Source organism: Paludibacter sp. (genome assembly GCF_009712605.1).
In the GTDB taxonomy this organism is placed as follows: domain Bacteria; phylum Bacteroidota; class Bacteroidia; order Bacteroidales; family Paludibacteraceae; genus Microbacter.
Window position 1 is genome coordinate 57,672 of the sequence record NZ_WASO01000010.1, and the last position, 115,343, is coordinate 173,014.

The following is a 115,343-nucleotide window of genomic DNA, read 5'->3' on the forward strand; positions in this document are numbered from 1 at the left end:
AGGCTCACCTGACGAACCAGTCTGTTCTTTTTATTCTTTTCCATTTTGTTGCAATAAGTTGATTTGATTTTCCTCATCCTTCAAATGACATGAATCCTGAGGTTCGACATGAATATATATTTCGCTTCGTTTTATCTGATCCATCAGACTATGCTCTATACGGTCACAAAGTTCGTGAACATCACGCAGCTTTAGATCCGGATCAAGGTGTATATTGAACTTGATAAACGTATCTGCTCCGGCTGTACGCACTTTAAGATGGTGATACAGTTTCACTTCCGGAAATGAGTTCAGGGTATTTTCAACCAAAGTAATCGTCTCTTGCGGAGCTTTGTCCAACAACACATCTACTGCTTTCTTTCCCAACCGAAAAGAAACAAACAAGACAATCACAGCCACCAACAATGCCGCAATTGAGTCGGCAAAATAAAATCCAAAGTTAGCACAAACAAGGCCAAACAACACGACTGCCGAACTCCAAATATCTGTGGAAAAATGAAGTGCATCGGCTTCCAGCGCCTGACTGTTATGCTTTTTTGCCACTTTGTACAAAGCTCTCGAACGTGTAAAATCGATCACAATAGAGCTAATCACCACCACGTAACTCCACACCGACACTTCGATATGGGTATTTCCCGTCACCAGACGATCAATTGCTTCAGACACAATCCACACGCAGGTTATCAGCAAAAGAATAGTTTCGATGAACGCAGAAAAATTTTCGATTTTACCATGACCGTAATTATGCTGTTTATCAGCAGGCTTATCGGAAATACGAACCGAAAAGAAGGTAATCACGGCTGCTACCAGATCGAGACCTGAGTGCAATGCTTCTGACAGAATACCCAAACTACCGGTAAGGACTCCGATAATCAGTTTGAAGCTCGTCAGAAATATCGCGGCAAGTACCGAAAACAAAGCCACTCTGTTTTTTTCTTCCACCATAAAAATTGCACTTTATATTCTTTCAAAAATCACTCTTGGAATCAATTTTACCACCATAGCGATAAGACGCCAGCGTTTCGTAACGTAGACAATATCTTTTTGCTTGTCAACTGCTTTTATAATCTGACCCGCCGCTTTCGGCACCGGCGCCGACCAGAAAACGCCTTCTCCCTGAGCCATGCAGGTGTCTACAAAACCAGGACGAATATCCGTAATCTGAATGTTGAGTTTCTGATGATGCGCTAACTGCCGCAAAGATTGCATATAAGTCATATTGTACGACTTACTTGCACTGTATGCCGGCGAAAAGCGGTTTCCTCGCAGTCCGGCAATAGAACTTATCGCGGCAATCTGACCGTGCTGCTGTTGTTTGAAGTAGCGAAATGCCCAATCGACCACAGCTGTAAAACCCGCCACGTCTGTCTTTATTGCGAGCTGTTCCGGTTCCGGTAACAGTTCGCTGTTACGTTTGCCATAGCCGGAGCTAAGCAACAACAAATCAAGACCTCCCAGACGGCTCACCAAAGCTTCAAGGTTTGATTCTACCGATGCAATATCCGAAATATCAAACGAAGCTGCAACATAGCAGTCCGGTGACTCTTGTTCCAGTTCATGCAACAACTCTTGCCGGCGGCCGGTAATGCCCACCAGACAGCCTTTGCCGGCATATATTCTGGCCACTTCACGTCCAATGCCCGAAGTAGCTCCCAGAACAATTATTTTTCGCATCGGAAGCTTGTTATTAATTCTCATTACCATTCCTTTATCGTTGTCTCTCATCACGATAACAGAAATGCACTTTCGGGTGTAAAGTTCTTATAAAATTATTGAATCGGCAAGTTTCCCGAAACAAAAAAAACAGTTTATAATACTTCCTCCTAAAGTGCAGAACAGACATATCTATACTCCGATGGATTTATCGTTTCAGCTATGCAATCCCGCTACATTGTGAATATTTTTCACAAAATACTCTTCATTATACACAAATACAAAAACATATCAAAAAATAAATTTAACTTTGCACATTAAACAAATAAAAAAAAACAATTCAATTACAATCCCCAAGATTGCATCTGATTTTTCTGATTATCCCATTATTTCTTTATCTATAAAACCAAAGATTATGAGTACAAAAAAATATGCTTTCACGCTTCTCTTTGCGCTTGGTCTCCTTACATCATTTTCAGCCAAGGCTCAAAGTGATATTGCCGACATTTTCAAGGCAGGTGTCAACGATTTGCAAACCGTAGCCAACGGCTATATTAAACCTTTCGGCAATGGTTTTTCTTCTGGCTTGGGAAACAACTGGTACAATACCGCTGCCACCCACAAATTACTTGGTTTCGATATTACTGTTGGTGCCAGTGGCGTATTTACGCCTTCCGACGATAAAACATTTAGTTTATCTGGATTGCAGAAACTTACGGTTGTGAACGGAGAAAAGACAGCTCCGACATTCGGAAGCAAAGGCGATGGAGTTTTACTGGCACTTCGTCAAAACGTAAACGGGACAACACAAACAGTTACTCAATTTCGCACTCCGGGGGGAGTATCTAACGTGACTCCGGTTCCCAGTTTTCAGGTAACTCTCGGGCTTCCAATGGGCAACGATTTATCGGTTCGGTTTATTCCTACCATTAATGCCAGTAATTTCTCCGGCAATATGTGGGGTATCGGGCTAAAACATAATATCAAACAGTGGATTCCGGTTTTGAAATTGCTTCCGTTCGATGCTGCAGTAATGGTAGGCTACACCAAATTCAACGTCAACTACAGCTTTGACAACCCCATTACTCCATCCGACTTAGTCAGCGATCCCAGCAAAGTGTCTACTCCGAGTGGTGTATCATACGCCGACCAGGGGATGAAACTGAAAGCAAGTGCTTTGATGGTTCACGCCATCGTTTCGAAAAAAATTGCTTTTATAACGCCTTATCTGGGATTCGGCGTTACTCGCAGCAACTTTGATTTTAATTTTACCGGTAATTTTCCTGTGTTGGACAATTTCAATACAACAACCCAGAAATTCGATGTAAAAACATTGAAAGACCCGATTCCTCTTCACTACGCGATGACACAACCGGGAGCAACTATCGGGTTGCGCATGAAATTACTATGGATCTTTGCTTTCCATGCACAATATACGTTACAGAAATATTCGACCGCTTCTGTTGGCTTTGGCCTGAATATTCGGTAAATGCTGTCTCAATAAACAGAAAAGCCGGAGTGGACATCCTGTTCATTCCGGCTTTTTTCGTCCGACATTTGTTAAAACACACTCTCCATTTCAGATAATATAAGTCAACAATAGCCAACGTTACTAAAAGTCTGAACTATTCAATAATAAAACCGTTAAGTAAGCGTTTTGTCATACAGAAATACGAATAGAGATAATCTCTTGTGCCAAAATCTCTTTTATCAACTATTTTTTATGACCAGAAATTTTCTTTTTTGCTTTTCCTTTTTAATTGCGGGACTTTTTCTTACCGGATGCAGCCAACAGGACACCGAAGCTCTTACAACATCGTCGGGCACCAGCCTTTACCTTGCCAATAACCTGCGCAGTGCAAGCGGCAACAATATTGCAGCTTATTCTGCAAACGGAACGACCACCAACCTGACTAATGGTTCGCAGTCGGCCTACTCCACATCTCTTTTTGTCTCGGGCAGCGATGTATATGTAGCCGGATACGAGTACACTTCCGATGGTTATCCCATTGCCAAATACTGGAAAAACGGGATGGCCATAAGCCTCTCCGATGGTTCTACCAATGCTTATGCAAGCTCTGTTTCTTTATCCGAAGGCAATGTTTATGTGGCAGGATTTGTCGACAACAGCAATGGCAACAGCGTGGCCGTGTACTGGAAAAACGGAAAAATAACGTTGCTTTCCGATGGCACGTCTAATGCCTTTGCAAATTCAATCTCCGTTTCGGGCAACGACGTATATGTGGCAGGCACCGTACAAACTACGACTGGTCGTAACGTAGCCGTCTATTGGAAAAACGGGTCTATGAATGCCCTCACTGATGGCAGCACAGACTCATTCGCCAACGCTATCGCATTCAGCAACGGCAACCTTTATATTGCAGGGAACGTCTATAACAGGAACGATATTTCGGTTGCCACTTACTGGAAGAATGGTAGTACGACAAATCTTTCCGATGGAAACTCCAATGCAACGGTCAATGCTATTGCCATCTCCGGCAACGACTTCTATGCAGCAGGTGCAGTTACTGGCAACAGCGGTAAATACATAGCTACTTACTGGAAAAACGGAACGGAAAATACTTTAACGGACGGATCAACGGATGCCGAAGCCAAAGCCGTCTATATTTCCGGCAATGACATTTATCTGGCAGGATATATCACCAACAGCAGCGGCAATAAAACAGCAGTGTACTGGAAAAATGGCGCGCTGGTTAATCTTACCGATGGATCTACCGATGCACTAATTAACGCCATTGTGGTGAAATAAGAAAGCTCAGTAGCATAAAGGAAACAGCCGGAATGATTAATCTTCGTTCCGGCTGTTTCCTTTATGATTTCAATAGAAATTTACCAGCTATCACCATATCACAAATAAAATAGCTGGGATTAAACATCCCAGTTTTCTGGTTGCTTTTTTCAAAGGCATATCTTCATTTGATGAAAACAAGCTCACAAAATAGAATGCACAAAAGAAGCACACTACCATTGCTAAAATCTGCAACAAAATATTTTCTATCATAATGGCTATAAATTATCAAGGTCTTATTTAAGATAGCGTAGCAAAGTTCCATACTACATAAATCCGATATTATTTGTAGTCTAACTTATTTCATTCATAAGTTTTATACCCCTTATAGATCCACAATATTGTTACAATAAAGAACCATAGCAATATCATTGAGATAGAATACGACAAACAATACAAGACAGAATGATCATTATTACTGATATCCCACGTTAGAATTCTTATTACAGAAGGGATTAATGTATTGACAACTAAAATTAGCCTTAATGTACCTTGTGAAACCATTGATTCTAATGCCTCAATAATTTTACAATATCGATTAGTCAAGACAATAGCAAAAATACAAAGCCATACAATTGCCGCATCTATCATAAAAACCATCCAATACTCATCGAAATATCTATCCACAGAACACATTGCAATGATATTTATTATTACGGGTATAATAATATTGATTTTTATGAATAAAGGCACAATACTTTTCGATCTAATCCGCATATCGAATCTATTTCCTTCTTTTTCCAAATTGCTATCATTAAAATTGCTATGCGCGGTATGTAATATTGGAGAAAACCCATAAATATTTACACCATCGTCCCCTTTTGAAAAAAACAGCCACAAAACATAAAATGGAATTAATTGGAACCAGCCTGAATTACCTAAATCATGACATCTCTTAGCTCCTTGTGCCCATAGAAACCACAATAATGGGCTTAGAGCTAAAGTAGAGAAAGGAATTGCGGACTTTATCATTGCCATGACAATTGTATGCCCAACAATATAAACGATGAAACTGATACCATATTCTAATCGCCTTATTCTACCTTCAAAAGACAATGCTGTTTGAAACATAACTGTTTGAATTAATATTGAACATTCTTATCTCTGCTTTTTCCTCTTTTCTTACTCATTCCCGTAATTTTCACGCTCGCAGCCGTTCGAATTACGCTCCATTGAGTGATTTTGAAGCTTTAAAGGGCAAAATTCAGGATCCGTACGCTGATTTTCACGGAAATTATTGTGCAAAAAACGCTCTTTTGCGTGATTTTCACGCTCTGGAAAGTAAAAATCACGCTCCCGAGGCAAAATAGTACGCTTTTGAGATAAAAAATCAGGTAAATGAGATTAAAAAGTATCTCCCGGGGTAGCGAACCACCCGCAGGAGTGTCCGGCAAACCGGACTGTACGTTTACTTCGCGGTCAATTCGGCCTTGGCCTTGCTCTTTTTAAAGAATACGCCCATATCATCCGCTACCACATTAAGGCCCGACACCTTGTCTTTGTTTTGCTTAACGGCAGAATACACTTCGAGGGAAGCCACCATTGCATCGCTGACAACTGCATAATAGGTTTTCTGCAAACCTTCGGCCAGTTGATTAATCTGGTTCAAAATAGGACGTATTTTGCCAACAAGTTCATAGTCTTTAAAGAACTCTTCCTTGTCGAACACCCCCGAAAGAATTTCAGGATGATCTTTGACAGTTTGGTACGCCTTATCGATAAACGGGAGGAAAGTATTTCCTACCTTGATAAGTGATACCACATCGTCGGATTGTAAACTAAGCAAGAAACTAAGCTTCGCTCTTGCATCTGTAATACTCTGTTGCACGGCAGCAGCATCGCTGTCCGACAACACGGCTGAAATCAGGTTTTGAGCCATAAAATAAAATTAAGAAATTAAACAATGGTAGCCTAACAGGTTCGACGGCACTCTCGTAATATGAGCACATTGGTCTATCCTGTAGCTTTTTATTATTTTCCTAATTTTGGTAGTGCATGGCAAATATAAAAATTATATTCCAAAACATAAACATTTTTGCCAATACAAACTAAAACATTACAGAAATATTATTGCGTATTTTTAAACAAATAAAGTTGTGAATATTGGCTGACCAAGGCATTAGAAACAACGTTTTGCGTTGTACGACCTCTCCCCTAACCCCTCTCCCGAGAGAGAGGGGAACAATCTGCACAATGAACTGAATCCTAATAATCTCACTACCGCGCTCCTCCTCCCCTCGGGGGAGGAGGCTGGGTCAGACGATATATATCTGACTCCGACACGAAGTCGTCGTGAGAGGAGAGGTCTGACATTCAAATTTATATACGCTTAATCTATACAATGTCGAATAAATTCATATCGGAACCACAAATCGGTTGCATAAAAAAGAGCGATTGTTTTGCAACAATCGCTCTCATTTCTTTTATAAATAATGTCCGGGTTACAACCTACGTATATCGGCTCCCAGAGCTCTCAATCGTCCGTCGATATCCTGATAACCACGGTCGATCTGTTCAATATTATCAATCACGCTGCGGCCTTCGGCAGAAAGGGCGGCAATAAGCAACGAAACCCCTGCACGAATATCGGGCGAAGTCATGCGGGTGCCGCGCAAGGACTGCTCGTGGTTCATTCCAATCACTACCGCACGGTGCGGATCGCAAAGAATAATCTGCGCCCCCATCTCTATCAGTTTATCCACAAAGAAGAGGCGGCTCTCAAACATTTTCTGGTGAATCAGTACACTGCCTTTGGCCTGCGTCGCCACCACCAGCGCCACACTGATAAGGTCGGGGGTAAATCCCGGCCAGGGAGCATCAGCAATGGTCATAATCGATCCGTCGAAAAAGCGCTGCACCTTGTAATGATCCTGTTGCGGAATGTAGATATCGTCGTTGCGGAACTCAAAGTCAATACCCAGTCGATGGAAAATCTCGGGAGTAATACCCAGGTGTTCGCGCGCCACATTTTTGATGGTCAGTTCGGAACGGGTGATAGCCGCCAGTCCGATAAAACTCCCCACTTCGATCATATCGGGCAAAATACGGTGGTTGCACCCTCCCAACGAGTCGACACCTTCAATCACCAACAGATTGGAACCCACGCCGGAGATCTTAGCCCCCATCGCGTTCAGCATAGTGCAGAGTTGAAAAAGATAGGGTTCGCAGGCTGCGTTATAAATCGTAGTCGTCCCCTTTGCCATCACAGCAGCCATCACCACGTTGGCAGTTCCGGTTACCGAAGCTTCGTCGAGCAACATGTAAACCCCTTTCAAACCTTTGGTGGTCACCTTCACATGCGACGAGTCTTCATCAAAACCCACTTCAGCACCGAGCTTCTGAAAACCGATGTAGTGAGTATCCAAGCGACGGCGACCGATTTTATCGCCTCCGGGTTGCGGCACCACCGCATAACCGAAGCGGGTCAGCAACGGGCCCACCAACATGATGGAACCACGCAGTTCGGTAGCTTTTTTTCCATATTCGGGACTATATAACGTATCCAGATTGACAGCATCGGCCTGAAAAGTATAGGTTCCTTCCGAAACCTTTTCCACTTTCACGCCCAACATACCAACCAAGTCTATCAGTTTGTTCACATCCCGGATATCGGGAATATTGCTGATCGTCACCTTTTCGGGAGTTAACAACACGGCACAAATCACCTGTAACGCTTCGTTTTTTGCACCTTGCGGAACAATTTCGCCCGAAAGACGCTTGCCGCCAAAAATCTCAAATGCTGCCATATATATGATTAAATTTCAAAATTCAGAATTCCAGGATTCCATGTAGAGCCGCAATGCTTGCGGCTCAATGTTCAAAGAGACACAAGCATTGTGTCTATACACACACAAATTTCATGCAAAAATACAACAGATTCTTCATTGATTTTGGACGATCCGGAAAATGTGAACGATTTGTTGTAATTTTGAATTCAAAATAAACCGACAATGACTCTTCAGGAAAACGTTTCCCTCAAGCCATACAACACCTTTGGCATAGCGGCTACCAGCCAGTATTTTACAGACATCGCAGCACCCATCGACCTTCAGATTCTAATGCAAAGCGGACTTCTCAATGCTTTCCCGTTTTTCATTCTGGGTGGTGGCAGTAACGTGGTTTTCAACAAGCTGTTTGCAGGCATTGTCGTCAAAATATCATTAAAGGGAATCACCGTACTGGAAGAGACCGACGATTCGGTTTTGGTGAAGGCTGCCGCGGGTGAAGTATGGAGCGATTTTGTTGATTTTTGTGTGGCTCACAACTTCTACGGAGCCGAAAACCTGACTTCCATTCCGGGAACCGTGGGTGCCAGTCCGGTGCAAAACGTAGGTGCTTACGGCGTAGAAGCCAAAGATATTATCGAATCAGTGGAAGCTTATGAGATACTGACCGGCAAACAACGTATTTTCTCCAACAGCGACTGTCAGTTCGACTACCGGAGCAGCATTTTCAAGACAAAACTGAAAAACAAATATATCGTGGCATCCGTCACCTTCCGGCTAAGCAAGCAGCCGAAGCTTAATCTCGAATACGGCGCCATTCGCACTGAAATAGAAAAAGCAGGCATTACCGATCCGACGTTGACCGATGTCAGTCGCATCATTGCCTCCATTCGCGAAGAGAAGCTCCCGAATCCCGACAAGATCGGCAGTGCCGGTAGCTTTTTCAAAAACCCGGTCATTCCTGTCGCACAATTCGAAGCATTGAAAGAAAAGCATCCGGCAATAGTTGCCTATCCGCACAAAGGCGAATACAAGGTTGCCGCCGGTTGGCTTATCGAACAATGCGGATGGAAAGGCCGTCAGTTCGGCAATGTAGGCGTTTACCCTAAGCAGGCTCTGGTACTCTACAACCTGGGCGATTGTACCGGAGAAGAGGTCAAAGCACTCGCAAAAGAGATTCAACAATCCGTCGAGACACACTTTGGCATCGCCTTAGAACCGGAAGCCATTTTTGTATAAAAACAGAGCAAAGAACAAAGAATAAAGACAAGTAGAACTGATTGAAGAATCTTTGCTCTTTGTTCTTTGCTCTATAATCTAAATCCAACCATGTCCGAACGTTTTGCCGACATCATTCTTCCCCTGCCTTTAGCCAACAGCTACACCTACAAAATACCGGAGGAGCTATCCGAATCGGTAAAGCTTGGCATGCGGGTGGTCGTGCCGTTCGGAAGCAAAAAAATATATACCGGAATCGTTCGCTACGTACACGCCGTGGCACCGCAGGTTTCGTCGGTAAAAGAGATCATTGCACTACTCGATAACGCTCCGATTCTTCGCCGTCCGCAGTTGCCCTTTTGGGAATGGATTGCCAACTATTACATGGCTTTCATCGGCGATGTCTACACAGCTGCCGTTCCGGCCGGGCTGAAGCTCGAAAGCGAAACCTCCATCACGCTCAACAACGACTTCGAAGCTGAATCTCCCTTTTCGGAGAAAGAACTAAAAATTTACAACGCTCTAAACGACAATAAGCCCCACTCCATCAAGGAGCTGACCCGCATTACCGGCTTCAAAACTATCCTGCCAACCGTCAAAAATCTGATGGACAAAGGAGCCGTTTCGCTCTCGGAGGAGTTGCGCGCCGCCTACAAGCCCAAGAAGCTCACCTGTGTTCGTCTTGCCGATGGTATTGCCAGCGACGAACAACTACAAGCCGTTTTCGACTCGTTGCACCGATCGAAGAAGCAACTGAGTCTCTTGATGGCTTATCTTGAAATGTCGCATCACTTAGCCAAATCGGGGCAATGCGAAGTGGCAAAAAAAGAGCTTCTCGAACAAAGTGGCATTTCTCCTGCCGTATTTGATGCTTTGGTCGAAAAGAAAATTTTTCACCCATACACCAAAGAGATCAGTCGGCTGGATTCTTCACAAACAGTGCAGCAACCTCTTGCCACACTCAATAGTTTTCAGAAAACGGCATACAGATCGCTTCTTTCACAATTAAAAGAAAAAAATGTAGTCTTACTTCACGGAGTAACTTCGAGCGGCAAAACGGAGATTTATACCCATCTCATCGCAGAAACATTAAAGCTGGGTAGACAGGTTTTGTATTTAGTTCCGGAAATAGCCCTTACCACACAACTCACGCAGCGACTGGAAAAGGTTTTTGGCAACAAACTGGGCGTTTATCACTCCAAGTTTTCGGACAACGAACGGGTGGAAATATGGAACAACCTTTTGAATGACAAAGGTTACGAAGTCATTCTGGGAGTGCGCTCTTCTGTTTTCCTACCATTCCGTGATCTCGGCTTGGTCATCGTCGACGAAGAGCACGAAAGCAGCTACAAACAATACGACCCGGCACCCCGGTATCACGCCCGCAATGCAGCCATTGTGCTCGCCAACATGCACGGAGCCAAAACCGTACTGGGCAGTGCCACACCGGCTATCGAGAGCTATCAAAACGCCCTTTCAGGCAAATATGGATTGGTCGAACTTACCCAGCGGCACGAGGAGATAGAGTTGCCCAAAATCATGACCGTCGATCTGAAAGAGTCCTACCGCAAAAAACGGATTACCGGCCATTTCACAGACGAACTGGTCGAGAAAATCAAGCTGGCACTCACCAACAAAGAGCAGGTAATTCTTTTTCAAAACCGGCGCGGATATGCACCTTACATCGAATGCAAGCAGTGTGCTTATGTTCCCCGTTGCCCGCATTGCGACGTCAGTCTGACCTACCATAAGCATTTCGACATGCTCACGTGCCACTACTGCGGCTATACAACCAAGGTACCAGCCAATTGCCCCAGCTGCCATACGCCATCGTTGCAAACCAAAGGATTCGGTACCGAACAAATCGAAGAAGAGATCAAAGCGCTATTCCCTGAAGCCAAAGCGGCACGCCTGGACCTTGACACGGTTCGCACCAAGAAAGGCTTTGAAAAGATTATTCGCGATTTCGAGAGTCACGCTATTGATATTCTGATCGGTACACAGATGGTTACCAAAGGACTCGATTTTGGCGATGTGAGTTTGGTTGGGATCCTGAATGCCGGCAATCTGCTTTTTTACCCTGACTTTCGGGCGCATGAACGGGCATTTCAATTGATGGCACAGGTGAGTGGTCGTGCCGGGCGAAAAAGCAAACAAGGGTTAGTAGTCCTTCAAACGCCGGAAACGGACCATCCGGTAATTCGACAGGTGATTGCTCACGACTATAAAGGAATGTTTGCCACACAAATGCGGGAACGGCACGATTTCAGATATCCTCCTTATTTTCGGCTTATAAACATCGTTATTCGCCATAAAGATCCGGGGACGAACAACCATGCAGCCGCCCTTATCGCAGATGAACTCAAAAAATTACTCGGATCACGGGTTTTAGGGCCAAACAACCCTCCGGTTGGAAGAATTCAGAACTGGTACATCAAGCATATTCTCCTCAAGATAGAGAATGCAGCTTCGCCTGATGCTGTCAAGGATATCATACGTAACATTGTAAATGGCATCCAATCAGATGGCCGCTTCAAATCACTTCAAGTCAACTACGACGTAGATCCCATGTAATTAATCGTAGAAATTCCAGGAGATACCCATTTTCATCGTTGTCGGATTCATAGGATAATTCGGCATGGAGAAATAATTCTGGTTAGGCATAAACGATTGGTTTACGTGATAGTATTCTAGAAAGAAACGGGTCTTTTTCAGGTGAAAATTGGCGTAAGCACTTGCTAGGGGATAGTTGCCGATCTTGGTTTTGTTCTGTACATAAAACTGCCCGGTTGCAGGCATATAAGCCGGAGCATAATATGAGGTATGGAAATGCGAAGATACGCCTAACTGAACCCGCAACACATTAAAAAGTTTCGTCTGGTAATACAAATTATTGTACAATGCCAACGCTGGCAAAGGAATAACATTCTGATTACTGCACACCTGATATACCCCTTTGTTTTCGAGCGCAAAATGCTTTCCGAAAAACAAATCCAAACTCGCATCCAGAGCAACAACCTGCACACTACCCGAAGCCTGCGTAGGCATTGCGCTCGAATTGAAGTAAAGATAATTGGTGTTATTAGCTACCTGAAGACCCAATTTCAAATGTCTTTTCGGGAGTTCAACACTTCCTCCGATATAGGTTTGGAATTCTTTGTCAAAATTATTGTTCCAAATAAAATGATTCGAATAATAATGTTCCCAGAAATAAGATGCAGATGTGTTTCTGATTCTTGCCATTGCTTTCAAAGCAACAGAATCTTTCCACAATGTAAAATAGCCACCCACTCGACCACTCAGTTCAAAATCTCCTATTTTCGGGCCTACAATGACTATATTTCCCTGTAAGTTATAGCGATAGATCCGCCCTTCATTCTTAGCCAGAATTCCTCCAAGCCGGGTATTCTGCTCCCACTTATACGTCAATTGATCATTGAGATCAAGATTCATATACCGGTTTACCTCATTCTCAATAAACGCGGTCAATCCGAACTTCAATAGCCGGTTAAACTTCTCATCCATCTGAACTGCAAAAGTATTACGAACGGACAAATAAGCAACAGTGTCAGAATGAGCTATTTTACTAAAATTGGTATTTGCAAAAAATGCAGTGTCGACAGATGCTTCATGAAAGCGCTTCACATCTCTTTGTACCTTCAAAGTGTGTATGAATGATGTAACAGGAATAAACTCCTCCCGGGTTGAATCCTTACTAACGACAATAACTTTGTTAAATCCAAGCGAATACTTATGATTGTAAAAGAAACTCATGGTTCTGTAGCCAGCCTGAGCTCCGGTTAACTTTATCGGCATTGTAATAGATGTATACTGGCTGTAAGCGGATGGATTTGTAACATAATCGGTATTTGTCAATCCTCCGTTTTCATAATTTGAAAAGCTCTGATAAAGAAAAGCCCCATAAGCAGAATAATGTTTTCCCGAATAACTGCCATACAGCGATGCTATCAGTCCCTTATTAGACTGATTCATGTATCGACCTCTGTTGTACAAATAATCAAACAAACCTGTAATATTCAATTTCTTATTTGTATTCATCGACAAAAAGATCTTAGTTCTTTCTTCCGATTGTTCGCCCGGGAAACTGGACAAATAAGTCAAATTGGAATAGGGTGTTTTTGTATTATAGAACGACAAATCTGACGCTGTATACACATAGGGATCGTACGGAGTTGAAAAAAGAAAATTCGTCTTCTGCGTCCGGTCAAAGAAAATTTTTGATTGTACCGGAGAACCCATATTTCCGTTATACGCGTTAGCGATGCTGTATGAATCAAGTAGATTTTTATCAGGAAAATTTTGAGGGATTGTGTCAACAGTGACTGAATCGGCAACGCCAAAACGCTCTTCTATCTTTTTTGCCACAACATGAGGAGAAACGTAATTAGCCTTGCTATTATCTACCTCTCCTTTTGATGAAGAGCTTCCACTTTGAGGGCGCATGCGGGAAGATTGGGCAGACAGGCTACACACCGACACACAACAAAAGATCAAAAGAAAAAAAATGTATCTCACCACAAAAATGAGTTAGAAGATTGTATATGTATTATACTTAAATTTCAGAAAGGAGAGCATTAATACAGCAATAGTCCGCTTGAACAACATCAAACGAACTATCACTATTATATAGCCGGAGAATAAGACTTATTTAATATTCCCACAAATCATTTTCAAAGTTAATAATCGAACGCTGAATTGCATCCTGTTCTTTCTTAACATCATCAGCGTTTGTTAGATAATCAAGTAATGTACGATGATAAATATCATCAACTCCAAGAATATTACCTGAATACATTCTTTGGCTGAAATAAAGATCGAATGTCATATCAGAAGACTGATTATCACCCCAGAATATTTTTTCTTCTGCCAGCAACGAACGCAACTCGTTAAATTTAAACCAGCATACTATAGATTTAATCAAAGAAGTTCTGTCTTTTGGATAGCTCATCAAAGGAGCAATAGCTTCGATGCGTGATTCCTGTACAGAGCGATGTTTGTCGTAAAACCATACTTCCTTGATCAGAAAACGCTGCTGACGTTTCAGGAATTCAATAATGGTCATGTTGTCTATACCCAACTTCCCTTTATCTGACACCATTAATGCCGGATAAAATTCAGAATCTCCATCTTTATACGAGAAAACACTGTTTATCAGATACTTTGTACTATCCAATGGTACAGCCTTACTGATTGAAAAGTCAGGACGGAACTGGTCATCGCGAATACCTTTCCGATAAACCGTCAGATTTTTATTAATAACACCCTGCAACATTACATTCATCAGGCTCTTAAAACCATCCATCTCTTCGAGAGGAAAATAAAGCGGAAAGTTTTGTTTTTCGCGCATATCGATAATGCGGTACACTGTTTTGGACCAAACCACATCATCGCGACGTATTCTCGATTGCAAAGCATTACGCATCTTCACGATAGCCCGTTTAACAGAGTCCGAAATTACCACCTCCGGCTTTTGCTGTGACAATGCCACAGAGTCATAAGGTGATGGAGACTCATCGAAAAATTTTTTCTCGTTACCTTGCGCACACAATGTGCCAATCAAGGCAGAAAAACAAATGACACAAAATAATCTCATTCGTTGCATATTGTTCATGTTTAATTTTTAGTCTATCTTCCGCTCAATTTTACTGCTAATAAAGGCAATGAGCGAACCAATCTATCCGGGCCGACTGCTTTAATACCCCTTACAAGAATGCGTGACCCAACCCGTTCCTGATTCAATCGATTCTTTTGTGCTGCCGACAATGTAGAACCATTACTTTCAAGTACCTCTCCATTAGGATATTCCAAAGTAAACGAAACTACCGTAAAATTGGCAGAAATTAATTCATTCACATAATCGGCCTTTATAACAGCACCGTTCAATTGACTGAGTGTAATATTACCTTCAATAATAGATTTCTCTACACCACCCGCATTATACGTTAAGAATGGACGGGGATCCGGCAACTGGCGAACGTTAAATGTCACAGTACCCATAGGAACAAAGCTGTTTCCTCCTGCCAATTTTGCTGAAACAGAAAAATTAATTTTTCCTGAGGTTACATTTGTACGGCAAGTCCATAAACCATTCGGCTTTCTTGAAACCGATCCACCGGCACAGGCAAGCTGAATGTTTGATGCTGCAACACCCGGCACAGAAGCCGAAAGCTCGTTTTCAATACCTGCATATACAACGTTCAAAGCGGTATTTGTTACCGTAGCACTTTTCGCCCCTACAGTATAAGCTCCTGCAAATGGATAATCACGGTTTATACCGCCTGAATTCAGTCGGATAACGCCCTTATAGTCATAACTACCAACCTGACCACATACCATTTCCAATTTACCGTCTCTGCCAAGAGTACGTCCATTTACCATAATTTGAGGTATCTTGGTTGAGTCAATTGCTGACAATACAACCTGAGCACTATATTTGTCACCCTGCATTACATAGGTAGAAACCGGGATCACATATGCCTGTAACTTATTTACCCTAAAGTCGCCAGCATCGGTTTGTGCCATTAAATACTGGACAACTTCACCTTCTGCCGCACGAATATCGGTCTGATATTTTGTAAGAATAGTGGTCGCTGCGGCAACCGGCATCATTTCAAAAATATTTTCCTGCCAGTTTTTGCCGTCTTTTCCTCCCTTTGTTGCAAAGTTCCTGTCGAACATTGCAATCTTCACCGGATCTCCATTAACAAAGCCTTTCAGGAATTCCTTATATTCAGAAAGCTTCTGCTTTAATTCTTTGCCATGTCCCTGCACCAAAGCGTATTGTCCGGCAACATCCAGATTGTCCAGATTTTTAATTTCATTAGTTTTCGCTTCTTTACCATCAGCAAGACGTACAAGTTGATATTTGAAATTTTCAACATACTTGAACATCTCGTCTGATCTCTGCTTCACTACCAAAGCTTTATTCAACCATTCGCCAACCTTGCCCGGGTTATCTGCATCCAGATTTTTAAATCTTTGATACATATTGGCATTTCTTGCATCTGAACTGGTAATACTCTGCAACATACTGTTGTTCACCAATACAAAGCCGTTCAACACCTCTGAAGAAACATTTAACGCAAGCATAGCAGTCAGGAAGAGATACATCATCCCAATCATCTTCTGCCGCGGCGTTTCCGGACAATTTTTTGCTCCACTCATGGTTTATCGTATATTGCTATTAAGCCTTTGTATTTAATGCATTTAGCATGTTCCCATAAACATTATTCAGATCAGATACCTGACGGGACAACTTAACTGCCTGAACTTTGTATTCTTCGGACTCTTTAAGTGAAGCTCCAAGATTAGATTTCAATTGTTCAAGATTTGACAACATAGCTTTATGTTGTTCTATCTGAGCTGTCAATTCGTCATTACCTGCTTGAGCCCCCTTCATCTGAAGCTCATATAGGGCATTGAGAGAAGAAAGATTCTTATTAATTGTATTCACATGAGCAGCATACACTTTGCTTTGCTCTGCCACCATGCCAATTTCATCCTCTGCTTGTTTATAAGACTGAACAATCGCACTGGTTGAGGTTGCAAGTTCAGACTGAGATTTAGCAAAAATACCCGCAGCATCAGAAGCAGCCTGAATATTCTGAATATAGGTATCTGTTACACCAGAAGCCTTAGATATAGATGTCAATTGCATTGCAGTATCTCCCAAGTTCTTGATACTTTCATTCAATCGTTTCACCTGTTCTTCGTCTAACAGATTGCCCTGAACTGAAGTTACTTGCGCTGCAGAACCTCCACCTCCGGCTGTAATAGGAGGTACATTTTCGTCCTGAAAATGAGGAAATACCTTTTCCCACTCATAATCTTTATGAGGCTTTTCGAGTCCACTCAATGCAAACAAGATCGCTTCTGTTCCCATCCCGATACTCAAAAACCATCCGGCAAGAGGGAAGTGTTGAATTTTAAACAACGCTCCAATAATTACAATAGATGCCCCAAATCCATAACATCTTCCTGCAAATGCTTTTCCTTTATCTGTTTGTAAAAATTCAAGGATTCCCATAATCAAGTATTAAAAGTTTTTCATTGCTGATTTTTTCTTCAGGTTTGTAGATTTCACACACCTGAAGCCAATATAGGAACGAGATTCTGTTTGATATTCAAATGAACGGGCACCACATTGAAGATAAGCTGCAACATCTTTCCATGATCCACCTTTGATTATCTTTCTTTTCAAAATGTCGGAATCTTTTTCTTTTGCATTGTAAGCAAAACTTGGGTTCAAATCGTGCGTACCATTCGCATTGATAGACATGAATGAAGATTCAGTCCATTCCGAAACGTTACCAGCCATATCATATAAACCAAAATCATTAGGAGGATATGTTGCCACCTTTGCAGTACGAACCTCACCGTCAGCACGATAATTACCTCTCATTGGTTTGAAGTTAGCCAGATAACAGCCTTTTCCATCGCGAATATACGGACCTCCCCATGGATACATGCTTTGTTGTTTGCCCCCGCGAGCTGCCCATTCCCATTCTGCTTCTGTCGGCAAACGGTAATCTTGCCCCTGGAACAGATGATTACTGTTGTAATAATTAGTTCTCCACGCACAGAAAGCTTTTGCCTGTTCCCAGGTTACGCCGACTACCGGATATTGGTCATACGAACGTAAAGTAAAATATTTTACAGTCGGATCATTGTAAGAATAGGTAAAGTCGGTACAGAATGCCAATTTATCAGGATATACATTAATGATCTTAGTCATGTAAAAATCCTCTGTGCTATGGATAGGAGAAATTCTCTTAGTACGCATTTTTATGACACCACCGTCAAAATAATATTCATCTACAATTGCAAATGAAGAATTGGGGTAATGCCCATGAGCTCTGTCAAATTTATTATATTCTCTGGCAGCCTGTTCCAAGTCATACCAGCGATAAACGTAATTCAGACCTTCAAACTTATTGTTGTAGTTTTTCAGGGCATTCCAGAGCGAATCTGCATGAGCATCTTCTTCTCCCGAAGCTTTTTCCCATGTTTGCTTCCATGGCAAAGGACGTTTCCAGTTCAGTTTAGCCGTATCTTTTTTCTGACGCCATTTTTCGGGTGATACGTTTGCCAAAAGTTGTCTGGCAATAGAATCTTTCACCCAAACAACGAACTGACGATATTCTGTATTGGTAATCTCAGTCTGATCCATCCAGAAACCATCAACAGAAACCATTTTTGATTCTCCTTTGAACGACCAAAAAGCATCCTGATCATTGGCGCCCATCATAAATGCACCTCCCCTTACCCAAACCATTCCATATGGAGAAATTTCATTTACTTTGGAGATCGATTGACCCACTAACTCTCCTGCCGGTTTGGAATTACACGCAACCAACAATCCAAGTAATGGGATTATAAAAAGTAATTTTCTCATATCAGAGTCATTTATCCTTTATAAAATTCTTACACTCTTGTATTTATTTTTTTTCTTTTCGAGTGAAATATTGAAGTCATACGTCACAAACAATTCATGAGAACCATAAGTAGAAGAGATCAAATTTGTCACCGGCAAATCAAATGAATATCCAATAGTTAAACCGTTTGCCAGTTTGACTCCCCCCATAAAAATCAGGGATTCGTTGAATCGGTAAGCCAAGCCTCCCCAAAATTTATCCTTATAATCAAGCAAAAGATCCATATCCGTCTGATAATTAACAAAGTTAGTTTTTACCAGAAGGGATGGTTTGATGGTAAAGTTGGTATTTGGCAAAGCCAAATTGTAACCTCCCGTCAAATAAAACATTCTTCCTATATATGACTCCTGCGAATCCGACCAGCGAATAGTCGGCTGATTAACATCTAAAACAGACAAACCTGCATACCATTTTTCAGTAGAATAATATGCTCCTAAACTCAAATCCAAGGCCATCCCGCTCACTTGCGACGTCGGAATCTGGCTGTCGGAACCCGGTGCTACGTGATAGTCATTGCCGGTCGGAATATAGGCACTGTCGCCCTGAAACCCGACACTAATTGCGCCAATGTTTGCACCAAGACTAAGAAGGCCGTCTCCCAGTTTCGTCTTATAAGCACCCTGCAAAACAACGAATTGCTTGGTAAACAAGCCCATTTTTTCATTATCAAAAGCCAAACCTGCTCCAAAACTCTTTTTGTTAATGGTGAATGGCATTGAAAGATTAAAATAAGTATCGACGGGCGCTCCCGGCATACCTATCCATTGTTGTCTGTGAAGTCCGGTAAGTCGCATCATATCACCCTCTGCAATTGCTGCCGGGTTGAACGACCCTTTTGCAAACATATACTGACTGTATTGCGAAACGAACTGAGCGTTAGTTGTTCCTAAAGACAAAACGCCACACAATACAGCTAAGCAGAGTTTTTTCACCGGAAAAATTTTATGTTTACTTCAACAAACGCAACATTTCGTTTGTAGATCTAGTTCGTCCAATGCTATGATAACGGCATATTTTATCGTTTTATTGCATAAAAAAGCTCTTCTTTTCGGGAATAAAACTAATTTTCAGCCGGCCAGATATCTTTATTCTGACAATTCGCAGAACTAAATTAACTAAACGGCAAAAAATCCACAAAAAACAGCTAAAAACAATAAAACAAAAAAGCAAAAAGATCAATATTCTTCTTCATTAAAGAAGAAATCTTCTTTGCTTGGATAATCCGGCCAAATATCTTCTATGCTTTCATAGATTTCCCCTTCATCTTCCATTTCCTGAAGATTCTCAATTACCTCAAGAGGAGCTCCTGAACGCATTGCATAGTCTATCAACTCATCTTTAGTTGCTGGCCAGGGTGCATCTTCTAATTTGGATGCTAATTCTAATGTCCAATACATGCTAGCTACTTATTTTAGTTGGTTACCACAAAACCTAAATCAGGCTCTGAATTATCATTTTAGAATCGCTTAATAATTTATATTTAAGCGATTTTATCAAAATCTTAATTGAGTGCAAAAATACAAAAAATCTAATACCTACAATGGGATTCCCAAAAAATTTCCTCTTTTCCTGCATCATGGACAAACTTACGTGCCAAAACGAAAAAATAGTCGGACAAACGGTTGACAAAAACAAGGCATTCATCAGCTATCGGATACATGGCATTTGATTCCCACATTCTGCGCTCTGCCCTGCGGGCAATTGTTCGACACATATGACAACGGGCTGCAATTTCGTCACCACCCGGCAACACAAAATGGTTCAGGGATGGCAATGTTGACGTGATGTTATCTATCTCTTTTTCAATTGTCTGAATGCAGTCTCCAAAGATAGTTCCATTCGATTCTGTTTTAACGGCATTCCTGTCTGTTGCCAACTCTGCACCCAAATCGAAAAGACGACTTTGAATTTCCAACAGCAAAATCCGGGTATGTTCATCCGTAATACCTGCTGCCAAAAAGCCAATCGAAGAGTTCAGTTCATCTACAGTGCCGTATGCTTCCAAACGAGGATCTGCTTTCGACACCCGCGTGCCTCCGATAAGACTGGTTTGTCCTTTATCTCCGGTTTTAGTATATATTTTCACAGTCTATTGCTTAAATTATCAATATATTCCAGCAAAATTTCTTTTATTCTACAGCTGAAACGTACAAAATTACTTTTTAGTGTTGTAATGCGATTTTTTTCTTCAAAATGCGACAATATAATCCTGCTTGAACAAATCCGTATTAAAAAACACTATTCCCATTTCAAAAATATCTATGGATAATCTGACATCCGGATGTTGTGTGATTTGTTGCCAGGCAAGGCTCATCTCTTGGCTCCGGTAAATGTCATCAAACACAAAAATACTGGACTTATGGGCTTTGGGCAGGCACATCTCAAAATATTTCAATGTTGCCTCCTGAGTATGGTTTGCATCAAAAAAGACGAAGTCAAGTGACGGCAGTTTTTCTAGTATCCCCGATAACACTTCATCAACTTTTCCACAGCAAAGCTCAATATTATCGGCACCTAACGTCTTAAAATTTTCTCTTGCCAGTCGGCAAATATTTTCATCTGCATCAATTGTGACTACTTTGCCATTTCTGTTTACTTGTGACAGGTAGAGCGTTGTCAGCCCCAAACATGTGCCGAGCTCCAGTATTGTTGACGACCGGTTACAATTGGCCAAACGGAACAACAATTGCGCATATTTTGTGCATTTTACAGACCTTCTGGCAATATCACAAATCCTACGCTTCGTATAACCACCGGTTCCATGATCTGTCACATCGATCATCTCTTTTGACCTCAGAAGTTTTTCTCTGAAATCTTCAATATTTTCGTAACAATAATAGGGAGATTGCTCGTAAAAGACAGAATTAAGAAGATTGAACACAAAAGGAGAATGAATGCCATAGCCTTTCTTGTGACGAGCTCTTAACAAATATAACAGGTAGGATTTTATTGTAAACGTTCGGTTCATGTCATTCAGATAACCATACAAAAGTACAAAAATCGGTTTACAACCGACACGCTACCGTAATGTTTCACAATAAAAAATCAGGACAAAGCGACTTGAAAACCCAGTGCTTTCAGAAAATCAACAAGTTGACTATTTCCATGCTTCAAATTTATTGTGTAAGCCTGAAATTCGCGGCGAATGGGATAATTTCCTCTTTGTTTTTCAAAATCAGCAACCGCATTACGCAATCGTTCGTTGTCGTCAGTAATTGCATAAGTAGCCCAAACTACCTCTGCAAATAACTGCGAAAGAGTCTTATTTGACGCGTCAATGGTTAATAAAGTCGATTGCTGTGGCAACGGAATCGAACCGGGTTGCCATGTATTAAGGGGTAAGCTAAAGAATCGGCTCAAGGCCTGTACACTCATCGCGGTAGCGGTAGCCTTACCGTCGGCTGAATAACCTGCAATATGAGGAGTCGCCAAGCCCACCCGATTTAACAGTCCAACTGAAATTTTCGGTTCCTGTTCCCAAACATCAAGAACAGCTCCCTGAATTACTTTATTGTCCAGGGCTATTTCCAAAGCCTCTCCATTGACCACTTCGCCCCTTGAAGAATTAACGAGCCATGCAGAAGGCTTCATCTTGTGCAGGTTCTCAGAATCAATAAGATGAAACGTTTTGTCTTCGCCCGATCGTGTCAACGGTGTATGAAGAGAAACAATATCGGCTTGTTGCAACAAATCTTCCAACGAAACAAAATTTCCTCCTCGTGTTCTTTGCAAAGGCGGGTCATTAACCAGCACCTTCATCCCCAGCAATAGTCCGAGTCGGACGATCTTGCTTCCCACATGCCCGCATCCAACGACGCCAAGAGTAAGATTTTCAAGCTTCATCTGCTTTGCCAGAACGAGCCAGGACAAAACAGAGGCAATATATTGATAAACGGAGCCGGAGTTACAGCCGGGCGCATTTGTCCAGAAAATACCTTTGCCATCGCAATAGGCAGTGTCAATATGATCTGTTCCTATTGTTGCCGTAGCAATAAATTTTACTGTCGAATTTTTTAGGAGAGCTTCATTGCAGATAGTGCGGGTCCGAACAATTAAAGCATCTGCATTTGCCACAATATTTGAATCAATTTGAGCACCTTCCACATAGTTTACATCTGCATACAGCTCTAAAACGCCCTTAATAAAAGGGATTTTCTCATCTATTACTATCTGTGGACGTTGATGCATATGCTCGGTTTTGAAGTAAAAAAAGCCGGATCATAATTGTCCGGCCTCTACAAGAGTAATCACCCTTTCTATAATTTTATCCTTGTTTTGCACATCGTATTCAGCTTTTAGGTCTGACCCGAAAAGCTTGGCCACGGTTTGCCACATCCATGCCGAAAAAGCGCCTTTATATGTTCTAATGATAGAATAAGTCGTCTGATGGCATTCCCTATCGACAAGGCGCACAAGCAATTTTCCCTGATTGATAGACATCGATCGTAATTCTTTCTCGTAACGCTTGAAAAGTTCCTTTTCAGTTTGTTTCAGGAATACCTTACGTTCTTTTTCATCGGTTATCTGTACAAGCTGTTTGTTAGCATCATACACTGTTCGGGAAACAAGTCGTGCATAAGGCAACACTCTCTTTACGTCCCGCACCGTTTTCCAATAGAAGTTTTCCTGCTTCTTATTCATGAACTTCATTGGAGGGAAGCAGTAAAAATCATTGAAGACATACAGGAACAATGTGTCACGACCATGCACTTCATAATTACACACACAACTTTTAGGAGACAACTTCAGGGTATAGTTGAGCTCGTTAAAAATCTGCTGAGTGGTCTGTAGTTTGTTCAGCCACTGATCATAGTCCACTGTCTGATTAAAAGCCATGACAGCAGACGAAAAGGTAATCAATATCGCAAAAATAACACGACGCATGTATGCAATGATTAAATCCGGGTACAAAGGTAATTATTAAATGGAGCACAACGACCGATTTAATGGTATAAAAATTGTAATTTTGCAACAAATTCGTCAGAAGTCCGATGGATAAATTTCTCAGAGTATTAAAAGAATATTGGAACTACGAGGCATTTCGCCCGTTGCAAAGCGATATTATCCTCAGCATTGCCGGGGGAAAAGATACGTTGGGACTAATGCCCACCGGTGGAGGCAAATCCATTACATTTCAGGTACCGACCATGACGATGGAGGGAACCTGTCTGGTAATTACACCCTTAATTGCTCTGATGCGCGACCAGGTAGACAATCTTAAAGCCCGTGGAATCAAAGCCGAAATGATTTGTACCGGCATGAGTCGCCAGGAGATCATGACTACCCTTGATAACTGTGCATTCGGCAATGTGAAATTCCTTTATGTTTCACCCGAAAGACTATCCTCCGAACTGTTTTTAAAGCGGCTTAATTCCATCAATATTTGCTTAATCGCGGTTGACGAGGCGCATTGTATCTCTCAATGGGGATACGATTTTCGCCCATCTTACCTGAAGATAGCTGAGATACGCCAACATTTGCCGGGGATTCCAATTTTAGCCCTGACAGCCACAGCAACACCGGAAGTAATCCGGGACATACAATCACAATTAAACTTCAGCGAGCCCAACTGCTTTTCTCAAAGTTTCGCAAGAGAGAACCTTGCTTATGTAGTTCGCGAAGCAGATGACAAGCTTTCCCTTTTAACCAAAATACTGACCAACGTTGCCGGTTGTGCTATTGTATACGTACGAGACCGAAAAAAGACAAAAGAAGTAGCAGAATTTCTGCTTGACAAAGGTTTTTCGGCCAACTTTTTTCATGCGGGATTGCCGCAGCACGTGAAAAACGAACGACAAGCTGCATGGAAATCGAACCAATGCCGGGTAATCGTCTGCACCAATGCATTCGGTATGGGCATTGACAAACCTGACGTTCGATTAGTTATTCACCTCGACCTGCCTGATTCGCCGGAAGCATATTTTCAGGAAGCAGGACGGGCAGGACGCGATGGCAAAAAAGCGTATGCCACTATCATTTACAGCAAGAATGACGGAGCAAAACTAAAACGCAGAATAAGCGACTCGTTCCCTGACAAGCAACGGGTTCTTGACACTTACAATTCACTTGGCAATTTTTACCAGTTAGCAGTCGGATCCGGATTTGAAGCCGTTTATCCGTTCGACCTTCAGGAATTTTGCAAGGCCTACAAATTGCCTCTCAACATGAGCTACAACGCGTTGAAGATAATGGAGCAGGCCGGCTATATTACCTTGTCTGATGCACTTGACAATCCGTCGCGGCTAATGATAACCGTCAACAAAGAAGAACTCTATTCTATACGACACGGGAACCCCGAATGGGATAACATCATTCAGGTAACGTTACGATCTTATACCGGGTTATTTGCAGACCATGTGTATATCAACGAAGACTTAATCGCTCAAAGAGCCGGATCGACGAGAGAAACCGTATACAACGCATTCGTCCAGCTTAGCAAGGCTCATATATTCAGCTATATTCCGGCCAAGAAAACGCCGTTTATCACATTCACCTCTTCCCGAGAAGACATTAAACATGTAAAACTGAGCAAAGATGTGTATGAGACCCGCAAAGAGCGATTCGAGAAAAGAATAGAAGCAATGCAAAGCTATGCGGAAGAAAACAACATCTGCCGTAGCCAACAGTTGTTAGCCTATTTTGGACAAAAACAGGAAACCGGCTGTGGCGTGTGCGATGTCTGCATTGCAAAAAAGAAAAGTTCTCTTTCTACAGACGAATTCGAATTAATCGTGTCTCGCATTAAAAACCACATAAGCGAAAAGCCGGTGTCCACAAACGAACTTCTTCGTAAAATGAATACATCCGAAGCTAAGACAAAACAAGCTTTACGCTTTTTGCTCGATAAAAACGTCATCTCAATAGATCAAAGCCAATTAATCCACTTATCCAACACCAACTCCAATGATTAAGTTAGTAATTTTCGATTTAGACGGAACGCTTTTAGACACCATATACGACCTGGCTCACAGCTGCAATTACGCACTTGAATTACACCACTACCCCACTCATCCGATCGAAGCTTATCGTTTTTTTGTGGGCAACGGGATGAACAAACTGGTTGAGCGCGCTCTTCCGGAAAGCGACAGAAATCCGGCAACCATCGCGAAAGTCAAACGCGATTTTTTACTCTATTACGCTGATCATTCAACTGAATTTACCCGTCCTTATCCCGGAATTACAGAACTTCTGGAAACTTTACAGGTGAAGGGCATCAAACTTGCCGTTGCATCAAATAAGATAGATTCTGCCACAAAATATCTGATCAAGCGATTTTTTCCTCAGATCGCATTCTCCACGGTATTGGGGCAACGCGAAGACTTTCCCATAAAACCGGATCCTGCCATCGTATATGAAATTATGAAGAATGCTGATACAGATAAAGGAGAAACGCTGTATGTCGGAGATTCGGGCGTGGATGTAGATACTGCGCTGAACGCCGAAGTTTCTTTGGTTTCTGTACTCTGGGGCTTCCGACCAAAAGAAGAATTACAGGCGAAAGGTGCCACGCTATTTATTGAAAGAGCCGAAGAAATTTTGGGCCTCCTCAAATAAAAAACTTTACATAAATCTGCATCAAACTCTGCCCGTAGTAGATGATTCCGTATCACACACAACAGTCTTTTGGTCTCTAAAACACTTTGTACTGCTTTCCATATTACCTCCCTTACAAAACATCCATTTTGTACATAATCAATTTTGTCATTGACATTATTTAACAGCCATACCTTATTGTATTTTTTACAATAGCAATATCCCTGCTACACTTCTGAAATCCAGCACTATGAGAGAAAAGCTTTACTGTATTTAATACAAAGTTCAATTATCTGTATATCAGTTTTTTACATTACTAGCTCTTGCTTTTAATCAAGAAATGATGTTTATTTGCATAGAAATTATTTATTGACCGGAAATTATTCTACCATGCAAGAAACATCACTCTATCCTCACGTATCTGTTGACTGTGCCATTTTTGGATTCGACGGAGAACAATTGAAGATTTTGCTGATCACCCGTACAGGAGAAAGCGAAGAAGGTCGTTATAGTGACATGAAGCTTCCCGGCAGCGTGATCTATGAAAGCGAAAATCTTGACGACGCAGCCTATCGCGTTCTTTACGAACTAACCGGCATCAAAAACATTTACCTGCAACAATTTCGCAGTTTCGGTTCCCCGGACAGAACCAAGCATCCCCGGGATATCGTTTGGCTTGAGAATGCCATCCACATGAAAATTGGACGCATTATCACAGTTGCTTATGTAGCGTTAATCAAGATCAATCAAAAGCTGAGGGGCTTTGCCGATGGATATGAAGCGCACTGGTGCAACATATCTGAAATAGGACAACTGGCGTTTGATCACAACGAAGTTGTGGAAGGCGCGTTGAATTATGTCCGTAAAAAGATAGAAGAAGACCCGACGGGAATGTACGAACTCCTGCCGAAAAAATTCACTGAGGCCGAATTGAGAAACCTGCATGAAGTCATTTTCGGAGAAAAAGTTGACATACGCAATTTTCACAAAAAATTCATCTCTCTCAATTATATCATTCCATTGGAAGAGAAGCAACAAAATGTGGCTCACCGTGCTGCCCGTTATTATCGCTTTGACAAAATAATTTACAACAAATCTCACAGGTAAAACAATTCACGACTAATTATAATTAACCACAAAACACTATAATAATGTATCTATTAGGCATCGACGTAGGCAGTTCGTCTGTAAAAGCTTCATTAGTAAACGCAGAAAACGGCAAGTGTGTAGCTTCCGACTTTTCTCCAAAAGTAGAAATGGAAATCACAGCCCTGAAATCGGGATGGGCAGAACAACATCCAGACAGCTGGTGGAACAATTTCAAAGCCGCATTAAAAAATATACTTTCCGAATCGGGCGTAAACAGCAGCGATATTAAAGCCATCGGTATTTCTTATCAGATGCACGGATTGGTACTTGTTGACAAAAATCAACAGGTATTACGTCCTTCTATCATTTGGTGCGACAGCCGCGCCGTACCTTACGGCGAAAAAGCATTCAAAGGTATCGGCGAAGAACAATGCCTCTCTCACCTACTCAACTCTCCGGGTAACTTTACAGCATCAAAACTGGCCTGGGTAAAAGAAAACGAGCCTGAATTGTTTGCCAAAATTGATAAAATAATGCTTCCGGGCGACTATATTGCCATGAAGCTGACAGGCGATATCACCACTACTGTTTCCGGTCTTTCAGAAGGTATCTTTTGGGATTTCCAAAACAACTGTGTATCAGAAGACATTCTGAACTATTACGGTTTCGACAAATCAATTATCCCTACCATTTTACCCACCTTTGCAGAACAAGGCAAAGTAACTGCTTTTGCAGCTAAAGAACTGGGTCTTGCTGAAGGCACACCGGTTACTTACCGTGCCGGCGACCAACCGAACAACGCATTATCTCTCAACGTATTTAACCCTGGAGAGATTGCTGCAACAGCCGGAACCTCCGGTGTTGTTTATGGTGTTAACGGCAATGTAAAATATGACCCACAATCACGCGTAAATACTTTTGCTCACGTAAATCACACTACGGAATCGACACGTCTCGGCGTATTGCTTTGCGTAAACGGCACAGGCATCCTCAACTCATGGATGAAAAAGAACGTTGCTCCTGAAAGCATGTCTTACAAAGAAATTGATGCGATGGCTGAAAAAATCGCCATTGGCTCAGGCGGCATCTCTATTCTTCCTTTTGGAAACGGAGCTGAACGTATGCTGGGCAATAAAGAAACCGGTTGTTCTATTCACGGTATCAACTTCAACAAACATGGCAAAGCAGAAATTTTACGTGCTGCTCAGGAAGGCATTGTTTTCGCATTTGCTTACGGCATGGAAGTAATGCAGGGAATGGGTATCGACACCCGTATCATCCGTGCAGGATTTGCCAACATGTTTATGAGTTCTATTTTCCGCGATACGCTGGCCGGAGTAACCGGAGCCACTATCGAATTATTCAACACCGATGGTTCTGTAGGCGCAGCCAAAGGAGCAGGGATTGGCGCAGGCATCTACAAATCGAATGTTGAAGCATTCTCAACTCTCGAAAAGCTGAAATCTACAGAGCCGGACGCCAAGAATGAAACAGCATACAAAGAAGCTTATGAGCTTTGGAAATCAAAACTGTAATTGACAACACCCTTATTAGTTGCTATGAAACGGCTTCGAGTCTTATCGTCTTTGTTATTTGCCGGTGCTTTTTGCACATCTTTGTTTGCACAACAGTTTCCCTATCAGGATCCAGGCAAAACGGTTGATGAGCGTGTTGCGGATCTGGTCTCGAGAATGACACTACAAGAAAAGGCCTACCAGATGATGAACAGTGCCCCCGGCATTGAACGACTGGGATTGCTTCCTTTCGAATGGTGGAACGAGGCATTACATGGTGTTGCACGTACAGGAAGAGCTACGGTTTTTCCTCAAAATATCGGTTTAGCGGCAACTTTCGATCCCGATCTCGTGAAACGTATCGGAGAAGCAATTTCTGATGAAGCCTGGGCAAAGTTCAACATTGCCCAGCGAATGCAGAACTACGGCAAATATACAGGGTTGACCTTCTATGCCCCCAACATTAATATTTTCAGAGATCCTCGTTGGGGTCGCGGGCAGGAGACTTACGGAGAAGATCCGTACCTCACCTCACGCATGGGTATTGCTTATGTGCAGGGAATGCAGGGTAATGATCCGCACTTTTTGAAGACGGCAGCCTGTGCTAAACATTACGTAGTTCACTCAGGCCCGGAAGCTTCACGCCACTCGTTTGATGCCGAACCTCCGATGAAAGACTTCATGGAGACGTACACGCCGGCGTTCGAAGCATTGGTAAAAGAAGGCAACGTGCAGAGCGTAATGTGCGCTTACAACCGTACATTCGGAAAACCATGTTGCGGCAGCTCATTCCTTTTGTCGGAATTGTTACGCAAACGTTGGGGATTTCAAGGCTATATCACTACCGACTGTGACGCTATCACCAACTTTTACAAACATCACGGAGCAGCAAAAGACGAAGCCGACGCTTGTGCATTAGCCATCAAAAGCGGTGTAAACCTCGACTGCGGCAACGAATTTCAAAGCCTCCCTGAAGCTGTAAAAAGAGGATTAATTACCGAAAAAGAGATCGACCAGGCATTAAGTAAGCTTTTAGTAACACGTTTCAAATTAGGATTGCTTGACCCGGTAAACAATAACCCTTATTCAAAAATAGGCGAAGAAGTTATTGGATGCAAAAAACATGTTGACCTGGCATACGAAGCTGCTGCAAAGTCTATTGTTCTGTTACAAAACAAGAACAACTTGCTTCCCTTGAAGAAAACCATTAAATCGATCTTCGTAACTGGCCCATATGCTGCCAGTCAGGATGTTTTGATGGGTAATTACAACGGAGTAAGCGATCACCTGACTACCGTTCTCGAAGCAATTGTAGGGAAAGTAAGTGCCGGTACATCGGTTTTCTATCGTCAGGGAGTAGAGCCCAGCGCTCCCAACCAGAATGCCAGTAATTATGCGTTTGGCGAAGGCGCTAATTCGGACGTAATCGTTGGTGTATTTGGAGTATCAGGTGTTTTTGAAGGAGAAGAAGGAGAATCGACAGCTTCAAACACGTTGGGTGACCGTCTGAATCTGAATATTCCTCAAAACCAGCTCGACTTTCTCCGCACCATGAAGAAACGATCAAAAAAACCGATCGTATTGATTCTGACCGGAGGTAGTCCTGTTTGCACAGCCGAACTGTCGGAAATTGCCGATGCTATCATCTTTGTATGGTATCCGGGACAAGAGGGCGGACGGGCTGTTGCCGATGCCCTTTTCGGAGATGTAAATCCTTCCGGAAGGTTAGCCATCACTTTCCCGAAATCGGTTGACCAACTACCTGCTTTTGACGATTATAGCATGAAAGGTCGCACCTATCGTTACATGACGGCAGAGCCGCTCTATCCTTTCGGATTCGGGTTGAGCTACACTTCGTTCCAATACAGCGACATTGCCATTGATAAAGCAAAAATTAAAAAAGGAGAAACCGTAACAGTAACTACCAAAGTGACCAACACCGGAAAATCGGATGGTGAAGAAGTTGTTCAGCTTTACGTCACCGACGTAAAAGCAAGTACACGAGTACCTCTCTATTCTCTCGACGGAGTGAAACGCCTGAAGCTGAAAAGCGGCGAATCTCAAACCGTTTCATTTCAAGTTACACCGCGAATGATGGAATTGGTGAATGACAGCGGAGACCGAGTGCTTGAAAGCGGTGATTTTAAAGTTACCATAGCCGGCAGTTCACCGTCTCCGGTTGCACAAACACTGGGAGCTGCCACACCGGCATCTATCCAGTTTACAATGAAATAATTCAGTTCTAAAATTATAACAACAAACCCTAACATTAAATTCAAATTATGAGCACAAAAGTTTATTTCCCTTCAGTGGAAAAAATCAAATTTGAAGGCAAAGACAGCAAAAATCCTATGGCCTTCCGTTATTACGATCCTGAAAAAGTAGTTTATGGCAAACCAATGAAAGAATGGTTCAAATTCTGTATGGCATGGTGGCACACACTGTGCGCAGAAGGTGGCGATCCTTTTGGTGGTGGCACACAAAAACACCCTTGGGTAGGCGCTACAGATGCTGTACAAGCTGCCAAAGACAAAATGGATGCAGGTTTCGAATTCATGCAAAAAATCGGCATCGAATACTACTGTTTCCATGACATTGACCTGGTAAACGAAGGTGACAGCATCGAACAATACGAAGCAAACCTGAAAGCTATCGTTGAATACGCAAAACAAAAACAAGCTGAAACAGGTATCAAACTGATGTGGGGTACAGCTAACGTATTCAGCCACGCGCGTTATATGAACGGTGCCAGCACCAATCCTAACTTTGACGCTGCTGCACGTGCTATGCTTCAAATCAAAAACGCTATTGACGCTACTATCGAACTGGGTGGTAAAGCATACGTATTCTGGGGTGGTCGTGAAGGTTACATGAGCTTGCTCAACACCAATATGAAACGTGAAAAACAACACCTCGGCACCATGTTGCAAATGGCTCGCGACTATGGTCGTGCTAAAGGTTTCAAAGGAGTATTCCTTATCGAACCGAAACCAATGGAACCAATGAAACACCAATACGATGTAGATACTGAAACAGTTATTGGCTTCCTGAAAGAATACGGTTTGGAAAACGATTTCAAAGTAAACATCGAAGTAAACCACGCTACATTGGCAGGTCACACATTCGAACACGAATTGCAATGTGCTGTTGACGCAGGTATGCTGGGTGCTATCGACGCTAACCGCGGTGATGTTCAAAACGGTTGGGATACAGACCAATTCCCTGTTGACATCTTTGAATTGACACAAGCTATGCTTGTTATCCTCCAAGGTGGTGGTATGCAAGGTGGTGGTACCAACTTCGATGCTAAAATCCGTCGTAACTCTACCGACAACGATGATTTGTTCATTGCACACATCGGTGCTATGGATGTAATGGCTCGCGCTTTGGAAGCTGCTGCTGCTATCCTCGAAGAATCTCCTTACAAACAAATGGTTGCTGATCGTTACGCTTCTTATGACGCTGGCAAAGGCAAAGAATTTGAAGAAGGCAAACTGACCCTCGAGGATGTTGTTGCTTATGCTAAATCTGTTGGTGAACCTAAACAGATCAGCGGAAAACAAGAATTGTACGAAGCAATCGTAAACATGTACATCTAATCTTTACCGATTAAATCGTAAATCTTACGACAATAACGAAGAGCCGGAATGATGACCTTAGTTGTTTAAGTTCCGGTTCTTTTTCTGTTATTATCATATCTGCTATTATTAACAACTTAAAAACTAATACAACATGGCTTTTATCGACACAGGCGGAAGTAAGTCAAGCTCCTTTCAGGAAGGAAGCAAACTCTACATCGCCCTTTTGACATTGGTAGCCACACTCGGTGGTTTGCTTTTCGGGTATGACACGGCGGTTGTAAACGGTGCTGAAAAATCGCTGGTAGAATTCTACATTTATAAAGAAAACGGGGGTAATTACCTCTTTGATCCAAACACAATCTTCACGCTCATTGGCCAGTACCGTATGCTCATGGTCATCGTTCTTTATTTGATCTTCGTAGTCATCGGAGCTCAGATGATGGGGCTGCTAGGCAAGAAAAAAGGCGGCATTGTAAGCGCCGTTATGTTAGGCGGACTCACAATATGGGCCGTCAGCTTTTTATTCAAAGCACTTCCGGCTCTTTCGGATGTTGAAGAAATGAAAAATACAGCTGATGCTGTAAAAGGTTTTGTTATTGCAAGTGCACTGATCGGATGTATCATCGGTGGTGCTTCTGCCGGATTTATTTCCAAATCATTAGGCCGTAAAAACGGCTTGTTTATTGCTGCCATTGCTTTTTTTGTTTCGGCTGTTGGTGCATGGAGACCCGAGACCTTTAACGTATTCGGTACCCTTCCTGTTTATTCATTTGTTATTTACCGTATTATCGGTGGTATCGGTGTCGGTATTGCCTCTATGATTTCTCCGGTTTATATTGCCGAAATTGCTCCCGCAAAAGTTCGCGGCAAACTCGTATCCTTCAACCAATTTGCCATCATCTTCGGTATGTTGGTTATCTATTTCGTAAATCTTATCATCGCTCGCCAGGGTAACGAACAATGGTTAATCACTGATGGATGGCGTTATATGTTCTTATCAGGTGCCATCCCTGCTGCTATTTTCATCATTTTGCTATTCTTCGTCCCGGAAACTCCCCGTTACCTCGCCCTGAAAGGGAAAGATGAAAAAGCACTAAGCGTTCTTGAAAAAATAGCAGGAAAAGAGAGCGCAAAAAATATCCTTGCCGATATTAAAAGCACTTTACACGAAGCCAATGCTCCCTGGTTGTCTTATGGATTCGGCGTTATTTTGATTGGTATTCTGTTATCAGTATTCCAACAAGCAGTGGGTATCAATGTGGTTCTTTACTATGCCGGTAATATCTTCCGCAACATGGGAGCATCTACTGACTCGTCATTGCTTCAAACAATTATCGTCGGCGTTGTGAATCTTACATTTACCGTGGTGGCAATTGTCACTGTCGATAAATTCGGACGTAAACCTTTGATGATTATCGGTTCAATCGGCATGGCAATCAGCATGATCGCTCTCGGTTTTACCTTCTATACAGAACACGTAGGTATCGTTGCTCTTATTTTCATGTTGTTCTATACAGCTGCCTTTGCAATGAGCTGGGGACCTGTTTGCTGGGTACTTTTGGCAGAAATCTTCCCGAACTCGATTCGTGGAGCCTTGTCAATTGCTGTTGCAGCGCAATGGATTGCCAACTGGATCGTATCACTCACCTTCCCGATGATGAACGACAACGTATGGCTCACCAATATTTTCCACCACGGTTTCTCTTACTGGATCTATGGGATTATGGGTATTCTTTCTGCTATCTTCATGTGGAAACTTGTTCCCGAAACCAAAGGTCGTACCTTGGAGTCGATCGAAGAACTCTGGAAAAAGAAGAAATAATTATTCAGCTTCGCTGTTTACAAAAAAAGAGTCGGTCGAAACATGTTCGGCCGACTCTTTTTGTATGTATACGAAACCCGCTGCCTATTCAAACAACTTCAAGTCAACATATTCACCCATCTTTGCATAACCGGCTTCATTGGGATGAAGGAAATCACCCGATTGCAGATCCGGAGACAACGCTTTCGGGTCTTTCGGGTCGTTCATTACTTTTTCGAAGTCGATTACCGCATCGAAACTACCGCTGGTACGAATCCATGCGTTCACCGTATCACGAGCCGTCTGGCGAAAATCTTTGTCGTAAAACGACTTTGCAAACGGAAGAATAGTTGCTCCGTACACTTTCATTCCTTTCGCATGAGCCTTCTCAATCATCTGTTTGTATGCTTCAATCAAATCATGTGCTACCTGCGCAGCCTGCTCGCTGGTTTTGATGCCTCCAATATCATTGATTCCTTCCGAGATAATAAGCCATTTTACTCCATTTTGTTCCAGAATGTCGCGATCGAAACGAGCCACTGCAGGATCTCCCTGTCCTCCACGAACCACGCAATTGCCACCGATGCCCAAGTTCAACACTGCCCGGTTTTTAGTAGCCGGATTATGCAGCAAACGGTCGGAGAAAACATCTGTCCACCGGTTGAATTTACTGGTTCCCGAACCACGTCCATCAACAATAGAGTTTCCCAGAATAGCAATCGCAGCAGTAGAGTTTGATGCCATCACATCGATTCCCCGAATGACAAACCAGTGATCAGTCGGAATTGCATGGGAAAAATCGGCCAATAAAGACTTGTTCCCTTGCAACAAATACGACGTTGTGCGGGATGCCGCATGTCCACCCACATTAGGTCCGGCTTCGCCGAAACAAATAGTGATAGCCACTTTCATTCCCGGGTCCACATGAAAAGAGATAGGATCGGAAACTATCTCCGTCTCCGGGGACATGGTCACCTCTTTCTTTCCTGCAAATTTCAAGATCTTGTTTGTTTTGGCATCAATATCGCTGCCACCCTTTGAAACGGCAATGCCAACCGATTTCAGAACAACGGCATTTTTACAAAATAAATTGGTAAAGCGAAAACGCAACACATCGCCTCCAACCGAAACACGTACAACCTGCCGAAAGCTATTATTCGTGAGTCCCGGTGCAGGAGCCATATTATTGGCATCCACAAAATAGGGAGCTGTACTCCAGGTTCCCACCCACGACTGCTCCTTGAGAGTAGTTTTGGGGGCTTTCCCTTTACTGACTTCGGGGCTTGTAAAACTGAAAAGAAAAGCCGAAAGCAGCATAAGAGTCATTGCATGCAATGCAGAATAGGCCATTCCATATCTGCCTCTACCCTTATCGCCAAATTTAATACTAAAAGATTTTTTCATTATTTATTTATTTTGAGACTACTGTATTATTCAAATGAAAGGTGTAAATCAACAAATATTGCGCGATTGTTCCTCTATATTACGAATCGTATCTGTCAGAATATTCATATCAACTTCATCTCCTTTACCCTTCAAATCTTCGTTCAGGTATTCAAACGGATCTTCAATATCCTGAATTACATAAAGAATGATGAAAATCATAAAAGCGAACAATGCTGGCAAAATTGCTCCACCCCACCAAGGCGTAACATCAAGAAACAAAAAGACGCCAATAAAGATGCAAACAATAATACGGATGGTTGTAAATACCGATGGCAAAAAGTCAGTTTTCTTCACAACCGTAATACGATTAAACATTTTACGAATGGAAACCAACTCCGTTTTCAAACGGTTTGCATAAACAGTTGCCATCTCGTTACCATCAAATTTATGAATATCCATCACCCATTTATCAAGCACCTTCAACGCATTTTTGTCGTGCTTTATAAAAAAATCCAGCAATAATGTTCTGATTTCTTTCGGCATTTCAACCAAAAATTCTCTTAAACGTTCGCTGGGCTTAGTCTGATAATGCAGATAGGTTTCCTGCCATATTGCAAAAAAAGATGCAGATAATTCATTCGGTATCTTTTCGCTCTCTTTGTAATCTGCAATAACTCCGGCAAGCAAAAAACCAAGAACAAATACGATGGACGTAAGAATTGTAGGCAGCATCGTCATTAGGTTACTTGGAATACATTCATAACCAAAGTGATGAACAATTACTTTCAATGCAAAAAAGATGACTGCAACAGGCAGTGCTTTGTAAAACAACTTGTATTTTCTCATCCTAAAAAACTAATAAAATTAACTACACTAAATTTTCTCTTTTCAATATACGACATTAGCATCGTTGTTATGTCGGTTATTTTTCCCGCGCCAAAATTACAAAAAGGAATGGAAATGATAAGCATTCTAATCATTTCCATTCCCTTTGAAAACACCGTAAACAAGTATTCAATCAGTTAAAAATCATTTACGACGGCCCTCCTTGCCAATATATCTCTTTGCCAGCCATGTTCTCACAGGTATGTCATAAAGTTTAAGACATGCATAAGCAAGAATTATGGAAGAGACAAGAACCAAAATTCCTGCCGGCCAAGCCTGATTCAAAGGCACTTTATTATCGACTACCCATGCCGTAAAAATATAAATAATTGGATAGTGCGTAATATAGAGAGGATAAGAGATATCGCCCAGAAAACGACTTATCTTCGAAGAGTATTTACCTGTCACTTTACCGCTTGCTCCAAGATATACTATTAATGGGAACACCAAAATAATCGTCAAGGAATCGTACAAACCATTGATCCACAAATTTTCGCTACCCCCTACTCTTGGGAAAGAAAGAATTGCAACCACCATCAGGCTACACCAAAGGAAGGCATGCTTAAACTTACCCGGTTTACATATTCTTGAAAGCAAAAGTCCGGCAAAAAACGGATACATCAGGCGGGTAAAACCAATGCGCAATTGTGCAGGCTCCAGCGACCAGCCACCAATCATATCACCGTGAGGACTGGTTACCGCAAGGTGAATAGTAGCGCACCCGGCAAGAAAAACCCAAACGGCCAATAATTTGTTTGAAAATTTACGAATAAACAGAGCATACAGAATATTGCCCACATACTCAAAGAAGAGCGACCATGCAGGACCATCAAGCGGGTGCATTTCCGTCCACCCTCTAATATCCAGCGAAGTGGGTACCGGAATCAACGTAAAACCAATCAGCATAATGAGCAATAATTTCCAGACAGGAACACTACTGATGCCCGGAAAAACAATTGGTGATGCGCTAAAGTAAAATCCAATGGCTCCAACAATCATCCCTGCTATAATCATCGGATGAAGGCGAATGATACGACGTTTGAAAAAACCTTTCAAGGTCATTTTACCCCAGCGATCGTCATAGGCATAGCCAATCACAAAGCCCGAAAGCACAAAGAAAAAATCCACTGCCAGATAGCCGTGGTTTACTATTTGCTTGAGATGGTCTCCTCCCGAGAAGGTTTCGAAGATATGAAAAATAACAACCATAACAGCCGCGACACCACGCAAACTATCCAAGATCTCATAGTGACGTTTGGTATCAGAAAAAACGGTTAATTGAGCATGTTTTGAACTCATTGGATTTGTAAAAAGGTTAATCAGATTTATATTACCCGGACATTCTTGACGCAAAATTAACTATTTATTTTCGTTAGCGCATGAAGAAAACTGTCAAAAACAGGGTAAATAGCAGTCTTTTAGCACTAAGCATATAAAAACAGGGTTATCGTAAAGTTTTTCTTGGATAAAAACTCAACAATAACCCTGTCTACAGAAAAATATTAGAAGAAGACTATTTTCTATTCATTGTTTATTTTTAATCATTATCAGCGTGCATAAAGACTCATTTCTTCACCAGTTTTTTCTCAACTTTTCCATTGGGAGTTGTAATACGAACCGTATAGACTCCTTTTGCCAAGCCTGAAACATCCACTGCTTGAGTATTTGCAAGTATCGCTGAAATCACTTTGCTCCCTCCCATATCATAAACAGCTATTTCACCTTCATCAATGCCCTTTATGTACAAACGATCATCGACAGGATTCGGATAAATCGTCACTCCGTCTAACTGAGCATCATCAATGCCGGTAGCAACAGAAGTAGTAAAGTTGACCTCTTGCCCATAACTTGTTCCAGCAGTATTAGTCGCAAAAGCACGTACGTGATAGGTTGTATTGGCTGTCAATGAAGTCATGGAAGCAGTAAACGCACCTGTTGCCGAAGCTGCTCCGTTATCAGCTTTACTGTCGGCGGTGGTCGGGGTACCAGATGTATTCCAGCATACGCCGTAAGCCGTTGGGTTTGGAACACCTAAAGAGGTGATGTTACCATTACCTGTAGCAGTAGTAGCAGCAATGCTCGAAACCGCTTGAGTTGTAACGGTTGGTGCAATGGCACTTGTTGTAAACGAAACTTCCGAACCGTAACTTGTACCTGCGGTATTTGTCGCAAATGCCCGGACATAGTATGTTGTATTTGCCGTTAATGAAGTCATAGAAGCGGTGAATGCACCTGTAGCCGAAGCCGCTCCGTTATCAGCTTTACTGTTAGCGGTAGTAGGAGTACCTGTGGTATTCCAGCAAATACCATAGGCTGTTGGATTAGAAGTTCCTAAATCAGTTATATTACCGTTTCCGGTTGCGGTTGTTGCAGCAATACTCGAAACGGCTTGGGTGGTTACTGTCGGGGCTATTTCTTGTACTAATATAACGCCTTGATCGCCCGTTGCAATGAAGATTCCGTTTCCGTACGTAATTCCGTAAAGGTCGACGGTAGTTCCTGATGCTTCGGTTGTCCAATTCACTCCGTCGGATGATTTGATGATAGTTCCGCCATTTCCTACTGCATAAAAATAACCGTTTCCAAAAGCAATGCTGTTCATATATGTACTGGCATTATATACACTGGAAGAACTCCAGGTGATACCATCTGTTGATTTAATCACTTCGCCGGCATTGCTTAATGCTACAAATATATTATTGCCATAAGCAACCCCCGCCATGGTTGATGATATCGGATTGCTTCTGGATGTCCATGTTGTGGTGTTGGTAGAGGTGAATACCCGTCCGTGCAAACCTGTACCAACGGCAACATACATTCCGCTGCCATAGCAAATGCCGTTTATAACCAATCCGCTACTACTTTCAGGGTCACTGCCGGAGAATACCGTTGACCAAGATATTCCATCGGTTGATGTGAATATACTTCCAGTACTACCATTACTAGAGCATGTTACAAATTTACCACCGCCATATATAATAGCTCCTGTACTCATGCTGATACCCGTAGTCGGAAGTGAATTTCCCGTCCATGTATCTCCGTTATTGGTTGAATAATACACATATTCCCTCTGATTATTATCAGTCGCCACAAAGGTATTGTTTCCATAAGCAATGAATCCCGGCATTCCTGACACACTTGTTGTTGTATTCCAGGTATGTCCGTTATCCGTTGACCTATACATTTTCCCTGTGTTGTAGTCAAATGTAATAAAATAATTGTTACCATAGCCGATGCCATAGAAAAGAGCCGATGCATCCGGGATTTTTGTTGTCCAGATTATTGTTTGTGCCTTTAAACCGTATCCAATAAAAAACAAAAAGCTCATCAGCAGATATTTTAGAGATTGCATCCTTTTAAATGTAAAAGTTTTCATATGTTTCTACGTGATTAAGTTTTTATTCTATGAAATGTACAAACTACCAGTCATGAATATTTCCAAAAGAAATTCATGACTGGTTCTTTTTAAAATAGCTATTTGGTAACAGTTACTTTATATGTTGTGGAAGCACCACCGTTTGTAACAACTATCAAAATAACATTATCACCACTACTCATCGTTTTTGTTATAGATGAACCTGAATTGACAAGTGTTCCGCCAACCGTTATTGAAGAGCCCGCTGCCGTTGCCGTTGGTGTAAATGACACTTGAGATTTACCAGTCGTAGCTGTATAAACAAAAATAGTAGCTTGAAAACTAGGACTGAGTATCATGGCTGTGTTCCCTGGCATACCTTTCAGAAGCAAGTTGGATAAACTGGTATCAACCCTTGTGATTGTAATCGAATAATTTTGTGTTACCCCGTCTGCAGTTACAACAACAGGAATTATGGTCGTTCCTACGGCCAGTGAAATAGACGCTGATGATTGTCCCGAAGTAACCGGGGAACCGTTTACGGTTATGGATGCCGAACTATCTTCTGCTGTAGGTGTAACGGTTATGCTATTTACATCAAAACCAACCGAAGCTGTGTATCCTGTGGTCGTTTTAGCAAAAGGAGCAGGGTTGAGTGCAATAGCGGTAGAACCTGCTTGTGTTGTAAGATTACTTAAATAAGCACTGTGGGCGCGGGTAATTTTTATGGTATACGTCTGAGAGATCCCATTAGCCGATACTACTACTGTTATATCATTGTCACCTATGCTTAATGAAATAGGACCGGACGAACTTCCGCTGTTTACCGCTACATTATTTACAGTAATTGTAGAACCTGTTTGCCCTGCTGTTGGTGTAACGGTTACCGAAGAAATTTCGCACGCTACAGAAGCCGTGTAAGCATAAGTTGCACTTGCAAACGATGGCGATAATGGTATATTGGTTGTTCCCGATTGTGCGGTTAACCCACTAAGCACAACTCCCTGCTGACGAGTAACTGTAATAATATAAGTGTTTACAATGGTTCCGTCAGTTACATTGACGGTAATGGTATTTGCCCCAACATTTAAGGGGAGGGCTGCCGATGCACTTCCACTGGCTACCGTTGCTCCATTTACAGTAATTGCACTAAAATAATTTCCTGCAGTAGGTGTTACTGTTATGCTGCTTACTGAATTAGCTACCGTTGCAGTATACGCATTTGTTCCTTGTGCAAAAACGGGTGTTAATGTTCCTGAACTTATAGCTAAAGCAGTAAGAACAGGTGCCGAATATACCTCAAATTCTACAACTGATGCTAATTGTGGATTAATCGCCGGACCTGAATTGAAGACCATCCTAAAGTAACGAGCACTAAAGGTAGCTACCGTCCGGTCTGTAATGCTATTAGTGTTGCCATTTACGACATCTCGTGAAGTCCAGTTGTTGCCATCCATACTCGACTGCAGTGTATAGTTAGGCATATTGTAGCTTGCACTCCATCCGGCAACGCCCATAAATCGGGCAACCCAACGGTTTACATAACAAACAGCACCTGCGTCTATTGCAATCCATGCGGCAGATGTTGTTATTTTGCTAAGCCAACGACTAGGAGTATCAATTGTGCCATTGTTGGCTCTGTTGGCACTAAACGGCGACACATAGCTACTTGCGACAGCCGCTTTGTTTAATAATATATTTATTGAAGCCATCTTGTTTTGGGTTTATTGTTAAGAACGAGAAGGAAAGTAACCTTGCACAGCAATATAATATTGCATATTAGGTACAGGCTCAAACCCTCTTAAATTAGGCAGGTTAAAGGTTGTTACACCATCGCCGCCGTAAGTTTTTCCGATAAGCGCAAATAGTGCCTGATTTGAGTTGATTTGCAGTGTTGCGCCATTACACAAAACCCAACCATAAGGTGCAAAATCAAAAGCATATAATTCGATTGATCCAATATATTCGTCCATGGTAACTGTATTTTTATTTGATGACTATTTTGAATTAAGATCGTGAAGGATAAAGACCTGTCACCGCAATATAATATGCCATCTGCTGCACACTGGCACTGGGGGAAGTAGGTGCGGTATTCGTCAAGTTAGGCAACTGAAAGCTAGTTGCAGTTCCTCCATATTTCGTCCCTATCAAACTATAAAGAGCTTGATATGTGTTATTTGACACACTTGCCCCATTACACAACAACCACCCTACAGGTGCAAAAGCGAAGGGAAAGAGTTTTATCGTTCCTACATATGGTTCCATAATTTTTTATTTTAAAATGTTATTAAGGTCTTTGGGGATACTCTGTGCCGGTTGTTGCAATATACCATTGAGAAAAAGGCACATTGAAAAAAGCAGCTTGGGTAAGATTAGGAATGGCAAATGAGGTAACGTTATTACCTCCGTATACACTACCTATCAATGAATACAGCGATGTGTATTGGTTTATCTGTAATGTACGTCCATCACACAACATCCAGCCGCACCCATCATCGCCTGGGGTAAACCCAAAGGCGAATAATTGAAGTTGCCCAATGTAAGTTTCCATGATTTTTAAAATTAAAATAGTTAATACTGAGAAGTTAATTACTGATTATAAGGAGTTCATAATCTCTGTTTGATAAAGGGCAGGTTTGCAAACCACCCGGCTTTCGATGTGCGGTTTCTCTCCCTGTACATACCAAAAGGCGATGTGCAGGGTCGGTTGTTTGCGCAAATCGTAGAAATTAACGGGGAGCGTAATGCTCGAATCGTTTTCGCTCAACTGTTCGCTCCCGAATACTTTTACTGTGGTGAAAAGTTTGAGTACCGGAAAGTCTTTTTCGTCGGGAATCTCAATAGTCTTTTGCATACGGTCGGTGTCGAGGTTTTGTTTGTTTACCGCAAACACATTGCCTAATGCAATTCTCCGAAAAGGCGGTGCTTCGTTTTCATAGTAAAGTAACCTATCCTGTTCCATTTTGGGATTAGTAAGGGCTGCGTCGATGCATATTTCTTCGGGTATAAAAATGGCTTCAGGCTGCAACTGCGGAATAATATTCTGCATTACGGCAACCTGCGGCTCACTTTTGAGACAGGCCAGCATAGTTTCGGAAATGGCAATATCGTAATGACGGCTCAACGTAAAAGTGGTGGCGTCTTCGCAAAACACAGAACCTATATAATCGTTAAGCTGTAGTTCATCAATCAGTTTTCGCAAGGCTTCAAGCGAAACTGGATTTATGTCTAACAAGTCGACTTGAATTTTGTCGGGGGTAAAAAGGTACAGAAGGGGAATTACCAGTGTTCCGTAAGGACCGGTGCCTGCATACAGGATATGAATTGGCCCGGAGGTATTGTTTTCGATTTTTTGCAGAATAGCCTGATGAATACCGCGCAGAAAAACGGCAGTCCGTTTCATTTCAAGCAGACAGTGAGCTGCGGCAGAGGGGGAAATAGCCTTACCTGATGGTAACATGATGTCTTTGTCCGTTCCGATGTGTGCCGGCGAAACACCAGTAATACGACTGAATACGTTATAAAGCGCATCAACTGATTGTTTCATAAGGAAAAAATCATCGGCACAATCCAGAAGAGATTGAGCTGCATTTCGTACAATTGAGATATCAGAGGTTTTATCCATTTATATAATTATTCTCATGCAGAATAAACACGCCAAAATAGTTTATTTCAACGCGGCTAATGCATACCTGATTTGATTGCTGTATGATGGAGCCCTGAGATCAGAACGGAATCATTATAACGATGCAGTTCTGAATATTCAAAAAATCTACCCTCTTGATTATCTCTCTCTTTTGGATCTTTCTATTGTCAAGCTACCTATTCCAACTAAAATACAATAAAATTATTTTTCAATAATATTTAACTACGCAAACATACAGTATTTATTTTAATATTGCAACTATTTTATAAACCATATTTAATTTAATTATTTATATAACCAGATTACAACACCATACATGCTTTAGTACTCAACATGCTTGCCCTTTTACTAATTTTCTCAATCGCCATACCACCATTTTGAGTTGCCGTCAAAAGGCAAAAGAGCATTGAATAAAAATGACCTGAAAATAATGTATTCAAGCAGAGTCAAGGCTGATTCGCTTTCGTCTTTTCCTTATTGCACAGAAGAAAGCATACAAACATTCTTTATCCCGTTAGCTAAAATACAAATCAGCCTCGGCGGCTCTCCGTTTTACAAGCCCCGGCAAAACCTTTCCGCCTCCATTAACCCATTTATTAAACTCACCACGAATCGTGGGGTCGGCCGGATTGACATTGACCTTCTTCAGTAAAGTAGACCCCTTCAAAGCTCCGGTACCGACATTGTAAGCAAAACTAACCAATGCATCAAATTGGTGCTGATTGATATTGTCGGTAGTAAAAGAATCTACCGAAACCTCTGTCGTCTTCAGATCATGCTGCAAATATTCATATGCCTGCTCTTTAGTAGCAACATCGCCCGGTTTAACTTTTTGACCATTAGGATAAACTGTCGTGCCGATACCGATAGTCCAAACCCCGGCAGGGCACTTGTATGCAGTAAGATATTTTGTCACATTACCGCCACACTCAAACTGTTCTATCAGCTCAAGACATTGATCTGAAACCGTAGTAATTTTAGCCATATTCATTATATTAAGAAGTTAATAAACCCATTCGTTCTTAAAACCTCCCGCATCATCACAGCAGCACAAGAATCAAAAATTCAATAAGTTACTTATAGATGTAGAATATCCGATTTGAAAAGTAAAATAGTTGTTGTAGACACCAACATACTGAGACGCACGAATAAACACTGAACTCTGTTTGTTTCCATTCGGATGAAGATTGACACTTTGACTGAGGCTTAACCATGAATGATTACAGAAAAAACGGATCAATCCGCCATGAAGCGTTTCCTGAATACGAATAGGATCAACCGAAGATACTTTCCAGGCCAGATACCCTCCCACACCTAAATTAAAATCTATTTTGTTAGAATCGAAAAATTTCAAATCAACATAAGGGTGTATGTACACAGAAGAGGCATCAGTAGAGTCCTTCCCGATTGATGTACGCAAAAAGCCAGCCGACACATTAAAAGTAAACAATTTACTATCTGTGCGACACGTAAGCAGATTAAGATCTGTTCCAAAATCAAGATTGGCGTATTTATACAACTCCAACATCAATTTATTAGCAACAAAACTGGAAACATTAAGACTACTCCTGGTATTCTCAAGTTTAGAAAGCCGGAAATAAGGAGAAATCCGGTTAAACCAAACCTGCTGATATCTATATTTATATGGATTATTTTCAGTTCTAATCTCATTCAAACTCCTGAATTTCTTTCCCTGATTGAGATAAAAATTTAGTTGTGCTTCGAGCTGAACAATGCCATTCGGGGTTTTCCCGCTATAACCAAGCGCATCGGTAAACAGACGAATATCGAATGACTGCGCGATAGAAGGTTTATACAACTTAACCGTTGCCATTTGCGTTCCGTCAAATGACACGGTAGTATCTTTTGGAATATAAGTTCCCGACGCACTCGTTATTTGTCGATTATAATCCAAAACATCCGACAAGTCGAGAGCCAATGTCTGCACTCTGTCATATTGAAAAGTTACAAAATGTCTGTTCTTTGTTGCCAAACGATCTACATCAAATCCATTTCTTATCGGTATATATTCCATGTTAGAAAAATAACATTGCCGATTATCCGTCGAATCCAAAGCTCTCACCAATAAATCTTTTATCACTCCGTTTTCAAATGCGATATCAACAGACTGAACAAACACCGTTCTTATCCATTTTTTTGTTGAATCAGCAGCAATGTCATTGCTTTTCTTCTTATTATCAGACAAGGACAATGCATTATTTCGACCACCGGCACGCTCCGTTTTCCTGAGCAAATAAGCAACAGCAGTTGTCTTCTTCAATTTTAGCAAAGCAATATTCGCTGCTTTATCCACTTCAAGATTGGAGACTCGTGATTGTAACGAATGGATATTTTGCAATGTAAAGTAAGAATCCTGCAACTTATCACTCACCGACCCGACTACTGTTTTAAGACTATCAGTTAGCTTTTTATACTCTGCCGACTGCGTCAGCTGTGCAACAACCGCTCTTAGGTCATCCGATTTATAGAGAGACAAAAGGGAATCGGCCTTTGACTGATACCGTATCACAAAATAGTCGTTTTTTGGGATCACCGTAAACACATACGATGCTCCTTTATACTTGATAATGCAAGGAGACTGAGCTGTAAGAACACTCAGATTTACACTGAAGAACAACAGGAACAACAAAAGCTTCGGAAGTTTCATAACATCTGCATGCGTATAAATTAACGAGAGAGCAATACTAAATCTATTGGATTAAACACAAGACTGAATAATCTCCGTTCATACACCTGGAGTAACAGACTGACCGGATTGATCCGGTGCCGGTTTTGCCGAAGGAACCGTACTTTGAGCAACTTTGTTTTCCGGAGTTTTCAAAACAGCATATGTACCCGAACTTATCCCAAGCAATATCAAGGCATTTGCGTCCATGTTCGGAATAATCAAGTCACAGGCAACCCCGTTGTTCAAATTATTTACCACTTCAACAATCATCCAGACTCCATAAGCAAGATTGAAAATCAAAGCCTGCAAGCGATGAATACTTGCCCCATCCTGATTGGAAATAAGGTCAATAAAAAATCCCTCGCTTGCAATATCCTGATGCCGAACTGCAATATCTTCCTGTTTCACATCCGATAAATCAATCAATCGGGCTCCGGTCGCCGTTGCTGCACTTATGCCCAATAAAATCAAAGCGGAAGAGGTAAGATCAGGAGCTGTATTGCACTTAACCAAAACAGCAACAAAGGCCGACATAATAATTAAAGTCCACCAAGCCAATTGAGTACGAGCAAAGCTCCATGGCTTACGGGTTGCAGTACTCTGATCACGCAATAAATCGTGTTTCAAATCGAGATAAACATAGACTGCCAGAAGGGCAAAAAACACGAGCCAAAAACAAACAACACATGTATTCATGCTGTAGTAAAATAAAGGAATGAGAACAAAACACCACCGAGCGTTTCAAATGCAGAGAGCATCCAATAAAGGAGAGGTACGGATTACAAAACAGTTGCACAGTGCAACAACCATTACATCAAAATGACATCGTTCTGATTTGTGTAAAATGGTTTCATGTTGCTACAGTTTTTGCTCATCCAGGTTAGCCTTATACAGCAACATATTCATTCCATTCGTGCTACTCAAAAGTCCGGGCTCAACGTTTTTGGCATAATAAAAAAAGCAATCGAGCAAATTTATATTTTATAATATTGACAATATAAAATATCTATTTGACAAATTAAAACTTAGCGGATAAAAATAGTTCATTATTTTAAATACATACTCAATTTACATGTTAATTATAATTAATTTTATTTACACAAAACAACACTTATAAACACAAGAAAAAAAGAGGCTGTGAATACAATTGCAACTTAGGGAAAGTTAAAAGACAAGCAGATTGAAGATTGGATAAAATTATCCTGATCATTTGTCCACAACCTTTCTATTTGAAGTACCTTTGTATTGAAACAAAGCACAATTCCAAACAAACAAGTCATTATGAAACCACAATCTGACAATTTCGAATGTTGCCCTCCTTTCGATCCGACACCCTGGGACGACAAGCTTTTCCAATGGGATAAGAAGCGATTTGTGAAAGACCGGGTTCTCTCATTATTCTATTACCCTGTTAATTTTGGGAAGAAAATTATCCGATTAATACACCTGATAGAAGATTCGGATGGAAAAATGGAGGATTGGATGTGTCTTTCGGATCACACCTCCAAGTGGAATATGGACATTTACGCCGCAGTTGACAAGGAAATTTACATGGCTTCAAACGTCGAAATATCCGGCACGTTTTACAGTCGCGTTTACGAAGGAGACTTCAGGAATACAGACAAATGGTGTGCGGATTTCACCCAACACTTAAAAGAAAAAAGTATGGAGCTTGAAAAAATGTACATGTGGTACACTACCTGTCCCAAATGCGCAAAGAAATATGGCAAAAATTACGTTGTAATTATAGCAAAGATCCGTCAATAATTATAAGCACAAAAAACTAACAGCCGGAAGAAAGATTGCTCTCTTCCGGCTGTTTTAGTATAGCTTTGTGCAAGTCTTTTATGGAATTGTTTCAACAACACAACAAAATTCACAACCCTTCACTTTTACAAAATACTTTTCCGCTTCCAGAATAGCTTCTTCTGCAGAATCAAGATTACCAAGATAATACAGGTTTTTTATATTGGGTAAATGCTCACAGTCCGAACGATGCACTTCATGTTCGCCAGTAGACAATGGTTGTCGGTTAACATAGTAAGAAGCCATGATGCAATGAATTAAAAACCTGTAAAAGCATTAGGTTCTTTGAAACACTGAGAAAACGAAGCTGTTCTGAGTTTTTCGAGTTCGCCGGCAATTTCCATTTCAGCTATATCCGGATTAATCCATTCCAAACTCTTACCGAGAGAGCTGAACACCCTGAACTCGACATCGTATTTTCCATTAAAAGTTCCAAACCATTCGGAATATTTCGCAAGAGTCGCTTCGCTGGTCAAAATTGCAGCTTTACGCTGGGTAAAAACCTTTGCTTCTTTCCCTAAATAATGCAGATATGTCGTATGTTCCTCCAGCGTAAAATTCATTCGTGCCTCCCGCATATCATGCAACAAATCAAAATGCGGATTGTATAATCTGTCGGAATACAAGATATTACGACTCAACCTTAGCGAACTAATACTGAAATCGCCCTGCAACACCTCAAGAACCAAACTTTTATCTTTCAAAATTTTATGGTTGTACCTTATTACATGATTATTCATAACTTTAGATTTTAGCGGGTACGACAATATGCTCTTTTGATTCCACTAAGTTACACACATTTACGACCAAAATCAATCGAAATTTTCATTTTTAGAAAAATATATTTTACAGAGGTTCTCAAGCCACCTCAACAAAAAGCTACAGAAATCATTCCGGGATTTCCGATATACTGCCGTAACGATGATATTCGTATGCTATACTTTGCTCTTTCAAATAGTGCAATAACTCAAGGCGACCCTCAGACAAAGGCTTTGCTGTGGCAATATATTTTCCAAGAGCCGCTGCTCTTTTGAACACATCCAATGGCAACGCACAGCTACAACTTCTCACACGATCATACAACTCCAAATCATCCTGAAATTCAAGATCAGACTGAACAACAAGCTCCCCATCCCGAACAACAGAAGAAAGCTTTTTCAGTTTTACCTCATCCCCCGGATTCAGACTTAACACCATCGGGGTCTTTGCAATCTGAGCTGCCACATATACCATCAGCACATCACAAAGTTTGTCTTCCGGTTGTATCCTGAAAATCATCTTTTTCAATGGTAAGTAACGAAACAGATTCTGTTCCCCGTATAAATGATGAATGTCCCGCGCAACAGAGAATTCTTCTGTGTAATTTCGTGAATAACTATCAACAGCAGTTGCAAAACGTGATCGGGCTTCTTCTTTGAGCAATTGTAAGAATGAGCCGTATTCAGCCACATCTTTCTGACTGTAACCGGAATTTTCTTCAATATTCACAAAACAGGAAACATAATTTGGTCCTCCGGCTTTAATTCCGCCACCAAAAGCTGACAACTTCATCCCGCCAAACGGCTGCCGGCTCACAATGGCACCGGTTATTCCCCTGTTAATATATAAATTACCGGCTTCTATCTTTTCTTTCCACAAAGCATGTTCTGTTTCGTCAAGACTTTGTAAACCGGCAGTCAGGCCATAATCCGAGCTGTTTGCCAATTCAATGCCATGCTCCAAATCATCCATACACACTACTGCCAGCAACGGAGCGAACAATTCAGTAGTAAATGTATAGCTACCCGGTTTTACGCCCCACTTCACACAAGGCTTCAGCATATAATGTTTTTCATCGGCAAACTCGGGCTCAACCAACCACCATTCACCGTCTTCAAGATGATTGATGGCATAAAGCAACTTCTCATTTTCTGAAGTAATCATAGGTCCTACAACCGTTCCTCCCTCCCAAACACTACCCGTACGCAGGCTTGTGACCGCATCAATAAGCTTTAATTTAAAGTCTGTATCATTATAGATCGACTTATCGAGAATAAGCAATGAACATGCCGAACATTTCTGTCCCGCATTACTGAATGCCGAGGTCATAATATTTTGGATTGCATGATCCCGATCGCCGCTTGCAGTCAGAATGATAGCATTTTTCCCTCCCGTTTCTGCCGATAACGGGCATGTAGGATTGCTTTCCAACAAACGAAATGCCGTTTCTGTTCCTCCGGTCATGATAACATGGCTGATGGCCGGATGAGCCGTCAGGTAGCCCAACGATTCACGACTATCGGGGCAAACAATCTGCAATGCATCCTTTGGCATACCAGCATCCCAAAAACATTGAACAAACTCCCATGCCACCGGATAAGCTACCGTGGCCGGTTTCAGAATAACACTATTTCCGCCTGAAAGTGCAGCGGCAACACCTCCGACAGGAATTGCCAGCGGAAAATTCCATGGAGGAATGACCAGCACAATACCTTTAGGTGACATTTTGATCGTTTCGAGCGCTTCAAAGTGGGACATAGAAATGGGATAGTAACGACAAAAATCAATAGCCTCCGACACTTCCACATCACCTTCATAAAATGTTTTGCCGGTAATTGCCGACATACACCCTATAAGGTGTCCTCTTTTAGCCGCAAGATTATCTGCCACTTTGTGCAACACACGATTTCTTTTATCCAACGAACTCTTTCTCCACTCAGATGCATCTTTCTCTGCCAGCATTACAATATCCCTTACATGCGAATGACTTGCCATATTCACCTTGCAGACACATACTTCATCGTTTTGGCTTCTATCCAGATACAACCTCTTCTTTTCTGACAAGGAATGCTTGGCACCAATTTGAACCGGTATTTCATACGGCTTATCTTCCTTATGCCTCATCCAGGCACGACGAATAGAATCTGCCCATACTTTATTGAATTTCAGATCAAAATTGGTGTCAGGTTCATTTTGAAAACGATGCAAATCGGCTTGTATTGTCGATTTTTCTTTTGTCCTGTCCTGCTGTCTTAAAGGAGTAATATCCACACTGTCTTTCAGAGCGTAAGCCTGAAGGAACTGTGTTTCTAAAAACTTCCAGTGATCACTGTCCACTTTCAGATTAAAGGAATAACTAAGAAAATTATCTTTCCCTGTGTTTTCATCTAGACGACGAACCAGATAAGAAACGGCATTCAGGAAATGCTCATCACTTACCACCGGCGTGTACAAAATAATCTGCCGTCCGAGTTTACGCATAACGCGCGGTAGATGATTGGCCATCCCTTCAAGCATTTCGAAGGTAACATATTCATCGACTCCATTATTCCGACTCAGCAGGTAAGCGTACGCAATACTGAAGAAATTATGTGTCGCCACACCAACGTGAACTGCTCTTGCATTATCGGGCTCCAAAGCACGCTCCAGAACATGCAAATGATTGGCGTCCACTTTCACTTTTGAATCGAATATCGGATTTTCCCAGCCTTTCAACGAAGAAATAATGCTTTCCATTTGCAGGTTCGCACCCTTTACCAAACGCATTTTGACAGGAGCTCCACCTTCGGCAACCCGTTTTTTAGCAAATTCGAGTAACCGGGTTTGAAATCCCCAAGCATCAGGAAGATACGCCTGCACCACAATACCTGCATAATAGTTTTTGAATTGCGGCTGACTCAATACAGTAAGAAAAACGTCGAGCGTAAGTTCCGTATCCTTATACTCTTCCATATCGAGATTGACAAATTTGGCTTTCGACAGACCATCATCATCTACAAAAGGATGGTCAATAGCCTGTTGATAAACATGGGAGAGCCTTTCACACAAATCTTTCTTATTCTGCTCGTAATTCAACGGATTGATCTGAGCATAAATACCTGATATTTTAATTGAAATATAATTAATACGGGGATCTTTCAGTGCTTCCAGATAATGTCGGTAACGATGATCGGCCTCTCCATCCCCCAGCACGACTTCCCCCAGTAAATTAACATTTTGTCCGATATGCTCTCGTTTCCGCTCGTTCAAATGACGGTTTAACAAGGATGCTTCTTCGTTTATTATCACCTTGGCGGTATCGGAACGAAGCCGTTTTTTGAAAACAGGAACTGCAATATAATCGAACCAATATCCGAAATAAGTGAACAACTTAATAAGAAAAGCATCTGTTTTGTCGAAAAAAGAAGGAACGCCATATTGATCAAACAGCATTTTCATCCTACGTGCCAGCCGTTTATTACTTCGTATTTGAGACGATTCGTCGAGTAATTTCGACAGCAAAAATTTATCCTTCGGATTTTGAATCAGGATAGCATATTTTTCCTGCTCTTTTTTTTCTTCAACAGTCAATTCCTGTTCTGCTTGCGACAGAAACTGTTTCGCCCATTCTATAACTTCGGTAGCATTGAGTGTTCCCATAAACGCAGTATTAGAAAAAATATTTTACGCCAAGTTCCTGTTTATCGGGGAGTCACGAATAGTGAACACCCCATCGAATATTTTCGAAAGATAAATTAAAAACAAGCGAATTGTATTAATTACTCCAAAATAATTGAAGGTCACAATTAGCTATTCCTTGCAAAAACCATTCGTATGGATGGAAAAACGTAATTTTGCAACAAAAAAAGGAAAGAATGAAATTACGTTGCGGTATCTTGATGCTGATGATAACAATGGCGTCATTTATTATGGGGCAAACTCCGATCAATGTGTATGAATCGACCGTCAAGATTGAAAAACAAACGACACACGAATATTTGTGCGGATTGGCAGAAGGTGACCAACTGATTTTTTCGTTTGAGTCTGAAAAAGGAGGAAAAATAGATCGCGTAGAAATTCTTGAATTTCCGTCATCTTCTCAGTTTGCCGACTACAAGACATCCAAAATAAAGCAAAAAACAATATCTATACCGCACACCGGCATCTACCTGTTTCGCTTCACCAACAATGATCCGAAAGATAAAATCTGCCGTTATTCTGTTCAACGTATTCCGGGAAACGAAGCTTCTACAAAATTCAACACCACCGTTTACTGGAAAAACACCAAAGACACTATCGGCTGTAAAACAGAATCGGAAACAGTTCTTATCACCGACACCTTAATTTCCAATCTCACCGACAAAGTGGTGAATATTCACGCGCTGCTGTCCACCAAAAGCAATAAGATGTCGTTTTCATATACGTTGCCATCACAAACCATCGCTTACAGCTACTATATTGGCGTCAATCAGGCAGGAAACAAAGCCTTCAATGATGCGACAGCAAGTCTTCTGCGATCGGCAAGTCCGCTGGTTTCAGTGATTCCCGGCTACGGTCCGCTGGCAGCACTGGCTCTCAACGGCACTTCGTTTCTCACCTCCATCTCCGGTGGTGAAAGCGTGGAATACTGGATCACCGATGCCGCCAACGCATCTCTTTTCGAAGCAGGAAAATCTTTCAAATGGATTAAACAAGGGAATGTTGTGAACGATTTCTCGCGCATCACATCGCCGCTGAAAGGAGAATATTTTGTTTGCCTGAAAAACGACAACAAGCTACAGTCCATTGACGTTACGGTAAAAGTCACAGCTGTTTCCTTACGCCAGCGCAAAATTTCGCGCCCTGTAAAGAAATACGTTATAGAGCACAAACAGGTTCCCTATCTGAAGAATTAACCGGATAATATATCAGTGAAGAGGTCGCTTTTTGAGGACGCCGCCTTTCGTATCTTTTACCCGGTTCATCACAATGAACGCATCCGGCTCTATCTTCTCGACCTCTTTATTCAATTTTGCGAGTTCGAGACGGGTGATTACCGTATAGACGATATCCACGCTCTGTGTCTCACCATGTTTGCCATATCCTCTTTTACCACAATAGAGCGTAACTCCCCGCCCCATCACCTCAATAATCATCTGTCGGATTTCTTCACTTCGTTTCGACACGATGGTAACCCCGATATATTCCTCCAGCCCTTCTACCAGAAAATCGAGCGCCTTTGATGCAGACACATAAGTAATCATCGAATACAGTGCAATTTCCACTGATAAAAAATAAGCTGCCAACGAAAAAATTAACACGTTGATAACGACAATAATATCACCCATGGTTGTTCTCAATATGCGACTCAGATAAACCGCCAAAACTTCAGTCCCGTCGATTACAGCACCGCCCCTCACTGCCAAACCGATGCCGGCACCCAGAAAGAGTCCGACAAAAACGGCAACAAGCAAGTTATCTTTCGTGACATCTGGGAAAGAAACTGTGGCCAGACACAACGACAATCCACTAATTGCCAATGCAGTTTTTACGGCAAAAGACTTTCCGTTGACCTGATAAGCCAGTATCATAAAGGGTATGCTGATCAAGAAGATCAACATAGCGAATGGCAATCCCGTAACGGCCGATATCAGAAGCGATATCCCTGTCACACCACCGTCTATAAAATGATTTGTCAGCAAAAAACCTTTCAGCCCGAATGCTGCCGAAAATATACCGGCGACAATCAAGGCCACATCTTTTGTATACGACCACACCAATGCTTTCGTATTGAACGTAGACACACATGCATCAGAAATATTCAGCTTATTCTGGGATATAATTTCTTTTCTATCCATGTTTATTTCGATAAAAACATAACAGAAAGCAACCTGTAGTTTTTGCCACAGATTGCTTTCTCGTCAGTCCAACATTACATCTTATCAATCGAGTCGCCACTTACGAATCGATTAAGAATACCATTCCATTTTTCTATCATTTGAATCTCGCCCATAAGCCGTAAACTATCGTCTTCTACATTATAAAACTCCAGTTTGTCATCAGTCTTATTCTTTTCTCTGAACGCCATTACAAGCTCCAGTTTATCCGTGGCTTTCAGCTCTCCTTTCTCTCCTGCAGTTCGACTATGATTCACCACGTAAGTCTCTTCAAGTCCACTGAGATCTAACATGCGAGAAAAGTTCTCTTCCCTTTTCTTCCTTACAAAAAAGAGCTTCTTTTTTCCAGCATCCATCCCAATCGCTACATTTCCACAAGCATCCGAATGGGTTAACTCACAATGATTATGCAAGGCAATATTGACAAGGGATTTCTTTAAGCTGCTTTGCTTTGATTTGTTACTGCGGCTCATCAACATTAAAGAGCCCACACAAACCACTATTATAATAATTCCTACAATTGTCGTTCCAATATCCATGTTTTAGTTGTTTTAAAATAATACACAATCCGGCGACCGGCAGTACTATAACCTGTCGACAGATAAAAAAATCACTCCCGCTACTATGCGGATTCAACTAAAATAAAGATTACCAGAAAGAATGAAACGGATAAACAATGTCCGGTTTTTCTAAACGCCGAATGAGGTTATCGGCGTAGAAAGTATATCGCGAAAGATTGTTGAAATATAACGAAGCGATGTTGCGGGTCGTAAGAGTTGTCTCCCGAACCTGATTTTTGCTTATTACCGGCAAATTAACATTAGCACCGCCGGATAATTTCGCCTGGCCGGCAATACCAAAATGGTCGGAAGGAGACACAGCCAAAACATAAGAAGAATGCGACGACTGATGCTCAACTTCTGCAGCCTGCAACGGAACTCCTCCATTGAGGTTCATCACAAAGCAACAAAGCAATGCAATTTTTACAAGCGTGTAGTTTCGAAACATCTTCTTCATATCACAAAAATATGATTTATAAACGAATAACACAAATATCCATTCCCAATGAATTATAAAAGGACCAAAATCAGGCAATAACAACAAAAAAAATAGGGAGAGATTTCGGTCTATGCCTTATCTCTCCCCTTACTCAAACCCCCGAATAAAAAATAAGTATCAACAAATTATCACCTACCTGATTGCTTCATTTTTTCCATCGTTCCAGTCGGCCGATTCCACGGGTAAACAGCCATGCAATAAATTTTGAAATTCCTTTTTCAATCATCTTTTGCCGGCAATGTTCCTTAAATTCCTTTAACGTACCATTAAAAGTAAAGCTTCCGTTTTGATAGCAATAACTACAATAAGCGGCGTTCTTGGTACCATCAGCATTAGTTCCGCCTCCATTCGGATCTTCCCTAAACGGCATTCCACAACTCTGACAAAATTTATGATTTTTCATTGCTTTTTTTCTTTAGAACTTCCATTTATAAAGCTCCCCTAATAACTACTTATCAATCCTCACTCCCCTGGTTAGGAACGAGAGTCCCTGCTGACCAGATGTCGAAATCATGACAGCCTCAAAAAGAGGAGCTTTCTGTTCACTTTTTGCAGCCCAATCAAACACGAAATTACCACCGGTACCTCCGGCCCGATCTTTTTCATAAATAACAATTTCGAGCGTTTCAAGCGGTTTGACATAAACGGGATGTTGCAGGTATTTCCGAACCAATTGTCCGTCAGTACCATAATAATTGGCTTTCACGAGATAAACTGTATCCGCCGGAGAAATATTACGAATACTTGCGGTGACTGTCAGATCATACGTTTTATTTTCGTGCATCTGATAAATTGAAGAATAAACCGGCAGGTATGTACTACCATGAACTAACATCGAAATATTCTTCGGGTTAACGACTCGGGTTTCCCAATTAACAGAATGCACTCTTCCGGAGTCTCCCTTTTTTGAACACGACAGAATCAAAAAAGTTGCCAGCAAGAACAAGCTGATAGTCTTCATTCTGTATGTGTGTGTTTTCAAAATTCGCGGATAAAAAGAAGAGAACTGAAAGTGTGAACCACAACTAATTCGAGTCAATATCGCTATATCATGTTTTAGTTTCATAAGCAATTAAACTTTGTGATTTTTGCTACAACCTTCCGACTACAAATATAAACATCGAATGAGTACTTCTGCCAAAAACATCAGAATCGATAAAATAGCCAACTGCAGGATACGAAAATCAATCCGTATCCTGCAATAAAGCTCTGAAAACAATTTTGGTTAGTGAAAAATATATAGAAAAATAAGAATGAATGCCGGCACGCGGCCAACCATCAACTATACATCAGGGATGATTGGCCTTTCTCTAAAGATTTTGGAAAGAAATTCCGGAAGAATATAATTTAGGAAAAGACAATATCTATATCTTCCGACCTGACAAATTTAGAAAAATATCCTTATGTCTAATTTAATAAAATAAACTATTTAGCTTATTTAACATTAAAAGCTTCAATCCAACCGTAAATGAGGAAAACGTTGCAATAAATCTGCCTTACGCAGCAAAGTTTGCTTTCGGAAACGCGAATATTCTTCGGAATCAGGATTAAGAGGACGGTGGGACATTGCTCTGTTAATTTGCTCTACTTCCCGCATAGTCTCACGGGTAGATTTATCAAAGCAACTGGCAACAAAACGATCCCAGATATAATCGATCGCCAACTCGGAGGGATGAAGCATGTCTGCCGCATAAAAGCGATAATCCCGCAATTCGTCCATCATCAGCTCGTATGCAGGAAAATAAGCGACACCACAACTTTCTTTGAGCTGTTCGATGGCCAACAAGAGTGTAGCTTTACTCAATTGATTTTCATGAGCACCGTCTTTCCAGTGTCGTATAGGACTCACCGTAAAGAGAACCCTGAGATTCGGGTTAAGGCGTTTTAATTTTTGTAAAAGAGGAATCCAAATAGACGTTATATCGTCAACCGACAGACGGGAACGCGTGAAGTATTTTTCCGGCACTTTATGACAATTAGCAACTACATTTTCATCATCACGTTTGCGATAAATCCATGCCGTACCAAACGTAACCAGTAAAACGCCACAATCGGAAAAACGTTCCGCAGCCGTAACAAACCGTTCATTTATTTTAGCCAGCGTTTCACCGGCAGTTACAGCCGAAAAACTACCATGATGTGCATAGCTATGCCACAACCCATTGTATTGAAATAATTCTGCTTCCGTAAATGAATTGCCGCTCATCAAACGCTCAAGAGAAGATGCGATGGAGAGTGGATTATACAAAATCCCAAAAGGATTCACATCACTTTCGAAACCATATTGCCGCAACCGCTCTCCCATGTTTTCAGCAAAACATGAACCCATAGTAAGTAACGGTCTGTCGTAGGTAACAGATATTAACGGAGACGGGATTGATATTTCGGTAATCAGTTTCATAAGAATCTCAGAGATTGGGGTTCAGGAAGCAAAAATCAGAGATAAGCAATCGCTTGTAAAAATAAGGCAAAAATAACACCATACAGATTCCTCATCCCTGATTTTTGATTCTCGGTCCCTTATCATTATAGCTTTCTCAGCACTTCAATCAGCAACTGCCAGAATTTTTGAGTTGCTTCAATATCGAGACGTTCAAACGGAGAGTGAGCACCCCGAATGGTTGGTCCGAAAGAGACCATATCCCAATGCGGATATTTTTCAAGAAACAAACCGCATTCCAAACCTGCATGGATCGCTCTTACGTGAGGTACATTTCCAAAGAGGCGTTCGTAGGCATCTACAGTAACTTTTACTACCGGAGAATTGGGATTCGGTTTCCAACCCGGGTATCCTTCACCATGCTTCACAGAGGCTCCCGCCAGTGTAAACACGCTATTAACCATAGCCGCCACATTGTGTTTGGCCGACTCTATCGAACTGCGCTGACTGGTTGTTATAACAATATTATTATTCCCGTCAAATTTCACAGAAGCAAGATTTGTGGAAGTCTCAACCAAACCCTGAAGTTCATCGCTCATACGGATAACACCGTGAGGACAGGCATACAATGCATTGAACAACAAATCGCTGGTTTTTTTGTCAACAACCGTAGCCGGTGCATTTTCCGACTCAAGTTCCAAGCAAATACCGGGCTCTTTCAGCAACAGTTCACCCTCTACATCGGTAATATAATGATTAAAATCAATCCTCAATTGTTCTTTCTGATCGAATGGAATACCGATAAGAGCATGAGCTTCACGTGCAATAGCGTTACGGAGATTACCGCCATTAAAGTCGGCCAGGCGCAATTCTGTTTTACGTGCTTGCTGCCACAAGAAACGATTAAGTATCTTATTGGCATTTCCCAATCCTTTTTCTATGTCGTCACCGGAATGCCCGCCTTTCAGTCCTTTCACACTGATGGTAGCCCAAAAATAGTTCTTGGGAGCCATGGCAGGTGTGTACGCCAAAGTCGCCACCGTGTCGATACCACCGGCACAGCCGATAAAAATCTCACCGTCTTCTTCCGAATCCAGATTAAGGAGCACACTTCCTTTCAAAGCATTAGCACTCAAAGCTGCTGCCCCTGTAAGCCCAGTTTCTTCGTCAACGGTAAACAGACATTCAATCGGGCCATGTTCTATATTATCGGAAGCCAATACCGCTAACGCAGCAGCGATGCCAATTCCATTGTCAGCGCCAAGAGTGGTTCCTTTGGCTTTCAACCAGTTATCTTCAATAAAAATATCTATCGGATCATTTTCGAAATCATGGGTCACATCGCTATTCTTCTCACACACCATATCAACGTGTGCCTGAAGAATTACAGCTGGTGATTTCTCTTTGCCGGCAGTTGCCCCTTTACGCATAATCACGTTTCCGGCTGAATCAACCGTTGTTTCAACACCTAACTTTTCGCCGGTCGCTCTCAAATAGGCAATAATTTTTGCCTCTTTTTTTGAAGGGCGAGGAACCTGGCGAATCTCATCAAAGAAGCTCCAAAGAAGCTTCGGTTCTAAATCATTAAATACTGACATGATATTATTTTTTTGTTTTTTGTGTAGTCTGTGAATGTTTCAGACGACATTCCATACGCAAAGGTAACAAGAATGAGTGACAAACAAACACAAAAAAGCCCCCGATAATACCGGAGGCTTTACATATAAAAAAGCGCTGCTTTATTTCCACTTAAAGATACTCTTCTTGCTAAACATTTTGATATAAAGACTTATCAGCGGTAATATTATATCAAACATCAGAAGAGAAAAATAAAATTTTCGTTCATTAAACTGCTTGGCAATTTTATTGACAACGACCAGCTGCACAGCATAACGCATCAACAAGAACAGACCGGCTGCAGCGCCGAATATCCATGGAGATAAAATGGCAATTGCACAAATCAGTGCATAAAACAATCCTCTTGATGCCACTTCAACTCCAATACGCAACAAACCATCTGCTTTATAGAAAGACGATGTCGACAAATGTCTTTCTTTCTGACGGAACCAGCTCCTGTAAGTAGACTTCGGAACTGACCATGTAACACTGTCAGCCGATATTTCCACCCGGGTATTGTATTCGTTTGCACCGTTATTCACAAACAGATCGTCATCGCCCGACTGAATGCCAAGTGATTTGGAAAAGCCTTTCATTCTCACAAAAGTTTCCTTCCGGTACGCCATATTCCGTCCCACACCCATGTATGGATGCCCGTTGAGAGCATAACCCAGCGATTGCATACCGATAAAAAGTGTATCAAATGAGATCAGTCGGCTCATGAAACCTTTTTCGTGCATATATGCCCCATAACCAAGTACGAATTCAGTACTTTGAGTAAAATTGCGGGCCATATTTTCAATCCACTTGTTGCTGGCCGGTTTGCAATCTGCATCCGTAAACAACAGCACATCAAACTTTGCAGCCTTAATTCCGATGGTCAGTCCGAGCTTTTTGGTACTACGAATATTGGCATTCTCAGGAACAAAAGTGCGATAAAGATTCGGATATGTTAGGCTTAACTCCTGAAGCAAATCGGAAGTTTCATCGGTGGAGCCGTCATTTACAACAATCACCTCAAAGCAGGGATAATCCTGTTCAAGGATCGCAGGAAGAAACTGACGCAGGTTCTCCGATTCGTTCTTTGCACAAATAATCACAGACACAGGAGGAAGATTCTCTACAAACGGAACAATGCCGTTGTCTCTTTTCTTCCTGTATTTAATAATAGATGCGAAGTGATAACTATAATAGTAAATCTGTATTCCAAACACTACCAACAAAACGGCCATCAAACAATAGTCGATTGCCGTCAAACGTTGTAGAGAGGCTAAAATATTCATCTCGATTTATCTTCAGCAAATTTAATTTTTCAGATGATTGCCTGTCGTTTCAAAAACTCAATCCTGATCGGAATAATAAACTCCGGGCAATTTTCTCAGGTTATAGCGGGAAGCCATAATTTCGCCATACGCACCTGCTGAACGAAGAGCAATCAAATCTCCGCGTTTTGTTCCGTTGAGCATACGGGCTGTTCCAAATGTATCGGACGATTCGCAAATCGGGCCTACAACATCATACGGTTCAAATGCTTCGTCAGATGTGATGTTCTCAATATGATGATATGCCTGATAAAGAGCAGGACGAATCAGGTCGGTCATACCGGCATCCACAATCGCGAATTTCTTTGTTGTTCCTTCTTTTACGTAAAGCACCTTGGTGATCAGGCTACCGCAAGACGCCACCATGGCACGTCCCAGCTCGAAGTGAAGCTGTTGGCCGGGGCGCAGTTGCAAATGATTATGGAATACTTTGAAGTATGCTTCAAAATCGGAAATAGGAACATGATTAGGATGTTGGTAATTAATTCCCAAACCGCCACCTACATTGACATGTTCCAGTTTGAATCCTTTTTGTTCGAAGAAATCCTGAATTTCGTTAACACGAACGCAAAGATTCTGGAATGGACACATATCGGTGATCTGAGAACCAATATGGAAATGGATTCCAACCAGTTCTACATTGGTTAGTGTTTTCAGCAGGTCTACCACCTTGTTCATATCCTCCATATTGAAACCGAACTTATTCTCGTTCAGGCCGGTAGTAATATAGTGGTGAGTATGAGCATCCACATTAGGATTGATGCGCAGAGCCACACGGGCTTTTTTGCCTTTGGCAGCTGCCAGTTCGTCAATTACTTCCAGTTCGGGAATCGATTCTGCATTGAAACAGAAAATATCGTTGTCCAGCCCGAGGTTGATTTCCCAGTCGGCCTTACCGACTCCGGCAAATACCACTTTTTCGGCAGGGAAACCGGCTTTGATAGAAGCTTCCACTTCGCCGCCACTCACACAATCGGCACCGAAACCGGCCTTAGCTATCGTTTCGAGAATACGGTCGTTAGCATTTGCTTTCACCGCATAATGAACATGATAGCCATAACGTTCGGCTTCTGTTTTTGCAGCCTCGAGGTTCTGCTTCAACAATTGCAGATCATAAAAATAAAAGGGTGTTTCAACCACCCTCAGTTTATCGACAGGAAAAGATCCTTTTACCATAGATTCTATATTTTAACATGCCAATATACAAACTACGCTTAGCAAAGCTAATATGCCAATTACCCGACTCTGTGGAATCGACTAATTGACATATTGGTAATCAGTTTATCAGCAAATTATTATTATTCAAAGATTGACTGTAGCGCCTGAAGCGCTTTAATCTTATCCTCTTTATTAACAAGGAATGAAATATTATAATTACTTCCTCCGTAAGAAACCATACGAACCGGGACATCTTTGAGGGCGTTCACCACAATAGCCTGAAGACCTACGTATTCGTGATACAGATCGCCAACCACGCAGATAATCACCATATCTTTTTCAACGGTCACCGTTCCCAGCTTCTTCAGGTCGTTAACGATCTCTTCGAGATGTTTTGTCTTATCAATAGTAACCGAAACACCAACTTCAGAGGTAGTTACGAGATCGACGGGAGTCTGGTAGCTTTCGAAAATCTCGAATACCTTACGCATGAAACCATACGCGAGCAACATACGGCCCGATTTGATTTTTATCGCGGTAATTCCATCTTTTGCAGCTACAGCCTTGATTTTTCCGTGTTCTGTTTCATTCGAAATCAGCGTACCCGGAGCTGTCGGATCCATCGTATTCAAAAGACGAACAGGAATATTGCTCAGTTTAGCGGGCAACACACATGTCGGGTGAAGAATTTTAGCACCGAAATAAGCCAACTCGGCGGCTTCTTCGAAATGCAGATTACGAACCGGTTTGGTACCTTCCACAAAACGGGGATCGTTATTGTGCATACCGTCTATATCGGTCCAGATCTGAACCTCTTCAGCATCGATAGCAGCACCCAGCAAAGAAGCGGTATAATCACTGCCTCCGCGTTGCAGATTGTCGATTTCGCCGTAGAAATTACGACAAATATAGCCCTGTGTGATATAGATTTCTGCATCAGGATTCAACTGCAATTGCTTTGCAATATTTTCGCGGATGTAGACATTGTCAGGTTCTCCGTTTTTATCAGTTTTCACCATTTCCAAAGCAGGCAACAAAACCGATTTCACACCGATCTCTTTCAGATAAATGTTCATCATTGTGGTTGAGAGCATCTCGCCCTGAGCCAAAATGATTTTTTCTTCGAAAAGAGTAAAAATACTTTTCGAGAATGTACGGATATAGTTAAGCAGTTTTTTTATTTCGACTTCTGCTTCTTGTCTGGTTTCGTCAGCAGCGTAAAGTTCTTTGATTGTATTCAAATACTTTTTTTCCAGCGCGTTGATTACTTCCAGGGCTCCTACCGGATTCTTTTTGTAGAAATAGTCTGATATTTCCACCAAAGTGTTGGTTGTGCCCGACATAGCCGACAGTACTACAAGATTTTGATTACCATCACAAATCAACTTTGCAACATCCTTGAAGCGTTGAGCCGACCCTACAGACGTTCCTCCAAATTTTAATACCTTCATTTTCTGAAAAATAGTGGTGTTCTGTTTGTTTTTGAAAAATCATGCAAATATAACCTTTTTCCCCGACTTTCAAGGCAAAAAAGTGAACAAAATAAACCGTTTAAGCAGGTTTACTCCCAGACAGGAATGATCGACAAACCTGCTTTTAACTCCGTTTCAGGACATCGTCGAACAAAGCTTTCACCTCTTCCTGATAAATTCCGCCTTCATGCAGCTTTTCATCTCCGAGATAAAAAGTCGGCACATAGTAATAATCGAATGAATCGGCGCGCTCTTTTTCTATGTTTTCGTCCACAACTTCGAGTTCAATCTCTTTGTATGCTCCGTCCTTTTTCAGTTCGTCGATATAGCTCAGCGCTCGGCGACAAAACGGACAGGTTTCCTGTATAAATAATGTTAATTTAGGCATAAATTTGATTTACAATTTAAACATTTACGATTGACCATTTAGGAATCTAAGGCTTGGAGATTTCTGATTTCAAAATTCCAAGACTTCAATATTGAGCGCCACTCTGTCTGTGATTCAAAATTCAACAAAGCATTCAGTTCTCCAACGTTCAGGGCTAAAGCCAATTCTGGATAATCATCAGGGAGGCTGTCTAAAAAGGCAATGTTGCTATTAATAAACTTATAAACAGAAAGACAATCTCATTTTTACACCCCTAAATCCCCTGGAGGGGACTTTTACGCCAATAAAAATAGCAGATTTATAGCCCCTTCAGGCTTATTAGTAGTGACATCGTAGATCGTCAGTGGGTTTGGGGTAAAAAACAAACAATGATCCACTTTCGATTCGTAAGTTATTACAAAACCAATATCCCTTTTGAAACAGTCTCTTTAATAACTTGCTATGAAAAGGATCACCTTAAAAGCCTTAGATTAAATCCTCAAATTTTCAAATTTCCACATTCCCAAATCTCCAAATCCTCAAATTTCCAAATTGGCACATTGGCTTATTAGCACATTGTCACATTGACTTCACCGCTTTTTCGATGCGCTGCATGGCTTCGATTACCAACGAACGGGGGCAACCCACGTTAATGCGTTGATGACCTTCTCCACCGGGACCGAAGGTTGGTCCGTCATTCAGTCCAAGACCGGCTTTGTCGATAATCAGTTTTCGCAAAGCGTCATTACTCAATCCCAGTTCCGAAAAGTCGATCCACACCAGAAACGACGATTCGGGCATCATCGCTTTTACTCCCGGAATATTTTTATCGCAATAATCGACAACTGTACGGGCATTGCCTTCGAGATAATCAACCATCTGACCGAGCCACTCCTCACCCTGTGTATAAGCAGCTTCCGTCGCCACAAATCCGAACAGGTTCACATGCAGATCGACATGCTCCATCGCAGCTTCAAATTTACGACGCAAGGTCGGATTCGGAATCACATAATACGAATTGATAAGCCCCGGAACGTTAAACGTTTTGCTCGGCGACATAAAAGTAACCGAATTATCGCGGGCCGTGTCGGAAATCGAGGCAAACGGGATATGCCGGAAAGCATGATAGGTCATGTCGGCATGAATCTCGTCGGAAATGATCAAAACGCCTTTCGAAGCGCACATTTCAGCCAGTCTTTCAAGCGTTTCTCTGCTCCACACACGTCCACCGGGATTGTGCGGGTGACAGAGAATAAATAACTTCGCATTATCGCTCAACTGTTTTTCCAGCAGTTCGAAATCCATTTCATACTTACCGTCAATCTCTTTCAACGGATTATAAACCACTTCACGACCGTTACCGTTGGGCACTTTAAAGAAGGGCGGATAAACCGGCGGTTGCACAATTACCTTATCGCCGGGCTGTGTAAACGTATTCACCGCAAAGCCCAATCCCGTCACGATGCCAGGCACAAAACCGAACCATTCTGCATCGGCCTCCCAACCGTAACGGCGCTTTTGCCAGTCGGCACATATCTTTTTCAAACTGAGAGGAGGAACCGTATAGCCAAGAATCTCGTGTTCAAGGCGTTCTTTCAAAGCATCGGTAATAAATCGTGGCGTACGAAAATCCATATCCGCCACCCACATGGGAATTACGTTCTCCGTTCCGAACACCTTTTCTCTCAGGTCGTATTTATAACAGCTCGTATTTTCTCTGTCTATTTGTTCATCAAAATTATATTTCATTGTCTTGTCTGATTTATGAAGAGCAAATTTACTCTTTTTGAACCGGAAATCACCGATATTTGGAATCTATTTAACAACATACCGTTGCTTTGGCACTCAGAGTTCGTCTTGATCTTTCGGGACTAAAATATTTTCATCCCATTTTTTGCTTGCCGCCCCTCCCAACCTCCCCTAAATGGGAGGAATTCGTCCTTAAAATGAGAAAATTTTGTGCATTGTGCAAAGTTACAGCCCCCATTTGGGGAATCGAAGATCAGCGAAGCTAATGGGGGTCAAAAATAAAAAATCAAGATGACTTCTTTCAAAAACAACATTCCCGTTTCTGCATTTTTTAAAAATGATTATCTGATATTTTGCCTAATGGCTTGAAAAGCTACATTTTCATAACCGCAGGTCTGTGACCTGCGTGCAGACATAGCTTGAACCCAGGCGACCTGAAAGGTCGGACTTTACTAAAAGTAATGCCTTTCAGGCATAGAAGGGCGGGGCCTTGACAACCCGTAAGCCATTGGCTTACGGTTATGAAAATCTCGTCTTTCAGACGACATAAAACTCAATTAGGTGACATATCAGATAATCATTTCACAAAATAAAAATCACATGCCTCCGTTAATCAGTCACAACAACAGACAAAGTTTTACGTATCCAATTAAAAGATTATCGTCCTAAAAGCGCCATCCCGATTGAAAAGTGAGCACCCGACCCAAGGATGCAAAAATTAAACAACCCTTTGGGTGATACAAAAAATAGTGTAACTTTGCTTGCATAACCAACATAAAACAACAATCTTATATTCAATTGGTTAAAAAAACTATGGAAAATAATTATTGTATCATCATGGCAGGCGGAATCGGCAGCCGCTTCTGGCCGTTCAGCCGAAACAGCCGTCCCAAACAGTTTCTCGACTTTTTTGGCACCGGACGCTCTCTCCTGCAAATGACGTTCGACCGTTTCAGCAAATTCGTACCGGCACAAAACATCCTTATTGTCTCGAATGTAATTTACAAAGACCTTATACTTGAACAACTTCCTGAAATTTCAGCCAATCAGGTATTGCTGGAACCCTGCCGGCGCAACACGGCTCCCTGTATCGCTTATGCCGTACACCGCATCAAATCGCAAACCGACAAAGCCAACATTATTGTTTCTCCATCAGACCACCTGATTCTGAAAGAAGATGAATTCGGTTCGGTTATCCGCAAGGGTCTTGATTTTATCGAAAAGAACGATTGCCTGCTGACGTTGGGCATCAAACCGAGTCGCCCCGAAACCGGCTACGGCTATATCCAGGTTGCCGACGGAAAAGGTTCGCTTCGCAAAGTAATGACTTTCACTGAAAAGCCTGATTTGGAATTAGCTAAAGTTTTCCTGAAAAGTGGCGAGTTTTTCTGGAATTCAGGGATGTTCCTCTGGAATCTTCAGACGATTGACGCCGCCTTCGAAAAGCTGTTGCCCGAAATGCACCAGAAATTCTCGCAAGGTCAGGATTTTTACAATACCGATAAAGAACAGGAATTCATCAACGACGCATTTCCATCCTGCCATAATATCTCTATCGACTACGGCGTAATGGAAAAGGCCGACAACGTATATGTGCTGACGGCCGACTTCGGATGGTCCGATCTGGGCACCTGGGGCTCGCTCTACGATTTATCGGACAAAGACGACAACAAAAACGTCACCCTCAAGTGCAACGCTCAGTATTACAACAGCAAAGAAAACGTTGTAACACTTGAACCGGGAAAACTGGCAGTGATCGACGGCCTGGAAGGCTATATCGTTGCCGAATCGAACAACGTACTGCTTATTTGCAAAAAAGAGAACGAACAACATATCCGGCAATTTGTTACCGACGCACAGGTAAAATTCAAGGACGAATATATCTAACTCCTTATTAATTAGAAAATTTGGAGATTTGAGAATGTGAAAATTAAGCGCAAAACATTTGTATTTGCGCTTAATTCATTTTGTAAGTTCCATTTCCACATTCCCAAATCTTCACATCCCCAAATTTTGAAATTCTCAAATTAGTTTTATGAAACAACTGATTTTTACTTTATTGATTATGACTTTATGCGCGACTCCTTCCCATGCAAAAGACGAAGCAAAGCTGATTGAAAAAAGCGACTTCAAAGTGCAGAACGGAGTGATGACCCCTGAAGCGCTTTGGGCTTTCGGTCGTGTGGGCGATGTGAGTGTGTCACCCGACGGCAAAAAAGTGTTGTACAGCGTGCGCTACTACAGCGTGGAGCAAAACAAGAGCAACGCTGACCTGTATATGATGAATGCCGACGGCAGCAACGTGCAGCGCCTTACCCAAACGGCAAAGAGCGAAGGCAGTCCGGCTTTCAGCCCCGATGGCAAACACATCGGTTTTACCTTTCCCGATAAGGATGGCAACGACCAGTTTTTCGAAATGACGCTGGACGGTCAGGATCGCAAACAAATTTCGTCGATCGACGGCGGAATCGAAGGTTTTAAATATGCCCCCGACGGCAAACACATTCTTTACATCAAAACAGTTAAAAAGGAGAATCCACACGAAAAACTCTTTGCCGGACTCGACAAAACAACGGGTCGCGTAAACGAAGACCTAATGTACCGCCACTGGGACGAATGGGTGGATAGCTATCCTCATCCTTTCGTTGCCGATTTCGACGGCAGCAAACTGAGCAACGACATAGACCTGTTGCTGGGTACTCCGTTCGAATCGCCGATGCGCCCGATGGGTGGTGTGGAGCAACTAGCATGGTCGCCCGACGGCAAAAAGATTGCCTACACCTGTCGCAAAAAGGTGGGTAAAGCTTACGCCCTCTCCACCAATTCGGATATCTATCTCTACGATATTGCCACCAAAACCACCGAAAACATTTCGGAAGGGATGATGGGTTACGATATCAACCCCGTGTTTGCGCCCGACGGCAAGAAAATTGCATGGGAAAGCATGGAACACGACGGTTACGAGTCGGATAAATCGCGCCTGATGGTGTACGATTTTGCCACCAAAACTACCAAAGACTACACCCAAAAGCTCGATCAAAGCGTTCATAACATCTGCTGGAGCAAGGACAACAGCAAGCTCTATTTCATCAGCCCGTTCCACGGCGTGGAAGATATTTTTGTGGCCGATGTCAAGACAAATGCCATTCGCCGCGTAACCGAAGGTGTGCACGACTATGTCTCTATCGATTTGGCAGGCAAAAACCTCATCGGATCGCGTCAGTCAATGTCGGCTCCTACCGAAATCTTCTCGATCAATCCTGCCGACGGTAAAGAGACTCAAATCTCGTTCGAAAACAAGGAACTGATGGCACAACTCAAAATCGCTAACGTAGAAGGTCGCTGGATTAAAACCACCGACAACAAGGATATGCTTACCTGGGTGATTTATCCTCCCAACTTCGACAAAAACAAGAAATACCCCACCCTGCTCTTCTGCGAGGGCGGACCACAAAGCATGGTAAGCCAGTTCTGGAGCTATCGCTGGAACATGCAGATTATGGCAGCCAACGGTTACATCGTGGTGGCTCCCAACCGTCGCGGATTGCCCGGCTTCGGTCAGGAGTGGCTCGAACAGATCAGCGGCGACTACGGCGGACAAAACATGAAGGATTACCTTTCGGCCATTGATGCGCTTGCCAAAGAACCGTATGTGGACAAAGATCACCTGGGATGCGTGGGTGCCAGCTACGGCGGATTTTCGGTCTACTGGCTGGCTGGTCACCACGACAAACGCTTCAAAGCCTTTTTGGCACACGACGGCATCTTCAATCTGGAACAGCAATATTGCGAAACCGAAGAGATGTGGTTCGTAAACTGGGATTTGGGCGGCGCCTACTGGGATAAAAACAACCCCACGGCACAACGCAGCTATGCCAACTCGCCCCACCGCTTCGTCGACAAATGGGATACCCCCCTTATGGTGGTTCACAGCGAAAAGGATTACCGCATCGTGGCTTCGCAGGGAATGGCAGCCTACAACGCAGCATTGCTGAGAGGCATTTCGGCTCGTTACCTCTACTTCCCCGACGAAAACCACTGGGTAACCAAGCCACAAAACGGCATCCTGTGGCAACGCACCTTCTTCGACTGGCTGGATAAATGGCTGAAAACGCCTGAAAACTCGAAGTAATTCCGAACTGATATACACACGGCAAAGGCTTCATTGAACTTAGCACTTCAATGAAGCCTTTGTTATTTTTACACCTTCTCACACGATCGATTAGCTTAATAATTATTTTTTTATATCAGCCAGAAATTTCATTTAGTTTGTTAATAATTTATCGTATGTTTGTAGAGGAAATCTGATGAGCGACTGGAAATAAGGGAGATTACCACCACATTGCATAAAACATTTAATAAATGGATATGCGCGACAACTATCATTCTGCACAGAAAGAAACAACCCGCTAATTATAAACTATTTAGCAATACTAATTTCAAAAAAAACAAAATAAGTACTGCACTGTCGCACATAAACAGATGTTTTACGTAATTCAAAAAAATAAAATATGGATGCAATTATAGAAAAGAAATATAAATTCTCTATTTTGACGTCAAATAACGGTTCCTTAAATATACCATTAATTGAAGGTCAGGCATTATTTGTTCTTGGAGCCAATGGGGTTGGCAAATCGACATTAATGTATAATCTCTTTCTGCAAAACAAGAACCACTCAAAAAGAATTTTAGCCCATAGACAGACTTGGTTTGATGATAATTCTATGAATATGACAGCCTCTCAAAAAAAACAAAATGAGGAATGGATAAAAGGGCATGATTCTAATACTTATTCACGTTGGAAAGATGAGTTTACTCAAAAGCGTTCAAGTATTTCTATCTTTGATTTAATAAACTCGGAAAATATACGAGCGAGAAGAATAGCGAACGCTGTTGATACTGATAAAATTGAACTAGCAAAAAAATATTCAAATTTTCAAGCTCCACTACAAGCAATCAATGAATTATTGGCAATTTCAAATATACCGATTACTATTACTTTAGGTCGTGAAGAGCATTTATTCGCGTCTAAAAATGGATGTGAACCATATAGTATAGCTGAATTGTCTGATGGAGAAAGAAATGCTCTTTTAATATGTGCTGATGTTTTGACCACAGAACCAAATCGTTTAATTATAATTGATGAACCAGAAAGACACCTTCACCGGTCAATTATTTCTCCACTACTAACTTCATTATTTCACAAGAGAAGGGACTGCGTATTTGTAATTTCAACGCATGATGTTTTTTTACCTGTCGACCATTATGAATCACAAGTTCTTTTATTAAGAAGTTGTAATTGGAATGGTAAGAATATAAAAGACTGGGACGCAGATTTAATTTCTGATACCGCTAAAATACCAGACTCGGTCAAACTCGATATTTTAGGAGCTAAACGGAATATTTTGTTTGTTGAAGGTGAGTATGAAAGCTTGGACAGGCAGATTTATCAGCTAATTTTTCCAAATGTGACTGTAATTCCACAAGGGAGTTGCAATAAAGTTGAAAAGGCTGTTGAAGGCATAAAAGGAACTGTTGAACTACATTGGATAAATGCCTACGGTTTAATTGATTCTGACGATAGAACTCGTGATCAAATTCAAACTTTACATTCAAAGGGAATTGCCGCACTAAAATCATATTCCGTAGAATCGCTTTATTACAATTTAGACATTGTCAAGAAAGTCGCAAAGCGATTGTCTGAAGTGACTGGGATGGACGAAAACGAGCTTTATGCGAAAGCAACTTCAGAAATCATAAATAATTTACGACCGCATAAAGAAAGACTTTGTTCAAGGCTTTGCGAAAAACAAGTTAGGAATAAAGTAATGACAATTTTACCCAAACATAAAGATATTGCACAAAAAAGGATATTTCAATATGCATTAGATTTGAAAGAGGTAATTGAAAAAGAAGAAGCACTATTTGAAAAACTAATTGCAGAAAATAATCTAAACGGATTAATATCTCGCTATCCAATTAGAGAAACACCTGTATTGACTAAGATAGCAACTGGTCTTGGTTTAACTCGAGACAAATATGAGTGTGCCGTTAGAAAACTGATTATCGACGATAAAGAGACAAAGGAATTTTATAAGACACTATTAGCTCCATTGACAGATTTAATCGAAAATAAAAACTACGCCCCCCCCCGCTAGCGCGGATCTCCTGACCCGTGCTATTAATTTATGCCATAAACAGGCTTGATACATTGCAGAAACCCGGATCTACCCACCGCTCCCGCGCGAATCTTTCGCGTGGGCAAGCCAAGCGCCAGGGTAAAAACAAAATAGTAACAGCCGGTCGAAGAAATCTGGAAGTTAAGGAATAGCCACACGATGCAATCGTGCGGCAGCAAAGGGTAATATTAAAAGACCAGCCTTTACAATTAACAAATAGACTCAATGACACAAAACATTTATATAACAGATTTAGAAAGAGCATTAAATGACGTTGACTCTTCTTTCGTGACCTTTGACACATATATAGGGCTCAGTAAAGACGAAAACATTTCAGATAGTCCGTTTTTTAGTTCAATGTTAAACGAACCCTATGTTGACGATTACATTTTACAGTTTTTAGAAAATCAAAAGCAACTTAAGGAACATTCTTTAGAAAGGAATTTTTGCTATCAACTTTATTTCACTTGGATGACAATTATTAAACGGAATAACAACAAGACATACGATTCATTAAAATTAAACGGAGAAGTAAGTAAGACAAATCTAACCCTTGCATTAAAGTCATATCCACGCCTAAAAAACTCAGCGTTATTTGAGAAGATCAAAGCAAATGGACTTTTAGAAAAAACATACTTTGTTCCCGATTTAGTTCTTCACGGTGGACAAGACGATGTTAATAATCAAAAGCTTATAGTTGAAGTGAAATATGGCGACAACTTGAAAAATGGAAATTTTGAAACAGACTTTTATAAGTTAGCTGTCTATCAAAAAATATTTCAATTTACCGACAGCGTTTTTCTTATTGTCAATATTACTATCAAAGACCTACTTGAATATTTAAAAAAAGTAGACACTACTTTGGTTGCCAAGACAGGTCTGTGGTTTATGATTAAATCAGAGCAAAAAATTTACACTTTCAATCTCAATGACTTGGTGTAACGAACAATGAAAAGAAATACTACGTGTAAAACAGATTCAGGTTCGGCGCATGGCTCTGTCTACGTCGGATATAAAAGAAAAGCTCGTTGCTTTTCAATTCGTGCGGCAGCAGGCGCAACAATAAAAAAACTTTTGCAAGCATAAAAAAAAATACCATGAAAAAACTTCTCACTTCATTACTGTTACTAACTACTTTACAAGGGATGTCTCAAGAGCTGTTCGAGGCATATAAGCAGAAAGATTTAAGAAAAATTGAATCATTACTGATAAACAAAGAGAATCCAAACCAAAGAAATGGATCTGGGGTTAGCCTAATGTTTATTGCCGCTGGCGACAACAATGTGGAAGTTGGGAAACTACTTTTAAAATACGGCGGAAATGTTGACCTGCCTGTTATAAATAGCGACGCGACTCCAATTCTCTTGGCTTGTCAAGAAAATGCATACGAGTTCGTTAAATTTATCGTAGAAAATGGAGGCGATCTTAATCGCAGATTTAAAGCTGCCGGCAACCAAACACCAATCCGGTTTGCCTGTAAAACCGGATCAATACAACTCGTGTCTTATTTACTTGATCATGGAGCGAATTTAGAAGATACACCTGATGATCAAATCACTCCTTTAATTCAGGCGGCTCGAAGTAATCATTACGACTTAGTTAAATTTCTCATTGAAAAAGGAGCAAATGTCAATGCCTATGCAGCAACACACGACAAGGAATGTGCCTTAAATCAGGCTATCCTGAATAAAAACGCTGAAATTGTTGAGCTGCTATTAGAAAATGGCGCATTGGTTACTTTTGCAGACGACAAGGGGAATTCAAGTCTTAAGCTTGCCAAAAAGAGTAAGAATAAAAGAATAATAGAATTGATTGAAGCAAAAACAAAATAATGGTTACTGTCCCCTCCGCTGCCGCACGATTAGCGTAGCGTATCGTGTGACTAAACCCCGCTCCCGCGCGAATCTTTCGCGTGGGCAAGCCAAACGGTAGGGTAAAAAAGAAACTGTAACAGCCGGTCGGCGAAACCACGAAAGCGAGCTATAGTCACACGATGCAATCGTGCGGCAGTAGGTGATAATTCTATATTCCGATCTTCAAAACACTTTATAGCATGAAAAAGATAATTTTAATGGCACTTGTTTGCATTGTCTCTGCAAACTTATTTTCACAAACCTATAAACTTGAAACTGTATTTTTTGACAATTTATCGGACAAAACATATCTATCTCACTGGAAACTCATTGAGAATGAAAAACAAGCTCAAACCGACATATTTTCACTGTGGGGATACCAGAATTACTTTGACAGTAGAGATGACGGAAGTTATGAAGTTGAATATTTTAGAGGAAATTCAAAAGAAGTATATCAGTTTTTAAGTCGTATTGTCGCGTTTTCGGAAAAATACAAAAATGAGGATAATATTGTGACATACATTTCTAATGTTCAAGTCAAAATCTCAACTTACTTTGGATATAAAAACACACTAGTTTACGATAAAGAACATAAAGTTATTTGCAGATTTACATTGAAACGTTGGAGTGAAATTCTGGCTAAATACGTTTCATACTGTGACAATCGCAACATTAATTACAAGTAGCGACCCAGACCAAAGCGCACATTACATCGCTGTTTTGAAAGCAAGAAATCGGCTACGAGCATTTAATCATATAAAAGCGGAAGATAAAAAACAAGAAGAAAGCACAAACACCTAACGCATCTCCACTAGCACGGATCAGGAGACCTCCGTTCGCAATAGCGTGTAAAACAGATTCAGGTTCGGCGTATGGCTTTACCTACGTCGGATATAAAACAAGGCTCCAGCCTTGTAACCTCAAAAGCAGGAGCTTTTTTACTAAACAGGACGTAGTCGCAGACTACGCTCAACAATCTGAATGGAAAGACTGACTACATAGAACAGAGGCAAGGGCAAAAAATAAAAGATGCGGAGAATAAATAGCATTATAACCGCATTTTATGCGGAATATATTTTGTCTTGCGGTGAATATGTTGTATTTTTACCGCATATTTAGCGGAGAAAGAATATGTATTTATACGACAATCAAAACTGGCCAATCTTTGAATGGAATAGTGATAAACTGTTACCATTGCTTGCTTATGTGAGAAATCGACAAGGAAAACTCATTGGAAAAATGGGGGCTTTGGGCTTTGAACTTCAAAATGAAGCAAATCTTGAAATATTGACCATTGAAATTCTAAAATCGACAGAAATAGAGGGTGAATTTCTTGACAGAGAGCAAGTAAGGTCTTCGATTGCCAGGCGCTTAGGATTAGACATTTCCGGACTTGTCTATTCTGAACGAAATGTGGATGGAATAGTTGATTTGATGCTTGATGCAACAAAGAAATACGACAAAGAGCTGACTAAAGAGCGACTTTTCAGTTGGCATGCTTCTCTTTTTCCGGCAGGACAAAGCGGAATGTACAAAATAATCACAGGAAATTGGCGTGACGATTCGACCGGACCAATGCAGGTTGTTTCCGGAGCTTTAGGAAAAGAAAAAGTTCATTATCAGGCTCCACCAGCAAATCAAATAGAAAATGAAATGCGAATTTTCTTCGATTGGGTTAACCTGGAACAGAATGTCGACCCTGTTTTAAAAGCTGCAATTGCACACTTGTGGTTTGTAACGCTTCACCCATTTGAAGATGGAAATGGAAGAATTTCAAGAGCATTAAGTGATATGTTGTTAGCTCGTTCAGACGAACAATCATATCGGTTTTACAGCATGTCGACACAAATACGGAAAGAACGAAATTCATATTATGACATTTTGGAGAAAACACAAAAAGGGAGTTTGGACATAACCAACTGGCTTGAATGGTTTTTGAATAGTTTATTACACTCAATAGAAAGCTCGGAGAAATTACTCGAAAAAGTTATTTACAAACACGAATTCTGGTTACGTAACTCGAAAGTAACAATAAACGACAGGCAGCTACAACTACTAAATATGCTAATGGACGACTTTGAAGGAGTTTTGAATACGACAAAATGGGCAAAAATCGGAAAATGTTCGCAAGACACAGCATTGCGTGACATTCAGGATTTAATAGAGAAAGGAATTCTGGCAAAATCTGAACAAGGCGGACGAAGTACAAATTATGAATTGAAAACAAACTAATAACCACGCCGCTCCCGCGCGAAATAACATTCAACGAAAACTATTGTGTAAGAACTTGGAAAGCTGTTTCAGCAACCCACTGCCGGCGAGTCCAACTCACAAACCAGTTTGTCTGCAAAGTAAAAAAGCTGTACGGCCTTCCGGGCAGGAATCCGGAAGGCTTTTTTTATTGCATGAAGCCTTCGCACAACAGTGTCATTCCATCTTTTTGATGCAGCATCGCATCGTCGAAAAGAACCATCGCAGCAATCCGGTGCGTCATCGCACCCCATTCGTTAAAAGCCGCAGCTCAATCGTTAAATGTTTCATCCACTCGGTGCATCATCGCAGCGCAATCGTTAAATATTTCATAAAATTGCTACGCCATTGCAGTAAATTCGTTAAATGTTTCATCAAACTACTGCGTGAACGTACCAATTTGGTGCGCCATCGCACTGTGGCGATCAAACAACCTCCGTTCATCGTAGGATGAAAAAGCAGATTAGGGTTCAGCGTATGGCTCTGCCTACGTCGGGGATAAACGCAAGGCTCCAGCATTGTAACATCAAAGTGCAGTACTTCTATTTATTTTCTGCCTCAGTTGATAACGACTCACATCTGAAATCGCCACTACCCCTATGCGCACCATTGTTCTTAATTGTAAAAATGATGCCTATAGAATACATTTTCTTTTAAAATCCCCACCAATAGCTTAGTATTTCATCAAAACTTCCACATCTTTGTAGTCCAAATTAAACACTATGGATTTTAAAGATAAAGAACTTATTATATTCGACTTTGATGGCACTCTCATCAATAGTATTCCCGACTTAGCAACGGCTATCAATAAAATGTTGACGCATTTTAATTTACCCGACATAGAGATAGACCGGGTTGCTTCATTTGTTGGAAACGGAGCTTCTACGTTGGTAAAAAGAGCGTTGAAACTTGCCATGCAGGACAAGGACCCAACGAGTGATTTTTTCGCAGAAGCATTTGCGTTTTATCTTTCGGCTTATAAAGAAGTGTCGTGTCAGAAAACATTCACTTATCCGGGAGTAGTAGAAACCCTAAATTACCTTGATAAAAAAGGCTATAAGATGGTGATCTGCTCGAATAAGCCGTTTGACTACATTGAACCGATTCTCGATTTTCTTTCCATTAAACCGTACTTTAAACGTTGGATTGGCGAAGACTCAATGTCGGAGAAAAAGCCTCATGCCGCCCCTTTGCTTTATTTAGCGAAAGAGATGAATACGACAGTAGAAAAAAGCATCGTGGTGGGTGACTCAAAAAATGATATTCTTGCAGCGCAAAACGCGGGGATGAATAGCGTGGGTGTGACCTATGGCTACAATTACAACGAGAATATTGCAGACTATAAACCAAGTATAGTGTTAGATCGTTTTTCTGACCTACAAAAAATATTTTAAAATGAGTAAGATATACAATGTGGGCATTATCGGTGGCGGGATATCAGGTTCTGTCACTGCTTTACAACTCGCCCAATACGGAATAGACAATATTTTATTTGAACAAGGTGAAAGTCTTGTGAATGGACCTCCATTCTGCCACTTACACGCAGGAGGAAATCTTTACCCCGACATATCTATTGAGCAATGTAAACAGCTCATGCGTCAATCAATCGAAATGGCACGGCTATTTCCTCAATCGATTGACGAAAGACCGACCTTTATCAGCGTTCCAAAATCAGAAAAACTGGATGTAAATAAGATTGAGGAGAAGCTCAAACTTCTGGCAAACTACTACCTGGAGTTGGTTGGTGAAGATGCATCTAATGAAGTACTGGGCAATCCGGCCAACTATTACAAAGCCTATACGCACGATGATTTGGTTGCACTGGCAAAACAAGCCACCGTAAAACAGCCCAAATCGCATGATGAATGGATGGCCAACGCTATTAAATACATCGATTACGAAAGCTTAAAAATGCCGGTTTTCTTAGTACAGGAATATGGATGGAACCTGTTTCGAGTAGCCGCTCAGGTACAGTTAGCTCTGGCTAAGGCCAAAGAATGTGAGCTACAAACAAACACTAAAGTCACCGACATCAAAGACGTACGCGATCAGAATCTGGATTACAACTGGGAAATAAGCACAAATGATGCCGTCTACAAAGTGAAGTATTTAGTGAATTCATCCGGCTATAAAACGGCGAATGTGGATGCATATATTCAGCTAAACTCTAACCGACTGATTGAATACAAAGCGACCTATATATCCAAATGGCATAGTATTCCGGGCTTAATTCCCGAAATGATTTTTCACGGAGAGCGTGGCAGTACGCACGGTATGGCTCAGCTAACGCCTTACAATAACGACTATTATCAAATTCATGGTATGACCATGGATATCACCCTGTTTGATAATGGATTGATACAATCAACAGAAGATGTATCACCCGTTGAATTTGACTCTACCATCAAACAGAAAATTGCCCGTGAATGGAATCAAGACGAAATCAACGAAAGAACTGAAGCTGCCATCCGATATGCAGCCCAATATGTACCGTCATTCAAATCGGCTACTGTGGGTGGGCCGCCCCTGCACGGAGCACAACAAATACCCGGAGATGACCCCAGCCTAAGAGTAGGTGAAGTGTGTTTTCCATGTGAATCGTATGCTCGTTCTGAGATTGTAAAAGCATCTTCTGCTTTAACGGTAGCCATGCAAATCATTCAGAAAATGCAGGAAGAAAAGATTATTCCGGCATTTCAATCGAATGCAAAACAAAATGCACTGCTTGACAGCATCTCAAAAACCGAGATTGATAAGCTGGCAAGTGAACTAGCCAGCCAACGCGGATATCCAGGCTCGCTTTCGCAACTACTTATTGATAGAAAATAAATACGTTACCGCTTTGTAATCTGCAAGTAAAAATTGATTGAAAACATAAAACTCAAAATGACAAAAGCACCTGATATAATAGTTAAAACATTGGATTACCAGCCTATTAATATCTCTGAAAAATATTATAACAAGAACTTACTAATTCTCTTTTACAATAATGATTGTTTAGGTTGTACCGGTAGAGCCCTTCCTTTAGCTCATAAAATAATGCACGAATTTAACGATCTGGAAGTAATTGGAATACATAGTAATTTCAACAGAGCTATTACGAAAGAAGAAATTATTGAAATATTTACCTCAAAGGAACTTCCTTTTCCTATATATATCGATGAAGAACATAAAGTTTTTGATTTGTATCAGTGTGAAGGAACTCCTCACTGGATTATAATTAATAAACTTGGAGAAAAGTACCGGTCGTTTTTTGGATCACAGGAAAATATCCAAACAAGATTATGGTATTCTTTGAGCGAATTAATGCAAACTACGTAGTAGCAACGAGCAATGGAAACATGTGAAAGGGAGGTTGTCTAAAAAGTCAATGTCGCTATTGATAAACTTATAAACAGAAAGGCTATCTCATCTTTATACCCCTAATCCCCTGAAGGGGACTTTTACGCCAATAAAAATAGCAGATTTATAGCCCCTTCAGGGGTTGGGGTAAAAAACAGACAATAATCTACTTTCGAATCGTAAGTTATTACAAAATCAATATATCTTTTGAGACAGCCTCATAAACAAAAGATCGGAGTAATGATTTCCTCAACTTTGCATACTGCCTCTGTTCATCGTAGCGTGTAAAGCAGATTGATGTTCGGCGTATGACTTCTGACTACGTCGGATGTAATAGCAAGAAGTTTTTTTGAACGCAAGGGACACGAATCACACAAATCACCACGAATAACCTACTACAAACGCTGCCTCAGTAAACAGTTAGATGTTTTCTTGATTTGTGGTTACTTGCGTAATTTGCGTTCGATTCCGCGCAATCCAAACGTACTAAAATAACAAAGGCGATTTCCCGATAATCGGAGAACCGCCTTTGTCGCTTTTTTATCTATCGGCTACTGAGAGTTAGAAACGCATAAAGAAATCCCACGTTTCTTTGGCGATCCAGTTGACATCAGATCCGGGATCTTTCATGTTGTCGGTATGACCGCCCACGAATGAACCAAACATTACCGGATATTCCGCAGGAAGTCCTTTGAAGTCAGTTGTGATATGAGTTGGTGTTGTAGCTGTCGGTACTTCCGGCAATTGTTTTAAGCCGTTATCTTCGATGTGTGTCAAAACACAATATTTGCCACCTTGCTTTTTCTCATCTGAATTGACAAATTTGCAAAGTCCGTCCTGAGTACCTGTTGTGCTAAAGTAAGCCAGAGGTTTGTGCTTGTTTTCAGGAAGATAAATATTCCAGTTGGCTGGAGAATAGCAGGCTACAGCCCGGAGATCACTCTGAAATTCTAATGACAACGAGTAGGTAAACATAGCACCAAAGCTAAATCCGCAGCAAAAGATACGGGAGGTGTCAATGCTCAGTTTATCCTTAAACAACTTCAGCATATCGGCAAAGAAGATATGATCTTTGTCATCACTTGCACGCCAGGGAGTTTGGTCGGTATATCCCTGAGGTGCAACGAAAATAACAGGAACATTATTTTGTTCGGCATAGGCTTTAAGACCATAATAATTATTATCAACCATTGTTTTCATACTTCCCCCCATCATGTGCATGGTAAAAATCAAACGGTAAGTTTTGTTTTTGTCGTAGTTTTGGGGAATATCGATGGTATATTGGCGGGTAAGTCCTGCACTTGTCATGGTATAAATTCCGCTCTTAAAATCTCCAAGGTCTTTGCCATAACCGGCACTGGGAGTTGGAGCATTTTTCAAGGGACGTGGCACTTCTACTGAAATACCTGGTTGTGCATCGCACGAAAAAAATGAAGCTAAAAGGATAACGATTACAAGTGTTTTTCTCATGTTAATGATTTTTAAATGATTACTGATTGATGATTATTACTATGTATGCGTCAGACAACTGACGGTCGTTTTTAAGTTTACTTTGCGATTACCTGCTTAATTTGCGTTCTATCCAACTTTAAGTCAAGCTCTTGTTTCGGCTACTGAAAATCCAGCAACCTCAGAAAGAACACCGTTATATGGTTTATTATCTGCGACAGGTGCAAGATATTGAGATGCGCATAGTTTTCGAGCAGGATAATGCCGAGCAATGCCGCTGTTCCCCATTTATAGAGGTTCATCATCAGCGTAGGATTGATGTCTTTGAGGAAGGTAAGATACACATGCGATCCATCGAGCGGAGGTAGCGGAATAAGGTTGAACACAAAGAGTCCGAAGTTAATGATCCCCGAAAGGACTATCAGGTTGATAACGGCTATTCCCGTTTCGGTAGCATTGAAATAGGGGTAGACAAAAAGTATCCGTGCCACAATCAACAGCAGCAGTGCCAGTAGGAAGTTGGAGAGCGGTCCGGCAATGGAGATCAGAATCTCATCGCGGTGCTTGTGCTTCAGGTTGTCGGGATTAAAGCTGACCGGCTTGGCCCACCCGAAACCGGCAACAATGATCAGAAAGAAACCCATCCAGTCGATATGTCGCAACGGATTGAGATATGCGCCCGTCGTCTTTGGCCGTGTTATCGCCCAGTCGGTAAGCCGTATAAGCATGAGCAAACTCGTGTATGGTCAGACCAATAATGGCTGCCGGAATAATCTTAACCGTTTCGGATAGTTCCATATAAAAATTAATCCTGTTTCGCTTCTCTATTCTATTGTCGAAAGAGGCTTCACATCTATGTTTGTATCGTTTTATTCGTTGTTATGAATATACAATATCACTTCATGAATATCGCCTGAGCTGCTGTATCGTCTCCTCCTGTGGCTAAGATTGTTTCAACCCCGTTTTTCCAGTATTTTGCAACTGAAGCAGTGCCACTATGTTCTTGACCGGCAATGTAAATGTCACTGTTCTTTACCATGATTGAAAAAGCTTCTGAAACAGTACTGCTATTGCTTACAGTTACTTCAATCCCGTTTTTCCAGTATCTGGCAACCCTAGGAATATCATGAGTCCCCTCGTATCCTGCTACATAGACATCGGCTCCATCAATAAATATTGATCTAATCTCAGCATCATAATTTCCGTTGCTTAATGTAACCGCAGTTCCATTTTTCCAATATTTAGCAACCTTAAATCCTATTTTATTACATTCATAACCTGCTACATAAAGATCATTCCCTGACAGCACCATTGTTTCAATTCTTGCAGAACAAGTTCCATCCGTAATACTAAATGCTTCTCCATTCTTCCAATATTTAGCAATACTTTTATCCGAACTATTATATTCATAGCCGGCAACATAAATGTCATTATTCGACGCTATAATAGAAGTTGCTGCCGCAGAATATCTGCCATCAGTAAGGTTAGTAACTACTCCGTTTTTCCAATATCTGGCATAGGTTTTACCACCCGAAAAATTAGTCCCTGCAACATAGACATCTCCTTTCGACACAAAGATTGATAACCCCTTAGTATCACCTACAGATGGCAAATTGACCAGCATATTATTTTTCCAATATACAGCCATTTCTGTACTTGCATCATATCCGACAATATATGTATCATTACCATCTACAAACATACCCGAAGCAAGATAGTAATCTGATACTGAAATATTAGTAAGCGTATTATTATGCCATAACTTCACTGCTCCTTCTAATATTGCAGGATTGCTGACCGATACTATTGGATTGTTCACTAATACATAAATACCAGAATTATCTGTTTTAGTTTTAGGCTCATCTTCACTTCTTTTGCAATTAGCCAATCCAATTAATAAAAGAACAATACTAACAGTTCTAAATAATGAATTCATAAATATCTATTTATGTCTATTCGCGATAAAGACGGTTCGGTTATATCCAATTTCTCCCTCATGTACAGGTTTAGCGATGGTAAACGATGCCTATAAAAATCAGCAATGATAAAACAACGCGGGTTTCAATCGCCATCCATTGCAACCCGAAGACATTCTCAGAATCTCACCCACTCCACAATATCGGACGGCACCCGAAATGTCACGTCGGAAGCGATTTGTTCCGGGTGGCGACTACCCCACCCCGCCAGACCGAATTTCACTCCAGCTCCGTGAGCGCACCGGCAATCGTATACTGTACCGCCGATGTAGATGGTCTGTTCTGACTTAGCACCCGAAACATCCAGAAACTTGAGCATCGGTTCAGGATCAGGCTTGTGCTTTTCGGTTTGGTCGGAACATACCACATAATCGAAAAGATCGGCCAGTCCGAAGGGCGCGAACTCGTGTTTAAACTCGTTTTGCGTTTTGGAGGTAACAATGCCGGTCTGCAGGTTCATCTCCTTCAGAGACACCAGCATTTCGCGGATACCTTCGAACACCTTTGCCGTATGGAAGAATTGCTGAAAAAAGAAATTCCAGCGAAGATTGGCCTGCTGCACATCTTCAATGCCGAACATCGGCAGAGAATCAGAGCTTGGCAATCCGAAAGCAAATTCCAGTTCCTTCAATGAAAACTCTTTGCCGTAATCGGTCTTCAGCAGACTCTGCAAACCACACAGCACCGCCTGCTCGGTATCGATCAGTGTGCCGTCTATATCAAAAACTATAGTATTCATTCAAGTTTTTCAGTTATAAATGGCAGAATTATTTCTTTTCCGCCTGTTTTGCCCTGATATACTTAGCCATATCCACCATCGGAGCAATCCAGATTTCACTTTCATGCGCTTTCAGAAAATGGAGCAACTTGCTGTGCGCCTCCAGCGAAACATTAATATTGTGTCCACCACCCACTCCGTGAAACAGGAACACCAGCAACGTATGCGACTCTAAAGCCTGTTTCACAAGACCTGTCATATAGTCGGCCCCCTCACCGTTAATCATATAACAACGAATATCATTGAGATCGACTTCGCTGCTGTGCTGTAAGCCCGGCGTAACTCCACGAGCTCCGGTAAATTCTTTTTCAAGAGGCTTATAAAAATCGGCACCTCCAATGGTACGATCACCACATGGATAGGCAAAAGAACGCTCGGCTTTGCCGTCGATTGCCTGCAAAAGGGTGCTTGTAATTCTGATTTCGTTTTGTGCCCGTTTTACCGAAAAGCGACTAAGATCGTCTTCGGGTGTAAGCCAGCTACGCCCCGGAAGAGTCGCGTCGCAGGGATGAGTTAGCGTATGGTTGCCCAGTTCGTGTCCGCGTTGCGCAGCTATTCTCCATTCGTTCATTCGTTTTGCCACCACCGGCGACTGTCCGATTATATAAAAAGTTCCTTTAAGACCTACCGAATCAAGGGCAGGTATGGCATTGTCGAGATCAACATCAATCGCATCGTCATAGGTAAGAACTACAGCACATTTTTTACCGTTCCAAAGTTCATTTTGCTGAGCATTTGAAAACTGAAACAAAACAGTTGAAACAATAAAGGCTAATAAGATTTTACGGTTCATAGGATAAAAAGGTTATAAACAATTAAATGCAAGCATCATATTTACTAATAAGAAGACAAACTTACAGCTTTCTTTTTACAACTTAAAACAACTTACAAGCTTTTTGAATGACACAAAACCCGAAATATACAAGAAGGCCAATACAATTATGCCGGCAAATAAAATGCAGAGAAATAGAAACAGATGTCGTTGAACAACCGTCTTTGACCGAATCACACAATATCCCAGCTGATTAATTTGCAAAATAAATTTTCCTCCTGCCGGAACAGAAACGAAAACCTCCATCTTTTTTGATTAAAATATCTAAAAAGCAAGATTTGAACACATTGCTAAATTTATTAAATCTATTTTTGTGCAAACATTTCAATTTAGATGAATAGCGACTATCATTTAGAGCGTATAAACAAAACTATCGAGTACCTGAAGGAAAATCCCGGGAAAAATATGTCACTGAAAGAGGTTGCTTCAATTGCAATGTTTTCTGAATATCACTTCCACCGGATTTTCAAAAAAGTAACAGGAGAGACGCCCCGCCGTTATATCAAACGGCTGCGAATGGAGAAAGCATGCACTTATCTAAAAAACGACGAATCAATTGAAATGCAAGAACTATGGAGCCGATTGGGTTATAGCACGGCATCACATTTCAGTAAAGATTTCCGGATTTTTTACGGCTGCACTCCATCGCAATACCAGAAAAAAATTAAGGAGAAGAAGGTAAGCGAAATAAAAGCGGGGATCAAAATAATGGAGCATCAGCCCTCGCCAAAAGAACAAGAAGTCTGAGATAAAAAATATCAGACACGAAACAATATGCTTTTAAGAAGCATTGAGCAATAGGTTAGTTTTGCTCAACGTAAACCAAATATCTAAAGAGAAGACCGCACCGTGCAAACGCATGGCGCGGTTTGTCGTTTATATCTTTCGGGCTTTCCAGTTTCCGAAATGGAAATAGAGGTAACACATGATCCCAAGTCCAAGCCAATAGACGATTTCGGACATCCAGGCAATAGCCACCGACCAGTGAAACACAAAGTTCACCACATAGTTATAGGCCATATACACCACCAGCGTTGTCATATCGAAAAGCAATGCCATGCGCGTATTTCCGGTTCCTGAAAGTGCATTGAACCAGATACAGCCGAAAGCAAAAACAAACAACACCCCACAGAACACATACATCGAAGGGACAGCGGCATTGATTAATTCGCTGTTATCCGTATAAATGGAGGCAAGCAGCTTTGGGAAGAGCGCAGCAAATATGGCAACCGGAATCACCGCTCCGAGCGCCACGCGAAATTGCCTGCGAATGGTAGGCAGCACCTCGTCCGACCGGCCTTCGCCTATCAGATTACTCACAATGGTGCTGATGGTTTGCCCGAATGCCATCACCGGTAACCCCAACAACGAGTAGAGACTACGAATAATATTGGAAATAGCCAGCGGTCGTTCACCGGTTTGTTCAATAAACATAAAGAACAAGAACCAGGTCGACACAGACAAAAAGATCTGCATCATAATAAACAGGGATATATCGAGAATCTGACGAACCGTTTGCCAGCTAAACCGATGCATCTCAAACAATCCGAAGCGTTTTGTATCAACAGCTTTACAGGTATAGATAAAATAGAACAACGTGGTAGCCGCCTCGGCAATGACCGATGCCAGCGCAGCACCTCCGATACCAAGGCGCGGCAATCCCCAGTGCCCGAAGATTAACGGATAGTTCAGCAGAACATTCACCCCCGTAGTAATAAACGCACTCAATGTCAGCACCTTTGTTCGCATAACGCCCACATAGAATGCCCGAAACATCAGGTTGATAAACGCAAAGAAGAAACCGAAGATGCGGAAATTGAGGTATTCAATAGTAGCATTGCAAACAGCATGCGAATGAACGAAAGAGCGCATCAACGGAGCTGCAAAAAAGAAGCTGAGCAGAAAAACAAACAGCGCCAACAGCAATGTAAAAATCATCCCCTGATTGAACACTTCGCCTATCTGACGATAATTTTGTTCACCATTACGTCTGCCAATCAATATTTGTGAGCCGGAGCTGAACCCCATCCCCACGACAAACACGGCAAGATAAAACACACCGGCAAGAGCAGATGCGCCTAACTCTACCTCCCCCACTCTTCCCAGAAAAGCAGAGTCGGTAAGATTCACCAGATTCTGCGCCAATAGCGTCAGAATTATCGGATAAGTAAGATGCCAAATATGTTTGAAGTTGTACATAGAATCAATTTTCGAAAGCATTATTATTTTACCTGTATCAGAGGATTATAATTTGCACTTTAACAACATACACATTTTCAACGCACTACTCTTATACCCCCTTACCTTTTTTTATTCTTTGCCTGCGGCAGGCCTTACTTTTTGGCGCAAAAAGTAAGCAAAAACATTGACGAAAAGAACTCGTTCGCTCGGCCATAAAACACATTCTCATTACCAAGAGTCTGTAACTGGCCTACTCACTCAAACAGCCTTTCGTCGGTTTGGTATTCTTTGTTTATCCCTCCGGGTCTGGTTTTTCAAATGATTATAAAATAATCTTGTTCTTTCTTTTGTTTATCTTGCTCATGCAGATTGGAACGGCATTGTCCGGTGAGCCAAAAAACAAGTGAAGCGACGCAAAAATTGCCCTTGTTTGCAGTTCTCGACAAAAGGAGAGAACAAGTTTGGACAATTTTCGTCGATAAGCGCTAGTTTTTTGAGCGAAGCGGGCATAGCCTTGACCTTTTTGTTTACTTTTTGTGTCAAGACAAAAAGTAAAAGGCATTTGTAGTTTCGTTCTTACAAAATAATTAGGCTCTATCAGACTTAACCTTCTATCCTAAAGTCCTCCTGAACCCACTAAATTAAACAGATATAATTCAACTTTCCACAAATATAAGTGATAAGACAAGAAAAGAGCCGACAAACTCAATAGCCTGTCAGCTCTTTTGACCGGCGAAACACTTTCTGAGAGGTTCCGCCAACAATCAGAAGTGATTATTTATTTTGTACCAGTAACCATGCGTCGGCGAAACGCGACTGTAATTCAACTTTTGCACTGGTTGCCTGAGCATAATCGTCATAAGAAGCAATAATTACACGGTACATGTTGTTTTCATTGACAACAACTGCCGGATTTTTGCCTTCTTTTTTCAATGTAGCAGCAAGGTTTTGAGCGTTGAGCTGACTACCGAAACTACCGACTACCACATGATATTTTTTATTCACCACATCCTGGTTGGTCTCTGTCGCAATAGGCTTGAAATTTTCTTTACGCACATTTTCTTTTCCTGATACCGGATTAGAAGGAACCTGAGCCTGTGTTGCCGGAGCAGCAATCACTGAAGATTGTTGTTCTGTCGACTGAGCTTTTGCGTATATACCTGCCGGATGTGTGGTTTTGCAGGAAACAACCAGAATAGAAGGCACAATAAGAGCCAAATAAATTAATTTCTTCATCGTCATAGAATTTAGAGTAAAAAGCTTTTTACAGCGTACAAAATTGCAAATTTCTTGTGAAATTAACAAGAACTTATTAATAGCCCAAAATTTTTAGCATCGATTTGTAGCTTTGCTCTTTAGCAAACAGTTTAGTAACGTATTCTCCGTTTTCATCCAGATCAATCACCACCACTTTCGGCGCAGGAATCAAACAGTGCTGTATACCGCCGAATCCGCTGAGTGATTCCTGATATGCCCCCATATGGAAGAACCCAATGTACTGTTCGGTATCTTCTTTCATCGTAGGAAGGAACACCGCATTTGAATGAGCCTCCGCATTATAGAAATCTTCGCTGTCGCAGGTCAAACCGCCTAAATGAACGCGTTGATATTCAGAGTCCCAGTTATTGATAGCAAGGAAGACGTAACGCTGGTTAATAGCCCAGGTATCCGGCAACGTTGTCATAAACGAACTGTCGATCATGTTCCACAACTCACGGTCGTTCTGTTGTTTCTGATTGACAATAGAATAGAGCATTGCACCGCTTTCACCAACAGTATACGAACCGAATTCGGTAAAGATATGAGGTTCTGGCACATCATTCTGAGTACAGATAGCTTTGATCTGAGCTACTATCTCTTCAGCCATGTAGTCGTAATCGTAAACGAAGTCGAGGTGTGCCTGAATGGGGAAACCTCCACCGATATTCAGACTATCAAGCGACGGACATATCTTCTTCATTTCGCAATAAAGATTGACCGCCTTGTTCAGTTCATTCCAGTAGTAAGCCGTGTCCTTTATTCCTGTATTGATAAAGAAATGAAGCATTTTGAGCTCCACCTGAGGATTGTTCTGAATCTTTTCACAATAATAAGGAATGATGTCATTGTAACGAATCCCCAGTCGTGATGTATAGAAGTCAAACTTAGGTTCTTCTTCCGAAGCGATTCGGATACCTACTTTAAATTGAGGCTCGAACTCATTAAGTAACAAATCCAGTTCGAACTTATTATCAAGTACCGGAACTACATTATCAAAACCAAGATTTATCAAATTCTGGATATTCTCAACATAATGAGGACGTTTAAAACCATTGCATATAACAAATGTATCGGGTTTAAGTTGACCGGATTCGAATAATGATTCCAGAATATTTATATCAAAAGCCGAAGACGTTTCAATATGAACACCGTGCTTCAGCACCTCTTCCATCACAAAAGAGAAATGCGAACTTTTGGTACAATAACAATAGTGATAATCAGCATTGTAATCCACCTTTGCCATTGCCACGTTAAACATACGACGCGCACGTTGTATCTTCTTGGCGATGCTTGGCAGGTAACTAACTCGCAGCGGAGTTCCGTACTGCTTGATAAGATCCATCAGAGGAACACCATACCAGTAGAGTTCGTTATCCTCTACAGTAAACTCTTCGTTTGGGAATTCGAAGGATTGTTCAATTAAATCGACATACTTGTTTTTCATCCGAATATCAATTCTCTAAAAGAATAAATAAAATAAAAAGACAATTTATAAATAACAAATAGAAAATCCAACTCACTTGGATTGATAAAAAAAGTCCAATCCAACTCACACGGATTTCACAAAACAAAATCCACTGACTAAAATTGGGCTACAAAAGTACAAAATATTATCGGATTCAGTTCATGAGCTTATCTAAAATAATATGATTATCCGATATTTTGCTTAATGACTCAAAAAGACATAGTTTCATCCTCGCTATTCATTGGCCGGAGAACAAACACATCCAAAAATTTCACCTGATAATCAAGCAACAAAATCGTCCTTACTTTTTACTGTATACTCATTTTCGAATAAGCTGTCGTACCTACGGCACTTTATCTTTTCCGAAATCCTGCTTTTTCTATAAACCTATCGCCCCGATGGGGCTTAAAATGCCAAAGGCATGACCGGTTTATAGAAAATACCGACAACAGAAAGCGAAGTTCCGTAGGAACGGCACATATTAATGCTTCAAAATAAATAAATCTGATCGAAACTTATTTACTGCAAACACTTTCCACCAGAAACAGACAACAAAAAAAGGGGAAAATGCGGATAAAAACCACATTTCCCCCTTTAAGGAGTATACGTTAACTACTATATGTTAGCAAGTTTCAACTTCTTTGTTGATCTTTTTTACAAGACCCTGAAGAACAGTACCAGGACCGAGTTCGCGGAACCAGGTTGCACCATCTGCAATCATATTCTGAACGGTTTGTGTCCAGCGTACCGGAGAGGTCAACTGAGCAATCAGGTTTTGTTTGATTACTTCAGGATCTGTCTGAGGCTGAGCGTTTACATTCTGGTAAACAGGGCAAACAGGAGTTGAGAACTGAGTACGGGCAATAGCTTCTTCCAGTTCAACACGAGCCGGCTCCATCAACGGAGAGTGGAATGCACCACCAACCGAAAGAACCAAAGCACGTTTGGCACCGGCGGCTTTTGCGACTTCACAGGCTTTTTGAATAGCTTCAATTTCGCCGGAAATAACCAACTGACCCGGACAGTTATAATTAGCAGGAACAACAATACCTTCAACCGAAGCACAAAGTTCTTCCACTTTAGCATCTTCAAGACCAAGAACAGCTGCCATTGTAGAAGGTTGTTTTTCGCAAGCTTTCTGCATAGCCTGAGCACGGGCAGAAACCAGTTTCAATCCATCTTCGAATGAAAGAGCACCTGCTGCAACCAATGCTGAAAATTCGCCCAAAGAGTGACCGGCAGTCATTTCCGGAGCAAATTCTGCCCCAAGAGTTTTAGCCAGAATTACAGAATGAAGGAAAATTGCAGGTTGCGTTACTTTTGTCTGACGCAGATCTTCGTCAGTTCCTGCAAACATTAAATCAGTGATACGGAATCCCAGAATTTCATTTGCTTTTTCAAAAAGTTCCTTAGCCAAAGGATTGTTATCATACAAATCCTTACCCATTCCTACGAACTGGGCTCCCTGACCGGGAAATACATAAGCTTTTTTCATTGTAGTTATAGTTTTCTTAAGTTTAGATTAGGCGCTTTCTCTTCGGATCAAACCGTTGAAAAGCACATTCAGCTAAAGTTATTTATTTATGCAACAGGCTAATACAGAACAACACAGATCCTAAAATAGACCTTTTCCCGCTCAACCCGAAAGCGGCACAAAGATAGGGATTTTTCTTTAATAGGAAGCGACATTCTCCGTCCGAGAAGAATCAGGTTTGATTGCATACTGCTTTTCGATATAAAATATTATTTAAGCTAATTAGTGTATTTTAGAAGGATTTTTGTAGATTTGAAACGGCAAACTTTGTAACCCTTTTGGCCAAAAAAAAGCTTGCTTAGCAGTTTATGATTCTCCATAAAAGAGAACAAAATGGGGTTAGACAATAAACCTAAAGCATTTAACAACTGGAATATTGACAACAACATGTCGATAAAAACGAGCACTTCATTAACTAGCAACGAGACATAAAAAGAGCTCAACAGATAAATTACTGAAATGCACAACAGAACCTCAAACGCATATCTTATAGAAATAAAACAATATACGCCCGAAACATGACTGAAGCAAAGAAATCAATAGCCAAAAATTCAAAGCCTTTTCTACGATGGGCTGGTGGCAAAAAATGGCTATTAAAGGAATTGGATAAATTTGTTGATATCAAAAATTACAACTCTTATCACGAACCTTTTATTGGAGGCGGTGCTGTATTTTTTCATTTATCGCCACAAAATGCAATAATCTCAGATATAAATAAAGAGCTAATTGAAACTTACAATGCTATTAAGACAAACCCAGAAGAGGTAATCAAACAAATTCATTCTTTTGAAAAATCTAAGGATTATTACTATTTAATAAGAAATCAAAAATTTTCAAATGAATTTAAAGAAGCGGCCAGATTTATATACCTTAACCAAATGTCATTCAATGGCTTGTATAGAGTAAATTCAAGAGGAGAATATAACGTACCATATGGCTATAGGAATAACTATCAATTTGACTTTGATAACATATTAAAAGCTAGTTCATTATTGAAAAACGCTCAAATAATTCATCAAGACTTTACAAGCTCAATTGAGAATATACGTAACAATGATTTAGTTTTTTTAGATCCCCCATATACGGTAACGCATAATCTAAATGGTTTTATTCACTACAACAAGAAACTTTTCTCATTAGAAGATCAATTTAAGCTAGCTGATGCTATAAACAGGATAAAGAATGCAGGTGCTTATTACATATTAACAAACGCTGCTCACCAAACTATAAGAGAAATTTTCAACAACGGAGACAAAATGTATGAAATTGATAGAGCAAGCCTAATTGGAGGTAAAAATGCTAAACGAGGAAATTACGCTGAATTAATCCTAACTAATATTGTATTATAATTATGGCATTTATTGATCAAACAAAAGTTTATGAAATTGAAATGAAACTTACAAGTGATGCTTCGTTTCTAGGCAAAATATATAAAGCCAAAAAAAATGAATATCAAACAATTAGTATAGATCATTCACTTGTGGAAAATAAAATTCAAGAAGGGTGGGAAGAATTTTCAAAACCTTTAAAAACCAAAACACGGCTCAGAAAACTAAAATCTCACTCGAAAAAATTTGAAGATGATATATGGTGTCAATTCTACGAACTCGGTTATAGAACTATGAACTTTGATGATAAATTCTATTTACCTTATAGTAATATTGATTCAGAAAAAAAGCAAATTGATGTATTTGCAATTAATAATGAAACGGCGTTTATTATTGAGTGCAAATCAAGTGCAAATTTCAAAAAAGCGCCATGTTACAAAGACGAATTTGAACTATTGGGTCTTCGAATTGACGGGTTTAAAAAATCATTACAACAAATTTATGGCAGAACCTTAAAAGTGAAATATATTTTTGCAACCCGAAATCTCAGGCTTGATGAAGAAAGTGAAGATATGAAAAGATTACTTTCTACGAATTCTTTTTATTACAATAACAATACATACAACTATATCAACAGCCTATTGAAAAGTTATAAAGGTGTTGCATTTTATCAATTTCTAGGTTTAATATTCAAAAATGAGTTGATTAACAAAGAAAAAATTGAGATTCCAGCGATTAAAGGTGAAATGGGAAAAAAAACATATTATATGTTTTCTATTGAACCATCAATGCTGTTGAAACTTGGCTTTGTCTTGCATCGCACAAAAGTAAATGAATCAGAATTTCCAACTTATCAAAGGCTATTAATTCCTAGCAGGTTAAGTGGCATTACAAAATTCATTGATGAAGGAGGATATTTTCCCAATTCAATCATATTGAATTTTTGCAATAAAAAACACAAAATACAATTTGAAGCCTCAGCTAAAATGGCTGATTCAAAGTCCTGTTTTGGCACATTAAAACTTCCAAACTGCTACGGAATAGCTTATATCATTGATGGACAACATCGAATTTATGGCTATGCAGATTCAAAATATGTGGAATCTAATACAATACCTGTAGTTGCTTTTGAAGATTTAGAGACAAGTGAGCAACTCAAAATATTCATGGACATTAACGAAAATCAAAAAGCCGTAAGTCCTAGCTTAAGACTGGATTTAGAAGAAGACCTATATTGGGATTCTGATCGTGCAGACTCAAGAATAAAAGCTTTAAGATCTTCGATTATCAAGGAACTGTCCAATTCTCAATCGAGTCCTCTATTTGAAAAAATATCAGTAGGAGAAGACAAATCTGTTTTATCATTTAAACCTTTTTCAACAGCTTTATCATCTTCTGATTTACTACCAAGCGCCAAAGGAAATCAATATTCAGAAAACGCTGTATCCTATTCTTTATATGACATTTCTAATCATGAACATAACAAAGAAATGATAAAATGTAGAAAAAATATTGTTGGGTTACTCATCTTAGCTTATGATTTTGTAGAACAACAATATCCTGATATTTGGAAAGCTGATAAATCATTTATATTATCAAACCGAGGCACATATGCTTATATATGCCTAATTGACAGCCTAAATAAATTTTTAATAGACGAAGGGGAGATTTCAAAAACAACTGACAATGAGACTAGATTTTCTTATATAGCTAAATACATAAAAAGCCTATTGGATTTTTTAAAAAATGAAATTTCAGATGAAGAAAAAGAAAGGCAATTAAGCTTACTGGGTGCCGGTGCAGATACCAAATGGCTAAGATTTTTTCAAAGTGTCATTAATAAGAAACATAGTGAGTACTATCCAGAAGAATTATTAGATTGGAACGAAAGACAAGACGAAGAGCTTCAAAATAAAGGCAGATCTTTAGGTGTTGAAATAGAAAAAAAAATAAAGAAAATTGTTCTAAGCAAAATGAAAAAGCTTTATGGTGAAGATTGGGAATTGGAAATAAACAGCATAAAAAGAGAATGTCAGAGCCGTGCAGAACAAGAAATGGAAAAATATTACAAAGAAGGTCTTGGCAAAAAACAAATCGACTGGACAGAAATGTTTAACATAAACGACTACAAATCTATTATTGAAAAATATTGGACAAAAGCGCCGGAAAAAATCGAATCTGGCTTTATTACTTTTGAAAAAGAATTTAGCATTGACATTGGAGAAGGTTTTGGAAGTAAAGCAAAATGTTTAAAATGGATTTCGTACTTTAATTCGTACAGAAATCTTTGGGCTCATGAAGGAACAAAAGATAAAAGATTAAATAAAGAAGAAGTTCAGTTTATTGAGAAAATCCATTCTCATTTTTACCCTCAGATTTAATTCAGATAGCGAGCCAATTTTGCATAAAACTGGCTATAAACGCTTTGTATCCCCTACTCCCGCGCGATCTCATCGCGTGGGCAAACCCAACATTAGCAACGAGCGAAAATAGCTCAACACAGATCGGGGTTAAACCGACCCAACGATTAACGAAGGATTAGTTCCCCAAAGAATTCAGGACGGTGAAAATCGGGTGCCGGAGTAGTGATTGGATTCCAGCTTAAATAGTGTTGAAAAGCGGTATCATCGGCACATTTGTAGAAGTTCCCCAAAATCTTTTCGGGTAAATTTTCAGGATCAATTCCGAGCAAAGTGAATGGAATGGCAACCGTCAACTCCCATTCAAACATGCCTTCCATTTCCTGAAAGGCTTTTGTGCCGATAGAGGGATAACGCAAGATCTGTTGCAACTCCTCCGGAGTGCGCAGCTCCGACTCATGACGGGTAATATGTTTGGCTGAATAGCAGGTACCGATACAGTTGAATTCAAAATTCATGTAACCGTTCTGATCGGCTCTTTTGCAAAAAAATTCCACACAACTGTCTTTCCATACCGGCTGCTGATCTTTGCTATAAACTGCGCAAAGAACATTGCCATAGACGGTATATTTTATACAAATTGCAGATGTGGAACGGGCAATTCGGAAGGAAGTAATTGGTTTATAGGAATATTGTTCCGGCCAGTTTATACTGTCGATACTTCCGGCATCGCCCTCTTCTGTAAGAATATCGGCAACTGACTCTATGGATGCATCATCCAAACGATCTATATAAGGAACATTAATTGTCTTCATCGCCTCTACATTTTAAATACCTAACACACAATCAGATAAAAAATCATCATCGAAAAAATTACCTGTTCCGCCACACAAAATATTGTTTAGAAACAGATATGCAATGATACAATTTTTTTAGCTAAAAAAAAAGAGGCTTTTTGTGAATAAGAAAAGAGAAAGTATTATGACTAAATTAGTTTTTTTGACAAAAAACCGCCTGTTTTCTGCCTCCACACATCGTTACAGCAAACAAATAAACAGATCCTCCATCAGACAATCCGAACTTCTTCTTAATCTCTTCTGGTTTCGCGGGAAAATTACGCACCGCAATATTGGCTTTCCTATCCGGTAGGTTTTCCCTCATCGTTTGTTTATTCATCGCACCGGAAGATACAACCCGGAATACTCTTCCGGGAAAGTCGGACACCAACACATCCGAAGTATAAAGGTGCGTATCTGGATGCAATTTATTCAGACCGAAGCGTTTGCCTGTCAACCAAAAAGCTCCGGCTTTCATTATAGCCGCATTCGGCTCATAGAGATAAGCAGAAAGTACATCCGCAAAGTCAACGACTGCCTGCGATTCTTCTTCGGGTGTGAACGAAAAAACAGAGTGACGCTCCGCATCCAGATTCGCGCAGATGATGGAATATGATGTGGCACCAGGGCTGCATTCAAAGAGCAGCTCCTTGCATTCATTCTTCACTGCAACCACATGCACCCGGCTCACACAACCCAACTCTTTCACAGCTTGCGTAATGTCAAGCATGGGAGAGGCTTTGACAAGAATTTTATCTGCATATTGCCATAAAACCGGCAAAGCAGAAGGCACATCGGGCTCACAATCGCCCAATCGGATTACTTTGTTTTTGTTTCCATCGCGACGGGCCGGATCAATATAAATGCAATCAAAACGACGATTCGTCTTCGTCAGAAACTCAATACCATCGTCACAATAAGAATCTACCCCGGCACCGCAAACACTGAAATTATGAGCCGCTATTTGCTCTAATTCGACATTGCGCTCCACATAACAATATCCCGCACTTCGGGCAGACATAAACATGGCATCAATGCCTAAACCGCCAGTCACGTCAACAACCGAAAGCCCTTCCACCAGCGACGCCTTATACTGAGCCGTCAGTTCGGAAGAACATTGCTCCATCGAAAGCTTGACAGGATAAATGAAATCTTCATTTTCGACAAGTGAGGGAAATTTCTCTTTTGCTTTACGCCGGCCTTCTATCTGTCGCACAGCAAATTCCACATCGACACCCGGATATCGGGATGATGCAAGCAACAGCTTATGAGTGTCATCATCTGCATGTTGCCGTATAAACGACTTTAGCTGTTCGTCGGGTTGAATCATATGCGCAAGGCGGAATTATTTCTTGCAGACATAAATACTGGCCTCATAAAGCAGGATCAGGGGAATACATACCGCAATCATCGAAAAAGGGTCAGCTGGGGTGATAATGCCGGCCAGAATCGCAATGATCACGACGGCATGACGGCGGTACTTCCGCATAAATTCACGTTTCAGAATACCAAACTTCGAAAGCAGGTAAACCAGAATCGGCAGTTCAAAAACAGCGCCAATACAGATCAATGTTGTTGTAAACAGGCTGATATAAGAGCTCAGCGAAACCATATTTACAATATCGGGACTAACCTGATAGGTGAAGAAAAAGCGTATAGCAATCGGGAAAATTAAGCTGTAAGAAATCAGTACTCCGAGAAAGAAAAGCAAACCGCCGGAAACAAAAGTCCACACGATTGGTCGACGTTCGTTCGGGTAAAGCGCAGGACTCACAAAACGCCACAATTCATATGCGATATAAGGAAGAGAAAGGATGAGTCCCAACCAGAAAGCAATGTTAAGGTGCACCATAAACTGGCCGGTAAGTTCGTAATTGACCAGTTTCAGATTGAAATCTTCAAAACGAAGCGATGAAATATGCAGATTCTGTCCAATGACATCCAGCCATTTGTACATATAGAATGTGGAGTTTTTGGGGGCAAATATGACATCAAACACCCATTCTTTGGCACAAAAAACCACCACCATCATCAACACAATAGCTACAACCGCTCTGAAAAGCGTCCACCTCAACGCTTCCAAATGATCCCAAAACGTCATTTCCTGTTCTTCGTTTTCCACACTCATAGTTTATCTTATTCAACTTTCGCAAACATTGCGATTTAGCTTGTCACAAAGGATTAAATTGAACTCGTCTTGACTTTTCTAAGATCTGTAATTAATAGTTCATTTTTTCTAATCGACCCCACCTAACCTCCCCTAAATGGGGAGGAACTCGTCTTAAAACGAGAAAAAATTGTACATTTTGCAAAGTTACAGCCCCCATTTTGGGGGTTGGGGGTCAAAAAATAAAAAATCAAGACGACTTCAATATTATATTTTCAAATGGCAAGTTCTGCATGGATTGTCCCATTAAAATAATTCCTTGCCATTCTTAATTTGTTTTTTGCCTGCGGCAGGCCTTACTTTTTGACGCAAAAAGTAAGCAAAAACATAGACGGAAAGAACTCGTTCGCTCGGCCATGAAACCTTTTCTCATTATAAAATGTCTGTAGTTGGCCTACTCACTCAAACAGCTTTCCGTCGGCTTGGTATTTTTTGTTTACCCTTCGGGTCTGGTTTTGCCAGAGATTACAAAAACGATCACGTTCTATTCTTATGCGGATTAGACGGTTCTTGTTGGTAAATCGACTTATTATTCAACCACCTGCATACCTATCAACCGGTCATATCTTTCGCCCCAACCCCGGTAATAGGCATAAATCACATACTCGTTGCGGGTTTGCCACAAACTTCCTTCCATCGGCTGTAACGAGCCCGATGTCTCCCCTTTTTTCACAAAGGCATACATATAGTTGTAACCACCCTGCTTTAGCAAAACAGTTTGTTCATAAGCGCTGTGCTGAGCATTGTACTCCATCCGCACATTTCGGTCGAAAAGATTGTAATTCAAATCGCCCAGGACATACAAAGACCCGTCAAAAAAGGGCTTGTCGGTCGGAATCGTAAAATGCACAAACATATAATCGGCATTCACAGAATCTGCCTCATCATTTTGCAGATTAACGACGAATCTTCCATTTGCATCTTCAATCTTCTCGTATGGCTTACCTGCTCTGGAGTTATCCAGGAGCAAAGTGGCATGGTAATACGGCGCATGATACTTAATATTGTCCACTCCATTGCCAAAGGTATAGATAGAAGAGCAGTCGAAGTTGCGGTACTCATTACCACCTTCAAAAATCAGGGCCCGGTTATTAACATAGCTTTGTTTGGAAGAGGTGGTATAGGACGGTTGAACCCCAAACACCTGATTATCGCATCTACCGTTTTGACGAATCAGAATTTTCAGTTCCGAAAACACATCTTTAATCGGAAAACGACTATTATCAACAGAGAAATCAATCTGCTGGTAACGACGGTTAATTTCCAGGTCGGTATTTCCACGAATTGTACCTTCAATAGATACCTTCGGCTCCACCACGGAGAAACACGCCACGGCAACTACTTTATCGGGATTATTATCCTCGTAGATGGTCACCCGGTAATTCCCTGAAATTTTAAATTTTACCTGATCGTTTGGAAACCGGATGGCATAATGAGTATACAAAAAGGTGGTATTGAAGGAGGACTCAAAATCATTTATCATTCCGGTGGACGAGCCGTCAATGGCTTCCATTTCTGTGATATTAGAGAGTGTCCAGTCTGCATTGCAATGCCGAATCGAATAGTAATAATTTTTCCGGTCATGCGACATCTCATCAAATTTCACACAGATCCGATCCGTATCATCCAGACGGATAACCGGCAATGAGAGCTTCTGGCCGTCAACACCGACCTGCAAAGTCTTTATATTTTCAGCCAACGGCATGGTTCTGTAGTGTTCCTGTGCTGACACACATAGCGTTGCCACAAAAAAACATACAATCAAAAAACATTTCATCCGACACTGTTTTAGGTTATAAGACTACGGTTCTGTATTCAACTCCTCATTATCAACCAATCTTTGCAAAATTACGGTATTTATGCCATATCAAAATGCAAAACACAAAAAAAGCTGCCGGCATTTTCACACCGGCAGCTTCAACTTATTATCCTTTAATAAAATTACAAATCCGTAATCGGTTTGTGTTTCGGAACCAAAAGTTTCATACACAAGAAGGCAAGCAGGTAAGCAAACGCGCAAACACCGAACATAATGCCATATGCAGTTGAAACATTTGAAGAAATCAACTCCTTCGCATGATCCATCGCCTGAGGGCTAACAACCACATCTTTCAGGTTGTCGATCTTAATTTTGTCGAGCGGAATCTGAGCTGTTTCCTGAATCAAACCCTGAGCCTTTGCCAACCCAACGCCGATAGCGCGGTAGTGATCTTCCAAACGACCGGCGATTTGTTGAACGGCAACACCGCCCAAACCACCAAATGCAGCACCAATACCGGTTACAGTACCAACTGCTTTTTTCGGGAACATATCAGAAACAGTTGTAAACAGGTTAGCCGACCAGGCCTGGTGAGCAGCACCGGCAATACAAATAATACCAATACCATACACGATACCAAAGCCAGCCATCGTTTGAGTAAAGAGCAATGAAAGAGGTGCAATAGCAATTAGCAACATCGAAGTCATGCGGGCTTTGTAAGCCGCCCAACCTTTGTTCATAAACGACATTGGGATGGAACCTCCGTAAACAGAACCAATGATAGCAATACCGAATACCACGAAGTTAGAGATCATTACGCGCTGAGCAGTTTCTGCAGGAGAAAGGCCAACGCAAAATTGTTGTTTTACGTAAGTTGGCAACCAGAACAAAAGGAACCACCAGATACCGTCTGTCAGGAACTTACCTACTACAAACGACCAGGTTTGACGGTATCCCAGCATTTTGCCCCATGACACTTTTTGGCCATGATTAGCAGCATCACCGTCTACAACAGGTTCGTCTTTATCGCTGTGAATATAATCGTATTCAGCCTGTCCGAGCTTTCCTTTTTCCAACATCTTTTTAGGTGTTGAATAGAAAATACTCCAGAAGATCAACCAAAGGAAACCAATTACACCGGTAATAATAAAGGCCATTTGCCATCCATGCAAACTTCCAAGAAACTCAGAACCGCTTGCCCATGTAAGCAAACACCATGGAACGAAAATAGCACAAATCATTGCGCCGATATTGGAACCAGAATTGAAAATACCGGTAGCCAATGCTCTCTCTTTTTTAGGAAACCATTCAGCTACTGTCTTGATTGAAGCGGGAAAGTTACCTGCTTCACCAGCGCCGAAGATACTCCGGGCAATGCTATGAGCAACAAGCGATTTACCCATCAGAGAACTTGCGATACCGGCAATAGACCATACTACCAACGAAATTGCAAGACCAACTTTCGTTCCGATTTTATCGATAATCCAGCCGGCCACCAGCGTAAATCCAGCATAAAACGCTGTAAAAACAGAAGTAAGAGCAGAAAAATCGGTGGAGCTCCAGCCGAAACCTTCGGGAGAGCAGAAATAATCTTTCAGGAAACCGATCACATTTCTGTCCATGTAGTTCACAGTTGTGGCAAAAAGGAGCAGTGCTGCAATCGTCCACCTGTATTTTCCAACTTTTTCAGTAACTGAAGTCATAATTGTTTTATAGATTTAAGTATAAAGGTAAAAGCGGAAAATGGAGTTCCATTTCCCGCTTAGAATATTATTTCCGCACTTTTTTAATGATAGCCAAAGCATCGCTGCAAAGTTTGGTAATACCAGCCCAGTCCTGAGCTTTGATCAGGTCGGCCGGGAACAGATTTGATCCCATACCAACACAGGTAACACCTGCATCAAACCAACCTTTCAGGTTCCCTTCTTCCGGTTTTACACCACCGGTCACCATCAATTGCGACCAGGGCATCGGAGCTTTCAACCCTTTTACAAAGTTAGTTCCCAACACATCGCCGGGGAACACCTTGCAAAGGTCGCATCCCAGTTCCTGAGCGAAACCTACTTCGGAAACCGATCCGCAACCCGGAGTGTACGGTACCAAACGGCGGTTTGCCACTTTAGCCACATCAGGATTGAACAGCGGACCAACGATAAAGTTAGCGCCCATCTGAATATACAATGTTGCGGAAGGAGCATCTACGATAGAACCGATACCCAAAATCATTTCAGGACATTCTACAGCAGCAAACTTCACTAAATCACGGAATACTTCGTGAGCGAAGTCGCCACGGTTGGTAAATTCGAAAGCGCGAACGCCACCTTCATAACATGCTTTGAGCACGTTTTTAGCCACTTCGATATCTTTGTTATAGAATACCGGAACCATGCCGGTTTCTTTCATCGCGGCCAAAACCTGTATTTTTGAAAATCTTGCCATAATAGTAATTTACAATTTATTCATTTACAATTTACGATTGAATTTGCTTTTCATTTACAGTTCACTTGGAATCTTGCTGCTTCTTTTTTATCGTATTAATAGAACTAACGATAATTTTCAGCAGCTCCTTGTTTTCTGCCATCAGGTCGTTCAGAAGGTGTTCTTTAATTAGTTCAGACTCTATTAGTAATTCTAACCAATAAAGCGTTTCGTCTAATTCTTCCTCCACCATCTTCAGCTTATTGAGAAAATCTTTTTCCGATTTTCCCAAACATGCTGCCCGATAATTAGCTCCGGGAGACGTGCCCGATCGGATCAATTGATTGGCAATTGTTTTTCCGGTAATTGTACTCGGAATAACTTCTGACAATCGGATAATTCGAATGGCAAAAGATTTCAATCTGTCTTTTAAATCGGAAGAATTCATTCCAATATTTCAGATTAAGAAATCGTAAATTGTAAATGAAAAAATGGTCAATTATCTTGAAACACGTCCCGAGCCGTCACCTTTCATCAGGTTCTCTACTTCGGGGACAGTGACCAAGTTGAAGTCGCCATAAATAGTATGTTTCAGGCAAGATGCTGCTACTGCAAATTCGAGTGCTTTCTGATCGTCGTTTGTGTAAGTCAGCAAACCGTAGATCAAACCACCCATGAACGAGTCACCACCACCTACGCGGTCAACGATGTGAGTGATATCGTAATCTTTGGAGACTTTCAGAGAACCTTCTGAATACAAACAGCCTCTCCATGTGTTGTGGTTGGCATTGATAGAACCACGCAATGTGATAATCACTTTTTTAGCACGTGGGAATTTAGCCATCATTTGAGTACAAACCGATTCGAATTCAGCTGCATTCACTTCACCACCTGTATGTTCTACATCGAAGCCTTCGGGTTTGATGCCGAATACTTTCTCAGCATCTTCTTCATTGCCAAGAATAACGTCGCAACCTTCAACCAAAGCAGGCATTACTTCCGATGCTGTTTTACCGTATTTCCAAAGATTTTTACGGTAGTTCAGGTCGCATGAAACAGGAACTCCTAATTTGTTGGCCACTTTAATAGCTTCGAGGCAAGCATCAGCAGCACCCTGAGAAAGAGCCGGAGTGATACCTGTCCAGTGGAACCAGTCGGCACCTTTCAATACTTCTTCCCAGTTAATCATACCCGGGGTAACTTCTGCAATTGAAGAGTGAGCACGGTCATAAACCACTTTGCTTGCACGGGCCACAGCGCCGGTTTCGAGGAAGTAAATTCCCACACGGTCGCCACCACGCACTACATTGTCGGTTTTAACACCATACTTGTGCAATTCGCTTAAACACCACTCTGCGATGTCATTTTTAGGCAAACGGGTAACGAACTGAGCGTCCATTCCGTAGTTAGCCAATGATACGGCAACATTAGCTTCTCCACCACCAAAGGTAGAGTTAAGGTGTGTTGCCTGACAAAAACGTTCGTAGCCCGGAGTGGCCAAACGAAGCATAATCTCTCCAAAAGTTACAATTTTCTTACTCATTGTATTGATTGTGTATTTGATTAAATTGGTCTGCCAATTTTGCGAATGCAAAGAAACTGCTTTTTTCCCAATTAAACAATAACAGATTGTTACAAACAACCATCACATTGTTAGAATTATTCAGGTTTTAAGACCTACAGTTTCTTTACATTGCTTTGAACGATAAATCAGAACTTGAAGAAGTTATTAGCGTTGTTGTAGCTGATATCTTCTACCATCTGACCCAAAAATGCCAGTTCGCTTGCCGGCAACTTACCTTTTTCTACGTCAGTACCAATGAGGTTACACAGGATACGACGGAAATATTCGTGACGAGGATAAGAAAGGAAGCTGCGCGAGTCGGTCAACATACCAACAAAACGGCTCAACAGACCCAAAACGGAGAGTGAATTCATTTGGGCAGTCATGCCGATTTCCTGATCGAGGAACCACCAGCCCGAGCCGAACTGAATTTTACCGGCAACGCTACCATCCTGGAAGTTGCCAATCATGGTAGTAATCAAATCGTTGTCGCGGGGATTGAGGTTGTATAAGATTGTTTTGGCCAGTTTATTGTCTGTGTCGAGGCGGTTGAGGAATTTCGACATCGCTTTGGCAACAGTAAAGTCACCGATTGAATCGAAGCCGGTATCAGCACCTAAGCTCTTGAACAAGCGGCTGTTGTTGTCACGGATTGCGCCATAATGGAATTGTTGTGTCCAACCTGTTTCCCAATCCATAACTGCGAATTCAACCAACATAGCTGATTTGAATTTTACGATTTCTTCTTTGGTCAACTCTTTGCCACCATATACTTTGTTGAAGATGGCATCGATTTCGGCCTGAGTATAATCTTCGGCATAGAACTCTTCGATACCGTGGTCACTCAGTTTACAACCTACCGATTCGAAGAATTTGTGACGTACACGCAACGCTTCAATTACATCGGCAAATTTGGAAATGGAAACACCCGATACTGCAGCCAGCTTTTCGATGTAAGCGCGGAAATTAGCCGGACTTTCAACAGCCATCGCTTTATCGGGACGCCAGGTAGGAAGAACTTTTACTTCAAAGCCTTCGTTTTTCAGCGCAATATGATATTCGAGTGAATCAACAGGATCATCGGTGGTACAAACAACTTTTACGTTGCAGCGTTTCATCAGACCACGAGCCGAAAATTCAGGAGTACGCAACTTAGCAGTACATTCGTCGAAAATTTCTTTGGCAGTTTCTGGTTTGAGAAGCGTGTTGACTCCGAAAACAGAACGGAGTTCAAGATGAGTCCAGTGATAGAGTGGGTTACGCATGGTGTAAGGAACCGTAGCAGCCCATTTTTCAAATTTTTCCCAGTCGGTAGTATCTTTTCCGGTGCAGAAACGTTCTTCAATACCGTTGGTACGCATAGCACGCCATTTGTAGTGGTCGCCTTCGAGCCAAATCTGACCCAGGTTATCAAACTGGCGGTCTTTCGCAATAAATTCAGGGTTAAGGTGACAGTGATAGTCAATAATCGGCATTTTAGCCGCATGCTCGTGATACAGTTGTTGCGCTGTTTCGTTATCGAGCATGAAGTCTTTGTCCATGAAAGCTTTCATTCGTATTCTGTTTGTATTATTTGGTATTATAATTAAATTCTAATTATCAATGCTTTAGCACCACAAGCACATTTACCGTGTTCGAGCACGAAGATAAGGATAAAATTTCAGAACATACTTCGTTTCTCAAAAAAATTTATTTAAATTACACTCCGGAAAGAAGGCTGGACGCAGGAAATGAATTAAAAAGTACCGGAAAGACCAAGCTCGTCAGTTATACAGAAGACCTGGCTATAAATATAGACTCCCATTTTATTCGTATTCAGCTTACGATTCAAGCGTAGAACAGGATGCCCTGGCCTCACGCGGAAATGCTCCTGCAACTTGGCATCCGCCTTAATAGCAAAGATTTGCTGTACGCCACCCGTAACCTCTATCTGATATTTGGTTCGCAGAACATCAAACAGCGATTTATTTTCCAGATTCAACGAAGTAAAACGGGGGAAATTCAGGTTAGGCAACATGGTAATATCATAAAACACCGGCTTCCCATTAAGCGATCGCAGCCGTTCAAAATAAATACAACCGACCTCTTTTTCCACATCGCTTAGTTCAAAGGTAAACGCCTCTTTCCACGCTCGCACTTCCGGCCTACCGATAATTTTTGTCGTCAAAATATTATCGCCCACAGCCGAAGTCGTACTCATCAACGAAAGAATACCAATCCCTTTGGGCAGCCCTTTTACAATACTCCCCTTCCCCTGATGCTTCATAATGAACCCATCAGCCACCAGGCGATCAAGCGCCTTGCGTACCGTATGACGTGCCACGCCATGTATTACACTTAGTTCGTGTTCGGAAGGCAACAAATCGCCTTCCTGATATACACCATCTGTAATCAGACCACGCAGCGATTCGTACATTTTTTTATGTTCGGGAAGCTCTGTCACTCTTTATATTCCTATGATTTACCGCTCAAAGATACGATACTCAGGCTGTAAACCAAAACTTTTTAGCCAAAACATGTACGCACATGTATATCAATGAAACATCAAATACAAATTATATCATACTGATATAATTACACTTATAGTATAATTTTATTTACTTGTATATATGTGTATTTGAAGATAACTTTGCTATATCAAAACGCAGCAAAACAGACTCTATTTAATTTATATACAATGAAATCAATTTTAGACAATCGTCCTGCTTTGGCAAAAGAGGTAAACAAAGTGGCTGAAGTGGCTGGTTATTTGTGGCAAAAAGGATGGGCTGAACGAAACGGAGGGAATATCACCATCAACATCACCGAGTTTGTCGATGACGAGATCAAAGCTTTACCGGCAATCAGTGACGTGACATCCATCGGTACGACACTTCCCAACCTCAAGGGATGCTATTTTTATTGCAAAGGAACCAACATGCGCATGCGCGATCTGGCTCGATGGCCGATGGAAAACGGGTCGGTAATTCGCATCCTCGACGATTGCGCCAGTTATGTTATTATTGCCGATCAACCGGTTAAGCCGACATCTGAATTACCTTCGCACCTGAGCATGCACAACTTTCTGATTGGCAAAGGCTCTAACTACAAGGCTTCGCTCCACACACACCCTATCGATCTGATTGCAATGACACACCATAAACCATTTTTGGAAAAAGATGTGCTGACTAATCTTTTGTGGAGCATGATTCCCGAAACTAAAGCGTTCTGTCCCCGTGGTCTGGGCATTATTCCTTACAAACTGCCGAGTTCGGTCGAACTTGCCCAGGCAACCATTGCAGAACTCAAAGAGTATGACGTGGTGATGTGGGAAAAGCATGGCGTTTGTGCTGTTGGTATCGATATTATGGATGCTTTCGATCAGGTGGATGTGTTGAGCAAATCGGCTCAGATCTACATGACGTCCAAAAATATGGGCTTTGAACCTGGAGGTATGTCTGCCGAACAAATGCAAGAGATGACAGTAGCATTTAATCTGCCCAAATAATTCTGACAAACATAAAGGTGTTATTCAAGCAAAGCGATTATCTCACACCAGATAATCGCTTTGCTTTTTTGTATTGAATTCCCGGCAGAAAGTTCTCTTCAAAAAGGTTTGTTCATCTCCTTTTTATAAATATCTTTGTTTGACAAAACGCAATAATATTCCAAAAAGCCATTTATGATTGACTTAGCGATTATCGGAGGCGGCCCTGCGGGCTATGTGGCCGCAGAACGTGCCGGAGCCAGAGGACTTTCCGTTGTTCTCTTCGAAAAGAAAGAGATGGGAGGAGTTTGTCTTAACGAAGGTTGTATTCCCACAAAAACACTGCTTTATAGCGCCAAAATATATGACAATACACTCCATGGAGATAAATATGGGGTTTTTGCCGAAAATGTCAGTTTCGACTTTGGGCGTATCATGATGCGCAAAACCAAAAAAGTTCGCAAATTGGTGGCCGGCGTCAATACCAAAATGAAAGCCAACGGGGTTGAAGTGGTGAAAGGGGAAGCGTATATTGAGAATCGTTCGCAGGATGGCATCTCTATTCGCTGTGGCGAAGAACGTTATCAGGCACAAAATCTCCTTATTTGCACCGGGTCCGAAACATTTATTCCCCCTATTCCGGGAATTACCGAGGCTGGAGACCACATTCTTACCAATCGTGAAATATTGGCACTCAAAGAACAACCAGAATCGCTTGTCATTATTGGCGGAGGTGTTATCGGAATGGAATTTGCCAGTTTTTTCAACAGCATAGGCACCAAAGTAACCGTTATCGAGATAATGCCTGAAATATTGACCGGAATGGATACCGAAATGAGTGCCCAGCTTCGCGAAATATATACGAAGAAAGGGATCGTATTCAATTTATCAGCCAAAGTAACGGGCGTTAACTGCACCGAAGTTAGCTACGAAAGAGAGGGACAAACCTTCACCATCAGTGGCGACAAAATTCTATTGAGTGTGGGTCGTCGTGCTGTAACGCAAGGTTTCGGACTTGAAAATTTGGGTGTCGAACTTTTCAAAGGCGGCATCAAAGTGGATGAAAAGATGCGTACGAACATTCCGAATGTATTTGCTGCAGGCGATGTTACCGGATTCTCACTTCTTGCCCATACAGCCAGCCGCGAGGGAGAGGTGGTGGTTAACAACCTGACCAACCAAGCGGACTCGATGAGCTACCGGGCCATTCCGGGGGTGGTATATACCAATCCGGAAATTGCAGGAGTGGGATTAACTGAAGAGGCGGCAAAAGAGCAGAATATTGCTTGCCGGGTAGTCAAACTTCCCATGAGTTATGCCGGACGATTTGTCGCTGAAAACGAAGGCATAAACGGCCTCTGTAAAATTTTGATCAACGAGCAGGATGAAACAATCCTTGGAGTGCACATGTTGGGCAATCCGGCCAGCGAAATTATCTACGGAGCAGGCATGGCTATCGAACAAAGAATGACTCTCAATGAATTGAAAAAGATCATCTTCCCCCATCCGACGGTCTCCGAAATTATAAAAGAGATGCTTTTTGAATAACACATAAAAACAGAACGCCGCTTGGTCGTTCTGTTTTTTTATGTTAATACCCCTGCATGATGCTTGATCACAACCAAAACATCTATGCAAAAGTCAATCTTCCTTATGCCTGCTTGAAAACCTCAGCAAGTTGATTGGCAAATTCGTCTCGCTATCCCTCACAATAGAGAAGGGATTCATACGTCATACCGGTGATGAATGCCCACAGCAACCAAAAGTTAAACTGTTAGGCAGAAAACTTTCAGATTTATTCTAAAAAATCATCTTTCTCAAAAAAAAATCATCTTCAAACCGCAAAAAACAGTTGCGATATGCAATTATTTTCAAACGCAACCAATATCTTTGTAGGATTAACAAACACAAACTTTCTCTTTGTTTTATACACACCTATTACAAATCCACAAAAACGTTAAGGCTCATGAAAAAAGGATTACTATTATCATTCCTCGCTGCCGGATTCGGATTAGCACTCTTTATGTCTTCATGCTCACAAACTGAAGAGCTAACCTCCACTTCCGATTTGTTGGTTTCTGCCACAAACGACTCACAAGCATCAAGTATCGACGACGATATCATTAATGAGACGGATGAATACATATCGGCGCTGTCGACAAACGGCTACAAAAGCAGTAGTTCAGCCCTGAAAACCTCGGGCGTTGCCAGCTCCAGCATTACCATTACGGTTGACAAACCCGACCTCGTGTCTTTCCCCAAAGTAATCACCATTGATTTTGGAACGGGCGGATTTACCGGCAGACGCGGCAATATTTACAGAGGCAAACTGATTATCACTATCAGCAATAGCTTAACAGTGGCTAATGCTTATTACAACATCAAGACATCCAATTTCTACGTCAATGACAATAAAGTGGGCGCTTCAAAAACGGTCACATATAAGGGATACAACGATAAAAACCATCCTTACTGGACCATGACAGCAAGCGACACCATCACCAAACCCGACAAAACTGTCTTTACCTGCGTCTCGGGAAAAATCCGCGAACGTCTCGAAATCAACGGAACTCCTTTGATTCCTTATGACGATACTTTCTCAATAAAGGGTTACTCCAAAGGGATGAATTCTAAAGGAAATACCTACTCGATGATTATTGACAACAATAATCCACTCATTGTTGGCAACCTTTGCCCCTACATCCAAAAGGGGAGTGTGACCATTACGGTTAACGGCAAATCAGTTGTTATTGATTATGGAGACGGTTCCTGCGACAATTTGGCGACTGCCACTTCTGGAGGAATCACAAAAACCTTCAAATTAAGCAACTAATCAAAAACACGTCATTGACCAGATGGAAAAGCGGTTATCGTTGATAACCGCTTTTTCTATTGTAATCGGGCTTTGCTGCTGCACCACAAAGCGAGCTACAGAGGAAGGGTCTGACATAATCAATTCGTGTAATTTTGTTTTTTTTAATTTCAAAATCATATCACATACTATATCTTTGCGATTGTAATTGATATTAATATCACCAATAAACTCAACATGAAAACTGAAAATTTAAAGAAAACGTTTATATTGCTTCTATTAAGCAGTTTCATTTGTCCATTTCTGAATGCCGCAAACGAAGATGAAGACAAAGCTCCGGATAATTCTTTTCAGGTTTCTTTAACCACAGGCAATAACCAAATCACGCAAGGCAAAAAACTGGCAACAGATGCATTTTATCTGAAACCTGCGTTGCACTATAGCTACAAACAGGGTTTTTATGCAGACTTGTCCGCCAGTTATATTCCTTCTTTGCAAAAGAATTCTTTATCGAATATGGGTTTTGGATTAGGGTATAATTTCGACCTGGGAAATAATTTCTCCACAGGGTTTGGCTATGCTTATACGCATTATTTTTCTTCGAAAGAAGTACTTTCAAGTGCTCCAAATGATTTGTCATGGAATTTAGGATGGGATAACCCAATAATTGCACCTTCACTAAATGTTGACTATAGTTTCGGATCCACAAAAGATCTTTCGGCAGGGTTAGATTTATCGCATAGCTTTACTGTGAACCATATCTTTTGCTCTTCAGACAAGTTAACAATACCCATATCTGTTTCCACAACTTTTGCTTCGGCTAATTTCTATCAGGCATACGTAACAAAGAATCAAATAAAAAACAAAAAAAGCAAGACAGTTGTTAGCCCGGCAACCGTAGACACGTCGTTTGGCATTAGCGACGTAGCCTTGTCTGCATCATTATCTTATCAAATTAAAGGCTTCAGTATCACACCGGCGATGACTTATCAGATTCCTTTCGGAACTGCTGCCGACATATCCACCAGCTCGCCTGTATTTACATTACAGGTGGCCTATTCATTCTGACGCCAGAAGCAATTTCGTTGGCGGACTACAACAAACAAAAGAGCGATAGTAACTTAACTATCGCTCTTTTCATTCTGCATATAGTTTTCTCTGCTATTCTACAATTGTAATTTCTTCAAATCCCAGATGAAACATCACTTCGCGCAGAATCAACAGAGCCGCTGCAAATGTAGCCGTTTGGGGAAGTGTATCAGAAGAGGCCGGACGACCGGATATGATAGCTGACAGACGACCGAAAATCGCTTCAAGATCATGACGGTAAAGCCGGCGGTCGGATGATTGCTGATAAGGCTCAAGTTGCGCATAAATTTCTTTCACGGCCGCATCGGATGAAAAAAGATGCGTTCCGGCAGGAATTAATTTACTCACCTGCATCACCTCATCTTCCACCACCATTATGGCATTCTCCACCTCTCCGGGTGTTGGAGGAGTGTGGATGAAAAATTCAGTTGCTATTCTTTCTGCTCCGACAGTAAATTTCCAAATGACATCCGGTTCTGCCGCATTTGTCATTAACGCCAGAAGAGTATAATCCGGTGCAATATTCAGCATGGCAGACGGTCCTGAAATACTACATTTCGCAAAAATTTTCGATAGCTCCTCCCCTTGTCTCCACAGTTCAACTCTTTCCATAACAGGCTATTTAATATTGACCGAGATCAACGAATTTTGTACAAGTGTTCCTCCCTGACCGGAATTAGCTACTGTTTGCTCCGATAGCGCTTCATTATCCAAAATAGCATTTATCTGAATCGTGAGCTGATTCATAAATTCGGAGTATGAAGCCGGAAAACGACGATTCAGGTAAAGCAACAATAAACTGATAACCATATAACGCAATTGCGCTTTAAGACGCTCCACATCTGCGGCCTTTACCATGCCACGTGCAATACAATAGTTCCATTCTTTTTCACAAATTGCATCCAACGAACTATTAATCACATTAATCGTAGCCTCCTTGTGTCCAAAATCGCCCACTTTGGCCAGATAAAAAAGCTCGAAGAGGCCCGGATATTCCACGAAAAAATTCACATACCCGACCACAAGCTTCTTCAACCTATCGACTCCCGGAGCGGACGATTGCGCCTGATCGGCAACAAAAGAAGCACACTCTTGCTGAAAATCGGAGATGCAGACAAAAACAAGATCGTTCACATCTTTGAAATAGTTGTAAATTGTTGAATACGAATAACCTGCCTGTTGGGCAACATTTCTCACACTCACTCCCTTAAGGCCTTCTCCCTTAAGGATATCTTTTGTCGCCTGAATGAAATATCCTTTCATCCGTTGCTCCTGAATAGCTTTGTTTGTAACCATAATAAACAGTAATTAAATAACAGTGCAAATATAATGAACATTGTTCATATTTTAAATACACGTTCATAATATTTTTTATTCAACTACATATCTAATAGTTATAACAAACACAACACCTATAAATCAACAATCGGAAGGCCCGGGCATCCCCAAACCTTCCGATTTTATCTGTAAAAACAGAGCGATTATTTATACAGTGCTCCGTAAGTCTGGCAAGCGCGATAGTCTGATCCTTCAGCATCCATACCATAAGCAGCCCATGCACTTGGGCGGAAGATAGAAGCATCCTCCACGTTGTGCATACAGACAGGAATGCGCAACATCGAAGCCATTGTAATAAGGTCGGCACCGATATGGCCGAAACTGAAGGCTCCATGATTCGCGCCCCAGTTGTTCATTACCGAATAAACATCGCTGAATGCTCCTTTGCCGGTCAGACGCGGAGTGAACCAGGTGGTCGGCCAGGTGTGGTCGGTACGGTCGTCAAGCACCTTGTGAACGTCTTCGGGTATTTCTACAGTCCAACCTTCAGCCAGTTGCAACACAGGACCAAGACCCTTCACAATGTTTACACGAGCCATGGTTACCGGCATACCGCCTTTTGACAGGAATTTTGAAGAGTAACCTCCTCCACGGAAATAGTCGCGATTGGCAGGATACCATGTGGTAGCTTCAAGACATTTTTCAGCTTCGGCATCGCTGATTTCCCAGAAAGGTTTCATAGCCGGTGCACCGTCTTTTGTCTGCTCGCCCGAGCCGTCCAATGCAGCCGAGCCGGAGTTGATAAGGTGAATCAGACCATTAGCAGCAAGACCGGAGAGTTTTTTGCCGGTAACACGCTCTACCGCTTCGGGGCTCCAGTAAGTACGCACGTCGGCAAAAACCTGAGCCGTACCGGTCAGGAGGTGACCAAACAACATGGCAACACCGTTGAGAGAATCGTTTTCGGTTGCGCACACGAAAGCTTCGCGAACACCGTTCCAGTCGAAGGACGAATTGAGCAATGCTTCCGAAAAATCGCCGTTGGGCATAAAATCGGTCCACTGGCGTTGCCCCTGAAAGCCGCTTGCGATAGCATTATGGCCGAGCGCCTCTTCAAGAAAACCGGCTTCTTTCAGCTTCGGATTGCCCACCATCAAATCGCGCATAATGAGGGTCATCTTTACTACAAATTCCCAGTCGGCATCTTTAGCCGCACGATCTTTCACTTTTGCTGGCGTATTGGAGTCTTCGCCTTCGTTTGGTTTACAATATTTTTCGGTCCATGCCATTGCTTTGGCAAACTCTTCTTTATCGAAAATACCTTCGTTGACGCGACGAATGATTTCGGACATATCCACCGACTCGTTACGCATTCCGAGATAAGACTGGAAAAAGTCCGTATCGACAATAGAACCGGCAATACCCATCGATGTAGAACCGATAGAGAGGTAAGAAGTGCCGCGCATAGAAGCAACAGCCAACCCGGCTTTAGTAAAGCGCAACAGTTTTTCTTTTACATCTTCAGGAATGGTTGTGTCGGAAGAATCCTGCACGTTGTGTCCGTAGATTCCGAAAGCAGGAAGGCCCTTCTGGGTATGACCGGCCAAAGCGGCGGCCAGATAAACAGCACCCGGACGCTCAGTTCCGTTGAAGCCCCAAATGGCTTTCGGCATGTAAGGATCGTAGTCGATGGTTTCACTGCCATAGCACCAGCATGGAGTTACCGAAATAGTTAGCCCTACACCCTCGCGGCGAAATTTATCGGCACAGGCAGCAGCTTCGGGTACACGACCGATGGTTGAGTCGGCAATAACACATTGAACCGGAGTTCCGTCTGTATATCTAAGGGTTGAAGAAATAAGCTGTTCAACACTTTTTGCCATATTCATGGTTTGCTCTTCGAGCGATTCACGAATACCTCCCTGACGGGCATCAATGATAGGACGAATACCTACTTTGGGATGATGTGATAATGGTTTCATTTGTAAACAATTTTGATTTTAAATGACAAATGGGAATGAATTACACAATCAGCGAGGCTAAATTCAGCGTCAGCTAATTCAATGTTGCTGCAAATTATTTTCCTTATTGTTGTTGTTTTGCAGCAACAGGTTCATTTCATTGGTTAGTTTCTTATTATTAAATTTATAGTGTTATGAGTAAGGTATATATACAAAACATCAATGAGATACAATTACTTTTTCGTCGTGCTCATAAAGCGGCCCCGATGGCACAGATCCTTTTATGGCATAATAGAAAATATAGATATAGCAAATCAGTGGTATAATCATAGCCAAAGCCAGACTACCGGTTCTGTCAGAAATCAAGCCCATGACGGGAGTCCAAACTGCACCTCCGATAATGGCCATAATAATCATCGATCCTCCAATTTTGGTATTCGGTCCCAGACCTTTTACACCAAAAGCAAAAATTGTAGGGAACATCAACGACATAAAAAAGCTCGATGCTACCAAAGTGTATCCGCCAAGCTGTCCAGGCAACAGCACAGAAACTGCCACCAAAACCACGTTGATCAAGCTATAGGCACCCATGAGTTTATGCGGATTAATCTTGCGCATTAAAGCCGTAGAGACAAACCGGCCAACACCAAACGCAAGCAGAGAAGCAAACAAAAAATAGCCGGCTTCTTTCTCGGGTCTTTGCAGATAGTCTTTCACATAGGAGATCATAAAACTCCAGGTACCAACCTGCGCACCTACATAGAAAAACTGGGCTATCACACCTTTTACAAAGTGAGGATATTGAAACAATTTGGAAAAATGCCCATGACTACCTTCTTTCTTTGTATCCATTTTCTTGTGAGTGCCGGTTTCCGACTCAGCCGGAAATTTCACTTTCCACATCACAAATGCAATCACCAGAATAATGACTCCAATGACCATATACGGAGGAATTACCCTGAGAATTTCGCTATGCAAATAGCTCTGATATTGTCCCGAAGCTTTGAGAGCTTCCACCTGAGCTTCGGAATGTTCCACACCCGAGAAGATAAAAATATTACCGATCAAAACTCCACTCATAGCTCCCCAAGGGTTGAACGACTGCGAGAAGTTGAGACGCTGGGTGGATGTTGCAGGGTCACCCAAAACAGCGATGAATGAATTTGAACCCGTTTCAAGGAAAGCCAGTCCGCTGGCAATCACAAATAATGCCAACAAAAACAACCCGTAAGTACCGACAATGGCCGCCGGATAAAACAAAAATGCACCCATGGCATATAACACCAGTCCGATTAGCAAACCGGTTTTGTAGTTATAACGATC

General features: G+C 41.4%; 98 protein-coding genes (2 of these 98 cut by a window edge). 30 read left to right on the top strand and 68 right to left on the bottom strand.

What is annotated here, in order from left to right:
- The 3 genes in view from F8N35_RS08900 to F8N35_RS08910 are tightly spaced (at most 12 nt apart) and all read right to left on the bottom strand, a layout consistent with a single transcriptional unit that may run on beyond the window.
- Positions 1-44, bottom strand: partial view of a hypothetical protein gene (locus F8N35_RS08900; RefSeq protein ID WP_293051547.1) — the 5' portion only. Its footprint begins 184 nt before the window's first position; the window shows 44 of its 228 coding nt (coding positions 1-44); its start codon is at positions 42-44; its stop codon lies off the left edge, out of view.
- On the bottom strand, positions 31-945 hold the full coding sequence (locus tag F8N35_RS08905) for a cation diffusion facilitator family transporter (protein ID WP_293051550.1): 915 nt from the start codon (positions 943-945) through the stop codon (positions 31-33). Before F8N35_RS08905 ends, F8N35_RS08900 begins: the two co-directional genes overlap by 14 nt.
- Before the next feature lie 12 nt (positions 946-957).
- Entirely contained in the window at positions 958-1,674 is a 717-nt protein-coding gene (locus F8N35_RS08910) for an SDR family NAD(P)-dependent oxidoreductase (RefSeq protein WP_293051553.1), read from the bottom strand.
- A 394-nt stretch (positions 1,675-2,068) separates the two neighbouring features.
- Between F8N35_RS08910 and F8N35_RS08915 the strand changes: the two genes are divergently transcribed.
- Together F8N35_RS08915 and F8N35_RS08920 are read left to right on the top strand one after the other, a co-directional pair.
- The gene (locus tag F8N35_RS08915; protein WP_293051556.1) at positions 2,069-3,142 is read left to right on the top strand and encodes a DUF6588 family protein; all 1,074 of its coding nucleotides are present in this window, start codon (positions 2,069-2,071) and stop codon (positions 3,140-3,142) included.
- A 234-nt stretch (positions 3,143-3,376) separates the two neighbouring features.
- Positions 3,377-4,423 carry a hypothetical protein gene (locus F8N35_RS08920; protein ID WP_293051559.1) on the top strand — a complete coding sequence of 349 codons (1,047 nt, stop codon included), beginning with the start codon at positions 3,377-3,379 and terminating at the stop codon, positions 4,421-4,423.
- A gap of 342 nt (positions 4,424-4,765) precedes the next feature.
- On the opposite strand, the gene F8N35_RS08925 is transcribed toward F8N35_RS08920, so the two are convergent.
- From F8N35_RS08925 to murA, 3 genes are all read right to left on the bottom strand, one after another.
- Entirely contained in the window at positions 4,766-5,533 is a 768-nt protein-coding gene (locus F8N35_RS08925) for a DUF805 domain-containing protein (protein ID WP_293051562.1), read from the bottom strand.
- A gap of 337 nt (positions 5,534-5,870) precedes the next feature.
- Positions 5,871-6,341 carry a hypothetical protein gene (locus F8N35_RS08930; protein WP_293051565.1) on the bottom strand — a complete coding sequence of 157 codons (471 nt, stop codon included), beginning with the start codon at positions 6,339-6,341 and terminating at the stop codon, positions 5,871-5,873.
- Between the two features lie 562 nt (positions 6,342-6,903).
- Positions 6,904-8,208, bottom strand: coding sequence for a UDP-N-acetylglucosamine 1-carboxyvinyltransferase (murA, locus tag F8N35_RS08935; protein ID WP_293051568.1), 1,305 nt, complete (start codon positions 8,206-8,208; stop codon positions 6,904-6,906).
- 204 nt (positions 8,209-8,412) lie between these two features.
- Here murA and murB point away from each other — a divergent pair, with 204 nt between their 5' ends.
- Together murB and priA are read left to right on the top strand one after the other, a co-directional pair.
- Positions 8,413-9,426: a UDP-N-acetylmuramate dehydrogenase gene (gene murB / locus F8N35_RS08940; RefSeq protein WP_293051571.1), complete on the top strand. Its 1,014-nt coding sequence runs from the start codon at positions 8,413-8,415 to the stop codon at positions 9,424-9,426.
- Positions 9,427-9,516: 90 nt separating this feature from the next.
- Positions 9,517-11,979: a primosomal protein N' gene (gene priA / locus F8N35_RS08945; RefSeq protein WP_293051573.1), complete on the top strand. Its 2,463-nt coding sequence runs from the start codon at positions 9,517-9,519 to the stop codon at positions 11,977-11,979.
- Here priA and F8N35_RS08950 read toward each other — a convergent pair whose 3' ends face one another.
- From F8N35_RS08950 to F8N35_RS09000, 11 genes are all read right to left on the bottom strand, one after another.
- The gene (locus F8N35_RS08950; RefSeq protein WP_293051575.1) at positions 11,980-13,869 is read right to left on the bottom strand and encodes a putative porin; all 1,890 of its coding nucleotides are present in this window, start codon (positions 13,867-13,869) and stop codon (positions 11,980-11,982) included.
- A gap of 205 nt (positions 13,870-14,074) precedes the next feature.
- Positions 14,075-15,028: a gliding motility protein GldN gene (gene gldN / locus F8N35_RS08955; RefSeq protein ID WP_293051577.1), complete on the bottom strand. Its 954-nt coding sequence runs from the start codon at positions 15,026-15,028 to the stop codon at positions 14,075-14,077.
- 23 nt (positions 15,029-15,051) lie between these two features.
- Positions 15,052-16,590 (bottom strand): gliding motility protein GldM, encoded by a 1,539-nt coding sequence (gene gldM / locus F8N35_RS08960; protein WP_293051579.1) that lies wholly within the window; start codon positions 16,588-16,590, stop codon positions 15,052-15,054.
- A 19-nt stretch (positions 16,591-16,609) separates the two neighbouring features.
- Positions 16,610-17,452 carry a gliding motility protein GldL gene (gene gldL, locus F8N35_RS08965; RefSeq protein WP_293051582.1) on the bottom strand — a complete coding sequence of 281 codons (843 nt, stop codon included), beginning with the start codon at positions 17,450-17,452 and terminating at the stop codon, positions 16,610-16,612.
- Positions 17,453-17,461: 9 nt separating this feature from the next.
- Positions 17,462-18,820, bottom strand: a complete 1,359-nt coding sequence (locus F8N35_RS08970) for an SUMF1/EgtB/PvdO family nonheme iron enzyme (protein WP_293051585.1) — start codon at positions 18,818-18,820, stop codon at positions 17,462-17,464.
- Between the two features lie 18 nt (positions 18,821-18,838).
- Complete coding sequence (locus F8N35_RS08975; RefSeq protein WP_293051588.1) at positions 18,839-19,792, bottom strand: type IX secretion system membrane protein PorP/SprF; 954 nt, start codon at positions 19,790-19,792, stop codon at positions 18,839-18,841.
- 243 nt (positions 19,793-20,035) lie between these two features.
- The gene (locus F8N35_RS08980; protein WP_002558131.1) at positions 20,036-20,257 is read right to left on the bottom strand and encodes a DUF2795 domain-containing protein; all 222 of its coding nucleotides are present in this window, start codon (positions 20,255-20,257) and stop codon (positions 20,036-20,038) included.
- Between the two features lie 131 nt (positions 20,258-20,388).
- On the bottom strand, positions 20,389-20,946 hold the full coding sequence (locus F8N35_RS08985) for a cob(I)yrinic acid a,c-diamide adenosyltransferase (RefSeq protein ID WP_293051593.1): 558 nt from the start codon (positions 20,944-20,946) through the stop codon (positions 20,389-20,391).
- Positions 20,947-21,048: 102 nt separating this feature from the next.
- Entirely contained in the window at positions 21,049-21,828 is a 780-nt protein-coding gene (locus F8N35_RS08990; RefSeq protein ID WP_293051596.1) for a class I SAM-dependent methyltransferase, read from the bottom strand.
- A 77-nt stretch (positions 21,829-21,905) separates the two neighbouring features.
- Entirely contained in the window at positions 21,906-23,048 is a 1,143-nt protein-coding gene (locus tag F8N35_RS08995) for a 4-phosphoerythronate dehydrogenase (protein ID WP_293051599.1), read from the bottom strand.
- A 30-nt stretch (positions 23,049-23,078) separates the two neighbouring features.
- Positions 23,079-23,744: a DUF4294 domain-containing protein gene (locus tag F8N35_RS09000; protein ID WP_068703005.1), complete on the bottom strand. Its 666-nt coding sequence runs from the start codon at positions 23,742-23,744 to the stop codon at positions 23,079-23,081.
- A 107-nt stretch (positions 23,745-23,851) separates the two neighbouring features.
- On the opposite strand from F8N35_RS09000, the gene F8N35_RS09005 reads away from it, so the two are divergent.
- The 7 genes from F8N35_RS09005 (at position 23,852) to xylE (ending at position 34,399) form a co-directional block, all read left to right on the top strand.
- Entirely contained in the window at positions 23,852-25,771 is a 1,920-nt protein-coding gene (locus tag F8N35_RS09005; protein WP_293051607.1) for an ATP-dependent DNA helicase RecQ, read from the top strand.
- Positions 25,764-26,414 carry an HAD family hydrolase gene (locus F8N35_RS09010; RefSeq protein WP_293051610.1) on the top strand — a complete coding sequence of 217 codons (651 nt, stop codon included), beginning with the start codon at positions 25,764-25,766 and terminating at the stop codon, positions 26,412-26,414. The genes F8N35_RS09005 and F8N35_RS09010 overlap by 8 nt, the downstream gene beginning before the upstream one ends.
- 369 nt (positions 26,415-26,783) lie before the next feature.
- Positions 26,784-27,500 (top strand): NUDIX domain-containing protein, encoded by a 717-nt coding sequence (locus F8N35_RS09015; protein WP_293051613.1) that lies wholly within the window; start codon positions 26,784-26,786, stop codon positions 27,498-27,500.
- A gap of 44 nt (positions 27,501-27,544) precedes the next feature.
- Entirely contained in the window at positions 27,545-29,017 is a 1,473-nt protein-coding gene (locus tag F8N35_RS09020; protein ID WP_293051616.1) for an FGGY family carbohydrate kinase, read from the top strand.
- A gap of 24 nt (positions 29,018-29,041) precedes the next feature.
- Positions 29,042-31,231: a glycoside hydrolase family 3 N-terminal domain-containing protein gene (locus F8N35_RS09025; RefSeq protein WP_293051618.1), complete on the top strand. Its 2,190-nt coding sequence runs from the start codon at positions 29,042-29,044 to the stop codon at positions 31,229-31,231.
- Positions 31,232-31,278: 47 nt separating this feature from the next.
- A complete protein-coding gene (xylA, locus tag F8N35_RS09030; RefSeq protein ID WP_293051620.1) occupies positions 31,279-32,595 on the top strand; it encodes a xylose isomerase in 1,317 nt (438 codons plus the stop codon).
- 133 nt (positions 32,596-32,728) lie between these two features.
- Entirely contained in the window at positions 32,729-34,399 is a 1,671-nt protein-coding gene (gene xylE / locus F8N35_RS09035; RefSeq protein WP_293051623.1) for a D-xylose transporter XylE, read from the top strand.
- Positions 34,400-34,483: 84 nt separating this feature from the next.
- Here the strand turns inward: xylE and F8N35_RS09040 are convergent, their stop codons facing one another.
- The 12 genes from F8N35_RS09040 to F8N35_RS09095 form a co-directional block, all read right to left on the bottom strand.
- The gene (locus F8N35_RS09040) at positions 34,484-35,782 is read right to left on the bottom strand and encodes an SGNH/GDSL hydrolase family protein (RefSeq protein ID WP_293051626.1); all 1,299 of its coding nucleotides are present in this window, start codon (positions 35,780-35,782) and stop codon (positions 34,484-34,486) included.
- Positions 35,783-35,830: 48 nt separating this feature from the next.
- Positions 35,831-36,610: a hypothetical protein gene (locus tag F8N35_RS09045; protein WP_293051628.1), complete on the bottom strand. Its 780-nt coding sequence runs from the start codon at positions 36,608-36,610 to the stop codon at positions 35,831-35,833.
- Positions 36,611-36,793: 183 nt separating this feature from the next.
- The gene (locus F8N35_RS09050) at positions 36,794-37,948 is read right to left on the bottom strand and encodes an acyltransferase (protein ID WP_293051630.1); all 1,155 of its coding nucleotides are present in this window, start codon (positions 37,946-37,948) and stop codon (positions 36,794-36,796) included.
- A 265-nt stretch (positions 37,949-38,213) separates the two neighbouring features.
- Positions 38,214-40,001, bottom strand: coding sequence for a T9SS type A sorting domain-containing protein (locus F8N35_RS09055; protein WP_293051633.1), 1,788 nt, complete (start codon positions 39,999-40,001; stop codon positions 38,214-38,216).
- Between the two features lie 122 nt (positions 40,002-40,123).
- The gene (locus F8N35_RS09060) at positions 40,124-41,716 is read right to left on the bottom strand and encodes a cadherin-like beta sandwich domain-containing protein (protein WP_293051636.1); all 1,593 of its coding nucleotides are present in this window, start codon (positions 41,714-41,716) and stop codon (positions 40,124-40,126) included.
- An 18-nt stretch (positions 41,717-41,734) separates the two neighbouring features.
- Positions 41,735-41,977 carry a tail fiber protein gene (locus F8N35_RS09065; protein WP_293051639.1) on the bottom strand — a complete coding sequence of 81 codons (243 nt, stop codon included), beginning with the start codon at positions 41,975-41,977 and terminating at the stop codon, positions 41,735-41,737.
- A 34-nt stretch (positions 41,978-42,011) separates the two neighbouring features.
- On the bottom strand, positions 42,012-42,269 hold the full coding sequence (locus F8N35_RS09070) for a phage tail protein (protein WP_293051642.1): 258 nt from the start codon (positions 42,267-42,269) through the stop codon (positions 42,012-42,014).
- A 22-nt stretch (positions 42,270-42,291) separates the two neighbouring features.
- Positions 42,292-42,555 (bottom strand): tail fiber protein, encoded by a 264-nt coding sequence (locus F8N35_RS09075; RefSeq protein WP_293051645.1) that lies wholly within the window; start codon positions 42,553-42,555, stop codon positions 42,292-42,294.
- A 45-nt stretch (positions 42,556-42,600) separates the two neighbouring features.
- Positions 42,601-43,551 (bottom strand): hypothetical protein, encoded by a 951-nt coding sequence (locus F8N35_RS09080; RefSeq protein ID WP_293051648.1) that lies wholly within the window; start codon positions 43,549-43,551, stop codon positions 42,601-42,603.
- Positions 43,552-44,164: 613 nt separating this feature from the next.
- Positions 44,165-44,635, bottom strand: a complete 471-nt coding sequence (locus F8N35_RS09085) for a lysozyme (protein WP_293051650.1) — start codon at positions 44,633-44,635, stop codon at positions 44,165-44,167.
- Positions 44,636-44,707: 72 nt separating this feature from the next.
- Positions 44,708-46,318 (bottom strand): hypothetical protein, encoded by a 1,611-nt coding sequence (locus F8N35_RS09090; RefSeq protein ID WP_293051652.1) that lies wholly within the window; start codon positions 46,316-46,318, stop codon positions 44,708-44,710.
- 78 nt (positions 46,319-46,396) lie between these two features.
- Positions 46,397-47,035, bottom strand: coding sequence for a hypothetical protein (locus F8N35_RS09095; protein ID WP_293051656.1), 639 nt, complete (start codon positions 47,033-47,035; stop codon positions 46,397-46,399).
- A gap of 585 nt (positions 47,036-47,620) precedes the next feature.
- On the opposite strand from F8N35_RS09095, the gene F8N35_RS09100 reads away from it, so the two are divergent.
- The gene (locus tag F8N35_RS09100) at positions 47,621-48,106 is read left to right on the top strand and encodes a hydrolase (RefSeq protein WP_293051659.1); all 486 of its coding nucleotides are present in this window, start codon (positions 47,621-47,623) and stop codon (positions 48,104-48,106) included.
- Between the two features lie 78 nt (positions 48,107-48,184).
- Here F8N35_RS09100 and F8N35_RS09105 read toward each other — a convergent pair whose 3' ends face one another.
- From F8N35_RS09105 to F8N35_RS09115, 3 genes are all read right to left on the bottom strand, one after another.
- Complete coding sequence (locus F8N35_RS09105) at positions 48,185-48,391, bottom strand: hypothetical protein (RefSeq protein ID WP_293051662.1); 207 nt, start codon at positions 48,389-48,391, stop codon at positions 48,185-48,187.
- Positions 48,392-48,402: 11 nt separating this feature from the next.
- On the bottom strand, positions 48,403-48,885 hold the full coding sequence (locus tag F8N35_RS09110) for a hypothetical protein (protein WP_293051665.1): 483 nt from the start codon (positions 48,883-48,885) through the stop codon (positions 48,403-48,405).
- Between the two features lie 148 nt (positions 48,886-49,033).
- On the bottom strand, positions 49,034-52,543 hold the full coding sequence (locus tag F8N35_RS09115; RefSeq protein WP_293051667.1) for a bifunctional proline dehydrogenase/L-glutamate gamma-semialdehyde dehydrogenase: 3,510 nt from the start codon (positions 52,541-52,543) through the stop codon (positions 49,034-49,036).
- Positions 52,544-52,758: 215 nt separating this feature from the next.
- Here F8N35_RS09115 and F8N35_RS09120 point away from each other — a divergent pair, with 215 nt between their 5' ends.
- Positions 52,759-53,778 carry a hypothetical protein gene (locus F8N35_RS09120; RefSeq protein ID WP_293051670.1) on the top strand — a complete coding sequence of 340 codons (1,020 nt, stop codon included), beginning with the start codon at positions 52,759-52,761 and terminating at the stop codon, positions 53,776-53,778.
- Between the two features lie 12 nt (positions 53,779-53,790).
- Here F8N35_RS09120 and F8N35_RS09125 read toward each other — a convergent pair whose 3' ends face one another.
- From F8N35_RS09125 to F8N35_RS09180, 12 genes are all read right to left on the bottom strand, one after another.
- Positions 53,791-54,720: a YitT family protein gene (locus tag F8N35_RS09125; RefSeq protein ID WP_293051673.1), complete on the bottom strand. Its 930-nt coding sequence runs from the start codon at positions 54,718-54,720 to the stop codon at positions 53,791-53,793.
- A gap of 74 nt (positions 54,721-54,794) precedes the next feature.
- Positions 54,795-55,298 carry a hypothetical protein gene (locus tag F8N35_RS09130; RefSeq protein ID WP_293051676.1) on the bottom strand — a complete coding sequence of 168 codons (504 nt, stop codon included), beginning with the start codon at positions 55,296-55,298 and terminating at the stop codon, positions 54,795-54,797.
- A gap of 109 nt (positions 55,299-55,407) precedes the next feature.
- The gene (locus F8N35_RS09135) at positions 55,408-55,776 is read right to left on the bottom strand and encodes a hypothetical protein (protein ID WP_293051679.1); all 369 of its coding nucleotides are present in this window, start codon (positions 55,774-55,776) and stop codon (positions 55,408-55,410) included.
- Positions 55,777-55,963: 187 nt separating this feature from the next.
- Positions 55,964-56,221, bottom strand: a complete 258-nt coding sequence (locus F8N35_RS09140; protein ID WP_293051681.1) for a zinc ribbon domain-containing protein — start codon at positions 56,219-56,221, stop codon at positions 55,964-55,966.
- 45 nt (positions 56,222-56,266) lie between these two features.
- A complete protein-coding gene (locus tag F8N35_RS09145) occupies positions 56,267-56,779 on the bottom strand; it encodes a DUF3124 domain-containing protein (protein ID WP_293051684.1) in 513 nt (170 codons plus the stop codon).
- A 492-nt stretch (positions 56,780-57,271) separates the two neighbouring features.
- A complete protein-coding gene (locus F8N35_RS09150) occupies positions 57,272-58,219 on the bottom strand; it encodes a GSCFA domain-containing protein (RefSeq protein ID WP_293051686.1) in 948 nt (315 codons plus the stop codon).
- Positions 58,220-58,344: 125 nt separating this feature from the next.
- On the bottom strand, positions 58,345-59,796 hold the full coding sequence (locus F8N35_RS09155; RefSeq protein WP_293051690.1) for an aminoacyl-histidine dipeptidase: 1,452 nt from the start codon (positions 59,794-59,796) through the stop codon (positions 58,345-58,347).
- A 141-nt stretch (positions 59,797-59,937) separates the two neighbouring features.
- A complete protein-coding gene (locus F8N35_RS09160; protein ID WP_293051693.1) occupies positions 59,938-61,098 on the bottom strand; it encodes a glycosyltransferase in 1,161 nt (386 codons plus the stop codon).
- Between the two features lie 57 nt (positions 61,099-61,155).
- Positions 61,156-62,313, bottom strand: a complete 1,158-nt coding sequence (gene lysA, locus F8N35_RS09165) for a diaminopimelate decarboxylase (protein ID WP_293051696.1) — start codon at positions 62,311-62,313, stop codon at positions 61,156-61,158.
- 122 nt (positions 62,314-62,435) lie between these two features.
- Positions 62,436-63,746 carry an aspartate kinase gene (locus F8N35_RS09170; RefSeq protein WP_293051699.1) on the bottom strand — a complete coding sequence of 437 codons (1,311 nt, stop codon included), beginning with the start codon at positions 63,744-63,746 and terminating at the stop codon, positions 62,436-62,438.
- Between the two features lie 145 nt (positions 63,747-63,891).
- The gene (locus F8N35_RS09175) at positions 63,892-64,155 is read right to left on the bottom strand and encodes a glutaredoxin domain-containing protein (RefSeq protein ID WP_293051702.1); all 264 of its coding nucleotides are present in this window, start codon (positions 64,153-64,155) and stop codon (positions 63,892-63,894) included.
- A 558-nt stretch (positions 64,156-64,713) separates the two neighbouring features.
- Positions 64,714-65,883, bottom strand: coding sequence for a PatB family C-S lyase (locus F8N35_RS09180; protein ID WP_293051705.1), 1,170 nt, complete (start codon positions 65,881-65,883; stop codon positions 64,714-64,716).
- A gap of 813 nt (positions 65,884-66,696) precedes the next feature.
- On the opposite strand from F8N35_RS09180, the gene F8N35_RS09185 reads away from it, so the two are divergent.
- The 10 genes from F8N35_RS09185 to F8N35_RS09230 all read left to right on the top strand — a co-directional run bounded on the left by F8N35_RS09185 (position 66,697) and on the right by F8N35_RS09230 (position 79,486).
- On the top strand, positions 66,697-67,770 hold the full coding sequence (locus tag F8N35_RS09185) for a mannose-1-phosphate guanylyltransferase (protein WP_293051708.1): 1,074 nt from the start codon (positions 66,697-66,699) through the stop codon (positions 67,768-67,770).
- Positions 67,771-67,948: 178 nt separating this feature from the next.
- Entirely contained in the window at positions 67,949-70,015 is a 2,067-nt protein-coding gene (locus F8N35_RS09190; RefSeq protein WP_293051948.1) for a S9 family peptidase, read from the top strand.
- 379 nt (positions 70,016-70,394) lie between these two features.
- A complete protein-coding gene (locus tag F8N35_RS09195; RefSeq protein WP_293051710.1) occupies positions 70,395-72,041 on the top strand; it encodes an AAA family ATPase in 1,647 nt (548 codons plus the stop codon).
- 246 nt (positions 72,042-72,287) lie between these two features.
- Positions 72,288-73,004, top strand: a complete 717-nt coding sequence (locus F8N35_RS09200; protein WP_293051712.1) for a hypothetical protein — start codon at positions 72,288-72,290, stop codon at positions 73,002-73,004.
- Between the two features lie 155 nt (positions 73,005-73,159).
- Positions 73,160-73,894: an ankyrin repeat domain-containing protein gene (locus tag F8N35_RS09205; RefSeq protein ID WP_293051715.1), complete on the top strand. Its 735-nt coding sequence runs from the start codon at positions 73,160-73,162 to the stop codon at positions 73,892-73,894.
- Between the two features lie 221 nt (positions 73,895-74,115).
- The gene (locus F8N35_RS09210) at positions 74,116-74,601 is read left to right on the top strand and encodes a hypothetical protein (RefSeq protein WP_293051718.1); all 486 of its coding nucleotides are present in this window, start codon (positions 74,116-74,118) and stop codon (positions 74,599-74,601) included.
- 445 nt (positions 74,602-75,046) lie between these two features.
- A complete protein-coding gene (locus F8N35_RS09215; protein ID WP_293051721.1) occupies positions 75,047-76,147 on the top strand; it encodes a Fic family protein in 1,101 nt (366 codons plus the stop codon).
- A 740-nt stretch (positions 76,148-76,887) separates the two neighbouring features.
- On the top strand, positions 76,888-77,559 hold the full coding sequence (locus tag F8N35_RS09220) for a phosphoglycolate phosphatase (RefSeq protein WP_293051724.1): 672 nt from the start codon (positions 76,888-76,890) through the stop codon (positions 77,557-77,559).
- Position 77,560: 1 nt separating this feature from the next.
- Positions 77,561-78,994 carry an FAD-dependent oxidoreductase gene (locus F8N35_RS09225; protein ID WP_293051727.1) on the top strand — a complete coding sequence of 478 codons (1,434 nt, stop codon included), beginning with the start codon at positions 77,561-77,563 and terminating at the stop codon, positions 78,992-78,994.
- Between the two features lie 57 nt (positions 78,995-79,051).
- The gene (locus tag F8N35_RS09230; protein WP_293051730.1) at positions 79,052-79,486 is read left to right on the top strand and encodes a redoxin domain-containing protein; all 435 of its coding nucleotides are present in this window, start codon (positions 79,052-79,054) and stop codon (positions 79,484-79,486) included.
- Positions 79,487-80,068: 582 nt separating this feature from the next.
- Here the strand turns inward: F8N35_RS09230 and F8N35_RS09235 are convergent.
- From F8N35_RS09235 to F8N35_RS09260, 6 genes are all read right to left on the bottom strand, one after another.
- Positions 80,069-80,977 (bottom strand): hypothetical protein, encoded by a 909-nt coding sequence (locus tag F8N35_RS09235; RefSeq protein ID WP_293051732.1) that lies wholly within the window; start codon positions 80,975-80,977, stop codon positions 80,069-80,071.
- A gap of 140 nt (positions 80,978-81,117) precedes the next feature.
- Positions 81,118-81,600 carry a site-2 protease family protein gene (locus F8N35_RS09240; RefSeq protein ID WP_293051734.1) on the bottom strand — a complete coding sequence of 161 codons (483 nt, stop codon included), beginning with the start codon at positions 81,598-81,600 and terminating at the stop codon, positions 81,118-81,120.
- Positions 81,542-81,754: a hypothetical protein gene (locus F8N35_RS09245; protein ID WP_293051736.1), complete on the bottom strand. Its 213-nt coding sequence runs from the start codon at positions 81,752-81,754 to the stop codon at positions 81,542-81,544. The genes F8N35_RS09240 and F8N35_RS09245 overlap by 59 nt, the downstream gene beginning before the upstream one ends.
- Before the next feature lie 97 nt (positions 81,755-81,851).
- Positions 81,852-82,892 carry a hypothetical protein gene (locus F8N35_RS09250; protein ID WP_293051739.1) on the bottom strand — a complete coding sequence of 347 codons (1,041 nt, stop codon included), beginning with the start codon at positions 82,890-82,892 and terminating at the stop codon, positions 81,852-81,854.
- Positions 82,893-83,050: 158 nt separating this feature from the next.
- Complete coding sequence (locus F8N35_RS09255) at positions 83,051-83,671, bottom strand: HAD family hydrolase (RefSeq protein WP_293051742.1); 621 nt, start codon at positions 83,669-83,671, stop codon at positions 83,051-83,053.
- Positions 83,672-83,699: 28 nt separating this feature from the next.
- The gene (locus F8N35_RS09260; protein WP_293051745.1) at positions 83,700-84,503 is read right to left on the bottom strand and encodes a polysaccharide deacetylase family protein; all 804 of its coding nucleotides are present in this window, start codon (positions 84,501-84,503) and stop codon (positions 83,700-83,702) included.
- 372 nt (positions 84,504-84,875) lie between these two features.
- Between F8N35_RS09260 and F8N35_RS09265 the strand changes: the two genes are divergently transcribed.
- The gene (locus tag F8N35_RS09265) at positions 84,876-85,289 is read left to right on the top strand and encodes an AraC family transcriptional regulator (protein ID WP_293051747.1); all 414 of its coding nucleotides are present in this window, start codon (positions 84,876-84,878) and stop codon (positions 85,287-85,289) included.
- Between the two features lie 129 nt (positions 85,290-85,418).
- Here F8N35_RS09265 and F8N35_RS09270 read toward each other — a convergent pair whose 3' ends face one another.
- From F8N35_RS09270 to fabD, 4 genes are all read right to left on the bottom strand, one after another.
- Positions 85,419-86,762, bottom strand: a complete 1,344-nt coding sequence (locus F8N35_RS09270; protein ID WP_293051750.1) for an MATE family efflux transporter — start codon at positions 86,760-86,762, stop codon at positions 85,419-85,421.
- 735 nt (positions 86,763-87,497) lie between these two features.
- Positions 87,498-87,959, bottom strand: coding sequence for an SPOR domain-containing protein (locus F8N35_RS09275; RefSeq protein ID WP_172795576.1), 462 nt, complete (start codon positions 87,957-87,959; stop codon positions 87,498-87,500).
- A 76-nt stretch (positions 87,960-88,035) separates the two neighbouring features.
- The gene (locus F8N35_RS09280) at positions 88,036-89,427 is read right to left on the bottom strand and encodes an arginine decarboxylase (RefSeq protein WP_293051757.1); all 1,392 of its coding nucleotides are present in this window, start codon (positions 89,425-89,427) and stop codon (positions 88,036-88,038) included.
- Positions 89,428-90,070: 643 nt separating this feature from the next.
- Positions 90,071-90,943 (bottom strand): ACP S-malonyltransferase, encoded by an 873-nt coding sequence (gene fabD, locus F8N35_RS09285; RefSeq protein WP_293051759.1) that lies wholly within the window; start codon positions 90,941-90,943, stop codon positions 90,071-90,073.
- 557 nt (positions 90,944-91,500) lie between these two features.
- Here fabD and F8N35_RS09290 point away from each other — a divergent pair.
- The gene (locus F8N35_RS09290; RefSeq protein WP_293051762.1) at positions 91,501-92,331 is read left to right on the top strand and encodes a Dam family site-specific DNA-(adenine-N6)-methyltransferase; all 831 of its coding nucleotides are present in this window, start codon (positions 91,501-91,503) and stop codon (positions 92,329-92,331) included.
- Positions 92,332-92,333: 2 nt separating this feature from the next.
- On the top strand, positions 92,334-94,691 hold the full coding sequence (locus tag F8N35_RS09295; protein WP_293051764.1) for a DGQHR domain-containing protein: 2,358 nt from the start codon (positions 92,334-92,336) through the stop codon (positions 94,689-94,691).
- A 146-nt stretch (positions 94,692-94,837) separates the two neighbouring features.
- Here the strand turns inward: F8N35_RS09295 and F8N35_RS09300 are convergent, their stop codons facing one another.
- From F8N35_RS09300 to F8N35_RS09345, 10 genes are all read right to left on the bottom strand, one after another.
- Positions 94,838-95,485 (bottom strand): carbohydrate-binding family 9-like protein, encoded by a 648-nt coding sequence (locus F8N35_RS09300; protein ID WP_293051766.1) that lies wholly within the window; start codon positions 95,483-95,485, stop codon positions 94,838-94,840.
- 175 nt (positions 95,486-95,660) lie between these two features.
- Positions 95,661-96,836: a class I SAM-dependent methyltransferase gene (locus tag F8N35_RS09305; RefSeq protein WP_293051768.1), complete on the bottom strand. Its 1,176-nt coding sequence runs from the start codon at positions 96,834-96,836 to the stop codon at positions 95,661-95,663.
- A gap of 15 nt (positions 96,837-96,851) precedes the next feature.
- Positions 96,852-97,628, bottom strand: a complete 777-nt coding sequence (gene tatC, locus F8N35_RS09310; RefSeq protein WP_293051771.1) for a twin-arginine translocase subunit TatC — start codon at positions 97,626-97,628, stop codon at positions 96,852-96,854.
- 574 nt (positions 97,629-98,202) lie between these two features.
- Positions 98,203-99,450 carry a DUF5103 domain-containing protein gene (locus tag F8N35_RS09315; RefSeq protein ID WP_293051774.1) on the bottom strand — a complete coding sequence of 416 codons (1,248 nt, stop codon included), beginning with the start codon at positions 99,448-99,450 and terminating at the stop codon, positions 98,203-98,205.
- A 164-nt stretch (positions 99,451-99,614) separates the two neighbouring features.
- A complete protein-coding gene (locus tag F8N35_RS09320; protein ID WP_293051777.1) occupies positions 99,615-101,135 on the bottom strand; it encodes an MFS transporter in 1,521 nt (506 codons plus the stop codon).
- Positions 101,136-101,202: 67 nt separating this feature from the next.
- Complete coding sequence (locus F8N35_RS09325) at positions 101,203-101,871, bottom strand: bifunctional 4-hydroxy-2-oxoglutarate aldolase/2-dehydro-3-deoxy-phosphogluconate aldolase (RefSeq protein WP_293051779.1); 669 nt, start codon at positions 101,869-101,871, stop codon at positions 101,203-101,205.
- A 61-nt stretch (positions 101,872-101,932) separates the two neighbouring features.
- On the bottom strand, positions 101,933-102,298 hold the full coding sequence (locus tag F8N35_RS09330) for a four helix bundle protein (protein ID WP_293051782.1): 366 nt from the start codon (positions 102,296-102,298) through the stop codon (positions 101,933-101,935).
- Positions 102,299-102,349: 51 nt separating this feature from the next.
- Positions 102,350-103,393 (bottom strand): sugar kinase, encoded by a 1,044-nt coding sequence (locus F8N35_RS09335; protein WP_068703217.1) that lies wholly within the window; start codon positions 103,391-103,393, stop codon positions 102,350-102,352.
- Positions 103,394-103,560: 167 nt separating this feature from the next.
- Positions 103,561-104,967: a glucuronate isomerase gene (uxaC, locus tag F8N35_RS09340; RefSeq protein WP_068702875.1), complete on the bottom strand. Its 1,407-nt coding sequence runs from the start codon at positions 104,965-104,967 to the stop codon at positions 103,561-103,563.
- 182 nt (positions 104,968-105,149) lie between these two features.
- Positions 105,150-105,830, bottom strand: a complete 681-nt coding sequence (locus F8N35_RS09345; RefSeq protein ID WP_293051788.1) for a GntR family transcriptional regulator — start codon at positions 105,828-105,830, stop codon at positions 105,150-105,152.
- A gap of 261 nt (positions 105,831-106,091) precedes the next feature.
- Between F8N35_RS09345 and rhaD the strand changes: the two genes are divergently transcribed.
- The 4 genes from rhaD to F8N35_RS09365 all read left to right on the top strand — a co-directional run bounded on the left by rhaD (position 106,092) and on the right by F8N35_RS09365 (position 110,760).
- Positions 106,092-106,901: a rhamnulose-1-phosphate aldolase gene (gene rhaD / locus F8N35_RS09350; RefSeq protein WP_293051791.1), complete on the top strand. Its 810-nt coding sequence runs from the start codon at positions 106,092-106,094 to the stop codon at positions 106,899-106,901.
- A gap of 174 nt (positions 106,902-107,075) precedes the next feature.
- Positions 107,076-108,428, top strand: a complete 1,353-nt coding sequence (lpdA, locus tag F8N35_RS09355; protein ID WP_293051794.1) for a dihydrolipoyl dehydrogenase — start codon at positions 107,076-107,078, stop codon at positions 108,426-108,428.
- A 418-nt stretch (positions 108,429-108,846) separates the two neighbouring features.
- A complete protein-coding gene (locus tag F8N35_RS09360) occupies positions 108,847-109,713 on the top strand; it encodes a hypothetical protein (RefSeq protein ID WP_293051797.1) in 867 nt (288 codons plus the stop codon).
- Between the two features lie 216 nt (positions 109,714-109,929).
- A complete protein-coding gene (locus tag F8N35_RS09365; RefSeq protein ID WP_293051799.1) occupies positions 109,930-110,760 on the top strand; it encodes a hypothetical protein in 831 nt (276 codons plus the stop codon).
- Between the two features lie 93 nt (positions 110,761-110,853).
- Here F8N35_RS09365 and F8N35_RS09370 read toward each other — a convergent pair whose 3' ends face one another.
- The 4 genes from F8N35_RS09370 to fucP form a co-directional block, all read right to left on the bottom strand.
- Positions 110,854-111,393, bottom strand: a complete 540-nt coding sequence (locus F8N35_RS09370; protein WP_293051801.1) for a hypothetical protein — start codon at positions 111,391-111,393, stop codon at positions 110,854-110,856.
- Between the two features lie 6 nt (positions 111,394-111,399).
- Positions 111,400-112,077: a TetR/AcrR family transcriptional regulator gene (locus F8N35_RS09375; protein ID WP_293051804.1), complete on the bottom strand. Its 678-nt coding sequence runs from the start codon at positions 112,075-112,077 to the stop codon at positions 111,400-111,402.
- A 185-nt stretch (positions 112,078-112,262) separates the two neighbouring features.
- On the bottom strand, positions 112,263-114,041 hold the full coding sequence (gene fucI / locus F8N35_RS09380; RefSeq protein ID WP_293051806.1) for an L-fucose isomerase: 1,779 nt from the start codon (positions 114,039-114,041) through the stop codon (positions 112,263-112,265).
- Between the two features lie 198 nt (positions 114,042-114,239).
- Positions 114,240-115,343: the 3' portion of an L-fucose:H+ symporter permease gene (gene fucP, locus F8N35_RS09385; protein WP_293051809.1), read on the bottom strand. 216 nt of this gene lie beyond the right edge of the window; 1,104 of the gene's 1,320 nt are visible here — the last part of the coding sequence; its start codon lies off the right edge, out of view; it ends in the stop codon at positions 114,240-114,242.

Bases quoted from the DNA above. Each gene is read 5' to 3' on its own strand.
- F8N35_RS08905 (WP_293051550.1), bottom strand. From the start codon at position 945: ATGGTGGAAGAAAAAAACAGAGTGGCTTTGTTTTCGGTACTTGCCGCG.
- F8N35_RS08910 (WP_293051553.1), bottom strand. From the start codon at position 1,674: ATGCGAAAAATAATTGTTCTGGGAGCTACTTCGGGCATTGGACGTGAA.
- F8N35_RS08915 (WP_293051556.1), top strand. From the start codon at position 2,069: ATGAGTACAAAAAAATATGCTTTCACGCTTCTCTTTGCGCTTGGTCTC.
- F8N35_RS08920 (WP_293051559.1), top strand. From the start codon at position 3,377: ATGACCAGAAATTTTCTTTTTTGCTTTTCCTTTTTAATTGCGGGACTT.
- F8N35_RS08925 (WP_293051562.1), bottom strand. From the start codon at position 5,533: ATGTTTCAAACAGCATTGTCTTTTGAAGGTAGAATAAGGCGATTAGAA.
- F8N35_RS08930 (WP_293051565.1), bottom strand. From the start codon at position 6,341: ATGGCTCAAAACCTGATTTCAGCCGTGTTGTCGGACAGCGATGCTGCT.
- murA (WP_293051568.1), bottom strand. From the start codon at position 8,208: ATGGCAGCATTTGAGATTTTTGGCGGCAAGCGTCTTTCGGGCGAAATT.
- murB (WP_293051571.1), top strand. From the start codon at position 8,413: ATGACTCTTCAGGAAAACGTTTCCCTCAAGCCATACAACACCTTTGGC.
- priA (WP_293051573.1), top strand. From the start codon at position 9,517: ATGTCCGAACGTTTTGCCGACATCATTCTTCCCCTGCCTTTAGCCAAC.
- F8N35_RS08950 (WP_293051575.1), bottom strand. From the start codon at position 13,869: ATGCGCCCTCAAAGTGGAAGCTCTTCATCAAAAGGAGAGGTAGATAAT.
- gldN (WP_293051577.1), bottom strand. From the start codon at position 15,028: ATGCAACGAATGAGATTATTTTGTGTCATTTGTTTTTCTGCCTTGATT.
- gldM (WP_293051579.1), bottom strand. From the start codon at position 16,590: ATGAGTGGAGCAAAAAATTGTCCGGAAACGCCGCGGCAGAAGATGATT.
- gldL (WP_293051582.1), bottom strand. From the start codon at position 17,452: ATGGGAATCCTTGAATTTTTACAAACAGATAAAGGAAAAGCATTTGCA.
- F8N35_RS08970 (WP_293051585.1), bottom strand. From the start codon at position 18,820: ATGAGAAAATTACTTTTTATAATCCCATTACTTGGATTGTTGGTTGCG.
- F8N35_RS08980 (WP_002558131.1), bottom strand. From the start codon at position 20,257: ATGTATTGGACATTAGAATTAGCATCCAAATTAGAAGATGCACCCTGG.
- F8N35_RS08990 (WP_293051596.1), bottom strand. From the start codon at position 21,828: ATGAACCGAACGTTTACAATAAAATCCTACCTGTTATATTTGTTAAGA.
- F8N35_RS08995 (WP_293051599.1), bottom strand. From the start codon at position 23,048: ATGCATCAACGTCCACAGATAGTAATAGATGAGAAAATCCCTTTTATT.
- F8N35_RS09000 (WP_068703005.1), bottom strand. From the start codon at position 23,744: ATGCGTCGTGTTATTTTTGCGATATTGATTACCTTTTCGTCTGCTGTC.
- F8N35_RS09005 (WP_293051607.1), top strand. From the start codon at position 23,852: ATGGATAAATTTCTCAGAGTATTAAAAGAATATTGGAACTACGAGGCA.
- F8N35_RS09010 (WP_293051610.1), top strand. From the start codon at position 25,764: ATGATTAAGTTAGTAATTTTCGATTTAGACGGAACGCTTTTAGACACC.
- F8N35_RS09015 (WP_293051613.1), top strand. From the start codon at position 26,784: ATGCAAGAAACATCACTCTATCCTCACGTATCTGTTGACTGTGCCATT.
- F8N35_RS09020 (WP_293051616.1), top strand. From the start codon at position 27,545: ATGTATCTATTAGGCATCGACGTAGGCAGTTCGTCTGTAAAAGCTTCA.
- F8N35_RS09025 (WP_293051618.1), top strand. From the start codon at position 29,042: ATGAAACGGCTTCGAGTCTTATCGTCTTTGTTATTTGCCGGTGCTTTT.
- xylA (WP_293051620.1), top strand. From the start codon at position 31,279: ATGAGCACAAAAGTTTATTTCCCTTCAGTGGAAAAAATCAAATTTGAA.
- xylE (WP_293051623.1), top strand. From the start codon at position 32,729: ATGGCTTTTATCGACACAGGCGGAAGTAAGTCAAGCTCCTTTCAGGAA.
- F8N35_RS09040 (WP_293051626.1), bottom strand. From the start codon at position 35,782: ATGAAAAAATCTTTTAGTATTAAATTTGGCGATAAGGGTAGAGGCAGA.
- F8N35_RS09045 (WP_293051628.1), bottom strand. From the start codon at position 36,610: ATGAGAAAATACAAGTTGTTTTACAAAGCACTGCCTGTTGCAGTCATC.
- F8N35_RS09050 (WP_293051630.1), bottom strand. From the start codon at position 37,948: ATGAGTTCAAAACATGCTCAATTAACCGTTTTTTCTGATACCAAACGT.
- F8N35_RS09055 (WP_293051633.1), bottom strand. From the start codon at position 40,001: ATGCAATCTCTAAAATATCTGCTGATGAGCTTTTTGTTTTTTATTGGA.
- F8N35_RS09060 (WP_293051636.1), bottom strand. From the start codon at position 41,716: ATGGCTTCAATAAATATATTATTAAACAAAGCGGCTGTCGCAAGTAGC.
- F8N35_RS09065 (WP_293051639.1), bottom strand. From the start codon at position 41,977: ATGGACGAATATATTGGATCAATCGAATTATATGCTTTTGATTTTGCA.
- F8N35_RS09070 (WP_293051642.1), bottom strand. From the start codon at position 42,269: ATGGAACCATATGTAGGAACGATAAAACTCTTTCCCTTCGCTTTTGCA.
- F8N35_RS09075 (WP_293051645.1), bottom strand. From the start codon at position 42,555: ATGGAAACTTACATTGGGCAACTTCAATTATTCGCCTTTGGGTTTACC.
- F8N35_RS09080 (WP_293051648.1), bottom strand. From the start codon at position 43,551: ATGAAACAATCAGTTGATGCGCTTTATAACGTATTCAGTCGTATTACT.
- F8N35_RS09085 (WP_293051650.1), bottom strand. From the start codon at position 44,635: ATGGCTAAAATTACTACGGTTTCAGATCAATGTCTTGAGCTGATAGAA.
- F8N35_RS09090 (WP_293051652.1), bottom strand. From the start codon at position 46,318: ATGAAACTTCCGAAGCTTTTGTTGTTCCTGTTGTTCTTCAGTGTAAAT.
- F8N35_RS09095 (WP_293051656.1), bottom strand. From the start codon at position 47,035: ATGAATACATGTGTTGTTTGTTTTTGGCTCGTGTTTTTTGCCCTTCTG.
- F8N35_RS09100 (WP_293051659.1), top strand. From the start codon at position 47,621: ATGAAACCACAATCTGACAATTTCGAATGTTGCCCTCCTTTCGATCCG.
- F8N35_RS09105 (WP_293051662.1), bottom strand. From the start codon at position 48,391: ATGGCTTCTTACTATGTTAACCGACAACCATTGTCTACTGGCGAACAT.
- F8N35_RS09110 (WP_293051665.1), bottom strand. From the start codon at position 48,885: ATGAATAATCATGTAATAAGGTACAACCATAAAATTTTGAAAGATAAA.
- F8N35_RS09115 (WP_293051667.1), bottom strand. From the start codon at position 52,543: ATGGGAACACTCAATGCTACCGAAGTTATAGAATGGGCGAAACAGTTT.
- F8N35_RS09120 (WP_293051670.1), top strand. From the start codon at position 52,759: ATGAAATTACGTTGCGGTATCTTGATGCTGATGATAACAATGGCGTCA.
- F8N35_RS09125 (WP_293051673.1), bottom strand. From the start codon at position 54,720: ATGGATAGAAAAGAAATTATATCCCAGAATAAGCTGAATATTTCTGAT.
- F8N35_RS09130 (WP_293051676.1), bottom strand. From the start codon at position 55,298: ATGGATATTGGAACGACAATTGTAGGAATTATTATAATAGTGGTTTGT.
- F8N35_RS09135 (WP_293051679.1), bottom strand. From the start codon at position 55,776: ATGAAGAAGATGTTTCGAAACTACACGCTTGTAAAAATTGCATTGCTT.
- F8N35_RS09140 (WP_293051681.1), bottom strand. From the start codon at position 56,221: ATGAAAAATCATAAATTTTGTCAGAGTTGTGGAATGCCGTTTAGGGAA.
- F8N35_RS09145 (WP_293051684.1), bottom strand. From the start codon at position 56,779: ATGAAGACTATCAGCTTGTTCTTGCTGGCAACTTTTTTGATTCTGTCG.
- F8N35_RS09150 (WP_293051686.1), bottom strand. From the start codon at position 58,219: ATGAAACTGATTACCGAAATATCAATCCCGTCTCCGTTAATATCTGTT.
- F8N35_RS09155 (WP_293051690.1), bottom strand. From the start codon at position 59,796: ATGTCAGTATTTAATGATTTAGAACCGAAGCTTCTTTGGAGCTTCTTT.
- F8N35_RS09160 (WP_293051693.1), bottom strand. From the start codon at position 61,098: ATGAATATTTTAGCCTCTCTACAACGTTTGACGGCAATCGACTATTGT.
- lysA (WP_293051696.1), bottom strand. From the start codon at position 62,313: ATGGTAAAAGGATCTTTTCCTGTCGATAAACTGAGGGTGGTTGAAACA.
- F8N35_RS09170 (WP_293051699.1), bottom strand. From the start codon at position 63,746: ATGAAGGTATTAAAATTTGGAGGAACGTCTGTAGGGTCGGCTCAACGC.
- F8N35_RS09175 (WP_293051702.1), bottom strand. From the start codon at position 64,155: ATGCCTAAATTAACATTATTTATACAGGAAACCTGTCCGTTTTGTCGC.
- F8N35_RS09180 (WP_293051705.1), bottom strand. From the start codon at position 65,883: ATGAAATATAATTTTGATGAACAAATAGACAGAGAAAATACGAGCTGT.
- F8N35_RS09185 (WP_293051708.1), top strand. From the start codon at position 66,697: ATGGAAAATAATTATTGTATCATCATGGCAGGCGGAATCGGCAGCCGC.
- F8N35_RS09190 (WP_293051948.1), top strand. From the start codon at position 67,949: ATGACTTTATGCGCGACTCCTTCCCATGCAAAAGACGAAGCAAAGCTG.
- F8N35_RS09195 (WP_293051710.1), top strand. From the start codon at position 70,395: ATGGATGCAATTATAGAAAAGAAATATAAATTCTCTATTTTGACGTCA.
- F8N35_RS09200 (WP_293051712.1), top strand. From the start codon at position 72,288: ATGACACAAAACATTTATATAACAGATTTAGAAAGAGCATTAAATGAC.
- F8N35_RS09205 (WP_293051715.1), top strand. From the start codon at position 73,160: ATGAAAAAACTTCTCACTTCATTACTGTTACTAACTACTTTACAAGGG.
- F8N35_RS09210 (WP_293051718.1), top strand. From the start codon at position 74,116: ATGAAAAAGATAATTTTAATGGCACTTGTTTGCATTGTCTCTGCAAAC.
- F8N35_RS09215 (WP_293051721.1), top strand. From the start codon at position 75,047: ATGTATTTATACGACAATCAAAACTGGCCAATCTTTGAATGGAATAGT.
- F8N35_RS09220 (WP_293051724.1), top strand. From the start codon at position 76,888: ATGGATTTTAAAGATAAAGAACTTATTATATTCGACTTTGATGGCACT.
- F8N35_RS09225 (WP_293051727.1), top strand. From the start codon at position 77,561: ATGAGTAAGATATACAATGTGGGCATTATCGGTGGCGGGATATCAGGT.
- F8N35_RS09230 (WP_293051730.1), top strand. From the start codon at position 79,052: ATGACAAAAGCACCTGATATAATAGTTAAAACATTGGATTACCAGCCT.
- F8N35_RS09235 (WP_293051732.1), bottom strand. From the start codon at position 80,977: ATGAGAAAAACACTTGTAATCGTTATCCTTTTAGCTTCATTTTTTTCG.
- F8N35_RS09240 (WP_293051734.1), bottom strand. From the start codon at position 81,600: ATGGGTTTCTTTCTGATCATTGTTGCCGGTTTCGGGTGGGCCAAGCCG.
- F8N35_RS09245 (WP_293051736.1), bottom strand. From the start codon at position 81,754: ATGGAACTATCCGAAACGGTTAAGATTATTCCGGCAGCCATTATTGGT.
- F8N35_RS09250 (WP_293051739.1), bottom strand. From the start codon at position 82,892: ATGAATTCATTATTTAGAACTGTTAGTATTGTTCTTTTATTAATTGGA.
- F8N35_RS09255 (WP_293051742.1), bottom strand. From the start codon at position 83,671: ATGAATACTATAGTTTTTGATATAGACGGCACACTGATCGATACCGAG.
- F8N35_RS09260 (WP_293051745.1), bottom strand. From the start codon at position 84,503: ATGAACCGTAAAATCTTATTAGCCTTTATTGTTTCAACTGTTTTGTTT.
- F8N35_RS09265 (WP_293051747.1), top strand. From the start codon at position 84,876: ATGAATAGCGACTATCATTTAGAGCGTATAAACAAAACTATCGAGTAC.
- F8N35_RS09270 (WP_293051750.1), bottom strand. From the start codon at position 86,762: ATGCTTTCGAAAATTGATTCTATGTACAACTTCAAACATATTTGGCAT.
- F8N35_RS09275 (WP_172795576.1), bottom strand. From the start codon at position 87,959: ATGAAGAAATTAATTTATTTGGCTCTTATTGTGCCTTCTATTCTGGTT.
- F8N35_RS09280 (WP_293051757.1), bottom strand. From the start codon at position 89,427: ATGAAAAACAAGTATGTCGATTTAATTGAACAATCCTTCGAATTCCCA.
- fabD (WP_293051759.1), bottom strand. From the start codon at position 90,943: ATGAAAAAAGCTTATGTATTTCCCGGTCAGGGAGCCCAGTTCGTAGGA.
- F8N35_RS09290 (WP_293051762.1), top strand. From the start codon at position 91,501: ATGACTGAAGCAAAGAAATCAATAGCCAAAAATTCAAAGCCTTTTCTA.
- F8N35_RS09295 (WP_293051764.1), top strand. From the start codon at position 92,334: ATGGCATTTATTGATCAAACAAAAGTTTATGAAATTGAAATGAAACTT.
- F8N35_RS09300 (WP_293051766.1), bottom strand. From the start codon at position 95,485: ATGAAGACAATTAATGTTCCTTATATAGATCGTTTGGATGATGCATCC.
- F8N35_RS09305 (WP_293051768.1), bottom strand. From the start codon at position 96,836: ATGATTCAACCCGACGAACAGCTAAAGTCGTTTATACGGCAACATGCA.
- F8N35_RS09315 (WP_293051774.1), bottom strand. From the start codon at position 99,450: ATGAAATGTTTTTTGATTGTATGTTTTTTTGTGGCAACGCTATGTGTG.
- F8N35_RS09320 (WP_293051777.1), bottom strand. From the start codon at position 101,135: ATGACTTCAGTTACTGAAAAAGTTGGAAAATACAGGTGGACGATTGCA.
- F8N35_RS09325 (WP_293051779.1), bottom strand. From the start codon at position 101,871: ATGGCAAGATTTTCAAAAATACAGGTTTTGGCCGCGATGAAAGAAACC.
- F8N35_RS09330 (WP_293051782.1), bottom strand. From the start codon at position 102,298: ATGAATTCTTCCGATTTAAAAGACAGATTGAAATCTTTTGCCATTCGA.
- F8N35_RS09335 (WP_068703217.1), bottom strand. From the start codon at position 103,393: ATGAGTAAGAAAATTGTAACTTTTGGAGAGATTATGCTTCGTTTGGCC.
- uxaC (WP_068702875.1), bottom strand. From the start codon at position 104,967: ATGAAAGCTTTCATGGACAAAGACTTCATGCTCGATAACGAAACAGCG.
- F8N35_RS09345 (WP_293051788.1), bottom strand. From the start codon at position 105,830: ATGTACGAATCGCTGCGTGGTCTGATTACAGATGGTGTATATCAGGAA.
- rhaD (WP_293051791.1), top strand. From the start codon at position 106,092: ATGAAATCAATTTTAGACAATCGTCCTGCTTTGGCAAAAGAGGTAAAC.
- lpdA (WP_293051794.1), top strand. From the start codon at position 107,076: ATGATTGACTTAGCGATTATCGGAGGCGGCCCTGCGGGCTATGTGGCC.
- F8N35_RS09360 (WP_293051797.1), top strand. From the start codon at position 108,847: ATGAAAAAAGGATTACTATTATCATTCCTCGCTGCCGGATTCGGATTA.
- F8N35_RS09365 (WP_293051799.1), top strand. From the start codon at position 109,930: ATGAAAACTGAAAATTTAAAGAAAACGTTTATATTGCTTCTATTAAGC.
- F8N35_RS09370 (WP_293051801.1), bottom strand. From the start codon at position 111,393: ATGGAAAGAGTTGAACTGTGGAGACAAGGGGAGGAGCTATCGAAAATT.
- F8N35_RS09375 (WP_293051804.1), bottom strand. From the start codon at position 112,077: ATGGTTACAAACAAAGCTATTCAGGAGCAACGGATGAAAGGATATTTC.
- fucI (WP_293051806.1), bottom strand. From the start codon at position 114,041: ATGAAACCATTATCACATCATCCCAAAGTAGGTATTCGTCCTATCATT.